This is a genomic window from Salipiger pallidus (genome assembly GCF_014643635.1).
GTDB lineage: Bacteria > Pseudomonadota > Alphaproteobacteria > Rhodobacterales > Rhodobacteraceae > Salipiger > Salipiger pallidus.
This window is the reverse complement of sequence record NZ_BMJV01000001.1, coordinates 449,358-561,428: the sequence shown is the minus strand read 5'-3', so window position 1 is coordinate 561,428 and position 112,071 is coordinate 449,358. Positions and strand designations below refer to the sequence as shown.

Below are 112,071 nucleotides of genomic sequence, written 5' to 3'. Positions count from 1 at the left end.
CGCCTGCTGCCTGACATGAAAAAGGGGAGACGAGCCGTGCCGCCTCCCCCGTTCTGGGTGCTGAAAATGCAGGCAAATATACCCTTCAAGAGATGATTTTGAACGCGGCCTCCGACCAATTCTGGCGACCGCCTGCGGTGCCAGTCGGCGCCGCCGCGCCATCCCTAGCAGGGGTGTCCGGAAATGGGCAGTCAGGGATTCCGGACCTTGGCAAGACCCCGCCTACGGGGGAGTGAACGGGCTGAAATACCGGGGGCACTCCTGTCGAGGCTGCGCCACGCCCGAAGGCATGCGCAGCCCCTCCGGGGGTACGTTAACACAAGGAAACTCGTAAAGATGATGCAGTGAGCACCGGTACGCCGGTTCCTTAGTGGACTTCGCCGAGCCAATTGTTCAAAACCTGACATTTGGGGATTTTGTCTGGATTTTTCTCATCGGGAGATGAAAGCGGATGCAGCTGGAGAAGCACAGAGCCTGGGACGCGGTTGATCGCGGCTGGATGGCGCAGCGGTCTGCGCCGTTCCGCGAGGCGGTCCGGTCCGAGCTGACCGTTGCCAAGTACGACAGCAACAGCTTTCTGCACCATATCGGTGATGATCCCGGCGGCATCTACGCAGTGATCGAGGGCAGCTTCGGGGTTTACGGCGAAAGCCGAGCCGAGGGCATCGCGCTGGGGCATATCTTTCGCCCCGGGTCATGGTTCGGGCAGGGCCCGGCCAACAGTGGCCAGTCACGCTACCTCGCGTTCCGCACCATGGAACCGTCTGTGGTGGGGCTGCTGTCGCTGGAGTCCATCGTGCGCATCAATCGTGCACTGCCTGATGCATCGCGCGAGTTCATGTCACTGTCTGAGTACAACCAGATGATCCTGGCCCGCGTGGTGACGGACCTGCTGATCCGCAAGTCGGACCTGCGCATCGCATCGGTGCTGCTGCGCATTCTGGGGGATGATCCGCAGGATGATCCGTGTGCGGGGCCGCCCTGCACCATAACCCAGACCGAGCTGAGCGAGATGGCCAACGTCTCGCGCCACACGGCGAATTCGGTGCTGCGCCGCTTTGCGGAGCAGGGCTGGGTCGAGCTTGGCTACGGGCGTATCACCCTGCGCCACCCGGCGGCGCTGCACGCTTTCGTCAGCGACCGCTGAGCGCCGCGCAGCACCCCACACGACCGTGAAGAAGGGGGCGAGCCGCGCGGCACGCCCCCTTCGGTCTCATCTGATCAAGAGGCGTCAGTGATTGTTGTAGGCGTGTTTTTCATGCACGGCTGCGATGATGATCGTGCCGAAGGTGATGGCCAGAGCCACCAGCAGGAAAAGCCCCATCATCGCCGGGTTGTCGGCATAGGTGAAGACCGCCTCGGCGCCGTCCCAACTGTCGATCGGAGAAGTGTTCATGTGATCCGTTCTTCCTTATACGGTGGGCCTTATTCGGCGGGTGCGGCGGCAGCGCCGCTCGGGGTGGCCACGGACACCGGGCCCGGGGTGTAGTTCTCGGGGTAGGCCGAAACCGGCACCTTGACGATGTCGAGACCCATTTCCTGAATGTGGTCGGGCACCCGCAACAGGCCCATGGCATTGAGCAAGAAGCTCACCAGGAAGCCGGGCACGAAGCCGAGCACCCCCATGGTCGTGGCACCCACCAGCTGACCCCAGAGCGACACCGGCGGGTAGCCGTCGATGTTGGGGTAGCCGCCGGCAAAGACGCCGCAGGCCAGCACACCGATCATGCCGCCGATGCCATGCACCGGGAAGGCACCGACCGCGTCGTCGATGCCCATCTTTTCAAGCTGGACGGCGACCATCGGGACGACGAAGCCGCCGAAGGTGCCCAGCACGAAGGCCACGGGCGGGTAGTAGACATCAAGGCCCGATGCGGCGGCGAAGATGCCGATCAGGGCACCGGACATCATCCAGAACGGATCTCGGGTCTTGACCCATGCGCCGATGATGCCGCCCGCCATGCCCATGAGCGTGTTGAACGCAAAGGCCGACAGGGTGGTGGGCTGGCCGTAGATGTTGATCCACTGCTCGCCGGGCATGTAGATGATGCACCCGCCGAGGAAGCCGAAGAAGCCCACGATGATGAGCATCAGGCCGGTGATGGTGAAGGGCACGTTATGCGCGAAGATCGCATTGGCCGAACCGTCGCTGTTGAACTTGCCCACGCGCGGCCCGAGGTTGATCAGCACGCCAAGCGCGAAGAAGCCCGCGACCATGTGCACGACGCCCGCGGCGCCCACGTCATGGTAGCCGAATTCGGTCAGCAGCCAGCCGGTCGGGTGCCAGCCCCATGCACCGCCAAGGATCCATACGACCGACCCCAGCAGGATCGCGAGGATCAGGAAGCCCGCGGTCTGGATGCGTTCGATCACCGCGCCCGAGAAGATCGAGGCGGTGGTGGCTGCGAACAGCGTGAAGGCGGCCCAGAAGATGCCGGTGGCGTTGTCGGTGAGGTTCGGCCCCATAGACGCTTCCCATGGCAGGCCGACCGCGCCCGAGGGCGGCAGGCCTTCATAGAACGAGTTGTAGATGTACCAGCCGAAGAAATAGAAGGTCGGCACCATGAAGGCGAAGGCGAGGATGTTCTTGATCCCCGATGCCAGCACGTTCTTCACCCGGCTCGCTCCCATCTCATAGGCCAGAAAGCCCGCGTGGATGGCGATCATCAGGGCGGTACACCACCAGTAGAAGATTTCGGAGTTGATTGTGCCCGACATTCCGGAGGCGCCCTCGAGGGCCGCCAACCGCTCTGTCAGCGCGGCAATTTCCTGTTCCATTGTCCTAGGTTCCCCATTGGTTGTATTCTTGTTGCCCGTTCGGATGTCCGGTCAGATGAGACGGGGGCGGGCGGGGTGTGTTCACCCTGTCCCCAGAGTGAATAAAGTTTCCTGCAGGCAAAACGTGGCCGCATGGCGGTCGGGGGCGATCATCGTTTTTGTTCAAACGCTGGCGCCTTGTCCTCGCGATTGCGTGATCGTTGTGCGCTGTGCAAACGGGCCTTGACGGATTGCTGGGCGACTCCATCTTTGGGAATAAAATTTTCCCGTAAAGAATTGGTTTCTCTGGTCAGGTGCTGACACGGTCGGGCTGTCTGACTGCAGAAAAGGTCAACAAGGAAGTCGGGACAGATGGGTATCGTGGGCTTTGTCGAAGAGCCTGGACGCGACCAGAAGATCAAGGCGGCGCGCTAGAAGATCGACGCGCTGGGGATCAAGTATCTCTACCTTCAGTTCGTTTCGGTGACCGGCAAGATCATGGGCAAGGGCATCCCGTCCGATCAATGGGAAGCGTCGCCAAGAAGGGCTTTCAGCTGGTCTCTGGCGCCACGGTGAACCTCTTTACCAACCGCGCGGGCGATTATCTCGGTTACGGCCCCGAGGCCGCCGAGCTGGTGGGCATCCCCGAACCCGAGCCCAAGACCTTCATGCAGCTTCCCCAGGCCCCCGAACTCGGTCGCCTGTACTGCACCCTGTTCCGCAACCGCGAGAAAAAGGTCGATCCCGGCGCGTTCCTTACCGCCGACTGCCGCGGCAGCCTGCGCCGGATGCACAAGGCCCTCCAGGAAAAGCACGGGCTGCACCTGCGCATGGGCACCAAGCCCGAGATGATGTGGCTGAAGAACGACGAGAACGGCAAGCCTACCGACGGCATGTCGAAACCCTACTGCTACCACTTCGATCAACTCGAAAGCCTGATGGGCTCGGCGCTGCTCGCGGCGATGGATGAGGGGCTCGACAACAGCCTTGATCCCGGCTCTCCCGAAGAGCGCAACATCTGCGACGCCATGGCGCAGGGCAAGACGGTCAAGAAACTGCCCATGTCGCTGGGTGAGGCGCTGGTTCACCTCGAAAATGACGAGGTTGTGCAGCGTGGCCTTCCCGGCGAGATGTTCCGCCTCTACCATGAGTACAAGACCGACCAGTGGGCGCCGTTCCTGTCCACCGTGATCGACTGGGAGAAGGACACCTGCATGGAGTGCCTGCCGTGACGCTGAAGCAGCAGTTTCCCGACGCGCCCTACCTCGACGTGGCGAACCCTGCATTCTCACTCCGGTGCGCGAGGCGCGCGCGCGCAGCTGGTACGCCCGCACGCCCTATGGCCTTGCGGTGCTGCGCCACAAGGAGATGGGCCAGCTTCTCACCCACAAGTCCCTGATCCAGGGCAGCCATGCCTGGCCTGCCCTGAACGGGGTCACGTCGGGGGTGTTCGCCGACTGGTGGAACACTTCGATCCTCGTCACCGAAGGCGATGACCACTGGCGGCTGCGCAAGCTGGTGAACCCGGCGTTTTCACCCAAGATCGTCAAGGCGCTCATGCCCGAGTTCGAACGTATCGCGAACGATCTTGCCGACGGGTTCATCGAACGCGGTTCGTGCGATTTCATGGCCGAATTCGCCGACCCCTATGCGGCGCGGGTGCTATGCCTGCTGCTCGGCCTGCCGGAACGCGAGGCGCCGTTCATCCTGCGCACCTCGGCCACCATGGGGCTGGCGCTTGGTGTGAACTTCCCCGATCGCGTGGACGAGATCGAGGCCGCCACCATCGAGCTTGGCGATTACATCACCGGCGTCCTGAAAGAGCGTGAGACGAGCCCCGGTGACGACATCCTGTCGGTGATGGTCCAGGCCCGCGAAGGTGGCGACCGGCTGAGCCACGGGGAGCTTTGGAACCTTGCCCTAATGCTGGCCTTCGCGGGGGTGGACACGACGCGCAACCAGCTGGGCCTTGGCATGTCGATGTTCGCCGCCCACCCCGGGCAGTGGGAGGCGCTTGCCGCCGACCCGTCGCTCGACATGGCGGCGGCGACCGAGGTCATGCGGGTGCGCCCCACGATCACATGGGTGTCGTGCGAGGCGAACGAGGATTTCGACTACGGCGGCATCACCATTCCCAAGGGCACCGTGCTGCACCTTTATTCGGAAAGCGCGGGCACCGACCCCGAAGTCATGGAGGGCGCTGCCTTTGACATCACCGAGAAGCGAGCGCGCAACTTCGGCTTCGGCGGCGGGGTGCATCACTGCCTCGGCAAGCTCGTGGCGCGCAATGACATGGCGGTGGCCTACCGGGTTCTGTCGGCGCGGATGGGTGCGCCGGTGATCGGGGACGGGGCCACATGGCTTGCGGACAGTGGCAACACCGGGCCGATCTCACTGCCGATCAGCTTTACCTCGCGCTGAGGTGGGCTTGCGCGCAAGGAACCCGCTCGCCGCGGCGGGCCGGTTTTGGTTTGTGCAGGGCTTTGCGCTCCGGCGTGCCGGGCCTGCTGCAGGCGGACACGGCAGCCGCCTAGGTCTGGCGCGGGCCGTCAGAGCATGGCGGCGATCCTCCCGGCCCCCAGCGCACCTATCACGATGGACGGAGCATTTGTGTTGTCCGACACGATCCTTGGCAACACGCTGGCATCTTGCCCGCAGAAACAGGCCGTGGCGGCGACGCGGGACGGGAACGGCGCCGCCCAGTGAAAGGCCTGCTGCCCGCCCATGGACCAGCCGCAGGTGAGGCGGATCTTCTCTATCCCAAAGACCTCGCGCAGCAGCCGTTCCTGAAGCATGACGTTGTCATACTGTGTGATCTTCGGGAAATCCGGGCCGTGCAGGGGCAGGGGCGTGTTCGAGGGGGATGATCACACGCCGTTGCCCAGCATGTCGGGCACCACGATGAAATACGTATGGGGGTCCAGCGCCATTCCCGGCCCGATGAGAAAGGCGTTGTCCGCATGGGTGCCACCGTAGCGGGTTGGGCAGTCCACCACGTTGTCCTTTACAGCATTGAGCGTGCCATGGGTGGTTTAGGCCAGTTTTGCGTCCCGCAGCGTGATGCCACATTGCAGGTGGACGGTGCGAGCCTCGAAAACCGCGTAGGAGATCGGTTCAACGCTCATTTGATCGTCCCTGGTGGTTCGTTGGGGATGCCGCACTGGCGGCACCAGTTGTCATAGATCTGCCGGGCCGACCGGTGGATGCCGGGCAGCTGCTGCGCCAGCGCCTCTTCTAGGCCATCCCGCCACCGGCCGTTGGTGGCCTCTGCGTCGAGGTTACGCGGAGCCGGTTCCGTCCAGTGGCGCAGGCTTTCCTTCTTGGCCTCCAGGTCGAACTGGACCGACAGTGCCTTGTCCCCCCAGCTCATAGCCTCGACCGAGCAGGCCGGGGACGAGGCAAGCACCACTGCGCCCTCCGGTGGGCGGATGACCTCGGCGGCATGCCATTGCAGCACTGGCAGAGGCGAGGGCACATCGCTCATGTATGGCGAGCTTCCGTGCAGGGTGACGGTCTTGACCCCGACCTCGGGCGTGCCGAGGAGGACCTCGCCGCCAAGAGCACTGGCCAGCAGCTGGTGGCCGAGGCAGATGCCGAGGTAGGGCATGCCCCTGTCCACCACCGCCTCGCGGATAAGCGCCTTTTCGGCGCGCAGCCACGGATGGGCTTCTTCCTGCCAGACGTCCATGGAGCCACTCTTGACCCAGACCGCATCGAAGCCGTCGAGCGGGGGAAGCGGCGTGCCCTCGTGCAGAAGGACGCGCGTCCAGTCGTGACCGGCGGCCGCCACCATCTCGAGAAGGGCACCGCGGTGGGGTGGGCGTTGATGATTGAGTACCAGAAAATGCATGTGATGGACCTCCCGCGCTGTCTTTGCCCCATGGTCGTGCAGCCCTCCCTGATCTACCTCAGGTTCTCTTAAGAAAACCCAGAGTGGCAAGAAGAATGGTTGCCTTATGAGAAAACCTTATAACCATCAGTAAAAATTGCACATCGGTAGATCAGGGAACGAAGGTTCGCCTGATCGGTGCCGGTCCGTCTGGCCTTACCCAGCTTTTGGGGTGCCAGTGAGCGGCAGAGAGGGGCGAGGAGATTTCCGAGTTCGTCTGTTACTGGAAACAGGCCGACTGGAGCGGTCTGTGGCGCAATGCCTGGCGCACGGGCGTCTAAGGGTAAGCCAACCCCGTGCATGGGTCGATATGCCGCAAACTGAGGTCCAACGGCCCCAAAGAGGGGCTGAAGCTGGCCGACCATTGCTTTGACGAACATTTCGGCTTCCGCGACGTGCCCTGTGACCCTGGCTTCGAGGGGTTCAGCGGGCGCATCCTCCATGTCCGTTATGTCCACGATGCTGATGAATGCGACGGGCGCGACATGCTGATCCTTGGGACCATCTATTCAGGCGATGGCATCGGATCGCAATGATGGAAATACGGTTGCAACTCGGTCACCGGGGCGCACCGTACGGCACCCATGGGATAAAACCGGGGCGACATAGTGCGGCGATGGCGGCCGACTGGCAGTCCCGCCAGGCTGACGAAGACGCAGGAGAAACGGATCATGATGCGACAGAGTATCAGGGCGACTACGTCAAAGAACTGATCACGGGAACCGATAACCCCAGCTTCGCGTCGAGGGCGCGCACGAGGCGTTCGTCCAGTGGAAGACGCACAAGAAGAAGGCAATCACGTCCATCCGCAACAACGGCTATGTCGTGCCCCTCACGGGGGCCATGGCAGCTTTGCGCCCACTCCGGGATTTCACCGAATACACGGGCTACTGGCTGCCGGGCAACTTCCCCTCAGTCGGCGCGCTGGGCGAATACCGGGCCTGCCGCGAACAAGTGGTGATCACGGAGCTGTCGCCCTTGCGCGAAGTCGCGGTGATCGGCCCTGAAGCCGCGGATCTGATGAAGCATTGCGTGACCCGCAACATCGATAAGCTTTGCATCGGGCAGGTGGTCTATCCTGCCGCCTGCGATGAACACGGCGAGATGAGCGACGACGGCATCGTGTTCCGGCTCAGAGGCCACACCTCGCGCCGGATCGGCGACTGTGGTCATTGCGGCAGCTTATTGCGGGAGGAGGCAGTGAGACTGGGCATGGACGCCCATGTGCGCAGCTCCACCGACCAGCAGCACAAGGCGGCGTGCAGGGGCGGCTGTCGCTGCAGATCCTGTTGGCGCTGTCCTGGACCCCGCCGGGCCGCCCGACGGTGGACGCGCTGGGCTGGTTCCATGTCACCATCGCAAGGCTGGAGGATTTCGTCGGCCGGCCGGTGATGATCTCGCGCACCGGCTATACCGGAGCGCTGGGCGTCGAGGTGTTGGACGCCCCCCGAGATCTTTGACGCCATCTGGGCCGAAGGGCGCCCGCGCGGGCTCGAGCCTCTGGGCCTTGCCGCGCTCGACATGTTGCGGATCGAGGGTGGGCTGACCTTGACCGGTCACGAGTTCGACAACCAGTCCGGCCCGTTCGAGGCAGGCATCGGCCTTACCGTGCCGCTGACGTTTAAAGCGATGCCGTGCTCCGGGCGCGAGGCGCTGGAGCGGCGCAAGCCATAGCCGCAGCGCAAACTGGTGGGCCTGCTGCTGGACACGACAACCGTGCCCGCCCAGTGCGAGTGGGGCGCGTGCAGCTAGGCGTGGTGGCATTCGCCACCCGGTCCCATATCCTCGGGCAGACCATCGCACTGGCCCGGGTCGACGTGACCCATGCCGGTCTTGGCACCGCGCTCGAGATCGGGCAGATCGATTATCACCAGAAGCGGCTCGCCCACCCGGTGGTGCCATTCCCGCGTTTAGGTCTCGGCAAGGCCCGGGCGAAAGGAGACGACATCGCATGACCCCTGAAGACCGTGTTCGCGCCCTTGGCTTCTGGTCGGGCCAGCCAAAGATCGAGCCGCTGCCCGGTGCGAGGACCACCCTCAAATTCGTGGTGACGGATCCCTCGGGGCGCTATGTCGTCCGGTTGGGGCAGGACATTCCCGAGCATCTCGTGATGCGTTGGAACGAACGCAGCCTCACCGAAGCGGCGGGCTATGCGGGGATTTCCCCCATGCTGCGCCATGCGGAGCCGGGCGTTATCGTCACCGACTTCATTCCGAGCGCGGCTCTCACCAAGGCCGACCTGCACGATCCCGCCACGCTACGCGAGGCGGTGGAACTGGTGGGCCGGGTCCACCGCGACCTGTCGCGCCGCATCACCGGCCCGGTGCTGACCTTCTGGGTCTTCCATGTCCTGCGCAGCTACGCCAGCGTCCTTGGCCAGCAGGGCTCACCGCACATGATGAAGCTTCCCATGCTGATGACCGAGGCCATGCGCCTCGAGGAGGCGGTTGGAGAGATTGCGCTGGTGCTGGGCCACAATGACCTTCTGCCGCAGAACATCATCCGCGACGAGGGCGGCAGGCTCTGGCTGGTTAATTGGGAATATGGCGGCTTCAACGCTCCGAGTTTCGACTTGGGCGGGCTGGCAAGCAATTCGGGTCTTCCCGAAGAGGCGGAGGCCGAGATGCTGGCGCTCTATCTCGGACGCACTCCGGGCCAGGACTGGATTCGCAGCTACCGCGCTATGAAATGTGCCTCGCTCCTGCGCGAGGCGATGTGGTCGATGGTGTCCGAGATCACCTCGGAGGTCGATTTCGACTATGACGCCTACACGGGCGAGACCCTCGCCCGCTTCCACGTGGCGCTTGATGACTGGAACCTGACATGAGCTTCCCCGCGGAGGCCCACGCTGACATCGTCGCGGCGGCATTATCGGCTTTCCCACGCCTGTCTCCTTGCAGAGCCTGGCTCGGAGGTGATGCGGCTCGAGGCGCACAAGCTGACCTCTGGAACGCCCTTCCACGCCGCGGGGCTGGTGGGGCAGCTGCGCGGCTTGGACAATATCACCGAACTGTAGGGCTATTCGGTCAAACTGTACGATGCGCTTGACGCCGAGACCGGGCAAACCACTGGATGGAAGCGCAACGGCGGGTTGGGTCTTGCCTGCAGTTAGGAATGTTGGAGGGAAGGCAAACGGCAGGCCACTGCCGCCCGCAGCTTCGGGCTGGACCTGCAGCTGCTCAGCCCATCGGAGGCGCAGGACCTCTGGCCACTGATGGAGTGAGCAACGTGGTGGGCGCGCCCTCCCTGCCCACCGACGGGCGGCCCACCTGGCCCGCCGCCGTGGGACGTGAACACAAGGCCATTCGCAAGACAGCAATGCGCAGTCGACGTAGGCTGTCGCGCCATCGAAACGCTGCGCTTCGGCAAGGGCTACTGTGCCTGGGGTGGTGACATCGGGCATGATACCACGCCGCTGGAGGCAGGACTTGGGTTCGACGTGTCAAAGGCCAAGGCCACCTACGGTGGAAGGGACGCCATCGAGGCCGCTCGCACTGCGCCGCTCGCCCGCAGGCTGGTGACCCTTTACCGCTGCACGCGAGGTGGTGCTGCTGGGGGCGAGACGTTGTACCGGAACGGCGAGTGGGTCGGCTATCTCAGCTCGGGTTGCTAAGTCACGCGTGGGGGAGGCCATCAGCATGGGCTAGCTGAAGCACCCCGAGGGGGTACAGCCCGACTGCATCGTGTCTGGCAGCTATGAGCCGGAGATCGCCATGACCCGTTTGCCTTGCGAGATGAGCCTAGCGCCGCTCCACGATCCGGCCGAGGAAGGCTGCAGTCCTCGGCTGGTGAAGCCCGGCCAACGCCTGGACCTGCGCAGAGCAAAAGCCTGCGACGATCTCGCAGGCCTTTCCTCAGGCGTGCGTAGTGACCAGCGGAAGACGCTCGGACGGCGCGGGGAGCATCCCCCGAATACCGCGAAGATCGGGCCATGAGCCACCGCCTCTCAGGCACGCAAGGCTTGACATGAACGCCATGACACCATCACGACGGAGCACCCAGAGGCCAGACGGACCATCCATGAAGACCCCCGACAGCAAGCTCACCCAAAACCCCCATGCCGTTCGCGAAGTGCGCGAGAAAAACCTCGAGGTCGCCATCGGTCGGCAGGTGCGCGAGCTGCGTAAACGCCAGCGCATGACAGGCTCCGAGCTGGCGCAGCAGACCGGGCTGTCGGTGGGCATGCTGTCCAAGATCGAAAACGGGGTGATCTCGCCCTCGCTCAACACGCTGCAATCGCTGGCCAATGCCCTCCGGGTGCCACTGGTGCAGCTGTTCACGGGCTTCGAGGAGGCACGCGGGGCGATGCATGTGAAGGCCGGGCAGGGCGCCGAGATCGAGCGTGCCGGCACCCGCGCTGGACACCAGTACAATCTTCTGGGCCATATCGGGTCGAATAATTCGGGCGTGGTGGTCGAACCCTACCTCATCACCCTAGACAGTGAATCCGACCGCTTCCCGGCCTTCCAGCACGAGGGAATCGAGCTGATCTACATGCTGGAGGGCGTGATCGACTACCGTCACGGCGATCAGCTTTACCTGCTCGAGCCCGGTGACAGCTTGCTGTTCGATTCCGATGCGCCGCACGGGCCCGAGGTCTTGGTGGAAATCCCGGCGAAATACCTGTCGATCATCACCTACCCACAGGCCCGTTGAACAGCCGGTCGCGCTGGGCGCCTTTCCGTGGGGCTGCGGGCTGAAGGGGAGACGGACGGCTCACGCTGTGCCTGCGACAGGGCGTCCCCCGAAATCAAGGCGCTACGGCCAATAGTGCAGCGGGACAGCTTGGGAGGGTGCTGAACATCTCTGGTCGCGGCTGGCGGGGGCAGAAGACCACAACCCGGCAGCGCACTGGCAGACTGTCCCGTTCCCGCCTGAGCCTGCCCCGGTGAGACCGGCCGAATCCAGCGGCCCGCATGGTACGTCAGCAGCCAGCCAAGGTACAGCGCGACGCCCGGGGGCAGGATGGTCCGAGAGGCGGAAAGACGCCCAGGGCGGGCCGTGAGATACTTGGGAGCGCAGGCGACAGGCTCCGGGTCCGGGAGCGTGGGGGCGGGCCGGGGCCGGCCCGCCCGGGCGGTCTTAGACCACGACCGCCGCTCCGTTCGACGCAAGGCCGACGTTCTGGCGGAACGCCTCGAACAGCTCTCGCCCGACGCCATGGCCGTTGCCCGCAAGGTCCGGCTGCACCGGCGCGCGATCCTCGAACCCTTCGGTGAGGCAGGACAGCGTGCCTGCCACCGCATCCACCCGCACGATGTCGCCATCGCGCAGTTTCGCCAGCGGGCCGCCATGCTTGGCCTCGGGCGAGACATGGATCGCGCTGGGCACCTTGCCAGACGCGCCGGACATACGTCCGTCTGTCACCAGCGCCACCTTCAGCCCGCGATCCTGAAGCACCGCGAGGGTGGGGGTCAGGGAATGCAGCTCGGGCATGCCATTGGCGGACGGCCCCTGAAAGCGGACCACGACGATGGTGTCCTCGGTGAACTCACCGGCCTTGAACGCCTCCTTGACGCTTTCCTGGTCGTGGAAGATGCGCGCCTTGGCTTCGATGACGTGGCGCTCGGGCGCCACGGCCGAGATCTTCATCATCCCGTGCCCGAGGTTGCCATGCATCTGCTTGAGACCCCCGGTCGGCTGGAACGCGTCCGAGGCCGGGCGCAGGATGCGATCGTTCTGTGTCTCGGTCGAGGCGGGCTCGTAGCTTAGCACGCCGTCCCGCAGCTTCGGCTCGGAGCGGTAGAGCGACAGCCCGTCGCCCGCCACGGTCTTGACGTCCTCGTGCATCAGCCCCGCGTCCAGAAGCTGGCCGATGAGGTACTGAAGGCCCCCGGCAGCGTGGAAGTGGTTCACGTCCGCAAGCCCGTTGGGATAGACCTTGGCCATCAGTGGCACCACCGACGAGATCGCGTCGAAATCGTCGAGCGTCAGCTCGATCCCCGCGGCACGGGCCATGGCAGGCAGGTGCAGCACGAGGTTGGTGGACCCACCCGTTGCCATAAGCCCGACGATGCCGTTGACGAAGGCCTTGGCGTCGAGGATGTCGCAGACGGGGCGGTAATCATTGCCCAGCTTGGTGATCTCGAGCGCGCGTTTCGTGCCCGCCTCGGTCAGAGCGTCGCGAAGGGGGGTGCCGGGATTGACGAAACTGGCACCGGGCAGGTGCAGGCCCATGATCTCCATCAGCATCTGGTTGGAGTTGGCGGTGCCGTAGAAGGTGCAGGTGCCGGGACCATGGTAGGACGCCATCTCGGCCTCCATCAGCTTGTCGCGGCCGACCTCGCCTGTGGCAAACTGCTGGCGCACCTTGGATTTTTCGTCGTTGGGCAGACCGCTGGTCATGGGGCCGGCGGGGATGAAAATACCGGGGATGTAGCCGAAGGTTGCCGCGCCGATAACAAGGCCCGGAACGATCTTGTCGCAGACGCCAAGGTAGACGGCGCTATCAAAGGTATTGTGGCTGAGCGACACGCCAGCCGCCAGCGCGATCACATCGCGCGAGAACAGCGACAGCTCCATGCCGACCTGCCCTTGAGTGACCCCGTCGCACATGGCGGGCACGCCGCCCGCCACCTGCGCCGTGCCGCCCGCGGCGCGGGCCGCCTCGCGGATGATGGCGGGGTAGCCTTCGAACGGCTGATGCGCCGAAAGCATGTCGTTGTAGGCGGTGACGATCCCAAGATTGGGCGCGCGTCCTTCGGCCAGGGATCCCTTGTCGCCGCCCATGGCCGCGTAGGCGTGCGCCTGGTTGCCGCAGGTCAGGTGGGCGCGGCGGGTGCCTTCCTCCGCGGCCTGGGCCATGCGGTCGAGATAGGTTGCACGGCGCTCTTCCGAGCGGGCTTCGATGGCTTGGGTGACCTTGGCGATCGTGGCGTCGAGTGGCATTGCTCCATCCTCTGGCAAGAACCTGTGACTGGTGCGCGCCCCTTGAATGCGCGCGGCGAATGCGCGCAGGCCCGCTTCGGAAAACGGCGCGCGGGGGCGGCGGTTCCGAGAGCGCCGGGCAGGCGCGGCATTCGTGTGACTTCCTTTTCCACCGGTGACGTTAGCCCGGTTAGCGCTATCAGTAAATGCCTCGGTCGAGACCTTCTGCAGGAAATCGACCACACGTTGCATCATGCTGCAGACAGCCCAAGAGGAAGGCAGCCTGCGGGCAGACTGGTTTGGCAGCCATGACGCGGATTGGGCCAATGTCAGTCTTCAGCTTTCAATCACCGTCGGGATGTCCTGTGCGCGGGGTGTGTCTTCGCATTGTCGAACCGGGCAGAAGGGGAGCCGACATGCCCCTGATCGGCAACATCTGTCTCAGATCGCTGTTTGTCAGAGTGACGATGCCGCGCACGGCGCGACCGGGGCCGTCATCCGCGCGCAAAGCCCGGTAAGTGGCGCAAGGGCAGCGGACTGATGGCAGCCGGTCGGGCCGCCGGGACATCGCGTGGACCGGTGCCTTCCCGGGCCCGCAGATCGCCGATGCGCTGTTTCACTCTTCCCAAGTGCCGTGCCACGCGGTAACGGAGGCGCCATGACAGCCCCCTCATATCCCGTCGTCCGCCTCACGCCCAAAGCCAATGCCCGTGCCATCCGCCGCGGTTTCCCTTGGGTTTATTCCAATGAACTCGTGCTTGACCGCCGCACCAAGGGCCTTGCCCCCGGCACGGTCGCTGTGCTCGAGGATGCCGAGCGCACGCCCATCGGCCTTGTCGGCATGACACCCGCCTCGAAGATCGCTGCGCGGATGCTCGACCGCGACACCGATGCCGAGATTGGCAAGGACTGGCTGACAGCTCGCCTGTCCAAGGCGCTGTCGCTGCGCGAACGGCTGTTCGATGCACCTTATTACCGGCTTGTGCACGCGGAAGCCGACGGCTTTCCCGGCGTCATCATCGACCGCTTCGGCGACACCTGCGTGATCCAGCCCAACGCCGCATGGGCCGAAGCGCTGCTGCCGCAGCTGGCCGAGGCGCTGGCCGAGGTCACCGGGATCACGACCATCCTCAAGAATGCCGGCTCGCGCGGGCGCCAGCTCGAGGGTCTCGATGATGAGAATGCCATCCTGCTTGGCACTGCGCCCGACGCGCCGCTGCCGGTCGAGATGAACGGCGCCACCTACATGGCCGACCTCACCGGTGGCCAGAAAACGGGCCTCTTCTACGACCAGCGCCCCAATCACGCCTTCGCGGCCAGGCTTGCGGAAGGGCAGGATGTGCTCGACGTGTTCAGCCACGTGGGTGGCTTTGCCCTCGCCGCGCTGGCAGGTGGCGCGGCTTCGGCCCTGTCGGTGGACGGCTCCGCCCCGGCGCTGGCTCTGGCGGCACAGGGCGCCGAGCGCATGGGCGCTGCGGACCGCTTCGACGCGCGGCAGGGCGATGCCTTCGACGTGCTGGGCGCGCTCGGCGAAGAGGGCAGGCGCTTCGGCATCGTTATTTGCGATCCGCCCGCCTTCGCACCGGCGAAACCCGCCCTAGAGGCAGGCCTGCGCGCTTACGAGAAGACCGCGCGCCTTGCCGCCCCGCTGGTGGACGAAGGCGGCTACCTCGTGCTGTGTTCATGCAGCCATGCCGCGGACCTTAGCAGCTTTACCGGCGCATGCCTGCGCGGCATCGGCCGGGCCGGACGCCGTGCACAGCTGCTTTATACCGGCGGTGCTGGCCCGGACCATCCACTGATGCCGCAGCTGGCGGAATCGGGCTATCTGAAGGCGCTGGTCTTCCGCCTGTGAAGGTCCTGCTCGACACTTGCGTCATCTACCCCACGGTGATGCGCGAGGTGCTGCTGGGTTGCGCGGCGCAGGGGCTGTTCCAGCCGCTGTGGTCGGCGCGCATTCTTGAGGAATGGGCGCTCGCCGCGCGCAAGCTCGGCCCCATGGGCGAGATGCAGGCGCGCGGCGAGATCGCCAATGTCCGCCGCGACTGGCCGCGCTCCGAGGTGAAGTTCTCGCCCGACATGGAGCGTCGGCTCTGGCTGCCGGACCCGGCGGATCTGCATGTCCTTGCCGCTGCCATCGCGAGCAGCGCGGACATGATCGTCACTGAGAACGCCAAGGATTTCCCCCGCGGCATCCTTGCCGAAGAGGGGCTGTCGCGCGTTGACGCCGACGGCTTCCTGCGCGGTCTGTGCGAGGCGAACCCCGGCAAGGTGCGCGATGCCTGCGAGGCGGTCCTGGCCGAAGCCCGCCGCCTGTCGGGCGAGGACTGGACCATGCGCGGCCTGCTGAAAAAGGCACGGCTGCCACGCCTTGGCAAGGCGTTCGAGGTGGCCGGCGCCTGAGCCTACGTCCTAGGGGCCGGGCGCTTGCAGGGGCGGGCGCTTATTGCTACGCCCCTTGCCAACCGCCCGCAGGGGCCAGAACAGGCGAGGCAGCACCTTGGAGAGCACCCCCCCAAGGCTTCAGGTCAGCAATCTTGTGCGCCGTTTCGAAGGGCGCGCCGTGGTCGATGACGTGTCGCTCAGCATCGCGCCCGGTGACGTGACTTGCCTTCTGGGTCCGTCGGGATGCGGCAAGTCGACCACCCTGCGCATGATCGCGGGCGTCGACATGCAGGACGCAGGGACCATCCACGTGGACGGAGAGCTGATCTGCGACACGGTGTTCCGCGTTCCTCCCGAGCGTCGCCAGATCGGCCTGATGTTCCAGGATTTCGCCCTGTTTCCGCACTTGTCGGTGGGCGACAACGTGGCGTTCGGCCTCAAGGGCGCGAAGGCCGACAAGCGCCGCCGCGCCGCTGAACTGCTCGAGCGTGTAGGCCTCGTCCACTACATCGACGAATACCCCCACCAGCTGTCAGGCGGTGAACAGCAGCGCGTGGCGCTGGCGCGTGCCCTTGCGCCCAAACCGCGCATCATGCTCATGGACGAGCCGTTCTCCGGCCTCGACAACCGCCTGCGTGACGGTATCCGCGACGAGACCCTGTCGCTGCTGAAGGAAGAGGGCACCTCGGTCCTGCTGGTCACTCACGAGCCCGAAGAGGCCATGCGCATGGCTGACGAGATCGCGCTGATGCGCGACGGGCGCATCGTGCAGCAGGGCGCGCCTTACAACATCTTCAACGCCCCGGCGGACAAGGCGGCGGTGGCGTTCTTCTCGGACACGAACGAACTGCGCGGCACCGTTCATGGCGCGCTGGTGGACACCCCCTTCGGGCCATTCCTTGCGCCCGGCGTGCACGATGGCGCGCAGGTGGACATCGTGTTCCGGCCGCAGCACGTGGGCATCGACTTCGACCGTGGCGGGCGCGCGCCAAACACGACCGAACGGGCCGGGACCCCGGCCCGGGGCGTGGTGGAACGGGCGCGCTTCATGGGTTCGGAAAGCCTCGTGGAGTTCCGCATGGATTTCGACGGCGGGCTGATCAAGGCGACGGTGCCCAACGTGTTCCTGCCGCGCAAGGGCACGCCGTTCTGGCTCACCGTGCGCCGCGACCGCTGCTTCGTCTTCCCGGTGGACTGAGCCGCCCTTCAGCAACGGGGGGCCATAGACGGGCAGGCGGAGGACGCGCCCCCTCCGGTCAGCCCCGATGCGCTCTCAGGCCAGCACCGCCAGCGACACCAGCGACAGCACCGAGGTCCAGACGATCACCGGCGCCACAGCATCGGTGCGCACGCCGTAAAGCATCGCCAGGGCGAAGGCCATGGACCCCGACGGCCCCGCCGAGGCCAGTGTCACCTGCTCCTGCCATTGCCCCCCGACCTCGCCCAGCTGCAGCGCGAGACCCACCAGTGCCGGGAAGGCCATCAGCTTCATCCCCGCCGCCACGGCCACGGGCGCCGAGGGCACCAGCGAGCCTGCCGACAGGATCACTCCGAGGGCAAACAGCGTCAGCGGCGCGGCGGTCTTGCCCGCGAACTGCAACGCCTCGAGCAGGGGCACCGGCAGAGACAGGCCAAAAAGGTTCACCCCCAGCCCCAACACGATGGACAGCAGCACCGGGTTCACGGCGATCCGCCGCAGGACCGGCCCGATGCTGGTGGACGGGCGCATAATGAGTTCAGTTCCGATGATGAAGATTGCGAAAGTGACGGCAGTGTCGAACACGGCGATGGCCATCACCGGCAGGGTCGCTGCCTCGCCATCCCCGTAGATCATCACCGAGACCGGCCAGACATAAAGCAGTGTGTTGACGAAAACGACGGCCATGGACAGCAGCCACGCCTCCCCGGTCTCGCGCCCCATCATCCTGCGAAAGATCCCGAAGGCCACGGCAAACACGGCGATCTCGCAGGCGAAATACAGCCCAAGCCCGCCCCATTCGAACAGATCCAGCGGCGCCGCCGCCACCGTGGGAAAGATCAGCGCCGGCTGCATCACCATGAACGAGATGCGGTTCGCCGCCGCCGCCTCGGCCCGAGCGATCACCCCGCCGCGCCCCAGCACGAAGCCAAGGGCAAGAATGGCGAACACCGGCAGGATGTCGTGAGTGAGGACGGTCAGCATCGGGAAGGCTCGTGAAAATGGTATACCATTTCCCGTTGCGCCATTCGCGCGCCGCCGTCAAGCAATTGGCCCGTGCATGCGAAATCGCGCCCCCAGAAAACCTCCGGACAGACCAAGGGGGCGCAAAGCCCGCTCTCCAGCAAGGCCGCGTTTCCTTTGACCGAAAATATCCCGGGGGAGGCCCGCAGGGCCGGGGGCAGCGCCCCCTGAAACGCTCGCCAGACAGAGTGCCCTGAAACAGCCCCAGCGACGCCCTCTATAAACGCCCCCGAAGCGCGGGCCTCGAGGGGCCCTGCCTCGACCGGCCTAACGCCCCTGCCGCCGCGCCATGAAGGCCAGCCGCTCGAACAGGTGCACATCCTGCTCGTTCTTCAAAAGCGCCCCGTGCAGCTTCGGCAGGGCATCGCCGGCATCACGCTTGAGATCCTCTGCCGTCAGATCCTCGGCCAGTAGCAGTTTCAGCCAGTCGATCACCTCCGAGGTCGACGGTTTCTTCTTCAGCCCCGGCTGCTCGCGCAGCTCGTAAAACTGGGTCAGCGCAGCGGTCAGCAGGGCGGGCTTGATGCCGGGGTGATGCACCTCGACGATACGCCGGAGAACCTCGGGTTCAGGGAACCGGATGTAGTGGAAGAAGCAGCGGCGCAGGAAAGCATCCGGCAGCTCTTTTTCATTGTTCGAGGTTATGATGACGATCGGCCGGACCTTGGCTTTCACGGTCTGCCCGGTCTCGTAGACATGGAATTCCATGCGGTCGAGTTCCTGCAGCAGATCGTTCGGGAATTCGATGTCGGCCTTGTCCACCTCGTCGATCAGAAGCACCACGCGTTCGTCCGCCTCGAAGGCCTGCCACAGCTTGCCCTTGCGGATGTAGTTGGACACGTCATGGACCCGCTCATCACCCAGCTGGCTGTCGCGCAGGCGGCTGACGGCGTCGTACTCGTAAAGGCCCTGCTGGGCCCGGGTGGTGGATTTGACGTTCCACTCGATCATCGGCAGCCCCAGCGAGGCCGCCACCTGCCGCGCCAGCTCGGTCTTGCCGGTGCCCGGCTCTCCCTTCACCAGAAGCGGGCGTTCCAGCGTGATCGCGGCGTTCACCGCCATGGTCAGATCGCCCGTGGCGACATAGCTGTCGGTGCCGTCAAAGCGCATTCGCGTCCTCCCCAAAGGTTCGTGCCTCTCCGGGATAGGCAGCCGGACGGGCCCATGCAAGCCCGGCACACACCGCGGGGAGGCCGACCGACACCTTAGGAGCCGAACGACCCGGCTTGGAGGAACTCGTGCACTCCACCGGGACGGCTGGCGAGCGCGCCGGTGTGTCTGGGCATGTCGCTGGACCACCCGCACGCGCGGGGGTGGCACAGGGCAAATTAATGGGTGGAGGCGGGCAGGGACAAAGCGGGATCATCGCTGCGCGAAGGCCGGGCAGGGCCTTCGATATCGTAAGGGATGCAGTCCATGCGCGGAGGAAGGCCTTTGCCAGCATCGCCCTCACTGGGGCAGTGCGAAGATAGGTTTTGGCGCGGGATGTTGCCGTGCCCCGCGCAGCGCCCCGCGTATCCCTGCCGCAAAATCACCGCTCCGGCTGATGCGATGACCCAAGGTCAGCTGGCTTGCTCGTACAGCGTACCAGCTGTCGCCGTTTTTTTAGGCAGCGCTTGCTCCGGCACGCCGAGGCGGAGTTTGTCGAAAACCGATGCCGGACGGCGTCGAATTGGTGGGATTTGTCCAATTTCGCGCTCTGTGCCGTGGGTTTGCGCATCCACCCGCAAGGGCATCCAGCGCTTTCCCCTGTTCGCCGCTTGATTGTGTAGTGACAACACCTTGAGCTTGGGATACTTCCAGCGGCGCAAGGGGTGCCGGGGATCTACGAACGATTTCATATGTCCGTCCGGCTTGTCAGAGGGAGCAGCAATGAAGCCCGAAACCTTCCTTCCGGACGACTATCGTCCCGCCGAGGACGAGCCGTTCATGAACGAGCGTCAGCTCGAATATTTCCGCCGCAAGTTGCTTGCCTGGAAAAACGACATTCTTGCCGAAAGCCGAGACACCATCGAGGCCCTGCAAGAAGCCACCCGCAACATTCCCGACGTTACGGACCGTGCCAGCGAAGAGACAGATCGCGCTCTGGAACTGCGCACCCGTGACCGCCAGCGTAAGCTGGTGGCCAAGATCGACAGCGCCCTGCGCCGAATCGACGAAGGGGAATATGGCTATTGCGACGTGACCGGCGAGCCCATCTCGCTCAAGCGGCTCGACGCACGGCCCATCGCCACCATGAGCCTCGAGGCGCAGGAGCGTCATGAACGCCGTGAGAAGGTGCACCGCGACGATTGATCCCGCAACGGATCCTTGAAGCCGTGACGTAAAAGACCGACAAGGCGCCGGGGCGAATTGCTCCGGCGCTTTGCGTCGGGGGCCACGGCAGGCCAATGCCATGGACCCATGGCAGGTGCATTGCAGGCCCGGGACGGGCAGAACGGCATGGGAAGGAACGGGCATGAAGCCTGAGGCGTTGCAGGGGTTGCGTGTCGTCGTGGCCGGCGGCGGCATCGGAGGACTGGCCACTGCACTGGCCCTGCACCGACACGGCGCGCGGGTGAGAGTGCTCGAACGTGCCGAAGCGCTGACCGAGGTCGGTGCCGGTATCCAGGTCAGCCCCAACGGCCTGCGGGTGATCGAGGCGCTGGGGCTTGGCCCGCAGCTCGCTGAACGCTCCTGCAAGGCACGCGCAGTGATGCTGCGCAACTTCCGACACGGGGCCGAGGTCGCACGGCTAGACCTGGGGCAGCTGCCCGAGGGTCAGGATTACCGCTTTGTCCACCGCGCCGATCTTGTCGACCTGCTGGCCGAAACCGCCCGCAACAGGGGGGTCAAGATCCGCCTTCTTCAGAATGCCCGCTCGGTGACGCCGGGGGATCTCCCGAGGCTTGACCTGTGCAATGGCGACACCGTCGAGGCCGATCTCGTGGTCGGCGCGGACGGGTTGCATTCGGTGCTTCGCCCGGCGGTCGACGGCCCGTCCCAGCCGAAATTCACCGGGCAGGTGGCATGGCGTGCCATCGTGCCCAACAGCTTCGATCACCCGTCCGAGGCCTGGGTCCACATGGGGCCGGGGCGGCATATCGTCAGCTATCCGCTGCGCGATGGGTCCATGGTCAACCTCGTGGCCGCCGAGGCCCGCAGCGCCTGGACGGAGGAAGGCTGGGCGCAAGAGGGCAATCCGGACGATCTGCGCCGCGCCTTCGCCCGCTTTGGCGGGGTTGTGCCCGAGATGCTCGGGCATGTGGAGCGAGTCGGGCTTTGGGGGTTATTCCGCCACCCGGTGGCGCAGCGCTGGCATGCGCCGGGGGTGGCGCTTGTGGGCGATGCCGCCCACGCCACGCTGCCCTTCATGGCGCAGGGGGCGAACATGGCGCTCGAGGACGCTTGGGTGCTGGCCGCTTGCCTCGCGGCACGCCCTCGTGACGAGGCATTGGCGCGTTACCAGTCGTTGCGGCGTGATCGCTGCCAGCGGATCGTTGCGGCAGCTTCGGGAAATGCGTGGAAATACCACCTGCGCACGCCGCTGCTGCGGGGCGTGGCCCATATGGGGCTGGGCATGGTCAGCTGCATGGCGCCGAGCAAGCTCATGGGACAGTTCGACTGGATCTACGGGCACGACGTCACGTCTCAGACCATCTGAGCGAAGCCCCGCAGGGCGAGGGCGACGGCCGAAGAGCCCAGGTCAACTGGCCCAAGCAACGCCACGGCGGCGATGAGCTTCAATCTGACCCGTAAAGCGGCACGGTAGAAATCGCGAGCTTTGCCGACCCGTCCTTAACCTGTTGCGCATGCACGAGGTAGATCAGCGTCTGGTTGGCCTCGTCAAAGATGCGCTTGACCCGCAGACTCTTGAAAATGATGGACCGCGAGGTGCGGAAGACGTCCTCGCCTTCTTCGCTGCGGTCGATGTCACCAATGGTAATAGGGCCCGTTTGTCGGCAGGAGATGGAGCCGTTGGACGGATCCTCGAACCAATTGCCCTTAGAGAGCCGGTCAATCAGGCCGCGGTCAAAATAGGCGACGTGGCAGGTGACGCCTTCGACCTCGGGATCGGCAATGGCCTCGATGAGGATGTCATTGCCAACCCAGTCAACGCCCACCTCGCCCACCTGCTCGGCGTTCGACATGAGGGGAACGAAGCAGAGCAGAGGGGCAAGGCAGGCACGTAGCATTGGGCGAATCCTATGGGCAGGGATCAGAAGACCACCCGACCATGCTCGCCCGCGTCCGGCGTGTCACCGGTAATGTTGGCCTTGGCGATCTCGTAGAGGAAGCTTGCGCCACCGTCTCCAGCCCAGACCTCGGCTTCGTGAGGGGTGAACTTCACCAACTGCACAGCGCTGTCATCGCGACCGTCCTCGAACCATGCGGCTGCGAAGGCATTCCACAACTCGTCCAGCTTGTCGTTGTCGTTCACGAGGCTCAGCTTGCCGAAGACGTTGGCATAAAGATGCGCCTTCGAATCAGCGACATGGAAAGACGCCTCGCCGCCGGATTTGGCACCGCGGTGCGCTGCGCTGCCCGCTGCAGTGATGAACCAGATCGCGTTCTCGTCCTCGTCTCCCTGCGGCGACATGGGCACCGGGCGTTCGCCGTCGGCTGCCAGCAGTCCGGCACGCACATCTTTGAGTTGCTTCCAGAATTCCTGCTTGAGGGTCTTGGACATGATGTCCTCCTTTCGTCTGTTGCCCACACAACGCCGCCCCCATGCTCTGCGTTCCAAGCGCCGCGACGGAACACGTCGTGGCGCTTGACGGATCGCCGGAGCTGCGCCTAGATATGAACAAGCGTTCAATAAAAGTCGTCAGGAGGAGGGCGGGGGATGTTCGACGCAGGTATGAGGTTCGACCTCGGGGAAGATGTGAATGCCCTGCGCGAGATGGTTCATCGCTGGGCGCAGGAGCGCGTGCGCCCGATGGCAGCGCAGATCGACACGACCAATGCCTTTCCCAATGACCTCTGGTCCGAGATGGGACAGCTTGGGCTGCTCGGCATCACCGTGCCCGAGGCGTACGGCGGGTCGGGCATGGGCTATCTTGCCCATGTCATCGCAGTCGAGGAAATCGCCCGCGCCAGCGCTTCCGTGTCGCTGAGCTACGGCGCGCACAGCAACCTGTGCGTGAACCAGATCAAACTGAACGGATCGGACGAGCAGAAGCGCAAGTACCTGCCGGGGCTGGTGTCAGGAGCAAATGTCGGCGCGCTGGCCATGTCTGAAGCAGGAGCAGGCTCGGACGTGGTGAGCATGAAGCTGCGGGCGGAAAAGAAGAACGATCGCTTCATCCTTAACGGCAACAAGTACTGGATCACCAACGGCCCTGACGCCGACACGCTGGTGGTCTACGCCAAGACCGACCCCGACGCCGGATCGAAGGGCATCACCGCCTTCCTGATTGAAAAGACTATGACCGGCTTCAGTACCTCGCCGCATTTCGACAAGTTGGGGATGCGTGGGTCCAACACCGCCGAGCTGATCTTCGAGGACGTGGAGGTGCCGTTCGACAATATCCTCGGGGAAGAGGGACGCGGCGTGCGCGTGCTGATGTCGGGGCTCGATTACGAACGGGTCGTGCTCGCGGGGATCGGTACCGGGATCATGGCCGCCTGCCTTGACGAGGTGATGCCATACATGGCCGAGCGCAAGCAGTTCGGCCAGCCCGTGGGGTCCTTCCAGCTGATGCAGGGCAAGATCGCCGACATGTACACCGCGATGAACTCGGCGCGGGCCTATGTCTACGAGGTGGCGCGCGCCTGCGACCGAGGTGATGTGACCCGGCAGGACGCGGCGGCCTGCTGCCTTTATGCATCCGAGCAGGCTATGGTTCAGGCGCACCAGGCGGTGCAGGCCATGGGCGGCGCAGGCTTCCTCGCGGATGCGCCGGTGGCGCGACTGTTCCGCGATGCCAAGCTGATGGAAATCGGTGCGGGCACCTCGGAGATCCGGCGCATGCTGGTGGGCCGCGAGCTTATGTCGGCGATGGGTTAAGCCATGAAAAGGCTTTGTGCGCCGGATAAGGATTGCATCTCAAGTGAATGTGAGAGAACAAAAAAAAGGCGCGCCGATGTGGCGCGCCAGTCCAGGGCCGCCGCCGATGCGGCCCGTCGAAAGATCTCAGAACTTCCAGATGTAGGACATCCCGATCACCCACGGGTCGACCTCGACCGTGCCGATGTCGGACCCGTTCAGATCCACGTCGAGGTCGATATCGATGTACCGCGCATCAAGTCGCAGGGCGGATTTTTCACTGATCGCGTAGTCTACGCCAAGATGCGCCGCGAGGCCCCAGCTGTCCTTCACGTCCAGACCCGAGATCTTCTGGTCGTCGAGGTCGAGCACGGCGGTGTAGTTCACACCGGCCCCGAGGAAGGGGGTAAAGCGGCTGGCATTGGCGAAGTGGTAGTTCAGCGACACGGTGGGCGGCAAGTGCTTGACCTTCACCACGTCGCCGCCGTTGCCCTTGACCTGGTTGGTAAACGGTGTGGCGGCCAGCACCTCGAGGCCGAGGTTGTCCATGAGGAAGTATTCGAAAGTCAGCGACAGCTGGGTGTCGTCGCCCACGTCCATGTCGAGCGCGCCATTCGCAAGGCTGCCGTTGTCGCCGGTCGGGTTCACCCACGCCAGCCCGAGGCCAAGGGTCATGTCACCCTTCTGCTGGGCCGCCGCGCCGGTGGCGCAAAGCGCAAGGATCGCTGCGGTGGTGAGGAAGTTCAGGCTCATCTTCTGTCCTTTCGGTGTCTTGTTGCCTGCGGTGTGACGCGTCGGGCGAGTCGCGGTGTTGATCTGAATCAAGCCGTGATTTCAGGGAGATATGCTGTGGCAAATCGGTCATATGGTGACCGTGCAATGCGTGTTTGCCGGGGGCTGGCATGACCGCTTCGTCCCGTCGCAGCCTCCCGGATGGCATCGGCTACGAGCAGCTTTGCGCGCAGGCGCGCAGCCCGTCGGGCCCCATGAACATGGCGGCGCAGGTCTGCGATGACTGGGCCGCCCTAGAGCCGGACCGCGTGGCGATCCATGAGTTGGGCGAGACGTCCCGGCGCGTCACGTACGGCGCACTGCAAGAGCTGTCGCGGCGGGTCGAGGCCGGCCTGCGGGCCCGCGGCATCCGGCGTGGGGACCTGGTGGGTGTTTTGCTGTCGCAATCGGTGCTCTGCGCGGCGGCGCATGTGGCGGCATGGCGCATGGGGGCTATCTCCGTGCCGCTGTTCAAGCTTTTCCGGCAGGATGCGCTGGCCTCGCGGCTGGACGACAGCGGCCTTCGGGTGGCGGTGAGCGACGCGGAGGGGGCGGCGGTGTTGGCGCCCTTCGACGTGGCGGTTCTGACCGAGGAGGCGCTGCCTGCGCCCGAGGTCCATGCCCCGGCAGAGACCGGGGCCGAAACGCCAGCGGTGCTCATCTACACCAGCGGCACCACGGGCAAGCCCAAGGGGGCACTGCACGGCCACCGGCTGCTGACGGGGCATCTGCCCGGGGTGGAGATGAGCCACGATCTGCTGGGCCAGCCCGGCGATGTGCTCTGGACCCCTGCGGACTGGGCTTGGATTGGCGGGCTTTTTGACGTGGCGATGCCCGCACTTACGCTGGGGGTGCCGGTGGTGGCCTCGCGCATGCAGCGGTTCGGGGTTTCTCAGTGCCTGAAGATCTGTGCGGAAGGTTCTGTCACAAATGTGTTTTTCCCGCCAACCGCCCTGCGGATGCTGAAGGCCGAAAACGCCCGCATTCCCGGTCTTCGCACCGTTGCCAGCGGCGGCGAGCCGCTCGGTGCCGAAATGCTGGCCTGGGGACGCGAGGCGCTCGGGGTGGAGATCAACGAGTTCTACGGCCAGACCGAATGCAACATGGTGGCCAGCTCCTGCGCGGCGCTGTTTCCGGCGCGGCCGGGCTGCATCGGCAAGCCCAGCCCCGGCTTTCGCATCGGGGTGATCGACGACAAGGGCCACGAGACGGAGGGCGAAGGCGATATTGCCATCGCCCGGGGTGCGCCATCCATGATGCTGGAATACTGGAACAATCCCGAGGCCACCCGCGACAAGTTCCGGGGCGATTGGCTGCTGACCGGTGACCGCGGGCGGTGGGAGGACGGCTACCTGCGCTTTGTCGGGCGCGAGGATGACGTGATCACCTCGGGCGGCTACCGCATCGGTCCCGCCGAGGTCGAGGATTGTCTGCTCACCCATCCCGCCGTCGCGACCGTGGGCGTTGTGGGCAAGCCCGACCCGGTGCGGACCGAGATCGTGAAAGCTTATGTCGTGCTGCGCGAGGGCGCCGAGGCGTCTGCCGATACGCTTCAGAATTGGGTGAAGGATCGCCTCGCAGGATATTCATATCCAAGGGAAATATCGTTTCTTGACGCGCTTCCGATGACGGTCACCGGAAAGGTGATCCGCAAAGAGCTCAAGGCTCGCGCCTGCGCCGAGACCGAAGCGCCACAGATGACTGCCGGAGGTGAGACATGAAACTGCAATCCGCCGCGATCCCGTCCTCGGAGGGTTTTCGAGCCAACCGCGATGCCCATCTTGCCGCGCTGGACGAGATCCGCGGGGCTGCCTTGGCCGCTGCTGCCGGAGGCGGTGACAAGGCGCGGGAGCGGCATCTGTCGCGGGGCAAGATGCTGCCGCGCGAACGGGTGGCCAACTTGCTCGATCCTGGCGCGCCGTTTCTCGAGGTCGGGGCGCTGGCGGCACACGGCCTCTATGACGGGGCGGCACCCAGCGCAGGGATGATCGCGGGAATCGGCCGGGTGCAGGGACGACAGGTCATGGTGCTGTGCAACGACGCCACGGTGAAGGGCGGCACCTATTACCCCATGTCCGTCAAAAAGCACCTGCGCGCCCAGGAGATCGCCGAGGAAAACCGGCTGCCCTGCATCTACCTCGTGGACAGCGGAGGGGCGAACCTTCCCAACCAGGACGAGGTGTTCCCGGACCGCGACCATTTCGGCCGGATCTTCTACAATCAGGCCCGGATGAGCGCCAAGGGAATCGCCCAGATCGCCGTGGTCATGGGGTCGTGCACCGCGGGGGGCGCCTATGTGCCCGCCATGTCCGACGTGACCATCATCGTGCGCGAACAGGGCACCATCTTCCTTGCCGGCCCGCCGCTGGTGAAGGCAGCCACCGGCGAGGTGGTCTCGGCCGAGGATCTGGGAGGCGGCGACGTCCACACCCGGCTGTCGGGCGTGGCCGACTACCTTGCCGAAGACGACGCCCACGCGCTCGCCCTGGCACGGCGGGCGGTGGGCTCGCTGGGGCCCGACACCGGCGCGCATGTGGCGCTGCAATCACCCGAGCCGCCAGCCTATGACCCTGACGAGATCCTCGGCGTGGTGCCGGGCGATCTGCGCACACCCTACGACATCCGCGAGGTCATCGCGCGGCTAGTGGATGGCTCGCGCTTTGACGAGTTCAAGCCGCGCTATGGCGAGACGCTGGTCACCGGCTTTGCCCATGTGGAGGGGATGCCCGTGGGCATCGTCGCCAACAACGGCGTGCTGTTTTCCGAGGCGGCGCAGAAGGGCGCACATTTCATCGAGCTGTGTTCCCAGAGAAAGGTGCCGCTGGTGTTCCTGCAGAACATCACCGGCTTCATGGTCGGCCGCAAATACGAGAACGAGGGGATTGCCCGTCACGGCGCCAAGATGGTGACGGCGGTGGCGACCACCTCGGTGCCCAAGATCACCATGCTCGTTGGCGGCTCATTCGGGGCGGGGAACTACGGCATGGCGGGGCGGGCGTACCAGCCGCGCTTTCTCTGGACATGGCCGAATTCGCGCATTTCGGTGATGGGAGGCGCGCAGGCGGCGGGGGTGTTGGCGACAGTGAAGCGCGATGCCATCGAGCGCGGCGGCGGTGCGTGGTCAGAGGCCGAGGAGGCTGCCTTCAAGCAGCCCACCATCGACATGTTCGAGCGCCAGTCGCATCCGCTTTATGCCACGGCGCGGCTTTGGGACGACGGCATCGTCGATCCGCGCAAGAGCCGGGCGGTGCTGGCGCTGTCGCTGGCAGCATCGCTGAACGCGCCTATCGAGGAGACCCGCTTTGGCGTTTTCCGCATGTAGGGCCCGGCGCGGCGCCGGTAGAGGGGCCGTGTTTTGCGTATTTGGAAAGAGAAGAAGCAGGGGATTGCACGATGTTTGATACGCTGCTCATAGCCAACCGGGGCGAGATTGCCTGCCGTGTGATCCGGACCGCGCGGGCCATGGGTCTGCGCTGTGTGGCGGTGAATTCGGATGTGGATGCGGGTGCGGCCCACGTCGCCATGGCTGATGCGGCGGTCTGTATCGGGGGGGCGGCACCCGCCGAGAGCTACCTGCGGGGCGATGCCATCATCGAGGCGGCTTTGAGCACCGGCGCGGGGGCGATCCATCCGGGCTACGGGTTTCTGTCCGAGAACCCGGACTTCGTCGAGGCTGTGGAGGCGGCAGGGCTTGTGTTCGTGGGGCCGGGGGCTGCGGCGATCCGGGCCATGGGGCTCAAGGACGCGGCCAAGCGGCTCATGGCCGAGGCCGGCGTTCCGGTGGTGCCGGGGTATCACGGGGCCGAGCAGGACGCTGGGTTCCTTGCGGAGCGGGCCGGGGAGATCGGCTTCCCCGTGCTGATCAAGGCGGTTGCTGGGGGCGGCGGCAAGGGGATGCGGCTGGTCGAGGCGGCAGCTGGCTTTGCCGAGGCGCTCGCCAGTGCGCAGGCCGAGGCGCGCACCGCCTTTGGCAACCCTGCGGTGCTGATCGAGAAATTCGTAAGCGCGCCGCGTCACATCGAGGTGCAGGTGTTTGGCGACGGCACCCGGGCTGTGCACCTGTTCGAGCGCGATTGTTCCCTGCAGCGCCGGCATCAGAAGGTCATCGAAGAGGCGCCCGCGCCGGGCATGACTGCCGCCATGCGCGAGGCCATGGGGCAGGCTGCCGTGCGCGCTGCCGAGGCCATCGGTTACAAGGGGGCGGGTACGGTGGAGTTCATCGTGGATGGCTCGGAGGGACTGCGGCCCGACCGGTTCTGGTTCATGGAGATGAACACCCGCCTGCAGGTCGAGCATCCGGTGACCGAGGCCGTGACCGGCGTCGACCTGGTGGAATGGCAGTTGCGGGTGGCGGCTGGCGAGCCTTTGCCGCTGGCGCAGGACGATCTACGCCTTGACGGTCACGCCTTCGAGGCGCGGCTGTATGCCGAGGACGTGCCTGCAGGGTTTCTGCCCGCTACCGGACGGTTGGCGCATCTGGCCTTCCCCGAAGGGGTGCGGGCAGACAGCGGGGTGCGGTCGGGGGATGTGATCTCGCCTCACTACGATCCGATGATCGCCAAGGTGATCACCCATGGCACCACCCGTGAGATTGCCTTGCGCAAGCTGGCGCGGGGACTGGCCGGGACGCAGGTGGCCGGTACCGTGACCAATCTTGCCTTCCTTGGCGCGCTGGCGCGGCACGAAGGGTTCGCCGCCGGGGAGGTGGATACCGGATTGATCGGGCGTGATCTGGAAGCGCTGGTGGCTGGTCCGGGCATTTCTGACCGGGCCGTGGCGCAGGCCTCGCTGGTGGCAGCTGGGATCTGCGACGAGGCGGGGCCGCTTCAGGGATTCACGCTTTGGCAACCGCTGAAGCGTACGGTGCTGCTGGAGCATGGCGGGCAGGAGCTTCAGGTCGTGCTGCGTGTGACAGGGCCGGGGCGGGTTGCGGTCGCCTTGGACGGGTCCGAGGTGTCCGCTGAGCGGCAGGGGGGAATCTGGCGCTTCGATGGTGTGCCTGGCGCAGAGGTCTTTGCCGAAGGGGATTTCGTGACCGTCTTCGAGGGCGGTGGCCGTGCCTTCCGCGTGGTCGACCCTCTGGAGCGGGCGGCCGCGGCTGGGGCGTCGGGGAACCTTGTCGAGGCGCCGATGCCGGGCAAGGTCATGTCGGTGCTTGCCAGCGCGGGCCAGCATGTATCGGCGGGCGACCGGCTGGTGGTCCTCGAGGCGATGAAGATGGAGCATACGCTGACCGCAGCCCGTGACGGCGTGGTGGCCGAGGTGCTGGCCGATGCCGGGGACCAGGTCGAGGCGGGGGCGGCGCTCATCCGGCTCGAGGATGACGGGGACGTGGCCGCATGATCGTGCTGCATCACGTGCCCGAAAGCCGCTCCATGCGTGTGCTCTGGCTTTTGCATGAACTCGGCGTGGAGTTCGAGGTCGTTCCCCACGCCATGGACCGCAGCTTGCGCGATGCGGCGTACCTGTCGCTGTCGCCTGCCGGCCGGGTGCCAGCTCTCGAGATGGACGGCGGCGTCATGTTCGAGAGCCTCGCCATGATGGAATACCTCTGCGAGCGTTTTGCCGAAGCCTGGCTGGGACGCGCCTCTGGCCACCCTGATCGCAGGGCGTTCCTGTCCTGGCTGCACTTTGCCGAGACCCTGAGCCAGCATTGCGCCAATCTTACCCAGCAGCACATCATGCTGCGGGACGACAGCATGCGCTCGCCCATCATTATGCAGCTCGAGGCGAAGCGCATCGGAAAATGCTATGATGCGCTTGAGGCGCGGCTTGGGGGCTGTGAGTATATGCTGGGGAGCGCGTTCTCGGCGGTGGACGTGGCTATCGGGCAGGCGGTCTACATGGCGCGGCATTTCGCGGTGCTGGATGGACACCCGCAGCTGGCTGACTGGTATGAACGTATCACGCAGCGAGAAGCGTTCAATGCGTCCCTGCCAGGGGCCGGGCCGCGGCTTTACGCGCAGGAATTCTACCCGGCGTGGGAGGTGCCATCGTGACCGAAACAGTCGAGATCTTCGAGGTCGGGCCCCGCGATGGCCTGCAGAACGAGCCGCGTGATATTGCGGTCGCGGACAAGGTGGCACTGGTGGATTGCCTGTCGCGTGCCGGATTCCGCCGTATCGAATGCGCCAGCTTCGTGAGTCCCAAGTGGGTGCCGCAGATGGCCAGCTCGGCCGAGGTGCTGGCTGGCATCCGGCGTGAAAGGGGCGTGTCCTACGCGGCGTTGACCCCGAACATGAAGGGGTTCGAGGCGGCGATGGCAGCGAAGGCGGACGAGGTGGCGATCTTCGGATCGGCCTCCGAAGGCTTCAGCCGCGCCAATATCAACGCGAGCATCGACGAGAGCCTTAACCGCTTCCGACCAGTGGCGGAGGCGGCCCTTGCACGGGGAGTGAAGGTGAGGGGCTATGTCTCCTGCGTGGTAGAATGCCCCTACTACGGCAAGGTGGCACCGGATGGGGTGGCCCGTGTCGTGGCGGCCCTGAGGGATATGGGCTGCTACGAGGTTTCTCTTGGCGACACCATCGGGCGCGGCACGCCCGAGGCGGTGGAGGCGATGCTCGCGGCCGTGCTCGATGAGGTGCCCGCGGCCCAGCTGGCGGGACATTTCCACGACACCGCGGGCCGGGCGCTTGACAATGTCGAGGTGTCTCTGGTGCGCGGGCTTCGGGTCTTCGACGCCGCCGTGGGCGGGCTTGGCGGCTGTCCCTACGCGCCGGGGGCCGCGGGCAATGTCGCCACCGAGGTGCTGGCGGCGCGGCTGGCAGATCTGGGGTATGATACCGGGCTCGACATGGGGATCGTGCAGGAGGCGGCGCAGATGGCGCGCGCCATGAGAGGCTGAGGAGAGTGTCGATGGAGTTCATCAGACTCGAGACCGATGTGCGAGGGGTGGCGACGCTTTCGCTGGCGCGGGCGGCCAAGCACAATGCGCTGTCGGCGCAGATGATGACCGAGCTGGAGGCAGCGGCGCGGCAGCTGGCGCAGGAGGACGGCGTGCGTGTGGTGATCCTTGCCGCCGACGGGCCAACCTTCTGCGCCGGGGCCGACCTCGCGTGGATGCGCGAGCAATTCGGCATGGATGCCGCCGCTCGCACTGCTGAATCGCGGCGCATCGCCAGCGCGCTGCAGGCGCTGGCGGCGCTGCCAATGCCCCTCATTGGGCGGGTGCAGGGCAATGCGTTCGGCGGCGGTGTGGGGCTTGCGGCCGTGTGCGACATGGCCATCGGTGCGGAGGGCCTGCGCATGGCGCTGACCGAGGTGAAGCTTGGCATCATTCCCGCCAACATCGGCCCTTATGTGCTGCGCCGGATGGGCGAGGTGTGCGCGCGCGAAGTGTTCATGAACGGCCGCGTCTTCAGCGCCGCCGAGGCGGTACGCCTGAACCTGCTGGCACGCGCCGTCGCGCCGGAGGCGCTGGACGATGCGGTGGAGGCCGAGGTGGCACCCTATCTTGACTGCGCCCCCTTCGCCGTCCGCGAGGCGAAGGCGCTTCTCAACCACCTTGCGGGCGAGGTGACGCAGGGCCAGGTGGATCACGCCATCGACGCCCTTGCCCGCCGCTGGGAAAGTGCTGAGGCGCAGGCGGGCATCGGTGCCTTCCTCGAGAAACGCCCGCTCTCATGGAAGTGATCGGCGCGCGCCGCCGGACGGGTGGCTCTGCCAGAAACCCTGTAACTGCGTAGAAACCGGGCGCATGGGCAGTGAATAAAGGCGTGACGCGACGGAGCCTTCCGCGCCTTGGCGGTTGCATGCGGCGACCCGGAGCACCCTAAAAATAGTGCAGAAAAAGCTCGCTCAAGGCGTAATGCCTTCTATCGCGTTAATAATTCACAGATTTAAGCCTTAGGCTTTATGTGTACAGCTTGTTGACCCCGACCACGGGCGGCGATAAGTCACGTCTAGCAAGGCAACATCGCCATGGTTACCGCGCCGCAGGCCCGGCGCGCCTCGCAAAGGAGCCAGCAATGGAAGAGATGCTGCGGGAGTACCTCCCGATCCTCGTTTTCCTGGCCGTCGCAATCGCACTCGGCGCCATTCTCATCCTTGCAGCCGTCGTGCTTGCCGTGCGCAATCCCGACCCTGAAAAGGTGTCGGCGTATGAATGCGGGTTCAACGCCTTTGATGACGCCCGGATGAAATTCGACGTGCGATTCTACCTCGTGTCGATCCTGTTCATCATCTTCGACCTCGAGATCGCCTTCCTCTTCCCCTGGGCCACCGCCTTCAAGGACGTGAGCATGGTGGGCTTCTGGTCGATGATGGTCTTCCTCGCGGTGCTGACCGCAGGCTTTGCATACGAATGGAAGAAAGGGGCGCTCGAATGGGAGTGATGACCGGGCCGAACACGGCGCAGGGCGACCGCGAGGTCGCTACCCAGGCGCTGAACCGCGAGCTGACCGACCGGGGCTTCCTGCTCACATCCGTCGATGACGTGGTCAACTGGGCCCGCACCGGCAGTCTTCACTGGATGACCTTCGGTCTTGCCTGCTGCGCCATCGAGATGATGCATACCTCGATGCCGCGTTACGATCTGGAACGCTTCGGGGCCGCGCCGCGCGCCAGCCCGCGCCAGTCCGACCTGATGATCGTCGCCGGCACCCTGACCAACAAGATGGCACCGGCGCTGCGCAAGGTTTACGACCAGATGCCCGAACCGCGCTATGTGATCTCCATGGGATCCTGCGCCAATGGTGGCGGCTACTATCACTACAGCTATTCCGTCGTTCGGGGCTGTGACCGTATCGTGCCCGTGGATGTCTATGTGCCGGGCTGCCCGCCGACCGCCGAGGCGCTGCTCTACGGCCTGATGGCGCTGCAGAAGAAGATCCGGCGTACCGGCACGATCGTACGCTGAGGGAGGGGACCACATGACCCAGGCACTCAAGGAACTCGGCCAGCATCTGGAGCTGAAGCGCCCCGATTGCGTGATCGGCTGGAGCATCGCCTTCGGCGAGCTCAACGTGGACGTGGCCCTGAGCAACATCGTGGGCTTCACGGAGTTTCTCAAGACCGACCCGTCCTGCCGGTTCAATAGCCTCGTGGACATCACCGCCGTGGACTACCCCGAGCGGGCCAAGCGGTTCGACGTGGTCTATCACTTCCTGTCGATGTACCAGAACCACCGTATCCGCCTGCGCGTCGCCGTGCGTGAAGACGAGACCGTGCCGTCGATCACCCCGGTGCATGTGAGTGCCAACTGGTTCGAACGCGAGGTGTTCGACATGTTCGGCATCGTGTTCTCGGGGCACCCGGACCTGCGCCGCATCCTCACCGATTACGGCTTCCGCGGCCATCCGCTGCGCAAGGACTTCCCGACCACGGGCTATGTCGAGGTGCGCTACGACGAAGAGCTCAAGCGCGTGGTCTACGAGCCAGTGAGCCTCGTTCAGGAATACCGGCAGTTCGATTTCATGTCGCCGTGGGAAGGGGCGCAGTACGTGCTGCCCGGCGACGAGAAGGCCGATGACAAGGCAGAGGGCACGAAATGATGGATGGCTCAAAGTTCGACGACGGCTCCACCGACGCCCTCGTGGGCGAACAGAAGATCCGCAATTTCAACATCAACTTCGGGCCGCAGCACCCGGCGGCACACGGCGTGCTGCGCCTCGTGCTGGAGCTTGACGGCGAGATCGTGGAACGCTGCGATCCCCACATCGGCCTGCTGCACCGCGGCACCGAAAAGCTGATGGAATCGCGCACCTACCTGCAAAACCTGCCCTATTTTGACCGGCTCGATTACGTCGGCACGATGAACCAAGAGCACGCCTGGTGCCTTGCCATCGAGAAGCTGACCGGCACCATTGTGCCGCGCCGGGCGCAGATCATCCGCGTGCTTTACTGCGAGATCGGGCGCATCCTGAACCACCTGCTGAACGTGACCACGCAGGCCATGGACGTGGGCGCGCTGACGCCGCCGCTCTGGGGGTTCGAGGAGCGTGAGAAGCTGATGATCTTCTATGAGCGGGCCTCCGGCGCGCGCCTGCACGCGGCCTATTTCCGCCCCGGTGGCGTTCACCAGGATCTGCCGCCCGACCTGATCGACGATCTCGACGCGTGGTGCGACCAGTTCCCGGCGCGGCTTCAGGACATCGACGATCTGCTCACCGAGAACCGGATCTTCAAGCAGCGCAACGCCGACATCGGCGTGGTGACCGAGGAAGAAATCCTGATGCACGGTTATTCCGGCGTCATGGTGCGCGGCTCGGGGCTGGCATGGGACCTGCGCCGGGCGCAGCCCTACGAGTGCTACGACGAGTTCGAGTTCCAGATCCCGGTCGGCAAAAATGGCGACTGCTACGACCGTTACCTTTGCCGCGTGGCCGAGATGCGCGAGAGCGTGAAGATCATGAAGCAGGCCATCGCCAAGCTGCGCGAGCCCGAGAACCAGGGCGATGTGCTGGCGCGCGGCAAGCTGACGCCGCCGAAACGGTCCGAGATGAAGACCTCCATGGAGGCGCTCATCCACCACTTCAAGCTCTACACCGAGGGCTTCCATGTGCCTGCGGGCGAGGTTTATGCCGCCGTCGAGGCGCCAAAAGGCGAATTCGGCGTCTACCTCGTGGCGGACGGCAGCAACAAACCCTACCGCGCCAAGCTGCGGGCGCCGGGCTTCCTGCACCTGCAGTCCATGGATTACGTGTGCAAGCATCACCAGCTTGCGGATGTTGCTGCCATTCTGGGCTCGCTCGACATCGTGTTTGGCGAAGTCGACCGCTGATCGCGACTGCATGATACGGATCGGGGCGCCCGACGCGGCCCGATCCGCCAAGACAAGACGGCCAGGACGGCCGCGAAAAAGACAAGAAGGGATTTGCGACCGTGAAGCTGAAGATGTGCCTGAGCCTGCTGCCTCTCATCGCCACCGCCGCGTGCGTTGCCATGCCGCCCGAGGGCACCGGGGACGAGGATCTCGCCGCCTTCGACGATGCGGTGGCCTCCATCGGCTGCGAGCTTACCTATGAATCCGACTACCTGCCCGTCGAACTTCAGACCGGCATGACCCGCATGAAGATCAACGAGGTGGCGCAGTACCGCATCACCCGTGGCGAGGCAGAGATGACCGAAAGCGGTGGTTTCCGTCTGATCTCGGGGTCCTGCACCCCGGCGGCGCCGGTGGTCGATACCCCCGCGCCCGAGTCTGCTGCGTGATCGCGGCCAAGACCCAACCGTTGCCCGGTTGCCGGGCAGGGCAGGCCGCGGCCTGCCGCCCCGCCTGCACCTTAGCGTGCTGACCCGATAGGACCGACCCGATGCTGCGCCGTCTTCATCCCGAACAGCCCGAAAGCTTTGCTTTCACCGATGCCAACCTGGCCTGGGCCGATGCCCAGATGACCAAGTATCCCGAGGGCCGTCAGGCCAGCGCGGTCATCCCGCTGCTGTGGCGTGCGCAGGAACAGGAAGGCTGGCTCAGCCAGCGGGCCATCGAGACCGTGGCCGAGATGCTGGGCATGGCCTACATTCGCGTGCTCGAGGTGGCGACCTTCTACTTCATGTTCCAGCTCTCGCCGGTGGGCTCGGTCGCGCATATCCAGATCTGCGGCACCACGACCTGCATGATCTGCGGATCCGAGGATTTGATTTCGGTCTGCAAGGACAAGATCGCCCCCAAGGCGCACATGCTATCAGAGGACGGCAAGTTCTCCTGGGAAGAGGTGGAGTGTCTTGGGTCCTGTGCCAACGCGCCCATGGCCCAGATCGGCAAGGATTACTACGAAGACCTGACCGCGGCTCGCCTTGGCGAGCTTCTGGACGAGCTGGCCGCCGGCAATGTGCCGGTGCCGGGCCCGCAGAACGGCCGCTATTCGTCCGAACCGCTGGGCGGCCCGGTCGTGCTGACCGGCCATGTGGAGGGGCGTCCGGAATACAACGCCTCCGTCGCGCTGGCGACCGAACTCGGCGACACCATCAAACGCATCGACGGCACCGAGGTGCCGCTGCGCACCCCGTGGCATGACCGCTCGGATGAGAAGGGTGATGCCAAGCCGGAAACCCATGCGCCTGAGCTGGCCGAGGATGTGCCCGCCGACAGTACCGGCATCGACAAGCGCGAAGCGCCGGTTGAAAATGCGACCGAGGTCAAGGACGCCGCCGAAGGAGCGTCGGCCGAGGAGCAGCAGGCTGGCACCCGTCCCGACGCCCTCGAAGGGCCGCGCGATGGCGGGGCGGACGACCTCAAGCAGATCAAGGGCATCGGGCCGAAGCTCGAGGAGCTGTGCCACGAGCTGGGCTTCTACCACTTCGACCAGATCGCCGGCTGGACCGATGCGGAAGTCGCGTGGGTCGACGAGAACCTTCAGGGCTTCCGAGGCCGCGTGACCCGCGACGAATGGGTGTCGCAGGCCAAGGCGCTGTCCACGGGCGAAGGGGCCGGTGAAAGCTAAGACACGCGCTGGGGGGAATGCACCCGGTCGCGCTGCGAGACGTGAACCTGACCGGCCAATCCGGTCAGGCAGGAATAAAGCCGGCTGACATCTGCGCCGGAGGGATTGAGAGGCGGACGGCATGACGGGCCGGCAGGATCATAACCGGCAGGGGCGCATCATCGCGCTCGTCATCGCCGGAACGGGCCTGGCCTGGATGGCCGCCACCGCTGCCGGTGCCGCGCTGGACTGGAGCCAGCGCACTCGGGCTTTCTTCGACCTGGCGGCGATTGCCGGGTTCGGGACGGCGATTTGGATGATTTTCGGGCTATGGCGTGCGCGCCGGGCCGCCCGCGCGAACGAGGAGTGATGCGATGCTGAAGGACGAGGACCGCATTTTCACCAATCTCTACGGCATGCATGATCGCACGCTGGCGGGGGCGAAAAAGCGTGGCCATTGGGACGGGACCGCCGGGATCCTGGAGAAGGGCCGCGAGTGGATCGTGGACGAGATGAAGGCATCCGGCCTGCGTGGCCGGGGCGGGGCGGGCTTTCCGACCGGGCTGAAGTGGTCTTTCATGCCCAAGGAAAGCGACGGGCGTCCGCATTACCTCGTCATCAACGCCGACGAATCCGAACCCGCGACCTGCAAGGACCGCGAGATCATGCGCCACGATCCTCACACGCTGATCGAGGGTGCGCTGATCGCGTCCTTCGCGATGGGGGCGCATGCGTCCTACATCTACATCCGGGGCGAATACATCCGCGAGAAGGAGGCCCTGCAGGCCGCCATCGACGAATGCTATGACGCTGGCCTCATCGGTAAGAACGCCTGCGGCTCGGGCTGGGATTTCGACCTTTACCTGCACCACGGGGCGGGGGCCTACATCTGCGGCGAGGAAACTGCCCTGATCGAAAGCCTCGAGGGCAAGAAGGGCATGCCGCGCATGAAGCCGCCGTTCCCGGCGGGCGCGGGCCTTTATGGTTGCCCCACCACGGTGAACAACGTGGAGTCCATCGCCGTCTGCCCGACCATCCTGCGGCGCGGTGCGTCTTGGTTCTCGGGCTTTGGGCGCAAGAACAACTCGGGCACCAAGCTCATGGGCCTGACTGGCCACGTGAACACCCCTTGCGTCTTCGAGGACGAGCTGTCGCTGCCCGTGCGCGAGCTCATCGAAAAGCATGGCGGCGGCATCCGCGGCGGCTGGGACAACCTCAAGGCCATCATCCCCGGCGGCGCGTCCTGCCCGATCCTGCCCAAGGACAAGCTCGAGGATGCGATCTTCGATTTCGACTGGATGCGCGAGAACCGCTCGAGCTTCGGCACCGGCTGTATGATCGTCATGGACAACTCGGTGGACGTGGTGAAGGCGGTGTGGCGCCTGTCGAAGTTCTTCAAGCATGAAAGCTGTGGCCAGTGCACCCCGTGCCGCGAGGGCACCGGCTGGATGATGCGGGTCATGGACCGGCTGGTATCGGGCGAGGCAGAGGTCGAGGAGATCGACATGCTGCTGGATGTGACCAAGCAGGTCGAGGGGCACACCATCTGCGCGCTCGGCGATGCGGCGGCCTGGCCGATCCAGGGCCTCATCCGCCACTTCCGCGAAGAGATCGAAGACCGCATCAAGGCCAAGAAGACCGGCCGCATGGGCGCGATGGCGGCGGAATGATGCGCTTTTTGCCTGCATATCCGTTTGTTGCGCTTGCGCTGACCGCCTGCGGTCCGTCCGCCAGCGTCGGCACCACTGCGGCCAGCGGCTCGCTCAAGGATCGCTGGGAGGCGCGCGTCGCCACTCAGACGATTGCGGAGCGGATCGCCGACAACTGCTACGGCGAGGGGATCTACCTTGCGTCGTCTCCCTACGGCGGGGCGGTCAACCGCGTGACCGAGCAAATGGTGGCCGAAGGCGAAGATCGCGCCGCACTTGATGCGCTGTTCATGACCCATGATTTTGACCGCACCATGGCAGCGGTTGACGCCTGGATGGCCCGCACCGGCGCGAGCCCGGCGCAGCCCGCGACGCTTTGCGCCGCTGCGCGGCAGGAAATGGCGGAGGGCAGCCCGGTGGGGCAGGCCCTGCGGACCATGTGAAGAAGGACGAGACGACGTGAAACGAGGAATGGCACGGAACGGAATGCTGCTTGGGCTGGCGCTTGCAACGCTGGCGGGCTGCAGCGTCTTCGGCTCCAAGGCCAAGCGGTACGAATATGGCGGCATGGTCTTTACCGGCGACGCCAAGCGCGTTCGCGGCGACCGGGCGAGCTTTGTCGCCACCGGCGGTCCGGTGAGTGCGTCGCTCGAGGGTGCGATCGGTGCCACCGAGTACCAAGGGATCCGCTACTGCATCAAATATCTGGGTACTTCGGACATCGACTGGGCCGTCGGGCCGGACACGCCGCAGGCTCAGCTGCCGGTAGAGGGCGACAAGCTGACCTTCCAGGGGACCTGCCGCGAGTGACACAAGGGGCCGTCATAACGGGGATGTGCTCGGGCGGTGATTGCATGACCGCCCCCTGCATCGTCACCTTCCCACATGGAGGCCTCCGTTCGGAGGTCGGAACCATGTACGGGAGACGACACATGTTTGCATCCAGATCGGTCAAGGCCATGCTGGGGGCGCTTGCCCTCGCGGCGGGGCTTTCGGCGGGGCCTGCAGCGGCCCGCGCATCGCTGGGCGAAGTGGACGCGGTTCACCAGGGCCTTCTGGCCGTCGGCATCGCGGACGAGATTCGCAAGAAATGTGACGATGTCAGCGCGCGGATGATCACCGCCTACAGCTACCTCAACTCGCTCAAGTCGACCGCCCGGTCGATGGGCTACTCCGACGAGGAGATCGAGGATTACGTAACCTCGAAGGCTGAGAAGAAGAAATACCGCGCCGAGGGCGAAGCCTGGCTGCAGGCGAGGGGCGTGACCCTCGGGCAGTCCGAAGGCTATTGCCGCGTCGGGCGTGAGGAAATCGAGAGGGGCTCGGCCATCGGTCAGCTTCTGAGAGCACGGTGATGCGCGGCGCGGGCCACAGCCTGACGCCCGCAATGCCGGGCCACGGGGCGCCACGCAGCGCCCCGTCACCGCATTCTGTCTGGGAATATGCCAATGAGTGACCTGCGCAAGATCATCATCGACGGGGAAGAGCTGGAAGTCGATCCGGCGATGACACTGATCCAGGCCTGCGAAGAGGCCGGGATCGAGATCCCCCGCTTCTGTTACCACGAGCGGCTGTCCATCGCGGGCAACTGCCGCATGTGCCTTGTAGAGGTCGTCGGCGGCCCGCCCAAGCCTGCGGCTTCCTGCGCCATGCAGGTGCGCGACCTGCGCCCCGGCCCGGAAGGCCAACCGCCCGTGATCAAGACCAACTCGCCCATGGTCAAGAAGGCCCGCGAGGGGGTGATGGAGTTCCTGCTCATCAACCACCCGCTGGATTGCCCGATCTGCGACCAAGGCGGTGAATGCGACCTTCAGGACCAGGCTATGGCCTACGGCGTCGATTTCAGCCGCTACCGCGAACCGAAGCGCGCGGTGACAGACCTCGACCTTGGGCCGCTGGTCGAAACCCACATGACGCGCTGCATTTCCTGCACCCGCTGTGTCCGCTTCACCACCGAGGTGGCGGGCATCACCCAGATGGGCCAGACCGGCCGCGGCGAGGATGCGGAAATCACCAGCTACCTCAACCAGACGCTGGATTCGAACCTGCAGGGCAACATCATCGACCTGTGCCCGGTGGGCGCGCTGGTGTCGAAGCCCTACGCTTTCACCGCCCGTCCGTGGGAGCTGACCAAGACCGAGAGCATCGACGTGATGGATGCGCTTGGCTCGTCGATCCGCGTGGACACGAAGGGCCGCGAAGTGATGCGCTTCCTGCCGCGCAACCATGACGGCGTGAACGAGGAATGGATTTCCGACAAGACCCGCTTTGTCTGGGACGGCCTGCGCCGCCAGCGTCTTGATCGGCCTTATATCCGCGTGGATGGCAAGCTGAAGCCCGCCACCTGGCCCGAGGCGCTGTCCAAGGTCACCGAAGCCATGAAGGGCGCGAAAAAGCCCGTGGGCCTCGTGGGCGACCTCGCCCCGGTGGAGGCGGCATTCTCGCTCAAGACCCTGATCGAGGGGCAGGGCGGGTCCGTCGAATGCCGCACCGATGGCGCGAAACTGCCGGCGGGCAACCGTTCGGGCTACGTGGGCACCGCCACCATCGACGACATCGATAACGCGAAATTCATCCAGCTGATCGGCACCAACCCGCGCGAGGAAGCGCCGGTGCTGAATGCGCGCATTCGCAAGGCCTGGGCCGCGGGCGCGAACGTGGGCCTCGTGGGCGAGGCGGTCGATCTGACCTATGATTATGCTCATGTGGGCAACGACCGGGCGGCACTGAATTCGCTTCTGGGCAAGAGCTACAACAAGGTGCTGGACGCGCCTTCGGTCGTCATCGTGGGACAGGGCGCCCTGCAGGAGGCAGACGGTGCTGCGGTGCTGGCCGCCGCGATGAAGCTGGCCGCCGATACCAAGTCGAAGTTCATGGTGCTTCACACCGCCGCCTCCCGCGTGGGAGCGATGGACGTGGGTGCAGTGACAGACGGCGGCATGGACGCTGCGATGGAGGGGGCCGACGTGGTCTGGAACCTCGGCGCGGACGAGATCGAAATCGGCGACGGGCCGTTCGTGATCTATCAGGGCAGCCACGGCGACCGCGGTGCACATCGCGCCGACGTCATTCTGCCCGCCGCCGCCTACACCGAGGAGAACGGCCTGTTCGTGAACACCGAAGGCCGCCCTCAATTGGCGCTGCGCGCTTGTTTCCCGCCGGGAGAGGCCAAGGAAAACTGGGCGATCTTCCGGGCGCTTTCGGCCGAGATCGGCGCGAAGCTGCCTTGGGACAGCATGGCGCAGCTGCGCCGCGCGCTCATCGAGGCGGTGCCGCATCTTGCGGGCATCGACACCGTTGCGGAGAACGACTGGTCCGCGCCCGAGACGGGATCGCTTGGCGACGCGTCTTTCCGCTACGCGGTAAGGGACTTCTGGTTGACCAACCCCATCGCCCGCTCGTCCGTGCTCATGGCTGAGCTGTCGGCCAACGCCAAGGCACGTCGCGACGCGCCACTGGCGGCGGAATGACGTTGATGGGCCGTCTGCTCATATCCCTTGCGGCGCTTGGCGCGCTCACCGCCTGCGAGACCACCTCGCAGGCGCCCGAAGCGCCGTTCGAGCCCGTGTATGAAGGGGTGGACACGGCCCTGCTTGACGGAGATCTGGTGAATTTCTTCGTCGCCATGCGCGGCGCCCGCGACACGGGCGACGTGGAGGATTACGCGCGCTGCGCTGCGGCACAATATGCGCTCATTCGCGGTTACGGCTTTGCCCGTCACTTGCGAACAAATGTCGCGCAGGAGGGTGGCCTCTGGCGCGGAGATGCTGTTTACACGATCTCGGCTGCATTGCCCCAAGGGTTGAAAACCATAGACGCGGAAGTCGTCGCCCTGGCCTGTGCCGAGAACGGAATACCGATGGTGTGAGGGACACTTGATGGCAGACTTCTTCTCAACCCCCTTCGGGATCTTCGTGATCATCCTCGCGCAATGCGTCGCGGTGCTTGGCTTCGTGATGATCTCGCTGCTGTTCCTCGTCTACGGGGACCGCAAGATCTGGGCCGCCGTGCAGATGCGGCGCGGCCCCAACGTGGTGGGCACCTACGGCATCCTCCAGTCGGTTGCCGACGCGCTCAAGTACGTTGTCAAGGAAGTGGTGATCCCGGCGGGTTCTGACAAGGCCGTGTTTATCATGGCGCCGATGATTTCCTTCGTGATGGCGATGATCGCCTGGGCGGCGATCCCATTTGCCGATGGCTGGGTGCTGGCCGACATCAACGTGGCGATCCTCTATGTCATGGCGATCTCGTCGCTCGAGGTATACGGCGTCATCATGGGCGGCTGGGCCTCGAACTCGAAATACCCGTTCCTCGGCTCGCTCCGGTCGGCGGCGCAGATGATCTCCTACGAGGTTTCCATCGGCCTGATCATCATCGGCGTGATCATTTCGACCGGCTCGATGAACTTCGGCCAGATCGTGCACGCGCAGGACACCGGCTTTGGCCTCTTCGGCTGGTACTGGCTGCCGCATTTCCCGATGGTCTTCCTGTTCTTCATCTCTTGCCTTGCGGAAACCAACCGCCCGCCCTTCGATCTTCCCGAAGCGGAATCGGAACTGGTCGCGGGCTATCAGGTGGAATATTCGGCCACGCCGTTCCTGCTGTTCATGGCCGGTGAATACATCGCCATCTTCCTGATGTGCGCGCTGACCTCGCTGCTGTTCTTCGGTGGCTGGCTGTCGCCGATCCCCGGCCTGCCTGACGGCGCGCTGTGGATGGTGGGCAAGATGGCCTTCTTCTTCTTCCTCTTCGCCATGGTGAAAGCGATCACCCCGCGCTACCGCTATGACCAGCTGATGCGCCTTGGCTGGAAGGTCTTCCTTCCGTTCAGCCTCGTCTGGGTCGTCTTCACCGCCTTCGCCGCCAAATTCGGATGGTTCTGGGGCCTCTTCGCCCGCTGGACCACGGGAGTGTAAGCCACATGACGCAGATCGATTACGGCCGCGCCGCGAAATATTTCCTGCTGTTTGACTTCATCAAGGGGTTCCAGCTGGGGCTGCGCTACTTCTTCGCGCCGAAGCCCACGCTGAACTATCCCCATGAAAAAGGGTATCTGTCGCCCCGCTTCCGCGGGGAACACGCGCTGCGCCGCTACCCCAACGGGGAAGAGCGATGCATCGCCTGCAAGCTCTGCGAGGCGATCTGCCCGGCACAGGCCATCACCATCGACGCCGAGCCGCGCGACGACGGCTCCCGCCGGACCACGCGCTACGACATCGACATGACGAAATGCATCTACTGCGGCTTCTGCCAGGAAGCCTGCCCGGTAGACGCCATTGTCGAAGGTCCGAATTTCGAGTTCTCGACCGAAACCCGCGAAGAGCTGTTCTACGACAAGCAGAAGCTTCTCGAGAACGGCGAACGATGGGAGGCGGAGATCGCCCGCAACCTGGAACTCGACGCACCGTATCGCTGATCTTTGGAGAGGACGATGATCGCCATGTGCCTGACCTTCGAAGCCTGCCAGGGCCGCCCGCGCGGCTCGACGGAGATCTGCGCATGAGCGAGAAAACCCCCTTCGAGCTGATGATGGCGCAGGCACAGGAGATGGCGCGGATGTTCAATCCCGCCCTCGAGAACTTCAGTCCCAAGGAATACGAAAAGCTCTGGCCGACCATGCCAAAGGAGTTCATGGAATTCTGGTTCGGGCGTGGCATGTCGAAGGAGGGCCTTGATTCCAAGACCCGGCTTCTTCTGACGCTGGCCGGGCTGACCATGCAGGGCGCGCAGGCCGACACGCCGGTGCGCATGACCGTGCGCCACCTCATGGAGGCCGGCGCCACCAAGGACGAGATCGCCGAGACCATCGCGCATATATCGATGTTCGCCGGCATACCCGCCATGACCCGCGCCATGGAGCTGGCGCGCGAGGTCATGGAAGACAACAAGGATGACGACGCATGATGGTCTTTGCCTTTTATCTCTTTGCCCTGTGCGCCATCGTGGGCGGGCTGTTCACCGTCATAAGCCGCAACCCGGTGCATTCGGTGCTCTGGCTGATCCTCGCCTTCCTCAGCTCGGCGGGGCTGTTCGTTCTGCTCGGGGCGGAATTCGTGGCGATGCTGCTGGTGATCGTCTACGTGGGCGCGGTCGCGGTGCTGTTCCTCTTCGTGGTGATGATGCTGGACGTGGACTTTGCCGAACTGCGCGCGGGCATGGCGAAATACATGCCCCTCGCGCTGCTGATCGGCATCGTGCTGCTGATGCAGCTGGGTATGGCCTTCGGTGTCTGGGAAACCTCCGAGATGGCGGCCGAGCTCTCCACCGCGCCGACGCCGACGGACATGCACAACACCGCCGCCATCGGCGTGCTGCTCTATGACCGCTACTTCCTCGCCTTCCAGCTGTCGGGTCTGATCCTGCTGGTGGCAATGATCGGGGCAATCGTGCTGACCATGCGCCACCGCCAGGATGTCAAACGCCAGAACGTGCTGGCGCAGATGTACCGCGATCCGGCCAAGGCCATGGAGCTGAAAGACGTGAAGCCGGGGCAGGGCCTCTGACGGGCAGACCGGCGATGTAGGGATACCGGGGGCCACGGCCCCCGCTGGGTAACGGGGCGAACGGCCCCGGTGACAAGATACGAGGCCCCGGAGCACGGGGCAGGAAGAGGGACAGCGATGAGCGTAGCCAGCTGGATAGCCATCTTTTTCGCGGGCATCTTCGTGCCCGTGGTCCTCGGAGCGCGCCAGTCGCGCCGCAAGGGAGGCATGCAATGATCGGGCTTGAACATTACCTGACGGTGGCAGCGGTGCTGTTCGTCATCGGCATCTTCGGGATCTTCCTGAACCGCAAGAACGTCATCATCCTGCTCATGAGCCTCGAGCTCATCCTGCTGTCGGTGAACATCAACATGGTGGCGTTCTCGTCCTACCTCGGCGATCTCGCGGGGCAGGTGTTCACGCTGTTCATCCTGACGGTCGCTGCCGCCGAGGCCGCGATCGGCCTTGCGATCCTCGTCTGTTTCTTCCGCAACCGCGGCTCGATCGCCGTGGAAGACGTCAACGTGATGAAAGGCTGATCCGCGATGGTGACGATCATTCTCTTCGCTCCGCTGATCGGGGCCATCATCGCCGGCTTCGGCTGGAAGTTCATCGGCGAGAAGGGCGCGCAGTGGACCACCACGGGCCTGCTCTTCCTTGCCGCGCTGCTGTCCTGGATCGTGTTCCTGACCCTTGGCGAGGCGCATACCGTCACGCTCTTCCGCTTCATCGAAAGCGGTACGCTGTCGACTGACTGGTCGATCCGGGTGGACCGGCTGACGGCGATCATGCTCATTGTGATCAACACGGTGTCGGCGCTCGTGCACCTCTACAGCTTCGGCTACATGGCGCATGACCCGCAGTTCGAACACACGCCCTACCGCGCCCGGTTCTTCGCATACCTGTCGCTCTTCACCTTCGCGATGCTGGCTCTGGTGACCTCGGACAACCTCGTGCAGATGTTCTTCGGCTGGGAAGGTGTGGGCCTCGCGTCCTACCTGCTCATCGGCTTTTACTACAAGAAGCCGTCGGCAGGGGCTGCGGCGATCAAGGCCTTCGTGGTCAACCGCGTGGGCGACTTCGGCTTCGCGCTGGGGATTTTCGGCCTGTTCTTCCTGACCGACAGCATCCAGTTCGACAACATTTTCGCCGCTGTGCCGACCATTGCGGAAACCGAGCTGCACTTCCTGTGGACCGACTGGAACGCGGCTGAGCTGATCGCCTTCCTGCTGTTCATCGGCGCGATGGGCAAGTCGGCGCAGCTGTTGCTGCACACCTGGCTGCCCGACGCGATGGAAGGCCCGACCCCGGTGTCGGCGCTGATCCACGCGGCCACCATGGTGACCGCGGGCGTGTTCCTCGTCTGCCGGATGTCGCCGCTGATGGAATTCGCACCGAACGCCACGGCCTTCATCACCTTCCTTGGGGCCACCACGGCGTTCTTCGCCGCAACGATCGGGCTCGTGCAGAACGACATCAAGCGCGTCATCGCCTATTCGACCTGCTCGCAGCTGGGCTACATGTTCGTCGCCGCCGGCGTCGGCGTCTACCCGGTGGCCATGTTCCACCTGCTGACCCACGCCTTCTTCAAGGCCATGCTGTTCCTTGGCGCGGGCTCGGTCATTCATGCGATGCACCACGAACAGGACATGCGGAACTACGGCAACCTGCGCCACAAGATCCCACTGACATTCTGGGCCATGATGATCGGCACCCTTGCCATCACCGGCGTGGGCATCCCGCTGACCGGCTGGCTGGGCTTTGCGGGCTTTGTGTCGAAGGACGCGGTGATCGAAAGCGCATGGGCCGGCACCAGCGGCGGCTACGCCTTCTGGATGCTGGTCATCGCGGCGCTGTTCACCAGCTTCTATAGCTGGCGTCTCATGTTCATGACCTTCTACGGCAAGGCACGGGGGGACAAGCACACCCACGACCACGCCCATGAAAGCCCGCGCGTGATGACCATCCCGCTTGGCGTGCTTGCCATCGGTGCGATCTTCTCGGGGATGGTGTTCTATTCGAGTTTCTTCGGAAACCACGACAAGGTGCTGAGCTTCTTCGGCATGCCTGCTCACCACGCCGAGGCCTCCGAGCACGGCGAAGAGGCGGCGCACGGCGAAGAGACCGCCATGGCCGACACCGCGACCGGTGAGGGCGCGGATGAGGCTGCACCTGCCGAAGCCTCAAGTGAAGCGGCTGCGGAAGAGACTGCAACCGCCGACACCGCCACCGAAGTGGGCGCGGAAGGCACCGCAACCGCCGACACCGCCACCGAAGAGGGCGCGGAAGGCACCGTAACCGCTGACACCGCCATCGAAGAGGGCGCGGAAGCGACTGCAATGGCAGACGACGCCGCGGGTGAAGACGGCAATCACGCCGCCCCCGCCGCCGGTCTTGAGTATGGCGCCATCTACATGGCCCCGGACAACACGGTCATGGATGACGCGCACCACGCGCCGGTCTGGGTCAAGCTGACGCCCTTCGTGGCGATGCTCATCGGGTTCGGCGTGGCGTACTGGTTCTACATCGTGAACCCCACCTTGCCGCGCAAGCTGGCCAAACAGCAACGCCCGCTGTACCTTTTCCTGCTCAACAAGTGGTACTTCGACGAGGCCTATGACTTCCTCTTTGTGCGCAGCGCCAAGGGCCTTGGCCGTTTCTTCTGGAAGCGCGGCGATGGTGGCGTCATTGACGGCGGCATCAACGGCCTTGCCATGGGGATCATTCCCTTCTTCACCAAGCTTGCGGGCCGCGCGCAGTCCGGCTTCATCTTTACCTACGCCTTCGCCATGGTGATCGGGATCGTGCTTCTCGTCACATGGATGTCGATCTCCGGAGGGGCACACTAATGGATAACCTTCTGTCCATCGTCACCTTCCTGCCCGCGCTTGCGGCGGCGATCCTCGCGCTGTTCCTGCGCGGGGGCGACGCGGCCGCGGACCGGAATGCCAAGTGGCTGGCGATGATCGCAACCACCGCGACCTTCGTGATCTCGCTGTTCATCTTCTTCCAGTTCGACCGGTCGCAGACCGGCTTCCAGATGGTGGAAGAGGGCCAATGGATCATGGGCCTGCGTTACAAGATGGGCGTCGACGGCATCTCGGTGCTGTTCGTCATGCTCACCACCTTCATGATGCCGCTGACCATCCTCGCCAGCTGGGACGTGAAGAGCCGGGTGAAGGAATACGTGATCGCCTTCCTGCTGCTGGAAACGCTGATGCTCGGCGTGTTCATGGCGCTGGACCTGGTGCTGTTCTACCTGTTCTTCGAGGCAGGGCTGATCCCGATGTTCCTCATCATCGGCATCTGGGGCGGGGCGAACCGCATTTACGCGTCGTTCAAGTTCTTCCTCTACACCTTCCTTGGGTCGGTGCTGATGCTGGTGGCCATGGTCGCCATGTATGCGGACGCAGGGACCACTGATATCCCGACGCTGCTCACCCACCAGTTCGCCTTCGCGGACTTCGAGGTGCTGGGCATCCACATCGTCGGCGGCATGCAGACCATGCTGTGGCTGGCCTTCTTCGCCAGCTTCGCGGTCAAGATGCCCATGTGGCCAGTGCACACTTGGCTTCCCGACGCGCACGTTCAGGCGCCCACCGCGGGTTCGGTCGTGCTGGCAGCGATCCTTCTGAAGCTGGGCGGCTATGGCTTCCTGCGCTTCAGCCTGCCCATGTTCCCGGTGGGGTCCGAGGTGATGGCACCGCTGATCTTCTGGATGAGCGCCATCGCCATCGTCTACACCTCGCTGGTCGCGCTGGTGCAGGAGGACATGAAAAAGCTCATCGCCTATTCGTCCGTCGCCCACATGGGGTACGTGACCATGGGCATCTTCACCGCCAACCAGCAGGGCGTCGACGGCGCGATCTTCCAGATGATCAGCCACGGCTTCATCTCGGGCGCGCTGTTCCTCTGCGTCGGCGTGATCTACGACCGCATGCACACCCGCGAGATCGACGCTTACGGCGGCCTCGTGAACCGCATGCCCGCCTATGCGCTGGTCTTCATGTTCTTCACCATGGCCAATGTGGGCCTTCCGGGGACCTCGGGCTTTGTCGGGGAGTTCCTGACGCTCATGGGGATCTTCCAGGTCAACACCTGGGTTGCCCTGTTCGCCACCTCAGGGGTGATCTTCTCGGCGGCCTACGCTCTGTGGCTCTATCGCCGGGTGGTCTTCGGGGATCTCATCAAAGAGAGCCTTAAGACCATCCAGGATATGACCCCGCGCGAGCGCTGGATCTTTGCGCCGCTGGTGGTGATGACCCTGTGGCTGGGGGTCTACCCCTCGGCTGCGCTGGACATCACCGGCCCTGCGGTCGAAGCGCTTCTTGACAACTACGACACGGCCATCGCCGCCGCCGATCTTGGCGGTGCGACTGTGGCCGAAGCCAACCACTAGGGGGGCGGGACATGATCTCGGCTGATCTCAACATCATCCTTCCGGAGATCCTGCTGGCGGTGATCGCCATGCTGGCCCTCGTCGGAGCCGTCTATACCGGCAAGGACAAGGCGGCACCGTTGCTGGTCTGGGGTGCCTCGGGGCTGATGCTGCTCATGGCGATCTGGGTTGGCACGACGGGCGGGCCGGAGCCGCGCATCGCCTTCCATGGCATGTTCGTGGACGACGCGTTCTCGCGCTTTGCCAAGGTGGCGATCCTGCTTTCGGCGGCGGCGGTGCTGCTGATGTCCGAGGGCTACATGAAGCGCCACAACATCCTGCGGTTCGAATACCCGGTGCTGGTGCTGCTGGGCGTGGTGGGCATGATGGTCATGGTCTCCGCAGGGGACCTCATCACGCTTTACATGGGGCTTGAGCTGCAATCTCTGGCGCTCTACGTCGTCGCCGCCCTGCGCCGCGACAGCGAGAAGTCGACCGAAGCGGGCCTCAAGTACTTTGTTCTCGGCGCTCTGTCGTCGGGCCTGCTGCTCTATGGCGCGTCGCTGGTCTACGGCTATTCGGGCACCACGCTGTTCTCGGGGATCATCGCCGCCGCCACCGAGGACCGGTTGTCGGTCGGTCTGCTCATTGGCCTCGTGCTGATGATGTCGGGGCTTGCCTTTAAGGTCTCGGCCGTGCCGTTCCACATGTGGACGCCGGACGTCTACGAAGGCTCGCCGACCCCGGTGACCGCCTTCTTCGCCACCGCGCCGAAAGTGGCGGCCATGGGCCTTTTCGCCCGGCTGCTGTTCGACGCTTTTGGCGGCGCCATCGCGGACTGGAGCCAGGTGGTCGCGGTGCTGTCGCTGCTGTCCATGTTCCTCGGCTCCATCGCGGCGATCGGGCAAAAGGACATCAAGCGCCTGATGGCCTATTCGTCGATCACCCACATGGGCTACGCGCTTATGGGCCTTGCGGCGGGCACGGAATTCGGTGTGCAGGCGATGCTGGTCTACATGGCGATCTACGTCACCATGAACGTCGGAACCTTCGCCTTCATTCTGTCCATGACCCGCGACGGCCAACCGGTTTCGGACATCGACAGCCTCGGGCTCTACGCCAAGAAGGAGCCGACCCGCGCGCTGGCCATGCTGGTGCTGCTGTTCAGCCTCGCGGGCGTGCCGCCGCTGGTGGGCTTCTTCGGCAAGCTCTACGTGTTGCAGGCCGCCTATGGCGGGGGCCTTGTCTGGCTGGCGGTGGCGGGCGTGATCGCGTCGGTGATCTCGGCCTACTATTATCTGCGCATCGTCTACTTCATGTACTTTGGCGAAGACCGCACGGACAAGCTTGACGCGGGCGGCTCTCCGGTGCTCTGGGGCTTCCTCGTGGCGTCGGCGGCCATCATGGTCGTGGGGGTGGTCAACCTCTTCGGTGTAGAGGGCGCCGCAGCCTCTGCCGCGGCGACGCTGGTCAACTGAGCCCGATTTGCTAGAAGACTTGAGTGGCGCGGCTGACGGGCGCGCCGCTTTGCGTGAAAGGCCTGAGAGTTGAGAACACCCAGATACGAGACGGGCAGGGCACGATGAGCTGGCCCGCGGGATACGGCCGCCGGGTGATGGCGGAAATCGACAGCACAAATGCCGAGGCGGCCCGGCGTGCGGGCATGATGGCAGGACCGGAATGGATCTGTGCGCTGAACCAGACCGCGGGTCGGGGCCGCCGGGGCCGGGCCTGGACCATGCCGCCGGGCAATTTCGCCGCGACGCTGGTGATGCGTCCGCGCGAGGCGCCGCAGGTGGTGGCGCTGCGCAGTTTCGTGGCGTCGCTGGCGCTTTACGATGCCTTCGCCGCCGCCACCGGACGGGTGGACGGGCTGGCGCTGAAGTGGCCCAACGATGTGCTGCTCAATGGCGGCAAGGTCGCGGGCATTCTGCTGGAAAGCCTCGGGCAGCGGCAGGGCGTGCAGCATTTGGCCATCGGCATCGGCGTCAACCTTGTGGCCGCGCCCGGCGCGAACGAGGTCGAGCCGGGCGCGGTGCGGCCCGTGTCGCTGCTTTCGGAGACCGGCGCGCGGATCGCTCCGGAGGAATTCCTCGACCTGCTGGCCGAGGCCTACGCCCTGCACGAGGCACGTTTCGTCACCTATGGGTTCGAGCCGATCCGCGAGGCGTGGCTTGCCCGCGCGGCGCGCCTTGGCGAGGTCATTACCGCCCGCACCGGCCGGACTGAGACCACCGGTACCTTCGAAACCGTGGATGGCTCGGGCAACCTCGTGCTGACCACGCGGGCGGGCCGTCAGGCCATTCCCGCTGCCGACGTATTCTTCTGAGGGAGAGAGTTTCCATGCTTCTGGCCATCGACTGCGGCAACACCAACACCGTCTTCTCCATCTGGGACGGTACGAAGTTCCTTGCCACGTGGCGCACCTCGACCGAACACCAGCGCACGGCGGACCAGTATTACGTCTGGCTCTCGACCCTCATGGACTTCCAGAAGATCGAAGCGCAGATCACCGATGTCATCATCTCGAGCACGGTGCCCCGCGTGGTGTTCAACCTGCGCGTCCTGTCGGACCGCTATTTCAACACCCGGCCTTATGTGGTCGGTAAGCCCGACTGCCTTCTACCCGTGGCCGTGCGGGTGGACGCTGGCACGAATGTCGGCCCCGACCGCCTTGTAAATACGGTGGCGGGCTACGATCTTCATGGTGGAGACATCATCGTCGTCGATTTCGGCACGGCCACGACCTTTGACGTGGTGGACCACGACGGCGCCTACGTGGGCGGCGTCATCGCCCCCGGCGTGAATCTTTCGCTAGAAGCGCTTCATCTTGCCGCCGCGGCGCTTCCGCATGTGGACATTTCCCGTCCCGCAAGCGTAGTTGGCACCAACACCGTCGCCTGCATGCAGTCAGGCATCTTCTGGGGCTATATCGGCCTCGTCCGCGAAATCTGCGACCGCATCAAGGCCGAACGGGCCCGTCCGATGAAGGTCATATCCACAGGTGGGCTGGCACCTCTTTTCCAGCAATCGGAAGACCTCTTCGACGAGTGGGTGGATGCGCTCACGATGCATGGTCTCACAGTCATCCACGCATACAACAAGAGGCAAACACCCTCATGAGTGAACGTATCATCTACCTCCCCCTTGGCGGGGCGGGTGAAATCGGAATGAACTGCTACGTCTACGGCTATGGCGAACCGGGCAAGGAACGCCTGATCGTCGTCGATCTTGGCGTGGCGTTCCCCGACATGGACACCACGCCCGGCGTGGACATCATCTTTGCCGACATCTCGTGGCTCGAGAAGAACCGCAGCCGCATCGAGGCCGTGTTCATCACCCACGCCCACGAAGACCACGTGGGCGCCGTCGGCCACACCTTCGAGCGCCTCGGCGTGCCGATCTACGCCCGTGCCTTCACCGCCAACCTCGCGCGGCACAAGGTGGCGGAGTACGGCCTGTCCGAAGACACCATCCGCACCGCGTCGAAGTGGCCCGAGACCATCAAGGCCGGCCCCTTCACCGTGGGCTTCCTGCCGATCTCGCACTCCATCCCCGAAAGCTCGGCGCTGGTGATCGACACGCCGCAGGGCCGCCTGATCCACACCGGCGACTTCAAGCTCGACGAAAGCCCCGTGGTGGGCGAGGCCTTCGATCCCAAGCTCTGGGCCGAGGTCTGCGCGGGCGGCATCAAGGCGATGATCTGCGACTCGACCAACGTCTTCTCGCCCAATCCCGGCCGGTCGGAATCCACCGTGGGGCCGAACATCGAAAAGCTGGTGTCCGAGGCGCCGAACATGGTCGTATCGACCACTTTCGCCAGCAACGTGGCGCGGGTGAAGACCCTCGCGCAGGCGGGTGACCGGGCAGGGCGGTCGATCTGCCTTCTGGGCCGCGCCATGCGCCGCATGATCGAAGCGGCCATCGAAACCGGCGTGCTGACGGATTTTCCGACCGTGATCGGCCCCGAGGATGCCACTCAGATCCCGCGCGAGAACGTCATGCTGATCGTTACCGGTAGCCAAGGCGAACGCCGGGCTGCTTCGGCCCAGCTGGCGCGGGGCAAGTACAACGGCATCGAGCTCAAGGAGGGCGATCTCTTCCTGTTCTCGTCCAAGACCATTCCGGGCAACGAAAAAGACGTGATCCGGATCATGAACAACCTGTCCGAAAAGGGCGTGGACGTGGTCGAGGATCGCGACGGCAGCTATCACGTGTCGGGCCACGCCAACGGGCCGGACCTCGCCAAGCTGCAGGACATCGTGAACCCGCAGATCGTGGTGCCCATGCACGGCGAACATCGCCACCTGCGCGAGCACGTCAAACTGGCCGAGGGCAAGGGCCGCACCGGTGTTCTGGCGGTCAACGGCATGATGATCGACCTCTCGGGCAACCAGCCCACGGTGGCCGAATGGATCGACGCAGGGCGCACCTATCTGGACGGGTCTGTGCAGATCGGCGCCATGGACGGCATCGTGCGTGACAGGATCCGCATGGCTCTGAACGGGCACGTGGTGGTGACGGTTATCCTCGACGAGGACGACGAGCCGCTGGGCGAGCCGTGGTGCGAGCTTATGGGCCTGCCGGAAACCGGACGGTCCAACGCATCGCTCGTCGAGGTGCTCGAAGAGGACCTGAGCCAGTTCCTCGGGCGGGCAGGGGCCAAGACCCTGACCAACGACGACAAGCTCGAAGAGGAAATGCGGCGCATCACGCGCAACAGCACCAACAACGAGATCGGCAAGAAGCCCGAGGTGACCGTCGTCATCAGCCGCCTCAGCTGAGGCGCCGGGACCATCGCCAGCAAGGGCGCAGGAACGTTGCGCCCTTGCACTTTCGGGACCCTGCATGGTGCTGTCTCAGCTGTGCCACTTTCCGAACCTGCATCCTCGGTCTAGGTTAGGGGCATGAGTCTGGAAACCACCGGCGATCTTCCCGACCTCTCCGAGCTGATCGCCTGCCCCAATTGCGATGCCCTGCATCTCGAGCGTGACGTCGCGCCCGGGGACACTGCCTATTGTGTGCGCTGCCACGCGGTGCTCGAGGCACCGCGCAAGACGGCGATGACCCGCATCATCATGCTGGCGCTGGCGGCGCTCATCCTGATGGTGGCGGCGATCTTCTTTCCATTCCTGGAACTCGAGGCGGCAGGGCGGATGCACCGCTCGTCTCTGCTCGATACAATCATGGCATTCTCCAACGGGCTGACCGCACCGCTGACCTTGGCGATGGTGGCGCTTATCGTGGTCCTGCCTTCAATCCGTTTTATCGCGCTCATTTATGTGCTGGCCCCCATGGCGGCGGGCTACCCGCCGGCGCGCCACGCGGAATGGGCCTTTCGCATCGCCGACCACCTGCGTCCCTGGGCCATGGCCGAGGTGTTCATCGTCGGCGTGGCCGTCGCGCTCGTCAAGGTGGCGGGCATGGCGCATATCTTCATCGGGCCTGCCTTCTGGGCCTTCGTGGCGCTGGTCATCGTGACCGTGCTGAAAGACAACTTCATGAGCAGGCTGACGCTTTGGAAGACACTGGAACGACGCCGGGCGTCCTGACGGCAAAGGCCGCAGGGCTCGTGGGCTGCGTTCAGTGCGGCCGCGTGAACCCCGCCGGAACCACCACTTGCGGCCGCTGTGGCAGCCAGGTCAGCACCCGTGACGAGACGTCGTTGCAGCGGGTCTGGGCCTGGCTGTTCGCCGGGCTGGTGGTCTACATTCCGGCCAACATCTACCCGATGCTGCGCACGCAGATCCTCGGGCAGGAAAGCAACAGTACCATTTACGGCGGTGTGGTCGATCTGCTGCACCACGGAAGCTACGGCGTTGCGGCAATCGTCTTCATCGCCTCCATCATCATTCCGGTATCCAAGTTCATCGCCATCGCCTACCTCGCGCTGAGCATCAACCACCGGGTCAAACTGTCCGCGCACACGCGGCACAAGCTATACGAGGTGGTCGAGTTCATCGGCCGCTGGTCGATGATCGACGTCTTCGTCGTCGCGATCCTGTCGTCGCTGGTGCAGCTCGATTTCGCGGCATCCATCAATCCAGGAATTGCCGCCGTCAGCTTTGCGCTGTCGGTGAGCTTCACCATGCTCTCGGCCGAAAGCTTCGATGCCCGGCTGATCTGGGACGCAGACGGGGACGACGACCACAATGGCTGAGCCGAACAAACCGGCAAACATGAAGATCGAGGGCCGCAAGCGGTCGATCTGGAGCAACCTGTCGCTGACATGGCTGGTGCCCATCGCGGCGCTGGCGGTGACGCTGTTCATCGCGTGGCAAAGCTACGCCGAACGCGGCAGCCTGATCACCATCCGCTTCGAGAACGCAGCGGGTGTCGTCCCCGGCGAAACCACGGTGCGCTACCGCGACGTGGGCATCGGCCAAGTGGAAAGCGTCGAATTCACCTCGGACCTCTCTTCGGTCATGGTCGAGGCACGCATCGATCGCGAGGTGGTGCACGCGATCCCGTCGGACGCCCAGTTCTGGGTTGTGCGCCCGGAGGTCAGCACGTCGGGCATCACGGGCCTGTCGACGGTGCTGTCGGGCGTCTACATCGAGGCGGGCTTCGAGCCCACCACCGAGGGCGCCTCTGAAACACGCGCCTTCGAGGGGGTCAATTCCGCGCCGCTGGTCAAGCCCGGGATGGAGGGCACCCGCATCGTCATCCGTGCTGAGGATGGCAGCCAGCTGACCGCCGGTTCGCCGATTTTCCACCAGGGCATTGAGGTCGGCCGGATCGAGACGCCGCGCCTTCTGGACAGCGGCAACGGCGTGATCGTGGATGCTTTTATCGAGGCGCCACATGACCGTCGCATCACCACTGCCACGCGGTTCTGGGATACGTCCGGCTTCAGCTTCAACTTCGGTCCCGGTGGCCTCAACCTGTCGGTGGGATCGATCTCGTCCCTGATCCGGGGCGGGGTGGCCTTCGACACGGTATTCTCCGGCGGCAACCCGGTGCCGTCCCGCTATGTCTTCGATCTCTTTGATGACGAGGGCGCGGCGCGCGACAGCGTCTTCAGCGAAAGCGTGGACAACGGCGTCGACCTCGTGGTCGAGTTTGACGAAAGCGTACGTGGCCTCGAGGCCGGATCGTCCGTCACTTACCGCGGCCTCCGGATCGGGTCGGTGCGCGGGCTTGGCGCCTTCATCGACGACACCACCGGCGAGCAACGGGTCAAGCTGCGGGCCTCGATCTCGATCGACCCGCGGACGCTGGGCCTCGAGGATGACGCGCAGGATGCCGAAACCATCCGCTTCCTTGCAGAATCGGTGCAGAACGGCCTGCGGGCGCGGCTTGCCAGCGAGGGGCTGTTCAGCCAGGGGCTGATGATCGAACTGGTGGACATGCCCGATGCGGCACCTGCCGCCCTTGGCATCTTTGACACCGAAGCGCCGGTGATCCCTTCGGTGGAATCCGAGATCCCGGACATGGCGGCCACCGCGCAGGGGCTGTTCCAGCGCGTCGACAACCTGCCCGTGGAAGAGCTGATGCAACAGGCCATCTCCACCCTCGCGGCGGTCGAGAGCCTTGCCGGCGATCCCGACCTGCGGGCGGTGCCAGGCTCGGTCACCGGGCTTCTTGATGACGCGCGCGGCATCCTGGGGTCCGAGGACATGCAGGCGCTTCCGGGTGAACTCAACGCGACCGTGTCCGAGCTGCGCGGCATCGTCGAGGATCTGCGCACCGCCGACATGGTGGGCCAGCTGGTCGCGACGCTGGAAAGCGCGTCCGAGGCCGCCGACACGGTGACCGGCGTTGCCGCCGATGTAGAGGGCGCAACCGCCGAGCTGCCGCAGCTTATCAGCGATTTCCGTGCCCTCGTGGAGACGGCGAACAACCTGCCGCTCGAGGCCTTCATCAACCAGGCGACCGAGCTTCTGAACAGTGCCGACCGCTTGATCGACACGGACCAGGCGCGCAACCTGCCCAATGCGGTGTCGAACGCCCTCAACGAACTGCGCGAAACGCTGGCTGAACTGCGCGAAGGCGGCGTGGTAGAGAACGCCAACGCCACCATGGCCTCGGCCCGTGACGCGGCGGCAGCGGTCGAGCAGGCGGTGCGGGAACTGCCCGCGCTTTCGGCGCGCATTCAGGCGCTGGTGGGCGATGCTCAGATCACCCTGCAAAGCTACGGCGACAACTCGTCCTTCAACCGCGAAACCGTGGCGGCCTTGCGCGAAGTGCGCGAGGCGGCTGAGGCGCTCACCCGGCTTGCCCGGGAGATCGAGCGTAACCCCAACTCCCTGCTATTCGGACGCTGACCCATGAAAACCATCCTTCCTTTCGTGCTGCTGCTCGCCGCCTGTTCCGGGGCCGAACAGCGTTTCCTCATCGACCCGCCCGCCGAGCAGGGGGCCGTGCGCCTTGGCGTCTCGAGCCTCGAGGTGCGGGATGTGTCGCTGCCGCTTTACGCGGATGCCTCCGAGATCCTTCTCGAGGGCGAGGACGGCGCGCTGACCCAGATCGACAACGCGCTCTGGGCCGATGATCCGGGCCGGGCGGTGACGCTGGCCATCTCCGAGCAGATCGGCAGGCGCAGTTCAGCCGCAGTGGCCCCCGAGCCCTGGCCGCTCGAGGAAGACGCACAGGCTGCGGTGGCGGTGACCGTTTCGCAGCTGGTGGGGCGGTCGAACGGCACGCTGCAGCTGACCGGGCAATATGCCATCAGCTCCTACGACCGCATCGTGCGCGAACGTATCCAGCGGTTCGACATCTCCGTGCCCATGACGTCGGCAACACCGCAGGGCGTGGCGCAGGCCACCGGGGCGGCGATCTCGGAGCTTTCGGGGCAGATCACCACGGCCCTGTCGCGCTGAGAACCTCGCTTGAACAACAGCGAAAGGCCGCCCATCAGGGGCGGCCTTTTTGCGTAATCGAAGGATGGCTCAGCTGCGGCTGTCGGGCAGAGAGATGTTGGCCACCTGTTCGGCGATGGGGTCGGTGGTCAGCGGGTGGCGTTCCTCGTCGTAATCCGACAGGTCCTGCACCAGCTCCCAGCGTCCCCTGCGATACACCTCGAGCGCGCTGAACTGCGCCTTGTAGCCCATCTTGGATGATCCCGGCACCCAGTAGCCAAGGTAGACGTAAGGCAGCCCTGCCTCGCGTGCGATGGCGATATGGTCAAGGATCATCCAGGTGCCCAAGCTGCGCTTTTGCAGCTCGGGCTCGTAGAAGGAGTAGACCATGGACACCCCGTCATCGAGCACGTCCGTCAGGCAAACCGCCTTCAGCTCTCCACTCGCATCGTCGCAGTATTCCACAACGCGGCTGCGGATCGGGGTTTCCTCGATCATCGCGGCGAATTCGAAGATGTCCATGTCTGCCATGCCGCCATCCGCGTGGCGGACATCAAGGTAGCGGCGGAACAGGTCAAACTGCTCTTCCGTCGCCCATGGACTTGAGGCGCGGCGCGCAAGGTTGCCGTTCCGCGACAAGGCGCGGCGCTGGCTTTTTGACGGTGTGAAACGACGCACGTCGATGCGGGCCGACAGGCACGCGGTACAATCCGAACAGGATGGCCGGTAAAGCACGTTCTGCGACCGGCGAAAGCCCTGCTTGGACAGGCTGTCGTTCAGCTTCCCGGCGCTGTCGCCCTGCAGCGCGGTAAACAGCTTCCGCTCCATCCGGCCCGGCAGGTACGGGCAGGGTTGCGGCGCCGTCACGTAGAATTGCGGCGCGAGGGGAAGCGAATGACGCATGTCGATCCTGTGGGCTGTTCCGGACGAAAACGTAGCAACGATTCGGCAATCCGCCAACCCCCCCGAAAATGGCGAAGGGCCTCGGGTTTGCCTGCCTGTCCGGGGACATGAGGTATCCGGAGCCCTTGCTAGGGATTGGGGTGGAGGCTGCGCAGAACGAGGCTGCCCCGCGTCGGGCTTATGCCCGCTTGTTGAGCGCCGTGGTGCCCAGTGCAAGGTCGCTCAGGCCCTGGCCGCGTTCCGTTGCGAACATGCAGATCACCGAGATGATCTGAAGCGGCGGCACCGACACGCACAGGGTATAGCCGAGCGTGTGTAGCAGCGCCTGGCTGAAGTCGAAGCGCTGGCCCTGCCAGTCGCGGAATTCGATTGCCATGAGGCGCATGCCCCAGGTGGCCGACCCATTCGAGATGGTCAGGACGCGGTAGGCAAAGCCCACGGCGAGCCACAGCGCGAAGAAGATGAACAGCCCGAGGAAGGCAGTCAGGATGAGGGCGATACAGACCAGCACCGCGACGATCATCGTGTCGATGACCCAGGCGATGCCGCGTTTGACGGCCACGCTGTCGTAGAATGCGCTCTGGCGCACGGGATCCGGCAGGTGGCCATAGGAGTCGCTGGTGTGGAATTCGACGGGCATGGGCTGGGCTGTGTCCTCGTAATTGTGTTTTCGGTGGGCCGAGCCGAGCAGTGTTCTGTGCAGGTCAGGCCGTGAGTGGGGGGTATTAAAGGCCGCGGTTCTGGTCCTTGGGCAGCGGCCCGCAGGGGCCGCCACCGATCATTGCAGGGACGCGATCAGGCGTCTTCCTCTTCCTTTACGTCGCGGGCCTTGCGGGCGCGTTCGTCCATGAACTGGTCGAACTCTGCCTTGTCGCGGGCGTCGCGCAGGCGGCCAAGGAAGTCCTCAAAGCTCTTCTGTTCGTCCTCGAGCCGCTTCAGCGTATCGGCCTTGTAGGCGTCGAAGGCCGAGTTGCCCGACGGCTTCATGGCGTTGAAACCCTGGCGATAGGTTGCGTTGCGGGCCTTGCGGCAGGTGGTTCCGAACATGCGTTTGCTCCAGATCATGTAGCCCAGAAGGCCAAGGCCGACAGGCCAGAAAAAGATGAAACCAAGTACCATGGCCACGAGCCATGCGGGGCGTCCGCGCTCGTCCAGCCAGGCCTCGGCGCGCTTGAGCCACCCGGGATTGGCGGGGCGGTCTTCGAATTGCACGGCGGCGGTCATGGGCGTGTCCTTGTCTCTCGTTGTCTCGTTTCGGTCATGTGAATGTCTTTCACATTACATCAGATGAGGACGCCTTACTCGCCTTGCAAGGGTGGATGTGAAAGTTTTTTACATTGCTTTGGAAAAGCATGTTCGCGCAATGGCTTGCAGGGGGGGCTGTCAGACCCTTTCGGGCTCAGAATGGAATTGGGCGCTGTTCCTCGATGGCTTCCATGCCGAAATAGGAGGTCACCGTCTCGAGTTCCACCCCGTCGATGAGGCGCTTGTAGACCTCGTCATAGCTGTTCATGTCGCGGGTGATGATCTTGAGCAAGTAGTCGTAATCGCCGCCGATGCGGAAGAAATCGATCACGTCCGGGATCGCGGAGACATGGTTGCGGAACTGCCTGAGCCAGTCCGCCGAATGGTGCCGGGTCTTGACCATCACAAAAACCACCAGCCCCGCGTCTAGCAGCTTGCGGTCCAGTACCACCGTGTGGTTGCGGATCACCCCTTCGGCCTCAAGCGCCTTGAGCCTGCGCCAGCAGGCGTTCTGCGACAGGCCCACCCGCTCACTGAGAGCGCGCTGCGACTGCGACGAGTCGCGCTGAAGCTCAGCTAATATGCGGCGGTCCAGATGATCTATCTTGATGGTCATAAAGCGATCATATGATAGAATTAAGGGGTTCTAAAGGGGTTAATATGTGAAGTATTTTGCCTCAGGCGTGGCATTGTTGCGAAATACGCTCTCTCCCGGAAAGGACCCCGCCATGCGTCCCCTCGAAGACTTTGCCCAATCCCTGCGCCGCCCCGACCTTATAGCGTGGCTTCGCGCCGGGCTGATCGGGGACAAAGCAATGATCGATGGACCGTTCGGGGAAAAACTGCTGGTCTATGCCGATTACGTCGCCTCGGGCCGTGCGCTGGCGCAGATCGAGGATTTCGTGCGCGATCACGTGCTGCCATACTACGCCAACAGCCACACGCAAGCGTCCTTCGTGGGCGCCTATTCCACCAAGCTGCGCGAGGCGGCGCGGGCTGAAGTGGCACGTATGGTGGGCGCGGGGGACGGCTATGCCACGGTCTTTGCGGGATCCGGGTCGACCGCTGGGCTTAACCGGTTGGTGGGGCTTCTGGACATCGCCGGCACCGTGGCGCGGGGCGCGCGGGCGGTGGTGCTGATCGGCCCCTACGAGCACCATTCCAACATTTTGCCCTGGCGCGAGAGTGGCGCCGAAGTGGTCGAGATCCCCGAGGCCGCCACCGGCGGGCCAGACATGGGCGCGCTGGAGGCGGCGCTGACCGCTGCGCAAGATGCTGAGCTGATCGTGGGGAGCTTCTCGGCCGCCTCCAACGTGACGGGCATCCTGACCGACAGCGATGCGGTGACGCGGACCCTCAAGGCCCATGGTGCCGTGGCGGTCTGGGATTACGGCGCGGCGGCCCCCTACATCCGCATGAACGTGGAGCAGGGCAGCGATGCCCAGAAGGACGCCATCGTCTTCTCGCCCCACAAGTTCCCCGGCGGCCCCGGCGCGTCGGGTGTCATGGTGGTGCGCGAGGCGGTGGTGCGTCGCAGCACGCCCACGCTGCCCGGTGGCGGCACGGTGAGCTTCGTATCGCCCTGGGGCCATACCTACAGCCGGAGCCTCGAGGACCGCGAAGAGGGCGGCACCCCCAACGTGGTCGGTGACATCCGCGTGGCTCTGGCCATGCTGGTCAAGGAGGCGCTCGGGGCCGAATGGCTTGCCGCGCGGCAAAAGGCGCTGCGGGCGCGGGCCGAGGCGGTCTGGCGCCGGAACCCGAACCTCGAGCTGTTGGGCCATCCTGGTCCCGATGCGTTGCCGATCTTCTCGTTCCGGGTGCGGGACGGGCAGGGCGGGCTGGTGCATCACCAGTTTTTCACGCGCCTGCTGTCGGACCTGCACGGGGTGCAGGCACGAGGCGGCTGCGCCTGCGCCGGCCCTTACGCGCATCGGCTACTGGGGCTTGACGAGACACATTCCGAAAGCGCCTTCGCCGCCATCGCTGCAGGCGAGGAAACCGCCAAGCCGGGCTGGGTGCGCCTTAACCTTTCGGCGCTGATGAGCGATGACAAGGCAGATTTCGTCATCGCGGCGGTGGACAGTCTGGCCCGGGAGGCCACAGACTACAGGCCGCTGTACCTTGCCGATCGGGCCACCGCCCGCTTTGCGCCCAAGAGCCCGTCACCGGAGAGCCTTGCCTCATGACCACCAAAGCCGCCAGCCCGCTAGCCAACGGCACGTTTCGCACCCTTTTTGCAGCGCAGATCTGTTCGTTGCTGGGTGTCGGGCTGCTCACCGTGGCTTTGTCGCTGGCTGCCTACCGCATCGGTGGTGACGCGGCGGGCGGGCGTGTGCTGGGGCTGCTGCTGGCGCTCAAGATGGTGGCTTACGTGGGGCTGGCGCCGTTCGCCGAAAGCCTGCTGGCGGGGCTGCCGCGCAAGCGCGCCATGGTCCTGCTGGACGCGGGCCGCATGCTGCTGTTGCTGCCCATGGTCTTCGCCACCGCCACGGGGGAGATTGCGGCTCTGGCCTTCGTCTTCTTCGTGCTGGCTTCGGGCTTCACGCCGCTGTTCCAGTCGGTGATCCCCGACGTGCTGCCGGACGAGGCCAGCTATACCCGCGCTTTGTCATGGTCACGGGTGGCCTACACGCTTGAAACGTTCCTCAGCCCGGTGATCGCCGCATCGGTGCTGAAGCTGGTGGCGCCGAACGCGCTGTTCCTCTTTGCGGCCATCGCCTTTGCGGGATCGGTCCTGTTCCTCATGCTCACCCGCTTCCCCGAGCGAGGCACGGTGCAGCGCAAGGGGCCGTTCCTGCAGCGCGCCATGCGCGGCATGTGGATCTATGGCAAAACCCCGCGTCTACGTGGCCTGTTCCTGCTGAACTTCGCACTGTCGCTGTCCATGGCATGGGTGCTGGTCAACACTGTGGTCTACGCCGGCGCACGGCTGGGGGATGCGGACGGGCTATACCCGGTGCTGATGGCGGGCTACGGGGCAGGGGCTGCGGTGGGGGCCTTCGTCGTGCCGCGGCTCGTGGCGGGTGCGGGGGAACGGGTCGCGATGCTGCTGGGCGTCTTTGCCTTTGCCACCATCGGCGCAGGCTTCGGTCTTGCGCCGCAGCCTCCCCTGACCGTCCTGCTGGGCGTATGGGCGGGCTTCGGACTGGCTTCGTCGCTGGTGCTGACCCCGGGCGGGCTGGTCATCGCCCGCTCTGCCGCGCGCGAGGATCGTGCTGCGGTGTTTGCGGCGCAGTTTTCGCTGAGCCATGCGGGCTGGCTGCTGGCCTACCCGCTGGCGGGCTGGCTGGGCGGCGTGGTCACGCTGGAACACGCGCTGCTGGCGCTGGCGCTGCTTTCGGCAATAACTGGATTGATCGCCATGAGGGTCTGGCCCGCCTCTGATACGCTCGAGCGCAGTCACGCGCATCCCGAGCTGCCGGACAACCACCCTCATCTGCGCAACCACGGCGCGACGGGCGCTGGCCACGTTCACGTTCATGCATATCATATCGACGATCTGCATCCGAATTGGGTGAAAACTCCTGTCTGATGCTCCACCCTGCGCAAAATTTGATTTAGGATGATTCGTATGCAGACGAATGACTCTCTCCCCATCGACGGACAGGGCCTCGAGGTGCTGGAAGCGCGCCTGAACGAGGATCTCGAAGTCCTGTGTTATCCCGGCAAGGATTGGGTGCCCCCGCGCGATGGCGTGACCGACGTGGTCATCATCGGGGGCGGCATGTGCGGCCTCGTGGCCTGGCTCAACCTCACCCGGGGCGGCATCCGCAACATCCGCGTGCTTGACCGCAACCCCGAGGGCCTCGAGGGACCTTGGCTCAACTATGCCCGCATGCTGACGCTGCGTTCGCCCAAGACCCTGACGGGGCCTGCGGGCGGCCATGGCATGCTGACCTTCCAGGCGTGGTTCCGCGCCCAGTTCGGCACCACCGCGTGGCATGCACTGGACAAGATCCCGCGCCCTCAGTGGATGGACTACCTGCGCTGGTACCGCAAGGCGCTGAACGTGCCGGTGGAAAACGGTGTTTCGGTGGACCGCGTTGAGCCCGCCGAAGGCGACATGCTGCGCCTGACCCTGAGCACCGGCGAGGTGGTGACCTGTCGCAAGCTGGTGTTCGCGACGGGCCGCGACGGCACCGGCGGGCCGAACATTCCCGCCTTTGCCCAAGGGCTCGACCGCCGGTTCTGGGCGCATAGCGCCGACGATATCGACTTCGCCGCCCTCAAGGGCAAGCGCGTCGGCGTCATCGGGGTGGGGGCCTCTGCCGTAGACAACGCCGCCGAGGCGCTGGAACATGGCGCTGCCGAGGTCCGCCACCTGATCCGCCGCAAGGAAATGCCCACGGTCAACAAGATGATGGGCATCGGCTCCTACGGGTTCACCGCCGGCTATGCCGAGCTGCCGGACGAATGGCGCTGGCGCTTCATGCGCTACAGCCTTGCCACACAGACCCCGGCGCCGCATGGCTCCACCCTGCGGGTGAGCAAGCATGACAACGCCCATTTCCACTTTGGCAAGGGCACGGAGCGCATCACCCAGCACGGTGACGAGATCGAGATCCACTTCACTGACGGCACATCTTACGTCTGCGATTTCGTGATCCTTGGCACCGGGTTCGTCATCGACCCCATGGCGCGCACCGAATTCGGTGAGACCGCGGCGCAGATCCTGCTCTGGAAAGACGTCTACACGCCCCCCGCGGACGAGCAGCACCACGATCTGGGGAACTTCCCCTACCTCAATCCCGACTTCAGCTTCCGCGAACGGGAAGAGGGCGCGGCGCCTTGGCTGAGCCACGTCTATTGTTTCAACTACGGCTCGTCCGCGAGCACCGGCAAGGTGTCGGGTGACATACCCGGAATCTCTGATGGGGCGTCGTGGTTGGCACGCTCGATGGCGGCCAGGCTTTATGCCGAGGACGTGGACCAGCACTGGCAGGCCATGCTCGACTACGAGACACCCGAGCTTGACGGGTCCGAATGGACCGCGTCCGAGCTGCCGGAAACCAAACTCAAGACGACCAAGGAGAAGGTGGCATGAGCCTCTTCGAGACGACCGCGCTTGCCGTCGGCGGCGTGACGGACGGCCCCGTGGCCGAGGCGGCAAAGACCCGCACCAACATCATGGACGCCACGCAAGCGGCTGAAAACGCTGTGCTTCGCCCGCTTCAGGCCGGTGGCATTCCGCATGACCTGCGTGCCGCTCTGGCCGCCCGGATCGCCGCTGCCGGCGGCATGCCGGATCTTGCCGCGCGCTATGCGGAAGGGGCCGGAGACATGGCTGCGCTGGCTGATGGAGCATCGAATGGCATGAACGAGGGCCTTGGCCATATCGTCGCCTTCACCGACAAGGTCGCGAACCAGACCCGCGACATCGCTGCCGAGGACATCGCCGGGCTGCAATCGGCGGGGGTCTCTGACGCCGACATCGTGCGTCTTTGCGAGCTGACCGCCTTTGTCGCCTACCAGCTGCGCGTGGTCGCAGGCCTCAAGCTGATGGGAGCCACCGCATGAGCCGCATCGTCCACAAGTTCACCCGCACGGTTCCCACGTGGCAGCCCCGTGTCACGCCGGTGGATCTGGCCAGCGCCACGCCCGAACAGCTCGAGGCGCTTCAGGTGACGCCGTCGAACACCAAGGTGTCTGCCTATGTGCTGACGCTGGCCCATGACGTGGAAAGCCTCAAGGTCCGCTCGCCGCTGTTCAACGCCATCATGTACGACGAGGGCGGCATGTCCCGCTCCGAGCGCGAACTGGGCGCCATCGGCGCGAGCATGGTCAACCGCTGCATCTACTGTGCCGCGGTCCATGCCGACCGCCACGCCAAGCTCGAGAAAAGCACCGAGGTCACAGACGAGCTGTTCACCAAGGGCCTGAACGCAGACCTTTCCCCGCGGAACCGGGCGATCTTCGACTTCGCGCGCAAGCTCTCCGAGGCACCTGTCGGGGCCACCGAAGAGGACATGCAGGCTCTGCGCGACGCGGGACTGACCGACGAGGAAATCCTCGACCTCATTCTGTCGACCTCGCTCTTTGGCTGGGCCAACCGCCTCATGCACGTGCTGGGCGATCCGGTGCGCGAAGAGGTCAGCACATGAGCCGCGTCGGTATCGCGGGCGCGGGCTCCATCGCCTTTGGCTCTGCCGCTCTGCTGCACGTCAACGGCCATGATCCGATGTTGTGGTCGCCCTCGGGCGCCTCGACCGAGTGCCTCAAGGACGGCCCCCTGAAGGCCACCGGCGGCATCGAGACCGAATTTACCCCGCGCGTTGCGTCCTCGGCGCAGGAGCTTTGCGAGGCGAACGAGGCAATCCTGATCGCGTTGCCGGGCTATGGCCACAAGGCGGTGTTCGACGCGCTGATCCCGCATATCCGCGAAGGCCAGCATGTTATCGTCAGCAGCCACGCCAGCCTTGGCGCGATCTACCTGACCGAGGGGCTTGCGGCCCGTGGCATCAGTGCCGTGATCACCGCATGGGGCACCACCGCCGTCACCGGGCGGCGAGGCGAGGATGCTTCGGTCAAGGTCAACACCGTGCGCAAGAAGGTCGATCTCTGCACCGTGCCCGACACCCGCAGCGACTGCGCGAAGGCGGCCTGCACGCAGCTTTTCGGGGATGTCTTCGTGCCGCGCGAGGGGCTGCTGGCGATAACGCTGAGCAACCTCAACCCGCAGAACCACATGGGCATCGCCCTTGGCAACATCACCCGCATGGAGCGCGGCGAGACATGGTCTCAGGGCCAGAACGTCACCCCCAAGGTGGGCGCGCTGCTCGAGGCGCTGGATCTTGAACGGCTTGCCATCGCCGAGATGCTGGGCCTGCAGACCAAGACCATCTTCGAACATTTCTCAGTCAGCTTCCACGTACCCGAAGCAAGCGTTTCGGAAATGAACCAGCAGATGTATGCTCAGGGCACCGGCGGCACCGGGCCTGCCACCGCAGACAGCCGCTATGTCACCGAGGATGTGCCCTACGGTCTTCAGGCCACCGCCGTCCTGGGGCGTCTCGCGGGCCGTCCCGCGCCGCTGCACGAGGCGGGAATCCAGATATTCTCGGCCATGTACGGCCGCGATTTTGCTGGAGAAAACGAGATACTCAATGCGCTTGACCTCGGGCGCTACAGCCTTGAAGACCTGCAGGATGCCGCCCGTACCGGCCTTTTGCGGAAGACGCCCCAGACGGCGTCGTGACAATGATAAACGATACGGAAAACCCAACATGGAGAGACGCCAAATGACGAAGCTCATCCTCAACCGCCGTAAGTTCCTGTCGACCACCGCAGCCGCCGGTGCGACCCTTGCATCCCCGGCCTACCTGCGCCGCGCCCACGCCCAGCAGGGTGGTGAGGTGAACATCTGGACCTACAACGACTTCGTCCCCGAAGCGTTCAAGGAACAGTTCCAGGACGAGACCGGCATCAAGGTCAACGTCCGCCTCGTGGACGACCAGGGCAAGCAGTTCAGCCTGCTTGCCGCCGAGGCGCCTAACCCCACGGTGGACATCATGACCGTGGCGGGCCACCGTTTCCTGCAGTTCATCGATAGCGACCTGCTCGCGCCGCTCGACCTCGACCGTCTGACCAGCTGGGGCAACATCAACCCCACCTTCTCGGAATCCGACTGGTCGACCATCAACGGCGAAAAGTGGGGGGCGCCGATCCTGTCGGGCATGGAAGTGCTGGCCTACAACTCCGACGTAGTGACCGCCGAGGAAGCGCAGACCTGGGACACCCTGTTCTCGGACCAGTACGCGGGCCAGAACGCCTATATCATCCAGGACATGATGTCGATCGTGATGCTGATGATGGGCTACGACGGCAACATGGTCGCATATCTCGATGATCCCGAGAAAGCCGCGCAGATCGTCGAGGAAGCCAAGAACTTCCTCATTGAGAACAAGCCCAAGGTCCGCAAGTTCTATGACGGCGGTGCCGAGTTCCAGCAGATGATGGTCAACCAGGACATCGTGCTGGGCCATTCTTGGAACGGCCCGGCGGCCGCGCTCATCAACGACGGCTTCCCGCTTGGCATGACGATCCCGCAGGAAGGATCCTACGGCTTCGTCTACACCTACAACATCGCCAAGAATTGCCCGAACCCGGACAACGCCTACACCTTCCTCAACGCTATCCTCGGCTCGCCCGAGATCGGCGCGGCGATGACCAAGGCGTCGGGCTTCATCTCGACCTACAAGGACAGCAGCCAGTACCTGACCGACCTCGAGAAGAAGTCGACCTCGTTCCCGGATGAGCAGCTGGCAAACCTGCAGTTCTTCCGTTCGGAAGCGAACGAGATGAAGTACGGGCTGGTTGATCCGGCGGTCGAGGCCATCAAGGCCGCCTGATCCGGACCACCGGCTTTCTCCCCCTGTCCGGGCATTCGGGCAGGGGGCACGCATTCTCCCCCCAAGAGGGCTTCCCCATGAGTTACGACGCATCCGCGCGCGCAGCACGCGGCACCGTCCCTGCATCCGACGCCACCTTCTGGGGGCGGCTGGCCGGCTGGGGTCCGTACCGGGCCATGGCCAGCTTCACGACCGCGTCGCCGCGGCGCCAGTTCATCGTGCTGGCCGTCTTTCCGATCCTTTGGGTGCTGACACAGCACCTTGGTCCGATGGTGCAGATGCTGCGCGTGTCGCTGACCGATGCCTATCCGGTCGCGCCTGGTGTGGAGCAGCACCTCACCATCGAGCATTACCTTAAGTTCTTCCAGGATCCGCTGTTCTGGCAGCCGTTCTTCCGGACGCTGATCTTTGCGGGAGTGTTCACCTTCTGCACGCTGATCCTGACCTACCCGGTGGCCTATTTCCTGGCCCGCCATGTCAGCCCCAAGAACCGTATGCTGCTGCTTTTGCTGCTGCTGATCCCGTTCTGGGTGGGCGAGATCGTGCGGACCTATGCCATCATGATCCTGCTGGGCAATACCGGGGCGGTGAACCTCGTGTTGAAATGGTTCGGGCTGATCGACCGGCCTATCCCGTTCATGTACACCAGCTTTTCCATGGGGGTCGGTATTGTTTATCTCACCGCGCTCTACATGCTGCTGCCGCTGTATTCGGCGCTGGAAAAGCTGCCGAAATCGCTCAATGAGGCGGCCGCAGACCTTGGGGCGGGGGCATGGACGCGGTTCCGCCGCGTGACCCTGCCGCTGACCATCGAGGGCATCTCGTCGGGCTGCACGCTGGTCTTCCTGATCTCCACGGGCTTTTACGCGACCCCGGTTCTGCTCGGCGGGCCCTCCACCACGGTGTTCGCGGAAACCATTGCGGGCTTCTTCCACGTGGCCGGCACGCAATGGCCCACGGGCGCGGCCTTTGCCATCATCATGTTCCTTGCAGCGCTTTGCATCACCGCCGCGTTCCAGCGCCTCATGACCATGCTGCGCAAGGGGGACAAGACATGAACCGCCGCAACCGCATCCTTTTGTCCTGCGTCTACTGGGCCTTCGTCGCCTATGTCTTCGTGCCGCTGATCCTCATGGTTCTCATGGGGTTCAAGGACAGCAAGTTCATTGGCTTCCCGATCCGCAGCTACACGCTTGACTGGTACATGGGGGTATTCGAAGACGCCGAGACGATCTCGGCCTTTCTTTACTCCGTGGCCATCGCGGTGCTGTCGACCATCGGGTCGATCATCGTGGGCACCTGGATCGCCGTGCTGCTCGAGGGGCGCAAGTTCTGGGGCAGGGCGGTGATCTTCGGGATGACCATCCTGCCGGCGCTGATCCCCGGCATCATATCGGCCATCGCCTTCCGCATCTATGCCCGCTACCTCGGGATCGAGCCGGGCATGGGGGCCATCGTCTGGGCCCACGCGGTGCACAACGTGCCCTTCGTGGTATTGGTGGTCATGGCGCGGCTCTCGACGCTGCCCAAAAGCCAGATCGAGGCGGCCCGCGACCTCGGGGCCGATCCGCTGATCGCGTTCCTGCGCATCACCTTCCCCTATCTCGTGCCCGCGATCATGGGCGCGTCGATCTTCTGCCTGCTGCTCAGCTTCGACGATTTCGTGCGGTCGTTCTTCCTCGGGGGATACGAGCCGACGCTTCCGGTGCTGATCTTTGCCAAGCTGAAATCGGGGATGTCCCCTGAAATCAATGCCATCGCGACCGCCGCGCTGCTCTTGACCGCCGTGATCGGCGTCTGGGCTGAACGCTTTACCCGTCGCATGAACAAGGACTCCTGACATGTCCAACGCACCCCTTGTCCGCCTTGACGGCATCACCAAGCGCTTTGGCGACACGGTGGCCCTGTCAGAGCTGAGCCTCGACATCGCCGAGGGCGAGTTCGTCACCTTCCTTGGCCCGTCGGGCTGCGGCAAGTCCACCACCCTGCGCATCCTTGGCGGGTTCGAGCAGCCCACCAACGGCAAGGTTCTGCTGCGCGGCGAGGACGTAACCCGGCGCCCCCCGGAAAAGCGCAACGTCAACATGGTGTTCCAGGACTATGCGCTGTTCCCGCACATGACCGTGCGCCAGAACATCGGCTTCGGCCTCGAACTGAAGGGCATGGGCAAGACCGAGATCCGCGCCCGCCAGGACGAGATCATGTCCTTCCTCGAGCTTGATGCCTTCGGCGACCGCTACCCCGCGCAACTGTCGGGCGGCCAGCGTCAGCGGGTTGCTCTGGCGCGGGCGCTGGCCCCGGATCCCGCGCTGCTGCTGCTGGACGAGCCGCTTGGCGCGCTCGATGCGAAGCTGCGCGGGCAGGTGCAGCAGGAACTGAAGTCAATCCAGCGCCGCACCCACAAGACCTTCTTTTTCGTGACCCACGATCAGGAAGAGGCGCTGACCATGTCTGACCGCATCGTGGTAATGAACAAGGGCAAGGTTGAGCAGGACGGCACCCCCGAGGAGCTCTACTTCCAGCCTGCCACGCGCTTCGTGGCGGAATTCATTGGCGAGACCAACCTGCTGCACGGAGAGCTGCGCGGCACCGAGGGCGACACCGCGGTAATGGACTGGTTCGGCCAGACCCTGCGCGGCACCGCTCCCGCTGGACTGCCGGTGGCGGGTCAGCCAGTGACCGCGTCGGTGCGGCTCGAACGGCTGGGTTTCCACGCGGCGCGGCCTGAGACCGCGAACGCGGTTCAGGGCAGGGTCACCGGCAAGACCTTCCTTGGCAGTCGCATGGCGCTCGATATCGCGGTGGAGCAGGCACAGGGCGCGACCCTGCGTGCCTACACCGACGCGGGCACTGGCCAGGCTCTGTCCGGAGATGTGCCGGTGTGGATCGGCTGGGATGAGGCCAGCATGGCCATCCTGCGCGACTGACACGTCAATCAAGATGCGGGCACCCTTACAGGGTGCCCGTTCTGCGTTGCGCTGTCGCTGGGACTTTTTGACCTGGCTTCGGGAGCTGGCTGCTCCAAGCTTCAAGCGCCAAGCGCCAAGCGCCAAGCGCCAAGCGCCAAGCGCAGCGAAGCCCTTATGTCCGGTCAGTCACTCCCCCCTTTGTCTGTGCGCTGACATGTTCGCGGCGCATCTTTTGAAGGTGCTCGACCAGCTTGTAGAGCAGCAGAAGCTCTTCCTTCGGACCTGAGAACGGCACCCCTGCGCGGCTGCCGTCGATCCACCGCATTTCAACGTGGAATGTGTCTACGCCGGGAATGAGGAGGCCGTCAAAATTGCCGACCCCGGTCTTGCTCAGATCGCCCCGGAATCTCAGCTGCGCCCCTTGTATCGAGATATCGACAGTCTCGCACCGTAGCTGACTGCTACAATCGAAATGTGCAATGGCATCCATGGCGCAGGCCACTCGCGGGACGGCACGCTGATTCTGAGCGAGGGCGGGCGTCTGTTTCATGCCCCGAAATCTTGCCCAAATTGCTTGAGATGAGGTTAGTCCACGCCCAAAATCAATGGCGCATGAAAAAAGGGCCAACCCCTTGAGGATTGGCCCTTCCCGGCAAATTGCGATGCGGCGTCAGCTCGCGCGGCGTTCGTCAAAGCTCAGCGCAATGAACTCGGGCATGTGATCGCCCATGCCCACCACGTTGTTGTCGCGGCCGCCACGCGAGGACGAGCGGTTTTCGTCCCGTTGTTCAGTGGTCTTGCGCGACCGGCTGCGCGAGCGGGCCGGCTTCTTGTCGGCGCTGTCGTTGGCGGCCTCTGCCTCAGGCGCTGCCGAAGCTGCAGGCTCGGCGGGCTGTGCCTGTGTGGGTTGCTCCTGAGCCGGCTGCTGCTCTGCCACGGTTTCTGCAGGGGCCTCGGCGACGGCCTCTTTCGGGGCGTTGCGGGGCTTGCGGGTCCGGGTGCGCTTGGGCTTCGGCTTTTCCTCGCCGGCTGCTTCGGGCGCATCGGCCGTAGTGGCCTGAACACCGGGAAGCTCAATGCGGGGGATCTCGCGCTGCATCAGCTTTTCCACGTCTTCGAAGTTCTTCTCGTCGCGGGCGTTCACGATGGTGAAGGCCTTGCCCTCACGACCGGCACGGCCAGTGCGACCGATGCGGTGCACGTAATCTTCCGCATGGCCAGGAACGTCGAAGTTGAAAACGTGGCTCACGCTTGGCACATCAAGACCGCGGGCCGCCACGTCCGATGCGATCAGCAGGCGAACCGACCCGTCACGGAAGCCCTCGAGCGTGCGCATGCGCTGGCTCTGCTCCAGATCACCGTGGATCGGCGCGGCGTTGTAGCCGTGCTTCACGAGGGATTTTGCCACGATATCCACGTCCACCTTGCGATTGCAGAAGACGATCGCGTTAGTGCACTTGTCGCCTTCGTGCTCGATCAGCTTGCGCAGAACATCGCGCTTTTCGCTGGCCTCACGGTCCTTGCGCGACGCCTTGAAGAACACGGCGCCCTGTTCAATCGTCTCGGAGGCGGTGGCCTGACGGGCCACTTCGATGCGCTCGGGGTTCGACAGGAAGGTGTTGGTGATGCGTTCGATCTCGGGCGCCATGGTGGCCGAGAAGAACAGCGTCTGGCGGGTGAAGGGCGTGAGCGAGAAGATCCGCTCAATATCCGGGATAAAGCCCATGTCGAGCATCCGGTCGGCTTCGTCCACGACCATGACCTTCACATCGGTGAGGATCAGTTTGCCGCGCTCGAAATGGTCGAGCAGGCGGCCGGGGGTGGCGATCAGCACGTCGACGCCCTTGTCGATCAGCTGCTCCTGTTCCTTGAAGCTCACGCCGCCGATCAGCAGCGCCTTGGTGAGCTTCACGTACTTGGCGTAGGTGTCGAAGTTCTCGGCGACCTGGGCGGCAAGCTCGCGGGTGGGGCAGAGCACGAGGCTCCGCGGCATCCGGGCGCGGGCGCGGCCGCGGGCCAGCGAGGTGATCATCGGCAGGGTAAAGCTGGCGGTCTTGCCGGTACCGGTCTGGGCGATGCCCAGCACGTCCTTGCCTTCGAGAGCCGGGGGAATCGCGCCCGCCTGGATCGGCGTGGGCGTCTCGTAGCCCGCTTCTTCGATGGCCTTGAGAACCTTGGGGTTCAGGTTGAGATCAGAAAACTTTGTCATGCGTGTCCGATTTGGGTGCGGACACTCGAAACGCGGCCCGCTCATCTGGTTCGGGATCAGGCCCGTATGGCCCTGCATTTCATGGCATAACCGATCCCGATTGCGGCGCTTTTACCGGAAACAGCGGGCAAAGGTCAATGAGAACGCTCACGCAGCGCTGAAACTATGGTTTTCGCGTCAGTTTTCCGGCCTCCGGTCTTGGCCGGCACAGGTTGATTCGAGGAATCTCAGCTTTTTGCGCTTAAGCAGTCCGGCAATGTTTAATTATCGGTGGCTTCTGGGAAATGTCGGGCGCGCAGGGCGGGCAGATCCATGGCATGGCGGCGCAACAGGCCATGCTGCTCCAACCGCCGCACAAGCCCGGGCGTTGCGGTGCAGACCTCGTCGTGAAACTGGCGCAGCGCCTCTTCGCCGCCGGTGTGCTCTATCATGGCGAAGAGATCGTGCAGATTCACGGCACCGGTCGTGCGTGACTGCGGCTTCAGTTCTGACCTGTATGAGCCGCGCGCAAGGCGGAATCGGTAGGCGGCAAGAAACTGGTCCCAGCTGGCGGCGTGGAAATGCCCTAGCTCGGTCAGGGGCAGGGGCTGCATTCCGGGGTTGTCGACGCCATCCAGCGTGACGTTATGTATGCGGATCTGCAGGCCCTTGGTGCCCGGGCGAAACAGAAGCTTACCGGCGACGTGGCTCAGGAACCCGCCGGAAAGGTGCTGCGCCCATGGCCCGAAGCAGGCGTGGGCAGCGGCCTGCCGCTGGCTCTGGTCCAGGTGGAACGCCTTGAACAGCACCTCGGGCCCCGGTCCGGCCAGCGCCTCCACCGGGCGGACGCGGGCACAAAGGCAATGCCCGGGCAGCGCGGCAAGCTGCGCCTCGAGCGGCGTGGCGGGCAGCAGGAACTCGTCGGTGTCGATATGGGCCAGCCAGTCGACCTCGGGCTTGCGGTTGCCCGCATGGCGAGCGTTGGCCCCCTGCCGCACCTGGTGCTTTGCTGGCCGTCCGCCGCGCTTGTCCCACCACGCGGCATCGGTGCGGAACACCCGCAGCTTGGGGTGGGCGCGCAGCACCGCCTCGGCCTGCGGCATGTCTTCATCGAGATACATGTAGACCCGATGCGCACCGAGCTCGAGATGCCATGCGGCAAAGTCGAGGATCTCGGGCAGCGGCGCGTTGGTCGTAGTGACGGTGCCCCAGCGGATCACGGCAGCGCTCCGAAGACCCGCGCTACCGCCGCATCGGGATCGAAGGTCTCGGTCAGCAGCATGTCATGGGCAGCCAGCCGGTCGCGCAAGGTCGGCGTGTCCGCGCAGACCTCGTCAAAGAGCATCCGCAACCCCGCCTCGCCCTCTTCCTCGGCAAGAAAGGCAATGAGGTTCGCCTGCCCCATTTCGACCCGCTCCGACCGGGGCCGGTACGAGCCGCGGGCGCGGCGGAAGGCGAGGTGATCGTGGAAATGCTCCCAGCTTGGGGCGTGCAGGTGTGCCAGAGGCAAGTCATCCAGCCGGGCACGGTTGGTGGCATCGCTGCCGCGGTATTTGAGCGTGTGGATGCCAAGGCGTGTTTCGGGAATGCCGGTGCGGGCAAAGACCTTGCCCGAGGTGTGGCTGAGGAACCCGCCGTACAGATGCAGCCCGAAGGTGGGGTAGATGTCCTGCAGCACTGCTTTTGGCTGGCCGGCGTGATGATGGGTGCGCTTGAAATGCTGTGGCCAGCCGCTGCCGGGGGCCAGCGCCTCCACGGGGGCCATCCGCGCAAGGGCATGGCGGGGTGAAACCTCGGACAGCAGCTCAGCAACGGGACGCCGGGGAAGAAGGAACTCATCCACGTCGACGTGTCCAAGCCAGTCAAGGCTGCCAGCAGTCTCGCGCAGGGCGCGGGTTGCGTTGTGCGCCTGGCGCAGCTGGTGAGCGTCGGGGCGCTCCTTGCCGGTCGCTTGCCACCACGCGGCATCGCAACGGGTGACGTGGATGTTCGGATGCCGCTCGAGGAAAGCGGCGATTGCCTCGTCGGGCTCGTCGAGGAAAAGGTGCAACGCCTCCGCCCCAAGCTCCAGGTGATGCGCGGCGAAGCGGGCGAGCGCGGGCAGGGGGCCGCGCTGAGTCGAAACGATGCCCCAGCGCAGGGTCCGGGCCGTCAGCTCGTGGGCGCTGAGCGGCACTGGTGCAGGGGCTTCGGCCTTGGCGGCTGTGGTCGCAGGCTGGCCGTGCGTATCCTTGCGGGCCTTGCGGGTGCGCATGGTCATCAGGCGGCGGAACAGGGTGCGGTCGTCATGCACCAGCAGGTCGAGCAGTCGGTGGGCCAGCGGCGCGATCACTGCATCCCCCTCGGCCTCGAGCCACAGCCGCCCGATCATGTTCACGTCGAGCCCGCCGCCGCCGATCGCATAGGCGTCCATTTCCATCGGCAGCCGGGCGTTCACCTTGCCATCAAGGGGAAAGGCCTTGTCCGGCGTGCGCCCGGAATAGAGCCGCTCGGTTTCGTAGAGCTTCATGGTCCCGAACAGCACCGTCAGCCCAAGCCCCACCGACCGCTGCACCGGCGTTGCGCCATGGTCCCCGAAGGTGGTGACCGAGGAGACCAGCCAACGCTGGTTCAGCCTCTCAAGAAGATGCTCGCCCTGTTCGGCCCATAGCCGGTGGAACAGCGAGGGCAGATGCTCGGGAAACTCCCGCTTGCGCAGGTGGGCGATGAGCAGGGCGTTGAGGAACACCAGTTCGCTCTGGCCTGCCAGCTCCTTGCGCAGCGCGTGGCGCTTGCGGTGATAGCCCGAGCGGAAAGGCCCTGCCTCGGCGGGCTCGGCGTCGGGATCACCGACCACCTGCGTGCTTAGCTGTGCAAAGTCCAGATTGACGGCAGGCGGCGCGTCGCCCTGTGCATAGTCGATACGGTCGCGCCGCCCTTCCATCTGCGTGAGCACCGCAGGGATGCCGCCGGGCCATGTGGGGCGCCGCAGCTCGTCCGGCGACTGGCTGTCGCTTGGGGCTGGTGAAATGCGGCGCGCGCCGCCGGAATCCGGAGTATCGTTCATGCGCAGCACAGTGGCCCGCGAACCCGTCCCACGCAATCAGCGACCTGCGCTTTGCGGCGTAGGTGGTGCAACGGTGCCCGCCCGTGCGCGACCACGAACAGGCGGCCCGGGTTGTGGCCCTGTCTGCTCAGAGCTGCTCGTAATCCCCCAGCATGGTCGGGCAGCTGCGCGCCGCCCGGGTCAGTCCCGCATCCTGCCCGTTGAGGATCAGGTGCCAGGTCGGTTTGTAGCCCGGCACCTGCGCCCTCGAATAGCTGCAGCCCGCCGGGGTTACATAGATCTGCCCCTGGTAGCCGTCGCCCGGATGTGGGTTGCCCGCGGTGGACCGGAGGCTCCCTACGGTGCCGAACAGGCCACCGGCCTCGGCAGCGGGAACGGCAAGGACGCAGGTCGCGGCAAACGCGGTGGCAAAGGTCTTTTTCATGGGCAGATCTCTCCCTCTCGTAAAGCTATCCGGCCGGGGCGTTACGTGCCACCGGTCCGATCGGTTGGGCTGTTGCATCGCGCTCCGGGCTGTCTCTCGCCTGCCGGACGCATTCATTTCTCTCTGTAGGCCCATCATGGCCTCAACACATGAACGCTGCCTACAAATCTAAAATACGCGGCTCTTTCACCGTGCAGGCCAAGACTCTCGCCAAGGGGCCCCGCCCCCTCGTTTCCTTTGACCTCAAGTATCCCGGGGAGCGCGAGGGGCAGCGCCCCTCGTTCCGGCGCCCTCAGGCATCGCAAGGCCAGGCAGGGGGCGCCCGTTGGTCTCCGGCAGGCGGTCAGCACCGGGCCGACCGGCGCCGATCCTCGCCAAACACCCTTGGCAACCCGCGTCGTTTGCGGCATGGGACAAGGCCATGAGCACCACGTCCTTCACCCTGCACGCCACCGATGGCCGCGCCCGCACCGGCGTCATCCAGACCCCAAGGGGCGAGATCCGCACCCCCGCCTTCATGCCCGTGGGCACCGCCGCCACGGTCAAGGCGATGATGCCCGACCAGGTGCGCTCCACCGGGGCGGACATCCTGCTGGGCAACACCTATCACCTGATGCTGCGCCCCACCGCCGAGCGCATCGCGCGTCTCGGCGGGCTGCACAGCTTCATGAACTGGGACAGGCCCATCCTCACGGATTCTGGCGGCTTCCAGGTGATGAGCCTTGCCGAGCTGCGAAAGCTCACCGAGGACGGGGTGACCTTCCGCAGCCATATCGACGGCTCCAAGCACATGCTCAGCCCCGAGCGGTCCATGGAAATCCAGAAACTGCTCGGCTCGGACATCGTCATGGCCTTCGATGAATGCCCGGCGCTGCCCGCCGACCGCGACCGGCTCGACACATCCATGCGGCTGTCCATGCGGTGGGCCGCCCGCTCGCGCGAAGCCTTCGGGGATCGCCCCGGCCACATGCTCTTCGGCATCCAGCAGGGCGGGCTAGAGCCTGACCTGCGGGCAGAATCCGCCAAGGCGCTGACGGATATCGGCTTCGACGGCTACGCGGTCGGGGGGCTTGCCGTGGGCGAGGGGCAGGAGGCGATGTTCGCCTGCCTCGACCATGCGCCGCAGAACCTTCCGGTGGACAAGCCGCGCTACCTCATGGGCGTGGGCAAGCCTGACGACATCGTCGGCGCGGTGAAACGCGGCATCGACATGATGGATTGCGTGCTGCCCACCCGCTCGGGGCGCACCGGGCAGGCCTTCACCCGGCACGGTGTGGTCAACCTCAAGAACATCCGCCACGCGGACGATCCACGCCCGCTTGACGAGGATTGCTCCTGCCCGGCCTGCCGCAACTACAGCCGTGCCTACCTGCACCACGTCTATCGCTCACGCGAGATGATCTCGGGGATGCTGCTCAGCTGGCACAACCTCCAGTACTTTCAGGACATCATGGACGAGATGCGCCACGCCATCGCCGAAGGACGGTTCGAGGCGTGGGAAGCGGCCTTCCACGCAGGCCGGGCCGACGGCGACATCCCCCGGCTCTGAGCGCAGTGGGCGGGTGTGTGGCCGGCCGGTCTCCCGCTGGCTCAGGCCGGGGACGCAGGCGCATCGGATCGAACTTAACGGATGCGCAGGGGCCCTCACGTGTGCATGCAGGCCAATGACGCAGGTTCCGCGGCTATATATTCAAGTATGTGCATATCCGCACGGGGCTGTGCATGCGCGAACCATTGCTGCGCGACGATCCGTGCCTAAGTCCTGTTCCAACCGGCCACCACGGCCGCCAGAACAGGAGACCAACATGACCGAAGCGCTCTTCACTCCCTTCACCGCCGGTGCCATCGACATGGCCAACCGCGTGGTCATGGCCCCGCTCACCCGCAACCGTGCCGATGATGAAACCGGCTGCGTCACCGACCTGCATGTCGAATACTACCGCCAGCGCGCCGGTGCGGGCCTCATCGTCACCGAGGCGACGCAGATCTCGCCCGTGGGCAAGGGCTACATCCAGACCCCCGGCATCCACAGCCCCGAACAGGTCGCCGCATGGCGCAAGGTGACGGACGCGGTTCACGAGGCCGGCGGGCGCATTGTCGTGCAGCTGTGGCACGTGGGCCGCATAAGCCACACCTCGCTTCAGCCCGGCGGGCAGGCGCCCGCTGCGCCCTCGGCCATCGGGGCGGGCGGCAAGACCTTCACCCACAACGGGTTCGAGGAAACCTCCGTGCCCCGCGCCCTGACCGAAGACGAGATCGCCGCCACCATCGAGGATTACCGGCACGCCGCGAAATGCGCCATCGAGGCAGGCTTTGACGGTGTCGAGGTGCACGGCGCCAATGGCTATCTCATCGACCAATTCCTCAAGACCGGCGCGAACCAGCGCGATGATGACTGGGGCGGCCCGATCGAGAACCGTGCCAAGTTCCTGTTTGCAGTGCTGGACGCAGTGACAGACGAGATCGGCGCGGATCGAACCGGCCTGCGCCTGTCTCCGTTCTCGCCCGCCAACGGCATCGACGACGAAAACCCGCAGGCGGATTTCGACTACGTGGTGAAGGGGCTTAAAAAGTACGGCCTCGCCTTCTTGCACATGATCGAGGGCGCCACGGGCGGCTCGCGCGAGCTGGAAGAGGGCCAGAGCATCGAGGCGCTGCGTGCGCTTTTCGACGGGCCCTACATGGCCAACAACGGCTACGACCGGGCGCTTGCGCTGGATGCTGTCGCCTCGGGCAAGGCCGAGCTGGTGGCCTTCGGCCGGCCCTTCATCTCGAACCCCGACCTCGTGGACCGGCTGCGTAAGGATGCACCGCTGAACGAGGGCGACCAGTCCACCTTCTACGGTGGCGGGGCCGAGGGCTACACCGATTATCCGACCCTCGAGGAGGAAAGCGCCTGAGCGCTTTCGTTCAAACTTTCGCGGACCGTGCAGGCAATGCTTGCCTGAATCCGCGCGGCGGTGCATGAGCATCGTTTCAGGGCGGCCCGGCAGGGGCGCCCTTCTTCAGAGGATGACATCCCATGGATTACAGCAAATCCGGCGGCGCGAAGCTTGGCCGCAACGCACCGCGGTTCGACCCCAATGGCGCCAGCAACAAGGGCAAGGCCGCGACGGGCGGAAAATCCGCCAAGGACGAGCTTTTGGCCCGCATGAAGGCAGCCGCCAAGTCGGCGGAGACATCGAAGGACAGCTGATCCGGCGCCGCGACGTCACTGCCCCGATGCGCCGGCCCCAAGGGCGGATGGCGCTGCCCCGCACGCTCCGCGTGCGGGGTTTGTGTCGTTTGCGAGACGCCAAGCGAAGAATGTTCGCTTGCGCCCACCTGCGTGCAGGGTCATTCTGGCGCGCACCCGGGCCGTGGTTGATTTGCTGCAGGGGCGGCCCCAATTAAGCAAGAGTTAAGGGGATGGTGGTAGCTGCCGGAAGACCGGGGCCGGGCCATCCTGCCAAGTGAAGGAATGCACATGCAACAGGCTCTCAACTCCTCCTATCCTGTGCTGCCGCTGCGGGACATCGTGGTGTTCCCCCACATGATCGTGCCGCTCTTCGTGGGGCGCGAAAAATCGGTGAAGGCGCTGGAAGAGGTGATGGCTGACGACAAGCAGATCCTGCTTGCCGCTCAGATCGACCCTTCGGTCGACGATCCGGACTCGGACGGGATCTACCGCGCTGGCGTTCTCGCCAACGTGCTGCAGCTGCTCAAGCTGCCCGACGGCACCGTCAAGGTGCTGGTCGAAGGCCAGAGCCGCGTGAAGATCACCGAGTACATCGAGAATGACAGCTTCTTCGAGGCAAAGGCCGAGTATGTCTCGGAGATGCCCGGTGATGCGTCGACCATCGAGGCACTGACCCGCACCGTCGCCGAAGAGTTCGAGCGGTATGCCAAGGTCAAGAAGAACATCCCCGAAGAGGCGCTCTCCGCCGTCTCCGAGACCGAAGAGCCCGCGAAGCTTGCCGATCTCGTGGCGGGGCACCTCGGCATCGAGGTGGACCAGAAGCAGGATCTGCTGGAAACGCTGCCGATCTCCGAGCGGCTCGAGAAGGTCTACGGCCTGATGCAGGGCGAGCTGTCGGTGCTTCAGGTCGAGAAGAAGATCAAGACCCGCGTCAAGAGCCAGATGGAGAAGACCCAGCGCGAGTACTATCTGAATGAGCAGATGAAGGCCATTCAGAAGGAACTCGGCGATGGCGAGGACGGCCAGAACGAAGTGGCCGAGCTCGAAGAGCGGATCAACGCAACCAAGCTGTCCAAGGAAGCGCGTGAAAAGGCCGATGCGGAGCTCAAGAAGCTGCGCAACATGAGCCCCATGTCCGCCGAAGCCACGGTGGTGCGCAACTATCTCGACTGGATGCTGTCGATCCCGTGGGGCACCAAGTCCCGCGTGAAGAAGGACCTCGGCAAGGCGCAGGAGATCCTCGATCACGACCATTACAGCCTCGAGAAGGTAAAGGAGCGTATCGTCGAGTATCTCGCGGTTCAGGCGCGCAGCCAGAAGCTGAAGGGCCCGATCCTCTGCCTCGTCGGCCCTCCGGGCGTCGGCAAGACCTCGCTTGGCAAGTCCATGGCGAAATCCACGGGGCGTGAGTTCATCCGCATCAGTCTGGGTGGCGTGCGCGATGAATCCGAAATCCGCGGCCATCGCCGGACCTACATCGGCTCCATGCCCGGCAAGATCATCCAGGCACTGAAGAAAGCCAAGACCACGAACCCGCTCATCCTGCTCGACGAGATCGACAAGATGGGGCAGGACTTCCGTGGCGATCCGGCCTCGGCGATGCTTGAAGTACTCGACCCGGAACAGAACGGTACCTTCGTGGACCACTATCTCGAGGTGGAATACGACCTGAGCAACGTGATGTTCGTGACGACCTCGAACAGCTACAACATGCCTGGGCCGCTGCTTGACCGGATGGAGATCATCCCGCTGTCGGGCTACACCGAGGACGAGAAGCTCCAGATCGCCAAGCGTCACCTTCTTGATAAAGAGGTCAAAGCGCATGGTCTGAAGAAGGGCGAATTCTCGGTCACCGATGGGGCGCTGACGGACATCATCCGGTACTACACCCGCGAGGCCGGGGTTCGGAACCTTGAGCGTGAGATCGCGCGCCTTGCTCGGAAATCCGTGACCAAGATCGTCAAGAAAGAGGCCGAGCACGTGGACGTGACCTCGGACAACATCGACGATTTCCTCGGGGTGCGGAAATTCCGCTACGGCCTTGCGGAGGATGAAAACCAGGTGGGTGTCGTCACCGGTCTGGCCTACACCTCCGTGGGCGGCGACCTGTTGCACATCGAGGCGCTCAAACTGCCCGGCAAGGGCCGGATGAAGACCACCGGCAAGCTCGGCGACGTGATGAAGGAGAGCATCGAGGCGGCGTCGTCCTACGTGCGCTCCGTCGCGCCGCAGATCGGGGTCAAGCCACCGCGCTTTGACAAGATGGACATCCACGTGCACGTGCCTGATGGCGCGACGCCCAAGGATGGCCCGTCTGCGGGTCTGGCCATGGTCACGGCCATCGTGTCGGTCCTCACCGGGCTGCCGGTGCGCAAGGACATCGCCATGACCGGCGAGGTCACGCTGCGCGGCAACGCCTCCGCCATTGGCGGGCTGAAGGAAAAGCTGCTCGCGGCGCTGCGAGGCGGGATCAAGACCGTTCTCATTCCCGAAGAGAACGAAAAGGATCTGGCCGAGCTGCCCGACAACGTGAAGGAAGGGTTGGAAATCATCCCGGTCAAGCACGTGTCCGAAGTGCTCAAGATCGCTCTTGTGGGCGAGCCGGAGCCGATCGAGTGGGACGAGGAGGCCGAAGAGGCCGCCGCCGCCCTGCGCGCATCGAAGGGCGAGGACAAGGGATCGGGCGCGGTCACGCACTGATCGCGAAGCGTCCCGGCAGATTTGCCGGAGCGCACGACAATTTGTCTTCAAACGGACAGGGGCGCTGCGCAGATCGCGGCGCCCCTGTCACGTTTGGGTGGCATCCGGGGGGCAGGTCCCCAATCGCCAGCGCGGTAGCCACCACGCGCGATGCTTCTTGGGGTGGTAGCGAGAAACCATCTTTCCCCAGTCCAGAAGGATGAGCGCCGTGTGAACTTCCACAAGCTCACCCTGCCTGCGGCCTTTCTTGCCGTGGCCTGCACCACGTCGCGCCTCATTGCGCATGATGCTCCGCGCGATCCGGCGCAGTAGGCCGAGACCCTCGTGCTGGTCATCGGATTCCGTGAGGGCATCTTCCTCGATCATGAGGGCAGGGTCTCGGCGATGGCTGACGGCGACATCCAAGTCCCTACCTGCCCGACGGCAAAGAGCCCGTCGTGAAGTACTCTGCCAGCTTCTTCGCCGAGAGGTCTGATGGGTTCTCCGAGATCGAGCGCTGCGCAAGCAGCGGCCGCCTTCTGTGGCTGCATGTTTATCCCAGAATCGCCGAAGACGATCTGGACCGGACGATCGTCGACATTTTCCGAGCCGGGGGTGGCATCATCGTCGAGCTCTTGGAGGGCATGCAGCCGGTGCCCGCCAAGGCCATAAACGACAACACTATGTTCTGAGCGCCATGGCGCGAACACGCAGAAGGGGCGCCGCGATCCCTTCGCGGCGCCCCTTTCCCTAGGCAGTGGCCCTTGGCGTGGCCTCTAGAACCCCAGCGCCATACCGTCCTTACGCGTGTCGCTCCCGCCCTCGAGGAAGCCGGTGCCCTCGTGGATGCGCACCGCCTGGCTGCCGCCGATGGGACTGGTCTGGACCTCCAGCTTGTGGCCCCGAGCCTCGAGGCTGGCGCGCGCCTCGGCGGACACGCCCGGTTCGATCTGCAGCACGTCACCAATGGCAAAGCTGCGCGGGGCGTCCATGGCCTCCTGCACTCCGAGGCCGAGATCCAGCAGCCCCGACAGGAAGGCCGCGTGGCCCGCCGCCTGGTACTGCCCGCCCATGACGCCGAAGGGCATCACCGGCACGCCGTCCTTGACGAGGATGCCGGGAATGATCGTATGCAGCGGCCGCTTGCCCGGCGCGATTGCATTGGGATGGCCTTCGATCAGCCGGAAGGCGGCACCGCGCGACTGGAACAGCACGCCGGTCTCGGGGCAGAGCCGACCCGAGCCGAAGCCGTGGAAGATCGAGTTGATGAAGCTGAGCGCGTTGCCCTCCGCGTCCACCACGGAGATGTAGATGGTGTCCTTGTGCTCGGGTTCGTCCCACAGCGCCGGGGGCAGGGCGCGGGTCATGTCGATACGCGCGGCGAGGGCATCGACCACCTCGTCCGACAGCAGTGTTTCCACAAGGGCCGGGCATTGCTCGGGGTCCGCCAGAAGCGCGTCGCGGTGATGGTAGCCCAGCTTGGTTGCCTCGGCGTGCAGGTGGATGCGGTCCGCCTCCGAGAGGCCCTCGCCCATGTCAAAGCGTGACAGGATGCGCAGGATCAGCAGCGCCACCACGCCCTGTCCGTTGGGGGGGCATTCATAGACATCGTGCCCGGCATATTCGGCGTGGATCGGATCGGTCCAGAAGGCGGCGTCCTTGCCGGCGTGGAAATCCTCAGGCGTGTGCAGGCCGCCGAGCGATTGCAGGTGCGCGGCCATCTTCGCGGCGGTCTCGCCCTCGTAGAAGCCTGCCGCACCCTTCGCAGCGATTTCGCGCAGGCGCGCGCCGACCAGCGGTTGGGCATGGCGGTCGCCCGCCTTCGGGGGCGTGCCTCCTGGCAGGAAGACGGCGGCTGCATGGGCATCGCCCTCGACGACCGACGCCTCTTTCGCCCAGTCCATGGCAACGCGCGGGGTAACCGGGTAGCCATTTTCCGCGTAGGCGATGGCGCGGGCAAAAAGCCGTTCCAGTGGCAGCGTGCCGTGATCGTCATGCAGGCGGCACCAAGCCGAGATCGCGCCGGGGATTGTCACCGCGTGGGGGCTGGTCTGCGGGACGCTGTCCCCGAGCCCGGCGGCCTTCAGAGTCTCGACAGTGGCGGCGGCAGGGGCCCGGCCCGAGCCATTCAGCGCCTTGATCGGGCCGTCCTTGGGGGCATAGAGCGCGAAGCAGTCGCCGCCGATGCCGGTCATCAGGGGGTCGACCACGCATTGCACCGCCACGGCGGCAATGGCCGCATCGACGGCCGAGCCGCCAGCGCTCAGGATCTCGTGGCCGGCAGAGGTCGCCAGCGGATGCGAGGTCGCGATCATCGCGGTGGTGGCCAGCGGCGCGGGGCGGCGCGCCGAGAAGAAATCATGCATGTGGTCGTCCTGTCCCTTGGGCAGCGTGGCAGGGGCCGCGCCGTCATCTCCTTGCCTGTCACCTTCCGAATGGTTGTCATCGAATCCGGTTGAGCTGACATGTATACATATGCAATGAAACGGTACACCGGATCAACGGGGGAATCGCAGATCGTGTCCGACAGAACCGCAGACCAGATCTTTGGCAGCCTGCTGCAGGAGATCGTCTCTGGGCGCCTCGCGCCCGGCGAGCCCCTGTCGGAGCAGCCGCTTGCGGCACGGTTCGGCGTCTCCCGAACACCGGTGCGCGAGGCACTGCACCGGCTCGAGCAGGCGCGTCTTGCCGAACGCGGCACCCGCCGTGCTTTCGTGGTCCGTCAGCAAAGCATGGATGAACTTGAGCGCCTGTTCGAGGCCGCGGGCGAGATCGAGGGCGCCATTGCCGCACTTGCCGCCCTGCGCATGTCCGAGATCGAGCGCCGCCAGCTTGCCGCCCTCCTGCAGGAAGGAGAGGTCACCACGGACCCCGAAGGCTATGCGGCTCTCAACCTCGCCTTCCACGCGGCGATCCGGACGGGAGCGCGCAATGATATCCTTGCCGCGTCGCTGCAGGATCTGAACCTGCGGACCTTCGGCTGGCGCGATGCCAACTTCCGGGCCGATGCCGACCGCATGGCCACCTCTCACATTGAACATGCCGCTATCGCCGAGGCGATCATCGGCAAGGATGCACAGGCTGCCCGCCAACACATGCGCAGCCACGTGGCCACTGCCTTTCTGGTGCTGGCCGAGACGCTTTCCGCCGCCTCTTCAGACAGGCGGCCCTGACCGGAGACCTACATGCCCGATCCAATCCTCATACTCGAACTGTTCGCCTTCCTCGTCGTCATCGGCGGCGTGGCAGGGGTGCTTGCCGGCCTGCTGGGCGTGGGCGGCGGCATCGTGCTTGTTCCATCGTTCTTCTACAGCTTCACGCTGATGGGATATGACGGCCCGGAGCTTATGCAGGTCTGCCTTGCCACGTCGCTGGCGACCATCTGCGTCACCTCGATCCGCTCGGTCCTGAGCCACAATCGCAAGGGGGCGGTGGACTGGACCATCCTGAAGCAGTGGGCGCCGGGCATTGTCATCGGCGCCCTGATCGGCGTGCTAGCGGCAGCGGGGCTGCGGTCGAGCACGCTGCAGGCGATCTTCGGGTTCGTCGGACTTTTCATCGGTGCCTACATGGCCTTCGGCAGCAACGCATGGCGCGTGGCGCAGGAGATGCCGAAGGGCGGGCGGCAGTACATCTATTCGCCCGTGGTGGGGCTATTGTCTGTGCTCATGGGCATCGGGGGCGGCAGCTTCGGCGTGCCATTCATGACGCTGCACAACGTGGCAATCCACCGTGCCGTGGCAACTGCGGCCGGCTTCGGCCTTGCCATTGCGCTGCCATCGGCGCTGGGGTTCCTGCTGGTTGAGATCGGTCCGGAGTCCAGTCCGCCGTTCACCCTTGGGGCGGTGAACATTCCCGCCTTCCTCGTCATCATCGTGATGACCCTGCTGACCGCGCCGCTGGGGGTCAAGATCGCCCATGCAACGGATGCCAGCCGGCTCAAGCGCTTCTTTGGCGGGTTCCTTATCCTCGTGGCACTGAACATGCTTCGCAAGGCTGTGATGGGCTGAGGCGCCGTCCGCGTAGCACGAGACTGACATGACACGAGCGCCGGGCCGGGAGGTCCGGCGTTGTCATGTCCGGCAGTATGGCCCGGAGGTCCGAGTGCGGCACTGCCATGGCGACAACGGAAACGTGAGAGCGAAACGAAAAACGCCGGGCTGTGCGGCCCGGCGCTTGGTCAGATCCTTGGCGGAATAGGCCCTTGGGCAGACGCTCAGGCTTCGCCTTCGCTGGCCGATCCGGCGCGGGCCGGTTGCGGGGCCGCTGCCGGTGCCGAGCCCTTGCCGCGGGTGGACAGCGGGTCGTCCTGGCGCTGCACGGAGCCTTCGAAATGGGCACCGCTTTCGATGGCGATGGTCTTGTGGATAATGTCACCCTCAACCCGGGCGGTCGCGGTCAGGCGGACCTTAAGGCCACGGACGCGGCCCACGATACGGCCATTGATGACCACGTCATCGGCGACCACTTCACCCTTGATGGTTGCGGTCTCGCCGATGGTCAGAAGATGGGCGCGGATGTCGCCTTCCACGGTGCCCTCGACCTGGATGTCACCGGTGGTCTTGAGGTTGCCGGTGATGTGCAGGTCGCTCGACAGGACAGAGGCGGGCGGCTTGGCCTTGGGCGGGGTCGACGGCTTGTACTCGGTCGCAGGCTGGCGGGGTGCTTCTGCCGCGGGCTTCGGTGCGGAGGTGTCCTCGGCCTTCGGGCCAGGCTCGTTGATTTTGCTTTTAGAAAACATCGTTTGCAGCCTTGATGTAGATCATGGGGTTCACAGCCTCACCTCCCACGCGAACCTCGTAATGAAGGTGCGTTCCGGTCGACCGTCCGGTATTCCCCATATCACCGATCCGATCCCCGCGCGAGACTCTTTGGCCAACCTTCACGTGGATTTTGGACTGGTGCGCATAGCGTGTCTCGATCCCGAACTCGTGCTTGATCTTCACAAGGCGGCCGTAGCCCGACATCCAGCCTGCATATGTGACGACACCATCTGCGGTTGCATAGATCGGGGTGCCGTGCGGCGCTGCGAAATCGGTGCCGGCGTGCAGGCGGCCCCAGCGGCGGCCAAAGCCCGATGTGAAGCGGAAGGCATCCTTCAGCGGCACGGCAAAGGGCAGCTTCTGCGAGGCGATGCGGTAGAGGTTCAGCCGGTCCATCTCTCCCAGGATGCGGTTGGCGCGCTCGGCGTCCGAAGACACGGTGCCACCGCGGGTCGAGAAGGTGATCGGGTTCAGCGGACCACCTTGGCCGGAATAGCCGCGGCGCACCTGGTTGATGATGTTGTCGGGGTCCATGCCCGCAGCTTCGAACATCTTGTCGAGCGGTTTCACCGAGACGGTCATCGCCTCTTCGAGCTGGCGGAAGATGCGGTCGTTCTCTTCTTCCATGAGGCGGATCTCGGTGGCCATGTCATCCGCGCGGGTAAGCGCGTCGCGGGCGTCGGCCACCACTTGATCGCGTTGTTCCGCGGTGCGGGCGAGTGCATCTGCCAGCATGTCGAGTGTGGCGTCTGCTTCGCCACCCCCGGCGGCCTGCACAGCGCCACCCTCAATGCGACTTTCCAGAGCGGCAAGGCGGTCCGAGGTCTGCTCGCGCTCCTTCATGGTGTCGCGCAAAGTGGTCTGGATCACGTCAATGCCGGTTTCCAGCTCGCGGCGGCGAGCCTCGCTGTCGAGCAGCCTCGACTGCATGGCCGAAACCTGCTGCAGCGCGCTGTTGAAGCGTTCCTGAGCGGCCAGTGCTTCGGCGGCACGGCTGTCGCGTTCGCCGGAAAGTTCATTGAGCCTGCGCTGATAGGTGATCTGGTCGCGCTTGGCCTGTTCGCGGAAGTTGCCGGCGCTGATGCTGTCCATCAGCAGGATCGACGTGGCCACCGTGGTCCATGCAACCAGCGCGGTGCAGCCAAGGAAGGCGGCAAGCTGGGTTTCCGACCGGAGCCGGATGAACCTTGTGTCGGAATCGGATTTCAGGAAAAGCCTGCGTTCCGGAAAAAATCGCTCCATGAGCGCATGCATTCTGATCGCGAGACGCGTTCGCAATGGTCTGTCCCTCGTCTTCAGTCCCGTCCCGGAAGGCTGATCACTCAACCTGTCCGGCCCGCGAACGGGATAGACCACGGAGTGTTGCCGTCGCAACAACGTTCACGGGGAAAACGCGTCGGATACCGCCGATCAGCCGGAAAATGGCGAGAATCCGCCGGTTTTCGTTTCAGTTCGAGGGTTTGAAACCTTCAGGTTGTGCGTTTCGTATGGGGAGTCTCGTTTGCGAGGGGCCAGTAGAAATCCGGTGGCAGCCCGGCTTCGGCTCGTTTCTCCTCGTTGAAGGGGGGCTTGAGGCCACCCTTGAAATAGGTCCGGACGAGGTCGTGGAACACGTCGCGCGGATCGAGATCGTGACGGCCGCAAAGGAAATGGAACCACTTTGATCCGTAGGCCACGTGGCCCACTTCCTCGGCGTAGATGGTCTCGAGCGCGGCAATTGCGCTGTCCACCTTGGCCTTGCGGAAGATCTCGATCATGCCCGGCGTCACGTCGAGCCCACGCGCCTCGAGCACCATGGGTACTACGGCGAGGCGGCCCATGAGATCCTCGGCGGTGTCCTCCGCGGCGCGCCACATGCCCGCGTGGGCGGGCAGGGCACCATAATGGCTGCCAAGCTCTTCGAGGCAGTCGCACATGAGGTTGAAGTGCTTGGATTCCTCATCAGCGGCGCGCACCCAGTCATCGTAAAAGCCAAGCGGGAAGCGCGTGTCGGTGAAGCGGGCGATGATGTCCCAGTGCAGATCGACGGCGTTGAGCTCGATATGAGCGACCGCGTGGAGCAGCGCGATACGGCCCTGCGGCGACCCGGGCTTGCGTTTGGGCACCTCGCGTGGGCTGAGCAGCTCGGGCTCTGCCGGACGGGACGGGCGCAGGGGCGGCGTCGCACTGCCGATCTCGAGCGGTGTTCCGGCATCGCGCGCGGCGCGCCATGCGGCGGCATGGGCGTGGGATTTCGCGGTCTTCTCGCGTCCGTCCGCGGTGGTAAGCACATCCACCGCCATCTCGCTGAGGGTCAGCATCGCCGGGCTCCTTCGGGCTGCGTCATTGTCTTCGGGCAAATTCCTTGCCAAGGAATTTGCACCGCCCCGGCCGGCTCTGCGGCAGGGGCGGTGAGGCCGGATATCAGAGCGCGCGCACCGCTTCCAGCACCTCGTCGGCGTGGCCGGGCACCTTAACCTTGCGCCATTCCTGCGCAATCTGCCCATCCGGCCCGACAAGGAAGGTGGACCGCTCGATGCCCATGAAGGTCTTGCCGTACATCTTCTTTTCCTTGAACACGCCGTAGGCCTCGCAGACCTCGGAGCCTTCGTCCGATAGCAGCGGCACGGTCAGCTCCTTCTTGGCCATGAACTTGTCGTGGCTAGCAAGGCTGTCCTTGGAAATGCCGAAGACCTTCGCGCCTGCGGCCTCGAACTCGGGCAGCAGGCGGGTGAAATCCTGGTTCTCGAGGGTGCAGCCCGAGGTGTCGTCACGCGGGTAGAAGAACAGTACCACCGGGGCGGGGCGCAGGGCTGTCAGCGTGACGTCGTCTCCGCCAGTGCAGGGCAGGGTGAAATCGGGGGCGGTGTCGGTCATGGCTCTGGCTCCGGAATTGTGTTTGGATGTGTATCGCCTCACGGTGTAGAACGCCCGGACGCAGATGCAAACAGAGACCGCCGCCCCTTGAGCGACACCTCCCCGAAAGACCAACGCCCGCAAGGGGCTGACCAAGCCCGCGCCGGCATGGAAGACGACCGTTCGGCAGGCGCCGGGCCTGCCGTGGACGAGAGCAGCCGCATGGACCTGAGCGTTGCCAACGGCAGCGATACAGGCAGTCGGCAGAGCGGTACGTCCTCCTGCGAGGATGCCGAGAGCAGCACCCCTTCGCCGGAGGACGATGCCGCGACTCCCGGCGGCGGCCCTGCGGGCAGCACGCCGGAGACCGGCGGCACAGAGGATGGCCAGACTGAGGGTGAAGCTCCCGAGAGGGGCACAGCCAAGACGCCCATTGCACCGAAGCCCCGCAAGAAAGGGCGCAAGCGGCGCTGGCTTGGGGGGATCTTCTCGGTCCTGACGGTGATCGTCTTGCTGGCGGGGGCAGGGCTGTGGTCGGTGATGGAGCGGCCCCTGTCGGCGCCAGGCTGGCTGCGGGAGCAGATCGAAGAGCGCATCGCGCAGGCGGTTCCGGGGATCGACCTCAGCTTCGGGGACTTGCAGCTGGAAGTCCGGCCCGACGGGATGGCCCGGGTCAGGCTGGTGGACGTGGGCATCCGCAGTGACACCGGCGCCCCGGTGGCGCAGCTGTCGAACCTCGTGGCCGGGATGACCTTTGCCGATCTCTTCCGGGGTCGGATCGATCTGCGTCTGGTGCATCTGTCGGGGGCCTCGCTCGCCATGCGGCGCGATGCGGACGGGCGGTTCGGCCTGGCGCTGGGGGATGTGTTCGCCTCCGACACGCCAACCCCGGACATCCCGACCATGCTGGCCAATCTTCAGCGCGCCCTCGAGGATCCGCGCCTCGACAAGCTGACTTCGATCAGCGCCGAGGCGCTGACCATCCGCTACGAGGACGCACGGGCGCAGCGCGGCTGGACCGCCGACGGCGGACGCGTGTCGATCACCCGCGAGGGGCGTAGCCTGCGCCTTGCGGGCGATGTGTCGGTGCTGGGGCGTGGTGACGTGCCCGCGACGCTTGCGGTGACCGCCGAGAACACCATCGGTGAAGGCTCGGCTCAGTTCGGCGTCAACCTGTCGGGGCTTGAAGCGCAGGACATTGCCACGCAAAGCCCGGCGCTGGCCTGGCTCGGGGGGCTTCGGGCGCCGATCTCCGGAGCGCTGCGGGCCAGCATGACCGAAGAGGGGCGGCTTGGTGCTCTCAATGCCACGCTTCAGATCGGCGCGGGCGTGCTACAGCCGAACACTCGGACCGAGCCGATCCCCTTCAGCTTTGCCCGCACCTATTTTTCTTATGATCCCGCAGCCGGCACGCTGACCTTCGACGACATCCATGTGGCCAGCGCTCTGGGCACGTTGCAGTCCTCGGGCCGGGCGCAGCTGCAGCAGAATGGCAGTGGCCGTCTGCCCGATGCCATGGTCGGCCAGTTCCGCATCTCACAGTTCGAAGCGGACCCGGAGGGGTTCCTCGACAGCCCGGTGCGCATCGACGGAGCCGAGCTGGACTGGCGCCTTGCCTTCGATCCTTTTCGCTTCGAGCTGGGCCGCCTGCGCATCACCGACGCGGAGCTGCCGCTCCGGGTCTCGGGCAGCCTTGCCGCCGAGCCCGAGGGCTGGCGCATGGCGCTGGATGCGCGGGTGGCGCGGCTGGAGCGGGACAAGCTGATGAGCCTCTGGCCCGAGGGTGGCAAGGAAGGCAACGTCAAGGCCCGCAAATGGGTGTCCGAGAACATCCACGCCGCCACCCTGCACGATGCGGTGATTGCGCTGCGGCTCGATCCTGGCGGACGTCTGAAACCCTATATCGACGCCCGCATCGAAGGCGGAGAGCTGACCTATGCCCGCAACCTGCCGCGGCTTGAGGGGGCATCGGGGCAGTTCACGCTTTACGATGACCGCATGGCTGTGACGCTCGAGGATGGCTATGTCGCGCCGCCTCAGGGCGGGCGGCTGGACGGAGCGGGTTCGACCTTCACCATCCCTGACATGACCGTGCGGCCCTGGACGGGGATCCTCGACCTGAAGGCACGCGGGCCGATGGAGGCGGTGCTGTCCTACATCGACAGCCCCAAGCTCGAGATCATGCAGAAGGCCAAGAAGCCCGTGGCGCTTGGCGACGGGACGGCGGCGCTGACCGGACAGCTGGTGATCCCGCTGAAACGCGGCGTTCAACGCGAGGAGATCGCGATCAGCGCCTCGGGCAGCGTCACAGGCTTTGCCAGCACCGAGATCGTGCCCGGCAAGCGGCTCAGCGCGCAGCGGCTGGCGCTCGACCTCAACGATGACCGCATCGTGGTTTCGGGCCGGGTGCAAATGGACGGCATTCCCTTCAACGGCAGCTGGACCCAGCCGCTGACCCCCGGCACGGGCCGGGTGGAGGGGCAGGTGACCCTGTCGGAGGCGGCGGCGCAGTCTCTGGGCATCGGGTTGCCGCCGGGCACCATCAGCGGCTCGGGGCCGGCGCAGCTGACAATCGATCTGCCGAACGGGCAGGCCCCGCGCTTTTCGCTGACCTCGTCGCTGGCGGGGGTGGGGCTGTCGCTGCCTCAGATCGGCTGGCGGCTGACCCAAGGCGGTACGGGCCGTTTCGAGGTGGCGGGGCGCTTTGGCCGTCCGCTCACGGTGGAGCGGCTGTCGCTGAACGCCGCCGGGCTCGAGGCGCGGGGCGCTGTGCGGCTGACCTCCTCGGGGCAGTTCGACCGGCTGGATCTGCCGCGGTTGCGGGTGGGAGGCTGGCTTGACGGCTCTGCGGTGCTGAGCTCGCGCGGGCAGGGCGCCCCGCCCGCGGTGGCGCTGAACGGCGGCACGCTGGACCTGCGCCGCGCGCCCTTTGGGGGCGGATCGGGCGGGAGCGGCTCCGGGGGCGGGCCCATCGCGGTACGCCTCGACCGGCTGCAGGTGTCGGAGCAGATCGCGCTGACCGGCTTCCAGGGAAGCTTTGCACAGACCGCTGCGGGGCTTGATGGCCAGTTCACCGCCAGCGTCGGCGGGCAGGCTCCCATCACTGGCCGGGTCTTGCCCACCAACGGCGGCTCGGCCATCCGGCTTCAGGCGCGCGATGCGGGCGATGTTCTGGAAGGTGCGGGCATCTTCCGCAACGTTCAGGACGGCACCTTCGATCTGACCCTCGTGCCGGTGCCGGGACAGACCGGGCACTATGACGGCAATCTCGAGATCGGGGGGGCGCGGCTCAACAATGCACCGGCCATCACCGGCCTTATCGACGCCATCTCTGTGGTGGGGCTCATCGATGAGCTGAACGGGCCCGGCCTCTATTTCAGCGAGGTGGATGCGCGGTTCCGCCTGACGCCCACGCAGGTGATCCTGCAACGGTCGAGCGCCACCGGCCCCTCCATGGGGATCTCCATGGATGGGTATTACAACCTTGGCTCGCAGACCATGGACATGCAGGGCGTGCTGTCGCCGATCTACATCATCAACGGCATCGGGCGGCTGTTCTCGCGCAAGGGCGAGGGACTCATCGGCTTCAACTTCAACCTGCGCGGCCCGGTGCGCGAGCCGCAGGTGTCGGTAAACCCGCTTTCGGTCTTCACTCCGGGGATGTTCCGTGACATCTTCCGTCGCCCGCCCCCCAGCCTCAACCAATAGCGCGTCGCGCGCCCGGCCATTGCGAAGAAATCCCATGCAGCTCAGCGACTTCGACTTCGATCTTCCCGAGGATCTCATTGCCACGCGGCCCGCAAGCCCGCGCTCGTCAGCGCGGCTTCTGGTGGCCGAGGGGGACACGATCCACGATGGCCGGGTGACCGACCTTCTGGACTGGCTGCGCCCCGGCGACCGGCTCGTGCTGAACGACACGCGGGTGATCCCGGCGCGGCTGAACGGCTGGCGCGAGCGGGAAAGCGAACACGGGCTCACACGGGCGCAGGTGGAACTGACGCTGCTCGAGCCGCGCGCGGACGGCACATGGGCGGCGCTGGTCAAACCCCTGCGCAAGCTGCGCGACGGCGAGGTGGTGGTGTTTTCGGACGCCCTGTCGGCAAAGCTCGAGGCGCGGGAGGACGGGCAGGGCCTATTCCGCTTCAACCTCGTAGGCGAGGATTTTGACAAGGCGCTGGACGAGGCAGGCGCCATGCCTCTGCCGCCCTACATCGCGGCCAAGCGCGCGGCGGACGATCAGGACAAGAGCGATTACCAGACCGTCTGGGCCGAACATTCCGGCGCGGTCGCCGCCCCAACCGCGTCGCTGCATTTTGACCAGCCGCTGTTGGATGCGCTGGAGGCGAAGGGGGTGCAGTTCACCCGCGTGACGCTGCACGTGGGCGCGGGGACTTTCCTTCCGGTCAAGGTCGATGATGTCACCACACACAAGATGCACGGCGAATGGGGCGAGGTCACCGCTGCGGCGGCATCCGAGATCGTCGCCACCAAGGCTGCCGGCGGACGGGTGATCCCCGTGGGCACCACCGCCTTGCGCCTGATCGAGACCGCCGCGCGGGACAGCGGCGTCATTGCGCCCTGGACGGGGGTCACCGACATCTTCATCTATCCCGGCTTTGATTTCCGGGTGGCGGACGCGCTGATGACCAACTTCCACCTTCCGAAATCGACGCTGATGATGCTGGTCTCGGCCCTCATGGGGCGCGACCGGGTGATGCGGATCTACGATCACGCAGTGACCGAACGCTACCGCTTCTTCTCCTACGGGGATGCCTCTCTGCTGCTGCCGAAAGCTTAGCGCAGGGCAACCGTGTCCGACGACAGCATCGTTTCCGCGTTGAGGCAGATCGGCAGCAGCGGCAGGTCAGAAGTCAGGTCCGACACCGTGTCCACCAGCGGATTCAGGATGCCGCCCACGAGGGTCAGTGTGCTGTCAAGGACCGTGCCTACTGTGCCCACCGTCTCGTCGATGAACGCGCCCAGCGGTGTGTCCGTGGACACAAGCGCGGGGATTCCAACCACGGCGTCGAGATCGGCAAACAGCAGGATTTGCACCCCGTCCCCCGGCGCACAGGCCGGCGAGCCGGTCAGGAGCGCATCGGGCGTCACCTTTATGGCATCGGGATCGGTCAGCAGTGATGAAAGGTTGGCCACGAGCAGGCTGGCATCAAGGCTGACCTCGCCCTCGATCCGCACGGGGCAATCGGAGTAGATCGCCGCGTTCTGCAGAACGAAGCCGTCCTCGAGGTGCAGCACCTCATTGTCTTTGCAGGTCACATGCAGGCTACCGTCGCTGACCACCGAGAGGTTGTCGAGATCGTGCAGGTCCACGGTCCTGTCCACGGAGGCAACCATGGCCATGATCTCTGACGGCTGCACCGGTGAGACAAAGCTGGTCAGAAGCCCGCCGCCCGCTGCGTCGAGGAGCAGACGGTTTACCACATCATCCACCACGTCGCGCCGCCAGGACGGCACCTCTCCATAGCTCACCGCAGCATTGGCGTGCAGGCAGATCCCGACGAACGCGTTGCGGGAGGACACATCGACCCGCGCCTGAAGCGAGAGCAGCGGATCGATGCACTCGAGCGTCGGGCGGTTGCGCAGCATGGCAACGGCCTGACCGCTGATATCCCATGGGTCGAAGCCGAACAGCCCGACGACACGCAACGGTTCGGGATTGCCATGTGCGGCATCGCGGTGCAGCGACACGCGCACCGCATTGATGCCCGGGCCCGGTAGCTGGCCGGCGGCGGGCATGGGGACGGGGGTGAAGGTATCGGTCAGCGGATCCACCAGCCCCACCTCAAAGCCGGCGTCATGCCAGGCATCGGACAATCCCGCCTGGGTTAGCCCGATGTCGGCGATGCGGCGGGCCGTATCCCGTGCGGTTTCACTCTCAAGGGGTTCGGACATGCGGACTGCGCCGCTTATGGCGCTGGCTTCGGCATTGGCCTGAAGCACTTCCTTGACGCGGTAAGCGTTGGCGATGTCCACCGCTGCGCCCCCCATGAGCAGGCAGACGGTAAGCACAAAAAGGCTGGTCAGGGTGCCCGCCCCGTCGTCGGAACGGATCAACTGGCCCAATGACAGGCAAGGCGCTTTGATGGGAAACAGGGGCATGCGCATCATTCCGGCTCCCGCATCATGGCCACGCGAGCATTCAAAGTGCCCACCACGTAGCGTCCGATCACCGGGGTAAGTGCCGCGTCCGTGGTATCCAGCGCGACCGAGGCCACGACCTCGCTTCGGGATACGTCGATATTGATGTCGTAATCGTCGCGCAGGTATTGCAAGCGGCCGCGCATGTACTCTTCTGCTTCGTCGGGGCGGATACGGTGCGTCGACAGGGCTCGGGCGGTGTCGCGGCTGGCGTGCCACATGCCCGCATCCACCGTCATCAGGAAGGCAAAGTCGAGGATAAGCAGGATCGCTCCGAGGATCAGAGGCGACCAGATGACCATTTCAAGAGTGAAGGCGCCGTCGTCTTCCCGGGAAAACGTTTTCAGAAATTTCCGTGTCTTCGACCTTCCATACATACTGGACTCTCTTCCAACTGGGAGCAGTTAACTACCTGAACCGTTCGCCTCTACCCAAGCCAGATTTCGCCGCCGAAATAGGTCGGGATTGCGGCGAAATTGCCTTTATTTGGACATGATTCCGCTTTCGACAATTAAAGGGGTATTTGCATTGAGCTTTTTATTAATGCTGCGTTACCGAGTAAAACGATTTACATATCAGGATGCGTGAGTGTTTCATTGGTGTGCATTCGATTAACTATGCTTGAACCGCTGCTTAACCGATTCTCTGCAGGGTTGTTTTGCGCAATCACGAAACATGGGAATTAACGTTTTTCTCAGCCCTTTGGGGCAGTGTCAGCACGGGCGGCGAGCGGCGGTTGCGCCGTTTGTCGCCGATGCCCCTTTCTTGCCACAAAAACTTTAGGTCGAATCCTCTTGCACCGGGCGGCTACGACGGGCAGGTGCACCCCCACCGCGGCGGTGTGCGCCACCGCCACTGCAAGGAGACGCACGCGACATGTTCGACGTCCTGAGACATTCCTGGGCCCTGCTTCTGGGCATCCTGCTGCTGATGTTGGGCAACGGCCTTCAGGGCTCGTTGCTGGGTGTGAGAGGCAGCGACGCAGGCTTCTCGGCCTTTTCCATGTCGGTGGTCATGTCCGCCTATTTCGCCGGCTTCCTGGTTGCCTCGCGCCTGACGCCGGGAATGATCCGACGCGTGGGGCACGTGCGGGTCTTCGCCGCGCTGGGGTCCTTTATCTCGGCGGTGCTGATCCTTTACCCGTCCTTCCCGCATCCCGCGGTCTGGACGCTGGAGCGCATGGTGATCGGCTTCTGCTACTGCGGCGTCTACGTGACAGCGGAAAGCTGGCTCAACAACGCCGCGTCAAACGAACAGCGAGGGCAGTCGCTGTCCCTTTACATGATCGTGCAGATGCTCGGCATCATCGGTGCGCAGGCAGTGCTGCTGATCCCCGACCCCTCGGGCTTCCTGCTGTTCGTGATCCCGTCGGTGCTGGTCTCCATCGCCTTCGCGCCTATTCTGCTGTCGGTCGCCCCGACACCGGCATTCGGCACCACCAAGCGAATGACCCTTATCGAGCTGTACCGTGTTTCGCCCTTGGGCGTTGTGTCGCTTTTCCTGCTGGGCGGCGTGTTCTCGGCGCAGTTCGGCATGGCCGCGGTCTTCGCCGCAGAGGTGGGCCTGTCACTGGGGCAGATCTCGATGTTCGTGGCATCGTTCTACGTGGGCGCGCTGGTGACGCAATATCCGCTGGGCTGGCTGTCAGACCGCATGGACCGGCGCAAGCTGATCGCCGCGGTCGCCTTCGCTGGCGGCCTCGCGGCCTGCCTCGCCGTTGTGGCGCCGGAAAACTTCAACGTGCTTCTGATCGCCGCCTTCTTCGCGGGGGGCGCGGCCAACCCGCTTTATTCGATGATCATCGCCTATACCAACGACTTCCTCGAGCCCGAGAACATGGCCTCGGCGTCTGCCGGTCTTCTGTTCGTCAACGGGGTGGGCGCGATCTTCGGCCCGATTACCGTTGGCTGGGCAATCGAGACATTCGGTCCGGGGGGCTTCTTTGGCCAGATCGCCGTACTGATGATGGCGGTCACCGCCTACGCACTGTTCCGGATGACCCGCCGCGCCGCACCGTCCGCAACCGATACCGCCCCTTATGCCATGGTCCTGCCGTCGGCTTCGCCGGTGGCAGTGGGGGTCGCGCAGGAATACGCGATCGAGGCTGCGGAAGCCGCTGAAGCAGAAGCAGATGAGCATTCTGCAACGGACAAGGCTTCCTGAGCGGCGAAATGACGCCACAGGCTGGCGACATGTCGTAATTGACAGAATTCTTTACTTTTGTTCGGCTCGGATCCGATTGTAACATTCCCAAGACACCCGATGCCCCGGGGGATACGAAAAAAGGAGCCTCAGGCCATGAAAGGCCCCGAAGACATTCTTGCGTTCTGGATCGACGAGGTCGGCCCTGCGAAATGGTACGCTCAGGACGACGCGCTCGATGCGTCGATCCGTGAGCAGTTCGAAGACACCTGGAAAGAGGCGATGGATGGTCGGTTCGGTCTGTGGCTGACCTATGCTTCGGGTGCGCTGGCCTACGTAATCCTGCTGGATCAGTTCTCGCGCAACATGTTCCGGGGCTCCGGCAAGGCCTTTTCCTCGGACGAGGTGGCGCTGGCGGCGGCCAAGCAGTCGATCTGGAAGGGCTATGATCTCAAGATCGACGAGCCGGCGCGACAGTTCTTCTACCTGCCTCTCATGCACTCGGAGAACCTGTGCGACCAGGACCGCTGCATCCGTCTCATGAAAGAGCGCATGCCGCGTACCGGAAGCGCGAACCTGCTGCACGCGCGTGCGCATCGTGAGGTGATCCGCGATTTCGGCCGCTTCCCCTACCGCAACGACGCGCTCGACCGGGCAACCACCGCTGCGGAACGCGCCTTTGTCGAAGAGGGCGGTTACGGTGCCACCCTGCGCAAGCTTGAAGAGACCTCGGCTGCCGCCTGAGCGTGGATCTGCACTGATTGCCGGCGGCCCGTGGGGACATCCCTGCGGGCCGTTGGCATTTCCGCCCCCGGTTGTTGAAGCGTTGCGGAAAATGGTTTAGCACCAAACTAATTTGACACGGCAGGAGAGAGCCATGGCTTCGCAAAGCTTCGACATGATCGTCATCGGTGCCGGACCGGGGGGCTATGTCGCCGCCATCCGCGGTGCGCAGCTGGGCCTCAAGGTGGCCTGCGTAGAACGTGAGCACATGGGGGGCATCTGCCTCAACTGGGGCTGCATTCCGACCAAGGCGCTGCTGCGCTCGTCCGAGATCTTCCACTACATGCACCGCGCCAAGGATTACGGCCTCACCGCCGAGAAGATCGGATTCGATCTCGACGAGGTGGTCAAGCGCTCGCGCGGCGTGGCCAAGCAGCTGAGCTCGGGGATCTCGCACCTGCTCAAGAAAAACAAGGTGACGGCGATCATGGGCGACGCCACCATCACCGCCAAGGGCAAGGTGTCGGTCAAGACGGACAAAGGCACCGAAGAGCTGACCGCGAAATCCATCGTGGTCGCCACCGGTGCCCGCGCCCGCGAATTGCCCGGCCTCGAGGCGGACGGGGATCTGGTCTGGACTTACAAGGCGGCGTTGCAGCCCAAACGCATGCCGAAAAAGCTGCTGGTCATCGGGTCGGGTGCCATCGGCATCGAATTTGCCAGCTTCTACAACACGCTCGGTGCCGATACGACCGTGGTCGAGGTCATGGACCGCGTCCTGCCCGTCGAGGACGAAGAAATCTCGAAGTTCGCCAAGAAGCAGTTCGAGAAGCAGGGCATGAAGATCCGCGAAAAGACCATGGTCAAGAAGCTCGACCGCGGCAATGGCAAGGTCACCGCCCATATCGAAAGCGGCGGCAAGACCACCACCGAAGAGTTCGACACGGTGATCTCCGCCGTGGGCATCATCGGCAACACCGAAGGGCTTGGCCTCGAGGAGGTTGGCGTCAAGGTCGAACGCACTCACGTGGTTGTCGACAAGCACTGCCGCACCGGGGTCGAGGGCATCTACGCCATCGGTGACATCGCCGGCGCGCCGTGGCTGGCGCACAAGGCGTCCCACGAGGGCGTCATGGTGGCCGAGCTGATTGCCGGCGGCCATCCGCACGCGGTGGACCCGGACAGCATCGCGGGCTGCACCTACTGCCACCCGCAGGTTGCCAGCGTCGGCATGACCGAAGCTCAGGCGAAAGAGGCGGGCTACAAGATCAAGGTCGGCCGCTTCCCCTTCATCGGCAACGGCAAGGCCATCGCTCTTGGTGAGCCCGAGGGCATGGTGAAGACTGTCTTTGACGAAAAGACTGGCGCGCTTCTGGGTGCCCACATGGTCGGCGCGGAAGTGACCGAGCTGATCCAGGGCTACGTGGTGGGCCGTCAGCTGGAGACCACCGAGGAAGACCTCATGAACACTGTCTTCCCGCACCCCACCTTGTCCGAGATGATGCATGAAAGCGTCCTCGACGCATGGGGTCGCGCGATCCATTACTGATCGTAGCTCGGGGCCGAGGTGCCGCCCCGGCATCGGACATCAGCGGGCCGGAGGCGACACATGCCTCCGGCCTTTTTTTGCCCCGGTGCGTCCGCCCGAACCACGTCGGCCAGCTAAGCGCAACGGTCATGAGACATGACCTGCGCCGCCGCCTGAAAGAACGGGGACCCAAGCGCAAAGCCAGGATGACACTCGCTGTCGCGGTCTCCTCGGTTGAGATACGAACGCGAACGGCGCGCAAGCTCTGCGACAAGGGGGAAGGGCGAGGTCGACACGCGCCGCCGTGATGTCTGACACAAGCACGCTCGAAAAGCAGGAGGCCGGAAGCGACACCGGCCCCGGCCGTCTTCTCTTTCCAACTACACCCGCCGGAGGCGTCACGTCATCGCGGCCGGGCGTCGCGCATGGACGATTCCAGCACGCCGCGATCAGGCGGTCCGGAAGAACGCCTTCACCCGGGGATGCAACCAATTCCAAAGCGCCGGTGCCCCGCGCTGGATCTTCGGAGCCAGCTTGCCCTCGAAGGTCTCAAGCGACACGTTGTAGTCAGTCCAGCTGCCACCGCCGATGGCGAGGTTCAGGTTGGGAGGCTGGAACCGGTCCAGCGACTTGGCAAAGCGCGCATCGGGGGTCTCGTTGTCCTCAAACTCGTGCCAGAGCTCCAGGAACTCTGTGGCCTGGTCCTGGGGCAATAGGCCGAACAGCCGGTCCGCGGCAGCCCGTTCGCTGGCATCCACCGCCGAGTGGTCAACCTCGCCGAAGATCGGCGCATCGCCTGCGTCGATCTCGACGATGTCGTGGATCAGCAGCATCTTCACGACACGCCCAACGTTCACCGGTTCGGGTGCATGTTCGGCCAGAACCGTGGCGAACAGCGCCAGGTGCCAGCTGTGTTCAGCGGAATTCTCGAACCGGCCGTCGTGGTTGCGGGTTGCGCGGGTGATGGCCTTGAGCTTGTCGGCCTCCATGAGGAAGGCCATCTGTGCGTCGAGACGGTCCACGCTCACAGATCCACGTCCGTGGGGTCAGATGCGACGCCGTTGATGCGGTCGATCATGAACTTGCGGGCCCGGCGCTCGGCGATGCGCACACGCACCGAGGTGAGGTAAGCCTCTTCCAGCGTCGTCGAGGACGCCCCGATCACCGCGGCCACTTCCATGAAGAAACGGTCGTCGCCGGTGGTGTCCATCACCTTGAAGGTGTCTTCCGCGAGCTTGTCGGCGAGTTGCTGTGTCAGGGACATCGCGTGCCTCGTTTGATGGGTGCTGTGATGCGCCATCAATAGGCAATGTGGCGCCCGGAGGAAAGCGGGCAGGGCATCTGCGAGTGCTACGGTCGGGGAATTGGCAAAAGCTGCCGCCGACCTGCCGCCTTCGGTTGATGGATTTGACTCGCCGACTCACATTCCCGGGAATTTGTGGATGAAACGCAGTGCGACTTCTGTGACGGAACGTCGAACCGGCCCGATGCCGCAGCAATCCCTACACGCTTAACGCTGCAAACTGCTCCGGACGAAATCGTGCAGCTGCCGAAGTCTATCTCGCGGGGGCACTGATCTTGGCCTCAGCGGCATCGCGAGGGTCTGAAACACGGTTCTTAGCGGAGGTGCTCGGGGCGGGGGGACGCGGAACGTTATGACCGCCCACTGAGACATCATGGAACGGTACGAGTCGGGCCGTCAGCTGATGATCGTGGGCCGAGGTGCTTTTACGGCGCGGTCGCTGGCGGGGCTCATCCGGTCCCGCGATCTGCGGCGGTACACGCAAATGTACCTAGAGTCCGAGATGCAACGTGCTGGGCCGGCCGGGGCCGTGTGCACTTGGGATCAAGAGCTGCACCCTATGGCTTCCATGGGACGTGTCCGTGCCTGCGTGCAGGCGATGGCGGGACGGGGCCATGAGCTATTGCCCGAAACAGATACTGCTTCGTCGAAGGAGCTGGACCCACCGCGGCCCCGGACTGAGCCGACTGCGGCAGGTGATGCGACGGCAAAGGCCGCATCACCAGGTGCGCTTGGCTGAGGGCCGGCCCTGAGCGGTGATGCGGTGATCACGGCTCGGGCCCGGATGGTTCAGCGCGAGTTTTCGGTGAGGCGACGCTTCACGTAGGAGTTCACAGACCCGATCATGGTTTCCATGTGCGGTTCCTCGAAGAAGTGGCCGGAGCCCTCGACTTCCTCGTGGCTAATGGTGATGCCCTTCTGCTCCTTGAGCTTGTTGACCAGGCTCGTGGTGTCGGCGGGCGGGGCCACGCGGTCGGCGGTGCCGTTGATGATCAGGCCCGATGACGGGCAGGGCGCGAGGAAGGAGAAATCGTACATGTTCGCCGGCGGCGAGACCGACACGAAGCCGGTGATCTCGGGGCGACGCATGAGCAGCTGCATGCCGATCCACGCACCGAACGAGAAGCCCGCGACCCAGCAATGCTTGGAGTTGTTGTTCATCGACTGCAGGTAATCGAGCGCCGATGCGGCATCCGACAGCTCGCCGATGCCCTGGTCGTACTCGCCCTGGCTGCGGCCAACACCGCGGAAGTTGAAGCGCAGGACCGTGAAGCCCATGTTGTAGAAGGCATAGTGCAGGTTGTAGACAACCTTGTTGTTCATCGTCCCGCCGAACTGCGGGTGGGGATGAAGCACGATGGCGATGGGCGCATCGCGATCCTTCTGGGGGTGGTAGCGGCCTTCAAGGCGGCCTTCGGGTCCGGGAAAGATGACCTCGGGCATTCTGCGAATGTGCTCCTCGACGCGGGTGCGGCAATTCTTGACGAAAATGCTCAGACACCTTAGAACGGTTCCAGACCCGGCCGGATGCCGGGTGGGCTGCGGTTGCATCTAGGCAATGACCGCGCCGAGGTCAATCGTTGGGGGCCAGTTGGCCGGGAGGTGTGACATGAAGCTCAGCACGAAGGGGCGGTATGCCATGGTGGCGCTGACGGATATCGCGATGCAGTCCGGCAGCGGGCTGGTGACGCTCAGCGATATCTCGCGGCGACAGGACGTGTCGCTGCCCTATCTCGAGCAGCTCTTCGTCAAGCTGCGCCGGGCGGGGCTGGTAGAATCGGTCCGAGGTCCCGGTGGCGGGTATCGCCTTGCGCGGCCGGCCTCGGAGATCCGTGTGGTGGATATCCTCGGCGCAGTGGACGAGACTGTGGACGCCATGCACAAGGGTGCCGGTGCGTCCGGTGGCGCGTCCGGAAGCCGGGCGCAGTCGCTGACCAACCGACTGTGGCAGAGCCTGTCGGCGCATGTCTACGTCTTTCTGCATCAGACGAGGCTTTCGGACATCATTGACAACACCCTTGCGCCCTGTCCGGCGGTGCCGTCGCTCTTTGCGGTGGTTGACGAGCCGTGAGCCGGTGATGGGATCGGGGGCTCTGCCCCCGTCCGCCTGGGGCGGACTCCCCCGGGATATTTGCCGTCAAAGGAAACATGGGAAGGGGCTGGTTTGCAGCGCTGCTATCTAGACTGGAATGCCACGGCGCCGATGCGCCCCGAGGCGCGCGAGGCCATGGTGGCCGCCTTCGACGTGGTGGGCAATCCGTCCTCGGTTCATGCCGAGGGGCGGGCGGCCAAGGCGCTTCTGGAGCGGGCGCGGGGGCAGGTGGCCTCGGCGCTCGGGGCGGATGGAGCGGACGTGGTCTTCCTGTCCGGTGCCACCGAGGCAGCGGCGCTGGCCTGCGCCGGGCGCGGCCTCTTGGGCGCCGAGGTCGAACATGACGCCGTCAAGGCGTGGATCGAGCCGTCGCTTGCGGTAGACGCACGTGGGCAGGTGGCCGTGGAGGTGCCTGAGCAGGCGGTGCTGCAGGTTGCCAATTCCGAGACGGGGGTGATCCAGGAGGCGTTGCCGCAAGGCCTGGCGGTGGTGGATGCCACGCAGGCCTTCGGCAAGATCCCCTTTGCTTTCAACTGGGCGGGCTGCACTGCGGCGTTGGTGTCGGCGCACAAGCTGGGCGGGCCCAAGGGCATCGGAGCGCTGGTGCTCAAGCGCGGCACCGACCTTGCGGCGCAGCTGCTGGGCGGCGGGCAGGAGATGGGCCGCCGGGCGGGGACCGAGAACCTTGCGGGAATCGCCGGCTTCGCCGCCGCGGCCGAGGCTGCCATGAGAGATATGGAGCAGGGTGTCTGGGGCGAGGTGGAGAAACTTAGAAACATTCTAGAGAATGTGATTGCGAACTCCTCCAAAGATACTATTTTTGTCGGGAAAGATGCACCGCGTTTACCTAATACCTCGTGCTTCGCAATGCCGGGTTGGAAAGGGGAAACGCAAGTCATGCAGATGGACCTCGCCGGGTTCGCGGTCAGCGCCGGGTCGGCCTGCTCCAGCGGCAAGCTGCGCCCCAGTGGCGTGTTGGAGGCCATGGGGCATGACGAGGAGACGGCGCGCTCGGCCATCCGGGTGAGCCTTGGGCCGGGGGTGCGGGAGGAGGACGTGGTCCGGTTCGCGGAAAGCTGGCTGAAGCAGCTGGGCCGCCGCCGGAGCTGACCAGCGCAGGCCATGGCCTGCCTCGGGCAGGGCGGCTACGGTCGGGCGCGGGATGGCAGGCGCAGGGGACAACGGCGCCCGTTATGGCGCGACAACAACAGCGCTTCGCAAGGGCGCGACGCAAGACGAGGGCGCGAGTTGTGCCCATGAAGCAGGGCGCGCGAGACCGCGCCGATCGAATTGGGCGCGTAAGCCGCGCCGGGAATGCAACCACGCGAAGGGTCTTCGCGTGATGACAGGAGAGACAAGATGGCAGCCTTCGACAATGTGACCGTCAAGGAAGGGGTCGACCAGGAGACCGTGAATGCGGTCGAGGCCGTTTCCACCTACAAGTACGGCTGGGAGACCGACATCGAGATGGAGTACGCGCCGAAGGGTCTTTCGGCCGATATCGTGCGCCTCATCTCGGAAAAGAACGAAGAGCCGGAGTGGATGACCGAATGGCGCCTTGCCGCCTACGAGCGCTGGCTGACCAAGACCGAACCTGACTGGGCCATGGTCAATTATCCCAAGATCGACTTCCAGGAACAGTATTACTACGCCCGGCCCAAGAGCATGGCGGAAAAGCCCAAGTCGCTGGACGACGTGGACCCCAAGCTGCTGGCGACCTATGAAAAGCTCGGCATCCCGCTCAAGGAGCAGATGGTTCTTGCCGGTGTCGAAGGGGCCGAAAGTACCCCCGCCGATGGCAAGGAGCAGCGCAAGGTCGCAGTGGACGCGGTGTTCGACTCCGTTTCCGTGGGCACGACCTTCAAAAAGGAACTTGAGAAGGCAGGGGTGATCTTCTGCTCTATTTCCGAGGCGATCCGCGAGCATCCCGAGCTGGTGAAAAAGTATCTCGGCTCGGTGGTTCCGGTGTCGGACAACTACTATGCCACGCTGAACTCGGCGGTCTTCTCGGACGGCTCGTTCGTCTACGTGCCGCCCGGCGTGCGCTGCCCGATGGAACTGTCGACCTACTTCCGTATCAACGCGGAGAACACCGGCCAGTTCGAACGCACGCTCATCATCGCCGACAAGGGCTCGTATGTGAGCTACCTTGAGGGCTGCACCGCGCCCAAGCGTGACACCGCGCAGCTGCACGCCGCCGTGGTCGAGATCGTGGTCGAGGAAGACGCCGAGGTGAAATATTCCACCGTCCAGAACTGGTTCCCCGGCGACGAGGACGGCAAGGGCGGCATCTACAACTTCGTCACCAAGCGTGCCGATTGCCGTGGCGACCGTGCCAAGGTCATGTGGACGCAGGTGGAAACCGGCTCGGCGGTGACGTGGAAATACCCGTCCTGCATCCTGCGCGGCAACGAGAGCCAGGGCGAGTTCTACTCCATCGCCATCACAAACGGCCACCAGCAGGCGGACACCGGCACCAAGATGGTGCACCTTGGCAAGAACACCCGTTCGCGCATCGTGTCCAAGGGCATCTCTGCGGGTGTGGCGCAGAACACCTACCGTGGCCTTGTGTCCATGCACCCCAAGGCCAAGGAAAGCCGCAACTACACCCAGTGCGACAGTCTTCTGATCGGTGACAAATGCGGGGCGCACACCGTCCCCTACATTGAGGTCAAGAACAACTCGAGCCGGGTGGAGCACGAGGCGACCACCTCCAAGGTGGACGACGAGCAGATGTTCTACTGCCAGCAGCGCGGCATGGACGAGGAAGAGGCCGTGGCCCTGATCGTCAACGGCTTCTGCAAGGAAGTGCTGCAGGCCCTGCCCATGGAGTTCGCCATGGAAGCTCAGGCGCTGGTGGCCATCTCGCTTGAAGGGTCGGTGGGCTAAGGCCCGCCACCCCGGCCACGGGAGCACAGGCGTATGATCCAGCAGCTTGCCCTGCAATCGTCGGGCGCCGCCATCGGTGTCTTTCTGGGACTGCTCATCGGACTCACCCTGCGCAAGCGCAAGGGCAGGACGGAGGGCATTCTTGCCGGGTCCGTCCTTGTCACCGCCAGCGCAGGGGCCGGCCTTGCCTTGATCGTCATGATGGCGATCACCTATTTCACCACTGCATGAGCTTTTCATGGCAAACCCTTGGGAGAAAAAGATGATTGTTACGACGACCAACAACATCGAAGGCCACCGGATCACCGCCTACAAAGGCGTGGTGGTCGGCGAGGCGATCATGGGCGCCAACGTGGTGCGCGATCTTTTCGCGCAGGTGACCGACATCGTTGGCGGCCGGTCTGGCGCTTACGAGCGCAAGCTGCAGGACGCCCGTGAGGTTGCCTTCAAGGAGCTCGAGCAGCGCGCTGCAAACCTTGGCGCCAACGCGGTGGTCGGTGTCGACATCGACTACGAGGTGGTGGGCAACTCGATGCTCATGGTCTCGGCTTCCGGAACGGCGGTCGTGGTCGAGTGACCGCGCCTGCGCCCATACCGCGCCCGGAGCTGACCATGCCCGAGGCCGAGGCCGCGCTGCTGCGCGACCTCTATGGCCGTGCGCAGGTCATCCTCGAGTACGGCTCGGGCGGCTCGACGGTGCTTGCCTCGGAGCTTCCGGGGCGGACGGTGTTCTCGGTGGAAAGCGACCGGGACTGGGCGCAGATGATGCGCGGCTGGTTCGATCAGAACCCGCCCGCGGACGGCACCGAGGTCGACGTGATCTGGGCCGACATCGGTGAGACCAAGGACTGGGGCCATCCCAAGGACGACAGCGAATGGCGGCGCTGGCCGCGCTATCCGCTCGAGGTCTGGGGGCTGAAAGAATTCCGGCAGCCCGACGTGGTGCTGGTGGACGGGCGGTTCCGGGTGGGCTGTGCGCTGGCGACCGCCTACCTGGCCGAGCGGCCCATGGCGCTGCTCTTCGACGATTACGCGCCGCGGGAGCATTACCACAAGGTGGAAGAGTTCCTCGGGGCGCCGCAGATGACCGGGCGCATGGCCCGGTTCGAGATCACCCCGCAGCCAATCCCTCCGGGGCGGCTTTTGCGGATCATGGAATGGACGATGCGGCCCTGAGGGCCGGCATCCGATGACAGACGACGGGGCGCGCGCCCCTGACAGGAGATGGAAAAAGATGCTTGAGATCAAAAACCTGCACGTGAAACTTGAAGAAGAGGATAAGCAGATCCTCAAGGGTGTGGACCTGACCGTCGAAGCGGGCAAGGTGCATGCGATCATGGGCCCGAACGGGTCGGGCAAGTCGACCCTGTCCTATGTCCTGTCGGGCAAGGACGGCTACGAGGTCACCGACGGTAGCGCGGAACTTCTGGGCGAAGACCTCCTTGACATGGACCCCGAAGAGCGCGCCGCCGCCGGCCTCTTCCTTGCCTTCCAATACCCCGTCGAGATCCCCGGCGTCGGCAACATGACCTTCCTGCGCACCGCGGTGAACAGCCAGCGCAAGGCGCGTGGCGAAGAGGAAATGTCCTCGACCGAGTTCCTCAAGGTCGTCCGCGAGAAGGCCAAGGATCTGAAGATCGATGCCGAGATGCTCAAGCGCCCCGTGAACGTCGGCTTCTCGGGCGGCGAGAAAAAGCGCAACGAGATCCTGCAGATGGCGATGCTCGAGCCCAAGCTTTGCATCCTTGACGAGACCGATAGCGGCCTCGACGTGGACGCGATGAAGCTGGTCGCCGACGGCGTGAACGCGCTGCGCGATGAAGGCCGCGGGTTCCTTGTGATCACGCACTACCAGCGCCTTCTCGACCACATCAAGCCGGACGTGGTGCACATCATGTACAACGGCCGCATCATCAAGACCGGCGGCCCCGAGCTGGCGCTCGAGGTCGAACACAACGGGTATGCCGACCTGATCGAAGAGGAGGCGTAAATGGCCCTTCCGAAACTGAAACAGGATGCGACCGACGCGCGCATCGCGGCGCTGAGCCTGCCCGAGGGCGGCTGGTCTGCGCCCGCCCGCAAGGCGGCGCTGGCCCGGTTGCAGGACATGGGCCTGCCCGGTGCCCGTGACGAGTACTGGAAGTACACTCGCCCCGAGACGCTGGTGTCGGTGGACCCGACCCCGGCGGCAGTCTTCGAAGATGACGAGGCGCCGTTTTGGGACGGCATCGACCGTCTGAAAATCGTCTTTACCGACGGAGTCTTCGACGAGGCGGCGAGCGATGATCTGTCGCTTGAGAACATCGAGTTCGCGCGGCTGTCGGACAGCACCGACATCCTCTGGGCAAAGGACCTCTACGGCACGCTCGAAGAGGCAGGGCAGACCCCGGTGCAGCGCCCGCTGGCGGCGCTTAACACCGCCTTTGCCACGGACGGCATCGTGATGCGCGTCACCGGCCCGGTGAGCAAGCCGGTGAACTTCGTCTACAACCATGGCTCGGACAGCTCGGACGCGATTCTGCATCACGTGGTGAAAGTCGAAAAGACCGGCGACGTGACGATCCTCGAAAACGGCCCGGCTGCCGCGCGGTTCAACAACTGCATGGAGGTCGAGGTCGCCGATGGCGCGGGCTTCCACCACATCCGTGCGCAGGGCCGCGATCATGAACGCCGTGCGGCAACGCACATCTTCGGCCGTCTCGGCACGGAAAGCACGTTCAAGACCTTCACCCTCACGGTGAATGGTGTGCTGACCCGCAACGAGGTCGTGCTCGAGCTTCTGGGTGATGACGCCGTGGCCCACGTTGCCGGTGCCTGCATGGGTGACGGCGACTTCCTTCACGATGACACGGTGTTCATCACCCACGACGCGGTGAACTGCGAAAGCCGGCAGGTCTTCAAGAAGGTGCTGCGCAATGGTGCCACGGGTGTCTTCCAGGGCAAGATCCTGGTGAAGCCCGGCGCCCAGAAGACCGACGGCTACCAGATCAGCCAGTCGCTGCTGCTGGACGACGACAGCCAGTTCCTCGCCAAGCCGGAGCTTGAGATCTACGCCGATGACGTGGCCTGTTCGCACGGCTCCACCTCTGGCGCGATCGACGAGGACGGCCTGTTCTACCTGCGTGCCCGAGGCCTGCCGCGTGGCATCGCCGAGGATCTGCTGACCATCGCCTTCATCGCCGAGGCAGTGCTGGAGATCGAAAGCCAGGAACTGCAGGACGAGCTGAACGCCCGGGTGGCGGCATGGCTCGAACGTCGGCGCGGCTGACATGACCATCTCGCGCGATATCGTCGCCACATGGACCGGCCCTCGCCGCGTGGTCTCCCGGATCTATTCGGAAGGCCCGCGCGAGGATCGCGCGCTGATGATCCTCATGGCGGCCTGCGGGCTGTTCTTCATCGCGGCGATGCCTGCATTGGCGCGTGAAGCCCACCTCGATGGGGCGGACCTCAACCCGAGGCTCGGCGGTGCGCTGCTGGGCTGGCTGGTGATGGCCCCGCTGCTGGCTTACCTCGTGTCGCTGGTCGGGATGCTGTGGGGCGTGGTGACGCGCCGCCGGACCACCGGTTACGGCGCGCGATTGGCGCTGTTCTGGGCCATGCTCGCGTCAAGCCCGCTGGTCCTGTTGAACGGCCTTGTCTCGGGGCTTATCGGCGCCGGACCTGCGCTGACCCTAGTGGGAGGGGCGTGGTTCGCGGCCTTCCTGTGGTTCTGGCTCTCAGGCCTTGCGGCGGTGACCGAACCCCGGGCGGAGCGTGCGGCGTGACTGCTGGCGGCGTGATGCGCCTTGCGCTGGAGACGGTGATGGCGCCACGCATGGTGGCGCAGCATCTTCTGGCGCAGGAGCCTGGGCGTGAAGCGGCGCTGACGTTGTTCGCGCTTGCCGTCGTGCTCAATGCGCTGGTTGCGGGACTGACGCTGGCGATGGCACCGGGAACAGTGCTGCCGCTGGGATACGGTCCGGTAATGGTCGCCATCCTGCTGGGGACGGTCCTGCTGCTGCTGGTAAGCGCTATCGGCAGTTTCGGACGCATGTGGGGCGGAACGGGGCGCAACCGCGACATCCTTTTCCTGCTGTCCTGGGCGCAGATCCTGCGGGCGGGGCTGCAGTTCGTGCTGCTTCTGCTGGGGGTGGTATCGGCCGGTTCTCTCGGGAGCGTGCTCGCCATCGCGGGAGCGG

114 protein-coding genes and 1 pseudogene (1 of these 115 cut by a window edge) are annotated in these 112,071 nt (G+C 64.8%); 83 read left to right on the top strand and 32 right to left on the bottom strand.

Features of this window, described 5'->3' with window-relative positions; all coding sequences use genetic code 11:
* The first annotated feature begins 451 nt into the window (after positions 1-451).
* Positions 452-1,147: a Crp/Fnr family transcriptional regulator gene (locus IEX41_RS02695; protein ID WP_188788550.1), complete on the top strand. Its 696-nt coding sequence runs from the start codon at positions 452-454 to the stop codon at positions 1,145-1,147.
* An 84-nt stretch (positions 1,148-1,231) separates the two neighbouring features.
* Here IEX41_RS02695 and IEX41_RS02690 read toward each other — a convergent pair whose 3' ends face one another.
* On the bottom strand, positions 1,232-1,396 hold the full coding sequence (locus tag IEX41_RS02690; protein ID WP_188788548.1) for a hypothetical protein: 165 nt from the start codon (positions 1,394-1,396) through the stop codon (positions 1,232-1,234).
* A 29-nt stretch (positions 1,397-1,425) separates the two neighbouring features.
* The gene (locus tag IEX41_RS02685) at positions 1,426-2,778 is read right to left on the bottom strand and encodes an ammonium transporter (RefSeq protein WP_188788546.1); all 1,353 of its coding nucleotides are present in this window, start codon (positions 2,776-2,778) and stop codon (positions 1,426-1,428) included.
* A gap of 503 nt (positions 2,779-3,281) precedes the next feature.
* On the opposite strand from IEX41_RS02685, the gene IEX41_RS02680 reads away from it, so the two are divergent.
* Together IEX41_RS02680 and IEX41_RS02675 are read left to right on the top strand one after the other, a co-directional pair.
* Positions 3,282-3,989, top strand: coding sequence for a type I glutamate--ammonia ligase (locus tag IEX41_RS02680; protein WP_229672891.1), 708 nt, complete (start codon positions 3,282-3,284; stop codon positions 3,987-3,989).
* 64 nt (positions 3,990-4,053) lie between these two features.
* On the top strand, positions 4,054-5,178 hold the full coding sequence (locus IEX41_RS02675) for a cytochrome P450 (RefSeq protein ID WP_229672889.1): 1,125 nt from the start codon (positions 4,054-4,056) through the stop codon (positions 5,176-5,178).
* A gap of 128 nt (positions 5,179-5,306) precedes the next feature.
* Here IEX41_RS02675 and IEX41_RS21400 read toward each other — a convergent pair whose 3' ends face one another.
* From IEX41_RS21400 to IEX41_RS02665, 3 genes are all read right to left on the bottom strand, one after another.
* Positions 5,307-5,552 carry an alpha/beta fold hydrolase gene (locus tag IEX41_RS21400; protein ID WP_229672888.1) on the bottom strand — a complete coding sequence of 82 codons (246 nt, stop codon included), beginning with the start codon at positions 5,550-5,552 and terminating at the stop codon, positions 5,307-5,309.
* Positions 5,553-5,624: 72 nt separating this feature from the next.
* Positions 5,625-5,750: a hypothetical protein gene (locus IEX41_RS21680; protein WP_277874158.1), complete on the bottom strand. Its 126-nt coding sequence runs from the start codon at positions 5,748-5,750 to the stop codon at positions 5,625-5,627.
* A 128-nt stretch (positions 5,751-5,878) separates the two neighbouring features.
* Positions 5,879-6,607 carry a type 1 glutamine amidotransferase gene (locus IEX41_RS02665; RefSeq protein WP_188788544.1) on the bottom strand — a complete coding sequence of 243 codons (729 nt, stop codon included), beginning with the start codon at positions 6,605-6,607 and terminating at the stop codon, positions 5,879-5,881.
* A 335-nt stretch (positions 6,608-6,942) separates the two neighbouring features.
* Between IEX41_RS02665 and IEX41_RS21760 the strand changes: the two genes are divergently transcribed.
* The 8 genes and pseudogenes from IEX41_RS21760 to IEX41_RS02630 all read left to right on the top strand — a co-directional run bounded on the left by IEX41_RS21760 (position 6,943) and on the right by IEX41_RS02630 (position 11,302).
* Positions 6,943-7,182 (top strand): hypothetical protein, encoded by a 240-nt coding sequence (locus tag IEX41_RS21760; protein WP_308421482.1) that lies wholly within the window; start codon positions 6,943-6,945, stop codon positions 7,180-7,182.
* A 307-nt stretch (positions 7,183-7,489) separates the two neighbouring features.
* Positions 7,490-7,723 (top strand): annotated as a pseudogene (locus IEX41_RS21395) (hypothetical protein); the annotation flags it as partial.
* Between the two features lie 182 nt (positions 7,724-7,905).
* Positions 7,906-8,106: an aminomethyltransferase family protein gene (locus IEX41_RS21390; RefSeq protein WP_229672946.1), complete on the top strand. Its 201-nt coding sequence runs from the start codon at positions 7,906-7,908 to the stop codon at positions 8,104-8,106.
* A complete protein-coding gene (locus IEX41_RS22055; protein ID WP_188789225.1) occupies positions 8,057-8,320 on the top strand; it encodes an aminomethyl transferase family protein in 264 nt (87 codons plus the stop codon). The genes IEX41_RS21390 and IEX41_RS22055 overlap by 50 nt, the downstream gene beginning before the upstream one ends.
* Before the next feature lie 83 nt (positions 8,321-8,403).
* Positions 8,404-8,601 carry a hypothetical protein gene (locus tag IEX41_RS02645; protein WP_188788542.1) on the top strand — a complete coding sequence of 66 codons (198 nt, stop codon included), beginning with the start codon at positions 8,404-8,406 and terminating at the stop codon, positions 8,599-8,601.
* Positions 8,598-9,473: a phosphotransferase gene (locus tag IEX41_RS02640; protein WP_188788540.1), complete on the top strand. Its 876-nt coding sequence runs from the start codon at positions 8,598-8,600 to the stop codon at positions 9,471-9,473. Before IEX41_RS02645 ends, IEX41_RS02640 begins: the two co-directional genes overlap by 4 nt.
* A 462-nt stretch (positions 9,474-9,935) precedes the next feature.
* Positions 9,936-10,259, top strand: coding sequence for an aminomethyl transferase family protein (locus IEX41_RS02635; protein ID WP_188788538.1), 324 nt, complete (start codon positions 9,936-9,938; stop codon positions 10,257-10,259).
* 407 nt (positions 10,260-10,666) lie between these two features.
* On the top strand, positions 10,667-11,302 hold the full coding sequence (locus IEX41_RS02630; RefSeq protein ID WP_188788536.1) for a helix-turn-helix domain-containing protein: 636 nt from the start codon (positions 10,667-10,669) through the stop codon (positions 11,300-11,302).
* A 426-nt stretch (positions 11,303-11,728) separates the two neighbouring features.
* On the opposite strand, the gene edd is transcribed toward IEX41_RS02630, so the two are convergent.
* Complete coding sequence (gene edd, locus IEX41_RS02625; protein ID WP_188788534.1) at positions 11,729-13,534, bottom strand: phosphogluconate dehydratase; 1,806 nt, start codon at positions 13,532-13,534, stop codon at positions 11,729-11,731.
* A gap of 637 nt (positions 13,535-14,171) precedes the next feature.
* On the opposite strand from edd, the gene IEX41_RS02620 reads away from it, so the two are divergent.
* The 3 genes from IEX41_RS02620 (at position 14,172) to IEX41_RS02610 (ending at position 17,096) form a co-directional block, all read left to right on the top strand.
* Complete coding sequence (locus IEX41_RS02620) at positions 14,172-15,368, top strand: RSP_2647 family RNA methyltransferase (protein ID WP_188788533.1); 1,197 nt, start codon at positions 14,172-14,174, stop codon at positions 15,366-15,368.
* Positions 15,365-15,916, top strand: coding sequence for an RSP_2648 family PIN domain-containing protein (locus IEX41_RS02615; protein ID WP_188788531.1), 552 nt, complete (start codon positions 15,365-15,367; stop codon positions 15,914-15,916). The genes IEX41_RS02620 and IEX41_RS02615 overlap by 4 nt, the downstream gene beginning before the upstream one ends.
* A 97-nt stretch (positions 15,917-16,013) precedes the next feature.
* The gene (locus tag IEX41_RS02610) at positions 16,014-17,096 is read left to right on the top strand and encodes an ABC transporter ATP-binding protein (RefSeq protein ID WP_188788528.1); all 1,083 of its coding nucleotides are present in this window, start codon (positions 16,014-16,016) and stop codon (positions 17,094-17,096) included.
* A 75-nt stretch (positions 17,097-17,171) separates the two neighbouring features.
* Here the strand turns inward: IEX41_RS02610 and IEX41_RS02605 are convergent, their stop codons facing one another.
* The 3 genes from IEX41_RS02605 to IEX41_RS02595 form a co-directional block, all read right to left on the bottom strand.
* On the bottom strand, positions 17,172-18,080 hold the full coding sequence (locus IEX41_RS02605) for an AEC family transporter (protein ID WP_188788526.1): 909 nt from the start codon (positions 18,078-18,080) through the stop codon (positions 17,172-17,174).
* Between the two features lie 306 nt (positions 18,081-18,386).
* Positions 18,387-19,229 carry an AAA family ATPase gene (locus tag IEX41_RS02600; protein WP_188788525.1) on the bottom strand — a complete coding sequence of 281 codons (843 nt, stop codon included), beginning with the start codon at positions 19,227-19,229 and terminating at the stop codon, positions 18,387-18,389.
* Between the two features lie 452 nt (positions 19,230-19,681).
* Entirely contained in the window at positions 19,682-19,960 is a 279-nt protein-coding gene (locus IEX41_RS02595) for a hypothetical protein (RefSeq protein ID WP_188788523.1), read from the bottom strand.
* Between the two features lie 31 nt (positions 19,961-19,991).
* Between IEX41_RS02595 and dksA the strand changes: the two genes are divergently transcribed.
* Both dksA and IEX41_RS02585 read left to right on the top strand, forming a co-directional pair.
* Positions 19,992-20,414, top strand: a complete 423-nt coding sequence (gene dksA / locus IEX41_RS02590; protein ID WP_188788521.1) for an RNA polymerase-binding protein DksA — start codon at positions 19,992-19,994, stop codon at positions 20,412-20,414.
* A 163-nt stretch (positions 20,415-20,577) separates the two neighbouring features.
* Complete coding sequence (locus tag IEX41_RS02585; RefSeq protein ID WP_188788519.1) at positions 20,578-21,762, top strand: FAD-dependent monooxygenase; 1,185 nt, start codon at positions 20,578-20,580, stop codon at positions 21,760-21,762.
* A 79-nt stretch (positions 21,763-21,841) separates the two neighbouring features.
* Here IEX41_RS02585 and IEX41_RS02580 read toward each other — a convergent pair whose 3' ends face one another.
* Both IEX41_RS02580 and IEX41_RS02575 read right to left on the bottom strand, forming a co-directional pair.
* Positions 21,842-22,294, bottom strand: coding sequence for a CreA family protein (locus IEX41_RS02580; RefSeq protein WP_188788517.1), 453 nt, complete (start codon positions 22,292-22,294; stop codon positions 21,842-21,844).
* A 23-nt stretch (positions 22,295-22,317) separates the two neighbouring features.
* Positions 22,318-22,788, bottom strand: coding sequence for a pyridoxamine 5'-phosphate oxidase family protein (locus IEX41_RS02575; protein WP_188788515.1), 471 nt, complete (start codon positions 22,786-22,788; stop codon positions 22,318-22,320).
* 156 nt (positions 22,789-22,944) lie between these two features.
* On the opposite strand from IEX41_RS02575, the gene IEX41_RS02570 reads away from it, so the two are divergent.
* A complete protein-coding gene (locus tag IEX41_RS02570) occupies positions 22,945-24,108 on the top strand; it encodes an isovaleryl-CoA dehydrogenase (RefSeq protein WP_188788513.1) in 1,164 nt (387 codons plus the stop codon).
* 126 nt (positions 24,109-24,234) lie between these two features.
* Here the strand turns inward: IEX41_RS02570 and IEX41_RS02565 are convergent, their stop codons facing one another.
* Positions 24,235-24,840 carry an OmpW/AlkL family protein gene (locus IEX41_RS02565; protein WP_188788511.1) on the bottom strand — a complete coding sequence of 202 codons (606 nt, stop codon included), beginning with the start codon at positions 24,838-24,840 and terminating at the stop codon, positions 24,235-24,237.
* Positions 24,841-24,989: 149 nt separating this feature from the next.
* Between IEX41_RS02565 and IEX41_RS02560 the strand changes: the two genes are divergently transcribed.
* The 34 genes from IEX41_RS02560 to IEX41_RS02395 all read left to right on the top strand — a co-directional run bounded on the left by IEX41_RS02560 (position 24,990) and on the right by IEX41_RS02395 (position 58,554).
* Entirely contained in the window at positions 24,990-26,579 is a 1,590-nt protein-coding gene (locus IEX41_RS02560) for an AMP-binding protein (RefSeq protein WP_188788509.1), read from the top strand.
* A complete protein-coding gene (locus IEX41_RS02555) occupies positions 26,576-28,180 on the top strand; it encodes a carboxyl transferase domain-containing protein (RefSeq protein ID WP_188788508.1) in 1,605 nt (534 codons plus the stop codon). The genes IEX41_RS02560 and IEX41_RS02555 overlap by 4 nt, the downstream gene beginning before the upstream one ends.
* A 71-nt stretch (positions 28,181-28,251) precedes the next feature.
* The gene (locus IEX41_RS02550) at positions 28,252-30,201 is read left to right on the top strand and encodes an ATP-binding protein (RefSeq protein WP_188788505.1); all 1,950 of its coding nucleotides are present in this window, start codon (positions 28,252-28,254) and stop codon (positions 30,199-30,201) included.
* A complete protein-coding gene (locus tag IEX41_RS02545) occupies positions 30,198-30,857 on the top strand; it encodes a glutathione S-transferase family protein (protein WP_188788503.1) in 660 nt (219 codons plus the stop codon). Before IEX41_RS02550 ends, IEX41_RS02545 begins: the two co-directional genes overlap by 4 nt.
* Positions 30,854-31,705, top strand: coding sequence for a hydroxymethylglutaryl-CoA lyase (locus IEX41_RS02540; protein WP_188788501.1), 852 nt, complete (start codon positions 30,854-30,856; stop codon positions 31,703-31,705). The genes IEX41_RS02545 and IEX41_RS02540 overlap by 4 nt, the downstream gene beginning before the upstream one ends.
* 11 nt (positions 31,706-31,716) lie before the next feature.
* Positions 31,717-32,493: a crotonase/enoyl-CoA hydratase family protein gene (locus IEX41_RS02535; RefSeq protein ID WP_188788499.1), complete on the top strand. Its 777-nt coding sequence runs from the start codon at positions 31,717-31,719 to the stop codon at positions 32,491-32,493.
* A 335-nt stretch (positions 32,494-32,828) separates the two neighbouring features.
* A complete protein-coding gene (locus IEX41_RS02530; protein ID WP_188788498.1) occupies positions 32,829-33,194 on the top strand; it encodes an NADH-quinone oxidoreductase subunit A in 366 nt (121 codons plus the stop codon).
* On the top strand, positions 33,185-33,718 hold the full coding sequence (locus IEX41_RS02525; protein ID WP_188788496.1) for a NuoB/complex I 20 kDa subunit family protein: 534 nt from the start codon (positions 33,185-33,187) through the stop codon (positions 33,716-33,718). Before IEX41_RS02530 ends, IEX41_RS02525 begins: the two co-directional genes overlap by 10 nt.
* 13 nt (positions 33,719-33,731) lie before the next feature.
* Positions 33,732-34,352 (top strand): NADH-quinone oxidoreductase subunit C, encoded by a 621-nt coding sequence (locus IEX41_RS02520; protein WP_188788494.1) that lies wholly within the window; start codon positions 33,732-33,734, stop codon positions 34,350-34,352.
* Positions 34,352-35,581, top strand: a complete 1,230-nt coding sequence (locus tag IEX41_RS02515; protein ID WP_188789224.1) for an NADH-quinone oxidoreductase subunit D — start codon at positions 34,352-34,354, stop codon at positions 35,579-35,581. Before IEX41_RS02520 ends, IEX41_RS02515 begins: the two co-directional genes overlap by 1 nt.
* Before the next feature lie 101 nt (positions 35,582-35,682).
* Positions 35,683-36,012 carry a hypothetical protein gene (locus IEX41_RS02510; RefSeq protein WP_229672886.1) on the top strand — a complete coding sequence of 110 codons (330 nt, stop codon included), beginning with the start codon at positions 35,683-35,685 and terminating at the stop codon, positions 36,010-36,012.
* 101 nt (positions 36,013-36,113) lie between these two features.
* Entirely contained in the window at positions 36,114-37,244 is a 1,131-nt protein-coding gene (locus IEX41_RS02505; protein ID WP_188788492.1) for an NADH-quinone oxidoreductase subunit E, read from the top strand.
* A 121-nt stretch (positions 37,245-37,365) separates the two neighbouring features.
* Positions 37,366-37,593 (top strand): DUF5337 family protein, encoded by a 228-nt coding sequence (locus IEX41_RS02500; RefSeq protein WP_188788490.1) that lies wholly within the window; start codon positions 37,366-37,368, stop codon positions 37,591-37,593.
* 4 nt (positions 37,594-37,597) lie between these two features.
* Entirely contained in the window at positions 37,598-38,893 is a 1,296-nt protein-coding gene (gene nuoF, locus IEX41_RS02495; RefSeq protein ID WP_188788488.1) for an NADH-quinone oxidoreductase subunit NuoF, read from the top strand.
* Entirely contained in the window at positions 38,893-39,315 is a 423-nt protein-coding gene (locus IEX41_RS02490; protein ID WP_373285609.1) for a DUF5333 family protein, read from the top strand. The genes nuoF and IEX41_RS02490 overlap by 1 nt, the downstream gene beginning before the upstream one ends.
* A 28-nt stretch (positions 39,316-39,343) precedes the next feature.
* Entirely contained in the window at positions 39,344-39,682 is a 339-nt protein-coding gene (locus IEX41_RS02485) for a hypothetical protein (RefSeq protein ID WP_188788484.1), read from the top strand.
* A 122-nt stretch (positions 39,683-39,804) separates the two neighbouring features.
* Complete coding sequence (locus IEX41_RS02480; RefSeq protein WP_229672883.1) at positions 39,805-40,227, top strand: DUF5333 domain-containing protein; 423 nt, start codon at positions 39,805-39,807, stop codon at positions 40,225-40,227.
* A 93-nt stretch (positions 40,228-40,320) separates the two neighbouring features.
* Positions 40,321-42,342: an NADH-quinone oxidoreductase subunit NuoG gene (gene nuoG / locus IEX41_RS02475; RefSeq protein ID WP_188788482.1), complete on the top strand. Its 2,022-nt coding sequence runs from the start codon at positions 40,321-40,323 to the stop codon at positions 42,340-42,342.
* The gene (locus IEX41_RS02470; RefSeq protein WP_505952483.1) at positions 42,339-42,740 is read left to right on the top strand and encodes a YNQ4 family lipoprotein; all 402 of its coding nucleotides are present in this window, start codon (positions 42,339-42,341) and stop codon (positions 42,738-42,740) included. Before nuoG ends, IEX41_RS02470 begins: the two co-directional genes overlap by 4 nt.
* A 10-nt stretch (positions 42,741-42,750) precedes the next feature.
* Positions 42,751-43,788, top strand: coding sequence for an NADH-quinone oxidoreductase subunit NuoH (nuoH, locus tag IEX41_RS02465; RefSeq protein ID WP_188788478.1), 1,038 nt, complete (start codon positions 42,751-42,753; stop codon positions 43,786-43,788).
* Between the two features lie 5 nt (positions 43,789-43,793).
* A complete protein-coding gene (gene nuoI, locus IEX41_RS02460; RefSeq protein ID WP_188788476.1) occupies positions 43,794-44,288 on the top strand; it encodes an NADH-quinone oxidoreductase subunit NuoI in 495 nt (164 codons plus the stop codon).
* Between the two features lie 83 nt (positions 44,289-44,371).
* The gene (locus IEX41_RS02455) at positions 44,372-44,776 is read left to right on the top strand and encodes a carboxymuconolactone decarboxylase family protein (protein ID WP_188788474.1); all 405 of its coding nucleotides are present in this window, start codon (positions 44,372-44,374) and stop codon (positions 44,774-44,776) included.
* Complete coding sequence (locus IEX41_RS02450; protein WP_188788472.1) at positions 44,773-45,375, top strand: NADH-quinone oxidoreductase subunit J; 603 nt, start codon at positions 44,773-44,775, stop codon at positions 45,373-45,375. The genes IEX41_RS02455 and IEX41_RS02450 overlap by 4 nt, the downstream gene beginning before the upstream one ends.
* Before the next feature lie 212 nt (positions 45,376-45,587).
* Positions 45,588-45,893 (top strand): NADH-quinone oxidoreductase subunit NuoK, encoded by a 306-nt coding sequence (gene nuoK, locus IEX41_RS02445; RefSeq protein WP_188788470.1) that lies wholly within the window; start codon positions 45,588-45,590, stop codon positions 45,891-45,893.
* A gap of 6 nt (positions 45,894-45,899) precedes the next feature.
* On the top strand, positions 45,900-48,203 hold the full coding sequence (gene nuoL / locus IEX41_RS02440; RefSeq protein WP_188788468.1) for an NADH-quinone oxidoreductase subunit L: 2,304 nt from the start codon (positions 45,900-45,902) through the stop codon (positions 48,201-48,203).
* Positions 48,203-49,753: an NADH-quinone oxidoreductase subunit M gene (locus IEX41_RS02435; protein WP_188788466.1), complete on the top strand. Its 1,551-nt coding sequence runs from the start codon at positions 48,203-48,205 to the stop codon at positions 49,751-49,753. The genes nuoL and IEX41_RS02435 overlap by 1 nt, the downstream gene beginning before the upstream one ends.
* A gap of 11 nt (positions 49,754-49,764) precedes the next feature.
* Positions 49,765-51,210: an NADH-quinone oxidoreductase subunit NuoN gene (gene nuoN, locus IEX41_RS02430; RefSeq protein ID WP_188788464.1), complete on the top strand. Its 1,446-nt coding sequence runs from the start codon at positions 49,765-49,767 to the stop codon at positions 51,208-51,210.
* Positions 51,211-51,314: 104 nt separating this feature from the next.
* Entirely contained in the window at positions 51,315-52,061 is a 747-nt protein-coding gene (locus IEX41_RS02425) for a biotin--[acetyl-CoA-carboxylase] ligase (protein ID WP_188789221.1), read from the top strand.
* 14 nt (positions 52,062-52,075) lie between these two features.
* A complete protein-coding gene (locus IEX41_RS02420) occupies positions 52,076-52,855 on the top strand; it encodes a type III pantothenate kinase (protein WP_188788462.1) in 780 nt (259 codons plus the stop codon).
* Complete coding sequence (locus IEX41_RS02415; RefSeq protein WP_188788460.1) at positions 52,852-54,516, top strand: ribonuclease J; 1,665 nt, start codon at positions 52,852-52,854, stop codon at positions 54,514-54,516. The genes IEX41_RS02420 and IEX41_RS02415 overlap by 4 nt, the downstream gene beginning before the upstream one ends.
* Before the next feature lie 123 nt (positions 54,517-54,639).
* The gene (locus IEX41_RS02410) at positions 54,640-55,284 is read left to right on the top strand and encodes a paraquat-inducible protein A (RefSeq protein ID WP_188788458.1); all 645 of its coding nucleotides are present in this window, start codon (positions 54,640-54,642) and stop codon (positions 55,282-55,284) included.
* Positions 55,251-55,892 carry a paraquat-inducible protein A gene (locus IEX41_RS02405; protein WP_188788456.1) on the top strand — a complete coding sequence of 214 codons (642 nt, stop codon included), beginning with the start codon at positions 55,251-55,253 and terminating at the stop codon, positions 55,890-55,892. The genes IEX41_RS02410 and IEX41_RS02405 overlap by 34 nt, the downstream gene beginning before the upstream one ends.
* Complete coding sequence (locus tag IEX41_RS02400; protein ID WP_188788455.1) at positions 55,885-57,999, top strand: MlaD family protein; 2,115 nt, start codon at positions 55,885-55,887, stop codon at positions 57,997-57,999. The genes IEX41_RS02405 and IEX41_RS02400 overlap by 8 nt, the downstream gene beginning before the upstream one ends.
* A 3-nt stretch (positions 58,000-58,002) precedes the next feature.
* Positions 58,003-58,554, top strand: a complete 552-nt coding sequence (locus IEX41_RS02395) for a PqiC family protein (RefSeq protein WP_188788453.1) — start codon at positions 58,003-58,005, stop codon at positions 58,552-58,554.
* Positions 58,555-58,623: 69 nt separating this feature from the next.
* On the opposite strand, the gene IEX41_RS02390 is transcribed toward IEX41_RS02395, so the two are convergent.
* The 4 genes from IEX41_RS02390 to IEX41_RS02375 form a co-directional block, all read right to left on the bottom strand.
* Positions 58,624-59,436 carry an arginyltransferase gene (locus IEX41_RS02390; RefSeq protein WP_188788451.1) on the bottom strand — a complete coding sequence of 271 codons (813 nt, stop codon included), beginning with the start codon at positions 59,434-59,436 and terminating at the stop codon, positions 58,624-58,626.
* Between the two features lie 178 nt (positions 59,437-59,614).
* Positions 59,615-60,076, bottom strand: a complete 462-nt coding sequence (locus IEX41_RS02385) for an RDD family protein (RefSeq protein ID WP_188788449.1) — start codon at positions 60,074-60,076, stop codon at positions 59,615-59,617.
* Positions 60,077-60,231: 155 nt separating this feature from the next.
* Entirely contained in the window at positions 60,232-60,660 is a 429-nt protein-coding gene (locus IEX41_RS02380) for a DUF2852 domain-containing protein (RefSeq protein WP_188788446.1), read from the bottom strand.
* A 175-nt stretch (positions 60,661-60,835) separates the two neighbouring features.
* Positions 60,836-61,297, bottom strand: coding sequence for an Lrp/AsnC family transcriptional regulator (locus IEX41_RS02375; protein ID WP_188788444.1), 462 nt, complete (start codon positions 61,295-61,297; stop codon positions 60,836-60,838).
* A gap of 112 nt (positions 61,298-61,409) precedes the next feature.
* On the opposite strand from IEX41_RS02375, the gene IEX41_RS02370 reads away from it, so the two are divergent.
* From IEX41_RS02370 to IEX41_RS02325, 10 genes are all read left to right on the top strand, one after another.
* Positions 61,410-62,870, top strand: coding sequence for an aminotransferase class V-fold PLP-dependent enzyme (locus tag IEX41_RS02370; protein WP_188788442.1), 1,461 nt, complete (start codon positions 61,410-61,412; stop codon positions 62,868-62,870).
* A complete protein-coding gene (locus IEX41_RS02365) occupies positions 62,867-64,216 on the top strand; it encodes an MFS transporter (RefSeq protein WP_188788440.1) in 1,350 nt (449 codons plus the stop codon). The genes IEX41_RS02370 and IEX41_RS02365 overlap by 4 nt, the downstream gene beginning before the upstream one ends.
* 39 nt (positions 64,217-64,255) lie before the next feature.
* Positions 64,256-65,728, top strand: a complete 1,473-nt coding sequence (locus IEX41_RS02360) for an NAD(P)-binding domain-containing protein (protein ID WP_188788438.1) — start codon at positions 64,256-64,258, stop codon at positions 65,726-65,728.
* Positions 65,725-66,201, top strand: a complete 477-nt coding sequence (locus IEX41_RS02355) for a hypothetical protein (protein ID WP_188788436.1) — start codon at positions 65,725-65,727, stop codon at positions 66,199-66,201. Before IEX41_RS02360 ends, IEX41_RS02355 begins: the two co-directional genes overlap by 4 nt.
* Entirely contained in the window at positions 66,198-66,785 is a 588-nt protein-coding gene (locus tag IEX41_RS02350; protein WP_188788434.1) for a peroxidase-related enzyme, read from the top strand. The genes IEX41_RS02355 and IEX41_RS02350 overlap by 4 nt, the downstream gene beginning before the upstream one ends.
* Positions 66,782-67,879 carry an NAD/NADP-dependent octopine/nopaline dehydrogenase family protein gene (locus IEX41_RS02345; protein WP_188788432.1) on the top strand — a complete coding sequence of 366 codons (1,098 nt, stop codon included), beginning with the start codon at positions 66,782-66,784 and terminating at the stop codon, positions 67,877-67,879. Before IEX41_RS02350 ends, IEX41_RS02345 begins: the two co-directional genes overlap by 4 nt.
* Positions 67,880-67,922: 43 nt before the next feature.
* A complete protein-coding gene (locus IEX41_RS02340) occupies positions 67,923-69,032 on the top strand; it encodes an ABC transporter substrate-binding protein (RefSeq protein WP_188788430.1) in 1,110 nt (369 codons plus the stop codon).
* A gap of 77 nt (positions 69,033-69,109) precedes the next feature.
* Positions 69,110-70,090: an ABC transporter permease gene (locus tag IEX41_RS02335; protein WP_188788428.1), complete on the top strand. Its 981-nt coding sequence runs from the start codon at positions 69,110-69,112 to the stop codon at positions 70,088-70,090.
* Positions 70,087-70,872, top strand: coding sequence for an ABC transporter permease (locus IEX41_RS02330; protein ID WP_188788426.1), 786 nt, complete (start codon positions 70,087-70,089; stop codon positions 70,870-70,872). The genes IEX41_RS02335 and IEX41_RS02330 overlap by 4 nt, the downstream gene beginning before the upstream one ends.
* Position 70,873: 1 nt before the next feature.
* Positions 70,874-71,959 (top strand): ABC transporter ATP-binding protein, encoded by a 1,086-nt coding sequence (locus tag IEX41_RS02325; RefSeq protein WP_188788424.1) that lies wholly within the window; start codon positions 70,874-70,876, stop codon positions 71,957-71,959.
* Between the two features lie 154 nt (positions 71,960-72,113).
* Here IEX41_RS02325 and IEX41_RS02320 read toward each other — a convergent pair whose 3' ends face one another.
* The 5 genes from IEX41_RS02320 to IEX41_RS02300 form a co-directional block, all read right to left on the bottom strand.
* Positions 72,114-72,491 (bottom strand): hypothetical protein, encoded by a 378-nt coding sequence (locus tag IEX41_RS02320; RefSeq protein ID WP_188788422.1) that lies wholly within the window; start codon positions 72,489-72,491, stop codon positions 72,114-72,116.
* 120 nt (positions 72,492-72,611) lie between these two features.
* Positions 72,612-74,150 carry a DEAD/DEAH box helicase gene (locus IEX41_RS02315; RefSeq protein ID WP_188788419.1) on the bottom strand — a complete coding sequence of 513 codons (1,539 nt, stop codon included), beginning with the start codon at positions 74,148-74,150 and terminating at the stop codon, positions 72,612-72,614.
* Between the two features lie 260 nt (positions 74,151-74,410).
* Positions 74,411-75,349 carry a glycosyltransferase family 2 protein gene (locus tag IEX41_RS02310; RefSeq protein ID WP_188788417.1) on the bottom strand — a complete coding sequence of 313 codons (939 nt, stop codon included), beginning with the start codon at positions 75,347-75,349 and terminating at the stop codon, positions 74,411-74,413.
* Positions 75,346-77,175 carry a glycosyltransferase family 2 protein gene (locus IEX41_RS02305; RefSeq protein ID WP_188788415.1) on the bottom strand — a complete coding sequence of 610 codons (1,830 nt, stop codon included), beginning with the start codon at positions 77,173-77,175 and terminating at the stop codon, positions 75,346-75,348. The genes IEX41_RS02310 and IEX41_RS02305 overlap by 4 nt, the downstream gene beginning before the upstream one ends.
* A gap of 127 nt (positions 77,176-77,302) precedes the next feature.
* Positions 77,303-77,599 (bottom strand): hypothetical protein, encoded by a 297-nt coding sequence (locus IEX41_RS02300; protein ID WP_188788413.1) that lies wholly within the window; start codon positions 77,597-77,599, stop codon positions 77,303-77,305.
* A gap of 421 nt (positions 77,600-78,020) precedes the next feature.
* Between IEX41_RS02300 and tgt the strand changes: the two genes are divergently transcribed.
* The 4 genes from tgt to lon all read left to right on the top strand — a co-directional run bounded on the left by tgt (position 78,021) and on the right by lon (position 83,477).
* The gene (gene tgt, locus IEX41_RS02295; RefSeq protein ID WP_188788410.1) at positions 78,021-79,148 is read left to right on the top strand and encodes a tRNA guanosine(34) transglycosylase Tgt; all 1,128 of its coding nucleotides are present in this window, start codon (positions 78,021-78,023) and stop codon (positions 79,146-79,148) included.
* Positions 79,149-79,404: 256 nt separating this feature from the next.
* Positions 79,405-80,499 (top strand): alkene reductase, encoded by a 1,095-nt coding sequence (locus tag IEX41_RS02290; RefSeq protein ID WP_188788408.1) that lies wholly within the window; start codon positions 79,405-79,407, stop codon positions 80,497-80,499.
* A gap of 122 nt (positions 80,500-80,621) precedes the next feature.
* Entirely contained in the window at positions 80,622-80,795 is a 174-nt protein-coding gene (locus IEX41_RS02285; protein ID WP_188788406.1) for a hypothetical protein, read from the top strand.
* Between the two features lie 270 nt (positions 80,796-81,065).
* Positions 81,066-83,477, top strand: a complete 2,412-nt coding sequence (gene lon, locus IEX41_RS02280) for an endopeptidase La (protein ID WP_188788404.1) — start codon at positions 81,066-81,068, stop codon at positions 83,475-83,477.
* Between the two features lie 87 nt (positions 83,478-83,564).
* Here lon and IEX41_RS02275 read toward each other — a convergent pair whose 3' ends face one another.
* Positions 83,565-83,843, bottom strand: coding sequence for a hypothetical protein (locus IEX41_RS02275; RefSeq protein ID WP_188788402.1), 279 nt, complete (start codon positions 83,841-83,843; stop codon positions 83,565-83,567).
* 71 nt (positions 83,844-83,914) lie between these two features.
* Here IEX41_RS02275 and IEX41_RS02270 point away from each other — a divergent pair, with 71 nt between their 5' ends.
* A complete protein-coding gene (locus tag IEX41_RS02270) occupies positions 83,915-84,148 on the top strand; it encodes a hypothetical protein (RefSeq protein ID WP_188788400.1) in 234 nt (77 codons plus the stop codon).
* A gap of 84 nt (positions 84,149-84,232) precedes the next feature.
* Here the strand turns inward: IEX41_RS02270 and IEX41_RS02265 are convergent, their stop codons facing one another.
* The gene (locus IEX41_RS02265) at positions 84,233-85,822 is read right to left on the bottom strand and encodes a gamma-glutamyltransferase family protein (protein ID WP_188788398.1); all 1,590 of its coding nucleotides are present in this window, start codon (positions 85,820-85,822) and stop codon (positions 84,233-84,235) included.
* Between the two features lie 153 nt (positions 85,823-85,975).
* Between IEX41_RS02265 and IEX41_RS02260 the strand changes: the two genes are divergently transcribed.
* Complete coding sequence (locus IEX41_RS02260; protein ID WP_188788396.1) at positions 85,976-86,629, top strand: GntR family transcriptional regulator; 654 nt, start codon at positions 85,976-85,978, stop codon at positions 86,627-86,629.
* Positions 86,630-86,641: 12 nt separating this feature from the next.
* Positions 86,642-87,466, top strand: a complete 825-nt coding sequence (locus IEX41_RS02255) for a sulfite exporter TauE/SafE family protein (protein ID WP_188788394.1) — start codon at positions 86,642-86,644, stop codon at positions 87,464-87,466.
* A 206-nt stretch (positions 87,467-87,672) separates the two neighbouring features.
* Here IEX41_RS02255 and IEX41_RS02250 read toward each other — a convergent pair whose 3' ends face one another.
* The 4 genes from IEX41_RS02250 to IEX41_RS02235 all read right to left on the bottom strand — a co-directional run bounded on the left by IEX41_RS02250 (position 87,673) and on the right by IEX41_RS02235 (position 91,075).
* Positions 87,673-88,197, bottom strand: coding sequence for a bactofilin family protein (locus IEX41_RS02250; RefSeq protein ID WP_188788392.1), 525 nt, complete (start codon positions 88,195-88,197; stop codon positions 87,673-87,675).
* A complete protein-coding gene (locus tag IEX41_RS02245; RefSeq protein WP_188788390.1) occupies positions 88,187-89,497 on the bottom strand; it encodes a M23 family metallopeptidase in 1,311 nt (436 codons plus the stop codon). Before IEX41_RS02245 ends, IEX41_RS02250 begins: the two co-directional genes overlap by 11 nt.
* Before the next feature lie 191 nt (positions 89,498-89,688).
* Positions 89,689-90,519: a ferritin-like domain-containing protein gene (locus IEX41_RS02240; RefSeq protein WP_188788389.1), complete on the bottom strand. Its 831-nt coding sequence runs from the start codon at positions 90,517-90,519 to the stop codon at positions 89,689-89,691.
* Between the two features lie 103 nt (positions 90,520-90,622).
* Positions 90,623-91,075 carry a peroxiredoxin gene (locus IEX41_RS02235; RefSeq protein ID WP_188788387.1) on the bottom strand — a complete coding sequence of 151 codons (453 nt, stop codon included), beginning with the start codon at positions 91,073-91,075 and terminating at the stop codon, positions 90,623-90,625.
* Positions 91,076-91,162: 87 nt separating this feature from the next.
* On the opposite strand from IEX41_RS02235, the gene IEX41_RS02230 reads away from it, so the two are divergent.
* Positions 91,163-94,762 (top strand): YhdP family protein, encoded by a 3,600-nt coding sequence (locus tag IEX41_RS02230; protein ID WP_229672881.1) that lies wholly within the window; start codon positions 91,163-91,165, stop codon positions 94,760-94,762.
* A gap of 34 nt (positions 94,763-94,796) precedes the next feature.
* The gene (gene queA / locus IEX41_RS02225; RefSeq protein WP_188788385.1) at positions 94,797-95,852 is read left to right on the top strand and encodes a tRNA preQ1(34) S-adenosylmethionine ribosyltransferase-isomerase QueA; all 1,056 of its coding nucleotides are present in this window, start codon (positions 94,797-94,799) and stop codon (positions 95,850-95,852) included.
* Here queA and IEX41_RS02220 read toward each other — a convergent pair.
* Together IEX41_RS02220 and IEX41_RS02215 are read right to left on the bottom strand one after the other, a co-directional pair.
* Positions 95,849-97,174 (bottom strand): TadE/TadG family type IV pilus assembly protein, encoded by a 1,326-nt coding sequence (locus IEX41_RS02220; RefSeq protein WP_188788383.1) that lies wholly within the window; start codon positions 97,172-97,174, stop codon positions 95,849-95,851. The two genes, queA and IEX41_RS02220, sit on opposite strands and share 4 nt — an antisense overlap.
* 5 nt (positions 97,175-97,179) lie before the next feature.
* A complete protein-coding gene (locus IEX41_RS02215) occupies positions 97,180-97,590 on the bottom strand; it encodes a TadE/TadG family type IV pilus assembly protein (RefSeq protein ID WP_188788381.1) in 411 nt (136 codons plus the stop codon).
* A 499-nt stretch (positions 97,591-98,089) separates the two neighbouring features.
* Between IEX41_RS02215 and IEX41_RS02210 the strand changes: the two genes are divergently transcribed.
* From IEX41_RS02210 to lpdA, 3 genes are all read left to right on the top strand, one after another.
* Positions 98,090-99,376, top strand: coding sequence for an MFS transporter (locus tag IEX41_RS02210; RefSeq protein WP_188788379.1), 1,287 nt, complete (start codon positions 98,090-98,092; stop codon positions 99,374-99,376).
* A 135-nt stretch (positions 99,377-99,511) separates the two neighbouring features.
* Positions 99,512-100,099 (top strand): DUF924 family protein, encoded by a 588-nt coding sequence (locus IEX41_RS02205; protein WP_188788376.1) that lies wholly within the window; start codon positions 99,512-99,514, stop codon positions 100,097-100,099.
* 133 nt (positions 100,100-100,232) lie between these two features.
* Positions 100,233-101,627 carry a dihydrolipoyl dehydrogenase gene (gene lpdA / locus IEX41_RS02200; protein WP_188788375.1) on the top strand — a complete coding sequence of 465 codons (1,395 nt, stop codon included), beginning with the start codon at positions 100,233-100,235 and terminating at the stop codon, positions 101,625-101,627.
* A 428-nt stretch (positions 101,628-102,055) separates the two neighbouring features.
* Here the strand turns inward: lpdA and IEX41_RS02195 are convergent, their stop codons facing one another.
* The 3 genes from IEX41_RS02195 to IEX41_RS02185 form a co-directional block, all read right to left on the bottom strand.
* A complete protein-coding gene (locus IEX41_RS02195) occupies positions 102,056-102,607 on the bottom strand; it encodes an HD domain-containing protein (protein WP_188789219.1) in 552 nt (183 codons plus the stop codon).
* Between the two features lie 23 nt (positions 102,608-102,630).
* Positions 102,631-102,870 carry a hypothetical protein gene (locus IEX41_RS02190; protein WP_188788373.1) on the bottom strand — a complete coding sequence of 80 codons (240 nt, stop codon included), beginning with the start codon at positions 102,868-102,870 and terminating at the stop codon, positions 102,631-102,633.
* 828 nt (positions 102,871-103,698) lie between these two features.
* Positions 103,699-104,352: an alpha/beta hydrolase gene (locus IEX41_RS02185; RefSeq protein ID WP_188788370.1), complete on the bottom strand. Its 654-nt coding sequence runs from the start codon at positions 104,350-104,352 to the stop codon at positions 103,699-103,701.
* A 166-nt stretch (positions 104,353-104,518) separates the two neighbouring features.
* On the opposite strand from IEX41_RS02185, the gene iscR reads away from it, so the two are divergent.
* From iscR to IEX41_RS02135, 10 genes are all read left to right on the top strand, one after another.
* Positions 104,519-104,980 carry a Fe-S cluster assembly transcriptional regulator IscR gene (gene iscR / locus IEX41_RS02180; RefSeq protein WP_188788368.1) on the top strand — a complete coding sequence of 154 codons (462 nt, stop codon included), beginning with the start codon at positions 104,519-104,521 and terminating at the stop codon, positions 104,978-104,980.
* A gap of 93 nt (positions 104,981-105,073) precedes the next feature.
* Entirely contained in the window at positions 105,074-106,111 is a 1,038-nt protein-coding gene (locus IEX41_RS02175; RefSeq protein ID WP_188788366.1) for a cysteine desulfurase family protein, read from the top strand.
* A gap of 249 nt (positions 106,112-106,360) precedes the next feature.
* A complete protein-coding gene (gene sufB / locus IEX41_RS02170; protein ID WP_188788364.1) occupies positions 106,361-107,890 on the top strand; it encodes a Fe-S cluster assembly protein SufB in 1,530 nt (509 codons plus the stop codon).
* A 33-nt stretch (positions 107,891-107,923) separates the two neighbouring features.
* Positions 107,924-108,121 carry a hypothetical protein gene (locus IEX41_RS02165; RefSeq protein ID WP_188788362.1) on the top strand — a complete coding sequence of 66 codons (198 nt, stop codon included), beginning with the start codon at positions 107,924-107,926 and terminating at the stop codon, positions 108,119-108,121.
* 31 nt (positions 108,122-108,152) lie between these two features.
* Positions 108,153-108,467, top strand: a complete 315-nt coding sequence (locus IEX41_RS02160) for a heavy metal-binding domain-containing protein (RefSeq protein WP_188788360.1) — start codon at positions 108,153-108,155, stop codon at positions 108,465-108,467.
* Positions 108,468-108,502: 35 nt separating this feature from the next.
* Entirely contained in the window at positions 108,503-109,066 is a 564-nt protein-coding gene (locus IEX41_RS02155; protein ID WP_188788359.1) for an O-methyltransferase, read from the top strand.
* A gap of 58 nt (positions 109,067-109,124) precedes the next feature.
* Positions 109,125-109,880: a Fe-S cluster assembly ATPase SufC gene (gene sufC, locus IEX41_RS02150; protein ID WP_188788357.1), complete on the top strand. Its 756-nt coding sequence runs from the start codon at positions 109,125-109,127 to the stop codon at positions 109,878-109,880.
* The gene (locus IEX41_RS02145; protein ID WP_188788355.1) at positions 109,881-111,158 is read left to right on the top strand and encodes a SufB/SufD family protein; all 1,278 of its coding nucleotides are present in this window, start codon (positions 109,881-109,883) and stop codon (positions 111,156-111,158) included. It abuts the gene before it with no gap.
* 1 nt (position 111,159) lies between these two features.
* The gene (locus IEX41_RS02140) at positions 111,160-111,657 is read left to right on the top strand and encodes a YIP1 family protein (protein WP_188788352.1); all 498 of its coding nucleotides are present in this window, start codon (positions 111,160-111,162) and stop codon (positions 111,655-111,657) included.
* Positions 111,654-112,071, top strand: partial view of a YIP1 family protein gene (locus IEX41_RS02135; RefSeq protein ID WP_188788350.1) — the 5' portion only. The gene runs 170 nt beyond the window's last position; only the first 418 of its 588 coding nucleotides appear in the window; its start codon is at positions 111,654-111,656; the stop codon falls past the right edge of the window. Before IEX41_RS02140 ends, IEX41_RS02135 begins: the two co-directional genes overlap by 4 nt.

Excerpts from the sequence above, each read along its gene's own strand:
- IEX41_RS02695 (WP_188788550.1), top strand. The coding sequence starts at position 452 with ATGCAGCTGGAGAAGCACAGAGCCTGGGACGCGGTTGATCGCGGCTGG.
- IEX41_RS02690 (WP_188788548.1), bottom strand. The coding sequence starts at position 1,396 with ATGAACACTTCTCCGATCGACAGTTGGGACGGCGCCGAGGCGGTCTTC.
- IEX41_RS02685 (WP_188788546.1), bottom strand. The coding sequence starts at position 2,778 with ATGGAACAGGAAATTGCCGCGCTGACAGAGCGGTTGGCGGCCCTCGAG.
- IEX41_RS02680 (WP_229672891.1), top strand. The coding sequence starts at position 3,282 with ATGGGAAGCGTCGCCAAGAAGGGCTTTCAGCTGGTCTCTGGCGCCACG.
- IEX41_RS21400 (WP_229672888.1), bottom strand. The coding sequence starts at position 5,552 with ATGCTTCAGGAACGGCTGCTGCGCGAGGTCTTTGGGATAGAGAAGATC.
- IEX41_RS02665 (WP_188788544.1), bottom strand. The coding sequence starts at position 6,607 with ATGCATTTTCTGGTACTCAATCATCAACGCCCACCCCACCGCGGTGCC.
- IEX41_RS02640 (WP_188788540.1), top strand. The coding sequence starts at position 8,598 with ATGACCCCTGAAGACCGTGTTCGCGCCCTTGGCTTCTGGTCGGGCCAG.
- IEX41_RS02630 (WP_188788536.1), top strand. The coding sequence starts at position 10,667 with ATGAAGACCCCCGACAGCAAGCTCACCCAAAACCCCCATGCCGTTCGC.
- edd (WP_188788534.1), bottom strand. The coding sequence starts at position 13,534 with ATGCCACTCGACGCCACGATCGCCAAGGTCACCCAAGCCATCGAAGCC.
- IEX41_RS02620 (WP_188788533.1), top strand. The coding sequence starts at position 14,172 with ATGACAGCCCCCTCATATCCCGTCGTCCGCCTCACGCCCAAAGCCAAT.
- IEX41_RS02605 (WP_188788526.1), bottom strand. The coding sequence starts at position 18,080 with ATGCTGACCGTCCTCACTCACGACATCCTGCCGGTGTTCGCCATTCTT.
- IEX41_RS02600 (WP_188788525.1), bottom strand. The coding sequence starts at position 19,229 with ATGCGCTTTGACGGCACCGACAGCTATGTCGCCACGGGCGATCTGACC.
- IEX41_RS02595 (WP_188788523.1), bottom strand. The coding sequence starts at position 19,960 with ATGAAATCGTTCGTAGATCCCCGGCACCCCTTGCGCCGCTGGAAGTAT.
- dksA (WP_188788521.1), top strand. The coding sequence starts at position 19,992 with ATGAAGCCCGAAACCTTCCTTCCGGACGACTATCGTCCCGCCGAGGAC.
- IEX41_RS02585 (WP_188788519.1), top strand. The coding sequence starts at position 20,578 with ATGAAGCCTGAGGCGTTGCAGGGGTTGCGTGTCGTCGTGGCCGGCGGC.
- IEX41_RS02580 (WP_188788517.1), bottom strand. The coding sequence starts at position 22,294 with ATGCTACGTGCCTGCCTTGCCCCTCTGCTCTGCTTCGTTCCCCTCATG.
- IEX41_RS02575 (WP_188788515.1), bottom strand. The coding sequence starts at position 22,788 with ATGTCCAAGACCCTCAAGCAGGAATTCTGGAAGCAACTCAAAGATGTG.
- IEX41_RS02570 (WP_188788513.1), top strand. The coding sequence starts at position 22,945 with ATGTTCGACGCAGGTATGAGGTTCGACCTCGGGGAAGATGTGAATGCC.
- IEX41_RS02565 (WP_188788511.1), bottom strand. The coding sequence starts at position 24,840 with ATGAGCCTGAACTTCCTCACCACCGCAGCGATCCTTGCGCTTTGCGCC.
- IEX41_RS02560 (WP_188788509.1), top strand. The coding sequence starts at position 24,990 with ATGACCGCTTCGTCCCGTCGCAGCCTCCCGGATGGCATCGGCTACGAG.
- IEX41_RS02555 (WP_188788508.1), top strand. The coding sequence starts at position 26,576 with ATGAAACTGCAATCCGCCGCGATCCCGTCCTCGGAGGGTTTTCGAGCC.
- IEX41_RS02550 (WP_188788505.1), top strand. The coding sequence starts at position 28,252 with ATGTTTGATACGCTGCTCATAGCCAACCGGGGCGAGATTGCCTGCCGT.
- IEX41_RS02545 (WP_188788503.1), top strand. The coding sequence starts at position 30,198 with ATGATCGTGCTGCATCACGTGCCCGAAAGCCGCTCCATGCGTGTGCTC.
- IEX41_RS02535 (WP_188788499.1), top strand. The coding sequence starts at position 31,717 with ATGGAGTTCATCAGACTCGAGACCGATGTGCGAGGGGTGGCGACGCTT.
- IEX41_RS02530 (WP_188788498.1), top strand. The coding sequence starts at position 32,829 with ATGGAAGAGATGCTGCGGGAGTACCTCCCGATCCTCGTTTTCCTGGCC.
- IEX41_RS02525 (WP_188788496.1), top strand. The coding sequence starts at position 33,185 with ATGGGAGTGATGACCGGGCCGAACACGGCGCAGGGCGACCGCGAGGTC.
- IEX41_RS02520 (WP_188788494.1), top strand. The coding sequence starts at position 33,732 with ATGACCCAGGCACTCAAGGAACTCGGCCAGCATCTGGAGCTGAAGCGC.
- IEX41_RS02515 (WP_188789224.1), top strand. The coding sequence starts at position 34,352 with ATGGATGGCTCAAAGTTCGACGACGGCTCCACCGACGCCCTCGTGGGC.
- IEX41_RS02505 (WP_188788492.1), top strand. The coding sequence starts at position 36,114 with ATGCTGCGCCGTCTTCATCCCGAACAGCCCGAAAGCTTTGCTTTCACC.
- IEX41_RS02500 (WP_188788490.1), top strand. The coding sequence starts at position 37,366 with ATGACGGGCCGGCAGGATCATAACCGGCAGGGGCGCATCATCGCGCTC.
- nuoF (WP_188788488.1), top strand. The coding sequence starts at position 37,598 with ATGCTGAAGGACGAGGACCGCATTTTCACCAATCTCTACGGCATGCAT.
- IEX41_RS02490 (WP_373285609.1), top strand. The coding sequence starts at position 38,893 with ATGCGCTTTTTGCCTGCATATCCGTTTGTTGCGCTTGCGCTGACCGCC.
- IEX41_RS02485 (WP_188788484.1), top strand. The coding sequence starts at position 39,344 with ATGGCACGGAACGGAATGCTGCTTGGGCTGGCGCTTGCAACGCTGGCG.
- IEX41_RS02480 (WP_229672883.1), top strand. The coding sequence starts at position 39,805 with ATGTTTGCATCCAGATCGGTCAAGGCCATGCTGGGGGCGCTTGCCCTC.
- nuoG (WP_188788482.1), top strand. The coding sequence starts at position 40,321 with ATGAGTGACCTGCGCAAGATCATCATCGACGGGGAAGAGCTGGAAGTC.
- IEX41_RS02470 (WP_505952483.1), top strand. The coding sequence starts at position 42,339 with ATGACGTTGATGGGCCGTCTGCTCATATCCCTTGCGGCGCTTGGCGCG.
- nuoH (WP_188788478.1), top strand. The coding sequence starts at position 42,751 with ATGGCAGACTTCTTCTCAACCCCCTTCGGGATCTTCGTGATCATCCTC.
- nuoI (WP_188788476.1), top strand. The coding sequence starts at position 43,794 with ATGACGCAGATCGATTACGGCCGCGCCGCGAAATATTTCCTGCTGTTT.
- IEX41_RS02455 (WP_188788474.1), top strand. The coding sequence starts at position 44,372 with ATGAGCGAGAAAACCCCCTTCGAGCTGATGATGGCGCAGGCACAGGAG.
- IEX41_RS02450 (WP_188788472.1), top strand. The coding sequence starts at position 44,773 with ATGATGGTCTTTGCCTTTTATCTCTTTGCCCTGTGCGCCATCGTGGGC.
- nuoK (WP_188788470.1), top strand. The coding sequence starts at position 45,588 with ATGATCGGGCTTGAACATTACCTGACGGTGGCAGCGGTGCTGTTCGTC.
- nuoL (WP_188788468.1), top strand. The coding sequence starts at position 45,900 with ATGGTGACGATCATTCTCTTCGCTCCGCTGATCGGGGCCATCATCGCC.
- IEX41_RS02435 (WP_188788466.1), top strand. The coding sequence starts at position 48,203 with ATGGATAACCTTCTGTCCATCGTCACCTTCCTGCCCGCGCTTGCGGCG.
- nuoN (WP_188788464.1), top strand. The coding sequence starts at position 49,765 with ATGATCTCGGCTGATCTCAACATCATCCTTCCGGAGATCCTGCTGGCG.
- IEX41_RS02425 (WP_188789221.1), top strand. The coding sequence starts at position 51,315 with ATGAGCTGGCCCGCGGGATACGGCCGCCGGGTGATGGCGGAAATCGAC.
- IEX41_RS02420 (WP_188788462.1), top strand. The coding sequence starts at position 52,076 with ATGCTTCTGGCCATCGACTGCGGCAACACCAACACCGTCTTCTCCATC.
- IEX41_RS02415 (WP_188788460.1), top strand. The coding sequence starts at position 52,852 with ATGAGTGAACGTATCATCTACCTCCCCCTTGGCGGGGCGGGTGAAATC.
- IEX41_RS02410 (WP_188788458.1), top strand. The coding sequence starts at position 54,640 with ATGAGTCTGGAAACCACCGGCGATCTTCCCGACCTCTCCGAGCTGATC.
- IEX41_RS02400 (WP_188788455.1), top strand. The coding sequence starts at position 55,885 with ATGGCTGAGCCGAACAAACCGGCAAACATGAAGATCGAGGGCCGCAAG.
- IEX41_RS02395 (WP_188788453.1), top strand. The coding sequence starts at position 58,003 with ATGAAAACCATCCTTCCTTTCGTGCTGCTGCTCGCCGCCTGTTCCGGG.
- IEX41_RS02390 (WP_188788451.1), bottom strand. The coding sequence starts at position 59,436 with ATGCGTCATTCGCTTCCCCTCGCGCCGCAATTCTACGTGACGGCGCCG.
- IEX41_RS02385 (WP_188788449.1), bottom strand. The coding sequence starts at position 60,076 with ATGCCCGTCGAATTCCACACCAGCGACTCCTATGGCCACCTGCCGGAT.
- IEX41_RS02380 (WP_188788446.1), bottom strand. The coding sequence starts at position 60,660 with ATGACCGCCGCCGTGCAATTCGAAGACCGCCCCGCCAATCCCGGGTGG.
- IEX41_RS02375 (WP_188788444.1), bottom strand. The coding sequence starts at position 61,297 with ATGACCATCAAGATAGATCATCTGGACCGCCGCATATTAGCTGAGCTT.
- IEX41_RS02370 (WP_188788442.1), top strand. The coding sequence starts at position 61,410 with ATGCGTCCCCTCGAAGACTTTGCCCAATCCCTGCGCCGCCCCGACCTT.
- IEX41_RS02365 (WP_188788440.1), top strand. The coding sequence starts at position 62,867 with ATGACCACCAAAGCCGCCAGCCCGCTAGCCAACGGCACGTTTCGCACC.
- IEX41_RS02360 (WP_188788438.1), top strand. The coding sequence starts at position 64,256 with ATGCAGACGAATGACTCTCTCCCCATCGACGGACAGGGCCTCGAGGTG.
- IEX41_RS02355 (WP_188788436.1), top strand. The coding sequence starts at position 65,725 with ATGAGCCTCTTCGAGACGACCGCGCTTGCCGTCGGCGGCGTGACGGAC.
- IEX41_RS02350 (WP_188788434.1), top strand. The coding sequence starts at position 66,198 with ATGAGCCGCATCGTCCACAAGTTCACCCGCACGGTTCCCACGTGGCAG.
- IEX41_RS02345 (WP_188788432.1), top strand. The coding sequence starts at position 66,782 with ATGAGCCGCGTCGGTATCGCGGGCGCGGGCTCCATCGCCTTTGGCTCT.
- IEX41_RS02340 (WP_188788430.1), top strand. The coding sequence starts at position 67,923 with ATGACGAAGCTCATCCTCAACCGCCGTAAGTTCCTGTCGACCACCGCA.
- IEX41_RS02335 (WP_188788428.1), top strand. The coding sequence starts at position 69,110 with ATGAGTTACGACGCATCCGCGCGCGCAGCACGCGGCACCGTCCCTGCA.
- IEX41_RS02330 (WP_188788426.1), top strand. The coding sequence starts at position 70,087 with ATGAACCGCCGCAACCGCATCCTTTTGTCCTGCGTCTACTGGGCCTTC.
- IEX41_RS02325 (WP_188788424.1), top strand. The coding sequence starts at position 70,874 with ATGTCCAACGCACCCCTTGTCCGCCTTGACGGCATCACCAAGCGCTTT.
- IEX41_RS02320 (WP_188788422.1), bottom strand. The coding sequence starts at position 72,491 with ATGAAACAGACGCCCGCCCTCGCTCAGAATCAGCGTGCCGTCCCGCGA.
- IEX41_RS02315 (WP_188788419.1), bottom strand. The coding sequence starts at position 74,150 with ATGACAAAGTTTTCTGATCTCAACCTGAACCCCAAGGTTCTCAAGGCC.
- IEX41_RS02305 (WP_188788415.1), bottom strand. The coding sequence starts at position 77,175 with ATGAACGATACTCCGGATTCCGGCGGCGCGCGCCGCATTTCACCAGCC.
- IEX41_RS02300 (WP_188788413.1), bottom strand. The coding sequence starts at position 77,599 with ATGAAAAAGACCTTTGCCACCGCGTTTGCCGCGACCTGCGTCCTTGCC.
- tgt (WP_188788410.1), top strand. The coding sequence starts at position 78,021 with ATGAGCACCACGTCCTTCACCCTGCACGCCACCGATGGCCGCGCCCGC.
- IEX41_RS02290 (WP_188788408.1), top strand. The coding sequence starts at position 79,405 with ATGACCGAAGCGCTCTTCACTCCCTTCACCGCCGGTGCCATCGACATG.
- IEX41_RS02285 (WP_188788406.1), top strand. The coding sequence starts at position 80,622 with ATGGATTACAGCAAATCCGGCGGCGCGAAGCTTGGCCGCAACGCACCG.
- lon (WP_188788404.1), top strand. The coding sequence starts at position 81,066 with ATGCAACAGGCTCTCAACTCCTCCTATCCTGTGCTGCCGCTGCGGGAC.
- IEX41_RS02275 (WP_188788402.1), bottom strand. The coding sequence starts at position 83,843 with ATGATCGAGGAAGATGCCCTCACGGAATCCGATGACCAGCACGAGGGT.
- IEX41_RS02265 (WP_188788398.1), bottom strand. The coding sequence starts at position 85,822 with ATGCATGATTTCTTCTCGGCGCGCCGCCCCGCGCCGCTGGCCACCACC.
- IEX41_RS02255 (WP_188788394.1), top strand. The coding sequence starts at position 86,642 with ATGCCCGATCCAATCCTCATACTCGAACTGTTCGCCTTCCTCGTCGTC.
- IEX41_RS02250 (WP_188788392.1), bottom strand. The coding sequence starts at position 88,197 with ATGTTTTCTAAAAGCAAAATCAACGAGCCTGGCCCGAAGGCCGAGGAC.
- IEX41_RS02240 (WP_188788389.1), bottom strand. The coding sequence starts at position 90,519 with ATGCTGACCCTCAGCGAGATGGCGGTGGATGTGCTTACCACCGCGGAC.
- IEX41_RS02235 (WP_188788387.1), bottom strand. The coding sequence starts at position 91,075 with ATGACCGACACCGCCCCCGATTTCACCCTGCCCTGCACTGGCGGAGAC.
- queA (WP_188788385.1), top strand. The coding sequence starts at position 94,797 with ATGCAGCTCAGCGACTTCGACTTCGATCTTCCCGAGGATCTCATTGCC.
- IEX41_RS02220 (WP_188788383.1), bottom strand. The coding sequence starts at position 97,174 with ATGCCCCTGTTTCCCATCAAAGCGCCTTGCCTGTCATTGGGCCAGTTG.
- IEX41_RS02215 (WP_188788381.1), bottom strand. The coding sequence starts at position 97,590 with ATGTATGGAAGGTCGAAGACACGGAAATTTCTGAAAACGTTTTCCCGG.
- IEX41_RS02210 (WP_188788379.1), top strand. The coding sequence starts at position 98,090 with ATGTTCGACGTCCTGAGACATTCCTGGGCCCTGCTTCTGGGCATCCTG.
- IEX41_RS02205 (WP_188788376.1), top strand. The coding sequence starts at position 99,512 with ATGAAAGGCCCCGAAGACATTCTTGCGTTCTGGATCGACGAGGTCGGC.
- lpdA (WP_188788375.1), top strand. The coding sequence starts at position 100,233 with ATGGCTTCGCAAAGCTTCGACATGATCGTCATCGGTGCCGGACCGGGG.
- IEX41_RS02195 (WP_188789219.1), bottom strand. The coding sequence starts at position 102,607 with ATGGCCTTCCTCATGGAGGCCGACAAGCTCAAGGCCATCACCCGCGCA.
- IEX41_RS02190 (WP_188788373.1), bottom strand. The coding sequence starts at position 102,870 with ATGTCCCTGACACAGCAACTCGCCGACAAGCTCGCGGAAGACACCTTC.
- IEX41_RS02185 (WP_188788370.1), bottom strand. The coding sequence starts at position 104,352 with ATGCCCGAGGTCATCTTTCCCGGACCCGAAGGCCGCCTTGAAGGCCGC.
- iscR (WP_188788368.1), top strand. The coding sequence starts at position 104,519 with ATGAAGCTCAGCACGAAGGGGCGGTATGCCATGGTGGCGCTGACGGAT.
- sufB (WP_188788364.1), top strand. The coding sequence starts at position 106,361 with ATGGCAGCCTTCGACAATGTGACCGTCAAGGAAGGGGTCGACCAGGAG.
- IEX41_RS02165 (WP_188788362.1), top strand. The coding sequence starts at position 107,924 with ATGATCCAGCAGCTTGCCCTGCAATCGTCGGGCGCCGCCATCGGTGTC.
- IEX41_RS02160 (WP_188788360.1), top strand. The coding sequence starts at position 108,153 with ATGATTGTTACGACGACCAACAACATCGAAGGCCACCGGATCACCGCC.
- IEX41_RS02155 (WP_188788359.1), top strand. The coding sequence starts at position 108,503 with ATGCCCGAGGCCGAGGCCGCGCTGCTGCGCGACCTCTATGGCCGTGCG.
- sufC (WP_188788357.1), top strand. The coding sequence starts at position 109,125 with ATGCTTGAGATCAAAAACCTGCACGTGAAACTTGAAGAAGAGGATAAG.
- IEX41_RS02145 (WP_188788355.1), top strand. The coding sequence starts at position 109,881 with ATGGCCCTTCCGAAACTGAAACAGGATGCGACCGACGCGCGCATCGCG.
- IEX41_RS02140 (WP_188788352.1), top strand. The coding sequence starts at position 111,160 with ATGACCATCTCGCGCGATATCGTCGCCACATGGACCGGCCCTCGCCGC.